The sequence below is a fragment of the Mesorhizobium sp. WSM3224 genome, assembly GCF_000427725.1.
Classification (GTDB): domain Bacteria; phylum Pseudomonadota; class Alphaproteobacteria; order Rhizobiales; family Rhizobiaceae; genus Mesorhizobium.
Genome location: NZ_ATYO01000008.1, coordinates 169,773 through 278,460 on the forward strand (window position 1 = coordinate 169,773; position 108,688 = coordinate 278,460).

The following is a 108,688-nucleotide window of genomic DNA, read 5'->3' on the forward strand; positions in this document are numbered from 1 at the left end:
CATGATAGGTATGAAGCGGGCGTGGCCAAGTCAACTGGTGGATCAATGGACGAGCGGCAGGGCAAGGGTGCTCTTGGCGACATCGGGTTCGGCTATCGGCCGCGCGCCGCCTTTGCCAGCGACCCGGCGCGCTCACGCGGACGCCTGTTCCCGGAGGACGAGAGTCCGACCCGCACGCCCTTCCAGCGCGACCGCGACCGCATCATCCATTCCACTGCCTTTCGCCGGCTGAAACACAAGACCCAGGTCTTCGTCGCACATGAGGGCGACCACTACCGCACACGGCTGACGCATTCGATCGAGGTCGCCCAGATCGCGCGCGCCCTGGCACGGGCGCTGCGCGGCGACGAGGATCTGGCAGAGGCCGTCGCTCTGGTGCATGACTTCGGCCACACCCCGTTTGGCCATACCGGCGAAGATGCGCTCAACGAAAAGATGGCCGCATGGGGCGGCTTCGACCACAACGCGCAGTCGCTGCGCGTGGTTACGCGGCTCGAGCGGCGCTATGCCGAGTTCGACGGGCTGAACCTTACCTGGGAAACGCTGGAAGGGCTGGTCAAGCACAACGGTCCGTTGGCCGATGCGAGCGGCAAGGGGCTCAAGGGGCCGGTGCCGCAGGCGATTCGCGATTATTCGGAACTGCACGACCTTGAGCTCGACCGCTTCGCCGGCATCGAGGCGCAGTGCGCCGCGATCGCCGACGACATCGCCTACAACACGCATGACATCGACGACGGCCTGCGCGCCGGCTTGCTGACGTTGGACATGCTGCAAGGCGTCGGCCTGCCCGGCTCGATCCTGAGGGGCGTTCGTGAGCGGTATCCCGGGCTTGATGACGTGCGTACCGGTCACGAGCTGATGCGACGGCAGATCACGATGATGGTCGAAGATGTCATCGCATCGACCACCGCCAATATCGAACGCCTCAAACCGGACAGCGCCGATGCGGTGCGGATGGCCGGCGAGACCTTGGTGACGTTTTCGGCCGCCATGGCCGCGGCGGAGAAGGAGTTGAAGGCTTTCCTCTACAAGCATCTTTACCGGCACCCGGAAGTCATGCGTGTGCGGGCCGACGCCGAGCGGATCGTGCGCCAGCTGTTCGACGTCTATTTCGCCGATCCGCGCGCCATGCCCGATGGCTGGCGCGAAGGGCTCGACCGGGCCGAGGATCGTATCAAGGCGCGCAGCGTTACCGACTTCCTTGCCGGCATGACCGACACCTATGCGCTCAAGGAACATCGGCGTCTGTTTGACCATACGCCCGATTTGAGCTAGGGCGAGCCTCGATTTTGCCGGCCATCGATCCGGTCGCCTCTTAAAGCCCAGAGCAGTTCCGATGAATATCTTCGCCGATTTCAACGCGCGGATCATAAAGGCCGTCGAAGCCCTTGACCTGAGGGACAAGGATGGCGTGTCACCGGATCTGTCGCGCGTCACCGTCGAGCCGCCGCGCGATGCAAGCCATGGCGATCTCGCCACCAACGCGGCGATGGTGCTGGCCAAGCCTACCGGCCAGAACCCGCGCGCGCTTGCCGAGAAACTGGCCGAAGCGATCCGCGCCGACGTCGATGTCGCATCGACCGATGTCGCCGGGCCGGGCTTTGTCAATCTGAGGCTCAAGGACGCGTTCTGGCACAGGCATCTGGCAGCACTCCTCGGCGAGGGGCGCAATTATGGCCGCTCGAGTATCGGCGGCGGCCGCAAGGCCAATGTCGAATATGTCTCGGCCAACCCAACCGGCCCCATGCATGTCGGCCATTGCCGCGGCGCCGTGGTCGGCGACGCCTTAGCCAATCTGATGTCCTTCGCCGGCTACGACGTGACCAAGGAATATGTGATCAACGATGCCGGCTCGCAGATCGACGTGCTCGGCCGCTCGGCATTGCTGCGCTATCGCGAGGCGCTTGGCGAGGACATCGGCGAGATCCCGTCCGGACTCTATCCGGGCGACTATCTGGTCCCCGTCGGCCAGGAACTGGTCAAGGAGTTCGGCCGCGGCCTGCTCGAGATGCAGGAAGAGGAAGCGCTGACGATCGTCAAGGACCGCACCGTCGATGCGATGATGGCGATGATCCGTGACGATCTGGCGCTGCTCAACGTGCATCACGACGTGTTCTTCTCCGAGCGCACGCTGCATGCCGACAATGCCAAGAAGATCCGGGCTGCAATCGCCGACCTGACACTCAAAGGACATATCTACAAAGGCAAGCTGCCGCCGCCGAAGGGCGAGAAGCCCGACGACTGGGAAGACCGCGAGCAGACCCTTTTCCGCTCGACCGCGGTCGGCGACGACATGGACCGGGCGCTGGTCAAATCGGACGGCTCGTTCACCTATTTCGCCGCCGACGTCGCCTATCTCAAGGACAAGGTCGAGCGCGGCTTCGTCGACCTGATCTATGTGCTCGGCGCCGACCATGGCGGTTACGTGAAGCGGCTTGAGGCGCTAGCGCGGGCAGTTGCCGGCGATACGGTCAAGCTGACGGTCCTGCTTTGCCAGTTGGTCAAGCTGTTCCGCGACGGCGAACCGGTGCGCATGTCGAAACGGTCCGGCGATTTCATTACCTTGCGCGAAGTGGTGGAAGAGGTCGGCCGCGACCCGATCCGTTTCATGATGCTCTACCGCAAGAATGACGCGCCGCTCGATTTCGACTTCGCCAAGGTCACGGAGCAGTCGAAAGACAATCCGGTGTTCTACGTCCAGTACGCCTCGGCGCGCTGCCATTCGGTGTTCCGGCAGGCGAGCGAGCAGCTTGGCGAGGCGATCTTCGATCGCAACCGGCTCACGGCCTCCGTGGCGGCGCTGACCGACGAAGGCGAAATCGCGCTGATCCGGAAGCTGGCTGAATATCCCCGGCTGATCGAATCCGCCGCGCTTTCGCTGGAGCCGCACCGGCTCGCATTCTACCTCTACGATCTGGCTTCCGGCTTCCACGCACAGTGGAATCGCGGCAACGACAACCCGGACTTACGTTTTGTTAAGGTTAACGACCGAGAATCAACCTATGCCAGACTAGGGCTGGTGCAGGCTGTTTCGGATGTCTTGACTTCCGGCCTGACGCTGATCGGGGCAGACGCGCCCACCGAAATGCGTTAGGTTTAACTAAAAAACCTGTCACCTTTTGCCCACATTGCGCTGGTAAGGGCCAACCCTGCGCGACGTCCATGGCGTCCGACTGTGTGCGAGTTCGGGAACAATAATGGCAGACAGAACCCCGCTGAAAGTAACCGACCACAACGATATCGCCGACGACGATCCGTTCGCGGAGCTGACCCGGATCATGGGTTTCGATCCGCGCCAGCCCGTCAGGCAGCCGGCCCCCGAGGCCGAGAAAGCCGTGCCGGCTAATCATGGCGCCGAGGAAGGCGATTTCGACATCGACCTCGAGAAGGAGTTGATGGGCGAATTCGATTCCGTCGAGGAAAGCGCGCCGGTGGCTCAGCAGGCTGTCCTGCATCAGATCAGCAATGAGCCGGCCTTCGAGGCTGCCAGCGTCGCCGCGAATGACGACGAGTTGACCGCGTCCTTCGAACAGGATTTCGTCTTCGACGACGCGGCCGATCATGCCGACTTCGCCGTGGCTCGCGCACCGGAACCGGATTTCGCTCTGGCGCCGCAAGTCTTGCCGACGCCCCAAGTCGCGCCGGAACCGGCAGTCGAGCCGGAAGTCGCGTTTGACGATGATTTCGACAGGGCGGTCGCAAGTTCGCTCGATGTCTCGCCGCTCGAAGACGATCTGCCGATCGATCAGGAAATGGCGGCTTCGCTGGACCAGGATTTCCAGCTCGACCATCACGAGCCGGCCAACCTCGACTATCACGAGCCGGCTGACGCCCACCAGGGTGCCGCCGAAGCGGTGCAGGCCGCGAGCGAAGGGGCGTTCGACGCCGATTTCGACAACGCGGTCCAGATGTCGCTCGAAGACGAGCTGTCGTTTGAGAGCCAAGAGTTTGATAGCGAAGAGTTTGAGAGCCAAGAGCCGGAGCAGGATGCGCAGTCCGTCGAGCCGGTTGAAGCTCAGGCGGCCGCCCCGCTGATTTCCGAAGAAGATTTTGCCGGTCAGTTCGACCAGGCGATGACCGATGTCGACATCAATCTCGGCCAGGATCTTGGCCAGGATCAGGATGTTCAAGAGCCGGAGCTGTCGATCGACGACGAGCCGGCACCGATGGCGCCGATCGAGACGGAGCATTTGGCCGTTGAGCCCGAGCTTGCAGAGCCTGATCTTGCCGCCGCGCTGTCTCTTGATGACGATTTCGAACTGAGCTTCCGCGATGCGCTGGGCGAGGAGCCGCAAGCTCCGGCCGTCGAGTCCTCGGCGGTGCGTGCGGCCGCGGTCGAGCCGGCTCCCGTCGTCGCTGCTCCGGTTCCGCCGGTCGCTGCCGTCGAGCCGGCAAAGCCTGCCGCCAGCGAGCGCAGCCTGGAAGATGAGCTCAATGCGCTGCTTGGCGCCATGACCGCGCGGCCGATGCCGACAGTCAAGGAGCCTGCTCCGGCGCCACGGCTGGTTGCGCAACCTGCCAGCTATGAAAGCGAGAAGGCCGAGGCCGACAATCTCGATTGGGATCTCGACGAACACGAGCCGGTGCAGAGCGGCCAGGGCGTCCAGCCAGCCGAGGGCAGCCTGGACGACCTGCTCGCCAGCGAGCTCGATCAGCAGGATTTTGCAACGTCGGCCAAGGCTGAACCTTCCGGTGCCGAGCTGGGTGTCGATTTCGACGACGACGCTTTCGGTGCGGCTTTCGACCGGAGTATCGAGGCCGAGCAAGAGGCCGCCGCCAGGGCGAAGTCTCTGGAAAATTCGTCCGATTGGCTGCATTCAACGTCCGTCGAGCAGACAAAGTCGTGGGGCCGTTCGACCCCGACTACAGCCCCCGCAGTGCAAGCTTCGTTTGCCGCGCAGCCGGCGCCCTCGACGCCGTTGCAGATGGCAGCGCCTGCCTATCGCAGCGAGCCGGCAATGGATTATTCCGCCTATGCCGAGCCGGCGCAGGCGCCTGCGCCGCAAACCCACCAGCATGACGACATGCCGGATGTAGAGACCGTCGATGTGCCGGAGCGCGTGGTCGCGCTCGCCGACGACCTCGACATTCCGGAGCTCAGCTTCGAAGAGGACCAGCCGGCCGCAGCCGCATACGACGATCTCGATGCGGAATTCGCCAGCCTGCTCACCGACATGAACGCGACTGAGATCGCATCGGCGCCCGCACAGAGCCGGGGCTATGGTGACGAATCCTACAATGCGGGCTTCAACGGCTATGACCGTCGCGACTTGCGTTCCGAGGCCCAGGCGGCTCCGGTGGCCCCGGCTGCGTTTGCCGTGGCGAACGATCACGACGCTGACGACCTGCCCGGCAGCCGGCCGGTTTCGCAGTCGGACGGTTTCGCTGCCGACGAGCTCGACTACGATCCCGATCTCGAAGAAGCGATGGCTATCCCCGGGCTCGGCGAGCGCGAGGCGGCACAGCCGCGCCGGCGCGGTATGATGATCGCGGGGCTCGTCGGTGCCGTGGTGGTTCTCGGCGGCCTTGGTGCGCTTGCCTTCTCCTTCGGTGGCAAAGGCGGCAGCGAGGCTCCGGTGATCGTCAAGGCCGACAATTCGCCGATCAAGGTGAAGCCCGAAAATCCGGGCGGCGCGGTGGTGCCGAACCAGGACAACAAGGTCTATGACGCGGTGGCCAAGGGTAGTGGCGCGGCCAAGCCCGCCGAGCCGGCGCAGCAGAAGCTGGTGAACACCACCGAGCAACCCGTGGATTTGGCATCGAAGGAACCGCCGCCGAGCCGGGTGGTCGATCTTTCACCCAGCGATACCGACGCTTCGGCTGGCGCCAATACCGCCGACAGTCCTGACGCAGCGTTGCCCGGCGTCGCGCAAACGGCCGTACCTGCTCGCGACACCCAGGCGGCCGCGCCGGAAAGCGCGCAGCCCGCAGCGCCGGCGCCGAAGTCGGAAGACCGCATCGCCCAGGTGCTGCAGCAGGATGCCGACAACACCGCCAACAACGACGTCGTAGCCGTCGCACCGCGCAAGGTGAAGACCATGATGGTGAAGCCTGACGGCTCGCTGGTGGCGCGTGAGGACCCGGCTCCAGCCGCGCCGCCGAAAGTCGCAGCGGCCGAGCCGAGCGATCCGGCGCCGCAGCATGTCGCGGCGGCCTCCGATGGCCAGCAGACGGGCACCGTGGCTTCCGACGCGGACCAGGCCGAGCCACCGGCAGTCAAGCCGGTGAAGCCCGCGAAGAAGACCGAAGCCAAGGCGCAGTCGGCCAACACACCGGCAACGGTGCCTGTGGCGCCGGCACGCCCGTCCGACCAGCCGGTCGATATCGTCGGCGAGGTCAAGCCGGACCAGGTCGCTTCCATCGATCCGGCGGTAGCGGCCGGCGGCGGCTCGTGGTCGATGCAGATCGCCTCGCAGCCGACGGTCCAAAGCGCGCAGTCGACGTATCAGGACCTGCAGCGCCGCTATGGCGGCGTGCTCTCCGGCCGGACCGCCAACATTGTCAAGGCCGAGGTCGCGGGCAAGGGCACCTTCTATCGCGTCCGTGTTCCGGCCCAGTCGCGCAACGATGCGATCGCGCTTTGCACCAGCTACAAGGCGGCCGGCGGCAACTGCTTCGTATCGCGCTGATCGATTTCAGCTTCTAAAGAGCCGGCGTCGCCTAAGGCCGCGCCGGCTTTTCGTTGTGGACGGTTGTGGGCTTTGGCTGGTGCGAGGCCAGGGGTGATTCCCTTTGCCCGGCCAAAGCCTTAAGCTTGCGAGCATGAGCGAATCAAAATCCATGATCCTCGGCTGCGCCGGGAAATCCCTCACCGAGGACGAAATCCGCTTCTATCGCGACGAACGTCCGTGGGGCTTCATCCTGTTTGCACGCAACATCGGCGAGGCCGGACAAATCCGCGACCTGGTGGCCGCTATGCATGACTGTGTCGGTCGCCCGGACGCTCCGGTCTTCATCGACCAGGAGGGCGGCAGGGTGCAGCGCCTGCGTCCGCCGCTGGCGCCGAACTATCCGGCCGGCGGCGCGCTTGGCGCATTGTGGCGCGACGATCGTGAGGCCGGCCGCCGCGCCGCCTGGCTGATGGCGCGGCTGCATGCCTTCGATCTTTCCCGCCTGGGCATCACCGCCGACTGCCTGCCGGTGCTCGACGTGCCGATCGAAGGCGCCAGCGACGTCATCGGCGCGCGCGCCTATGGCAAGGAGCCCAATTCGGTGATCGAGCTTGGCCGGGCTTCGGCCGAGGGGTTGATGTCGGGCGGCGTGCTGCCGGTGATGAAGCATATTCCCGGCCATGGCCGCGCCTTTGCCGACACGCATTTCGCGCTGCCGACCGTCGATACACCAATCGAGGAGCTGCGCCGGCATGATTTCGCCCCGTTCAAGGCGCTCAACCAACTGCCGATGGCGATGACAGCGCATGTCGTCTATAGCGCCGTCGACCCCGACAATCCGGCGACGACTTCCGCCAAGGTCGTCAATCAAGTGATCCGCGGCGAAATCGGCTTTGACGGGCTCCTGATGAGCGACGACACCTCGATGAAGGCACTTTCTGGGGATTTCCCGACAAAGGCGGCCTCGATCCTTGCGGCGGGCTGCGATCTCGTCCTTCACTGCAACGGCGTTTTCGAGGAGATGTCCGGGATCGCGTCGCGCACCACGGCGCTGTCCGGCAAGTCCTTGCAGCGCGCCGAGCGGGCGCTGACCTATATAAAGAACCGCGATGTCGCCGACGAAATGGCGATACGCGCTGAATTTGCCACCTATTTCGAAGCGGTGGCCTGAACCGAAGGGACGAAAGGCAAGTGGCGGAGACATTGGAAAGCAAGGCCGCGAAGGCCGCACCGATGGACCGTCTGTGGGCCGAGAACGACGATTCACGCCTGACCGGCGACCCGTCGCTGGTCGTCGACGTGGCGGGCTTCGAAGGTCCGCTCGATCTTCTGCTGCATCTTGCCCGCAACCAGAAAGTCGATCTGGCGCGCATTTCGATCCTGGCTTTAGCCGAGCAGTATCTGGCCTTCGTCGAGAAGGTGCGGGTGCTCAGACTGGAGCTTGCCGCCGACTATCTGGTGATGGCGGCGTGGCTGGCCTTCCTGAAGTCGAAATTGCTGATCCCGAAGCAGCCGGGCGAGGAGGGCGAAAGCGGCGAGGAACTGGCGGCGGTGCTGCAATTCCGGCTGAAGCGTCTTGAAGCCATGCGCGACGCCTCGGCACGCCTGGTGAACCGCAACCGTCTCGGCCGCGATGTCTTCGCGCGCGGCATGCCGGAAATGGTCATCATCGAGAAGCGCAACAGCTTTTCGGCCTCGCTCTACGATCTGCTCACCGCCTATGCGCAGCAGCGCCAGAAGCAGGCGATCAACAACGTGACGATAGCCCGGCGCGCCGTGTGGTCGCTGAAGGATGCGCGCGAGGTGCTGGCAAGGCTGATCGGCACCGTCAGCGACTGGACCACGCTCGACAGCTTTCTGATCGAGTATCTGGCGGCGCCGGAAGAGAAGCGCACGGCGATGGCCAGTTCCTTCGCGGCGACGCTCGAAATGGTGCGTGAGGGCAGTTTGGAAGTGCGGCAGGATCAGGTGTTCGCGCCGATCTATCTGCGCGGCCGCGCGCAAGGGGTCAGGGCAGTCGAGGTGGTATCATGAGCGAACGCGCCAACGCTTCGGTGATCCCGTTCAAGGTCGATGACGAACCGGAAGAAGAGATGGCCGAGCAGGGCTCCCCCCAGAACCCCGCCGAGCGGCTGCAGCTGTCGGAGGCCGTGCGCATGGCCGAGGCGATCATTTTCGCCAGTGCCGAGCCGGTGAGCGAAAAGCAGCTTGCCGCGCGCCTGCCGGACGGCGTCAACATCGCCGCGGCAATGGCCGACCTGCAGGAAATCTATGCCAAGCGCGGCGTCAACCTGGTGCGGGTCGGCGATGCCTGGGCCTTCCGCACCGCCGGCGACCTGGCTTTCCTGATGAGCCGGGACTCCGTCCAGCAAAGAAAGCTCTCTCGCGCGGCGCTCGAAGTGCTGGCGATCATTGCCTATCACCAACCGGTCACACGCGCCGAGATCGAGGACATCAGAGGCGTCGAAACGTCGAAGGGCACGCTCGACACGCTCCTGGAAACGGAGTGGGTCAGGATGCGCGGTCGCCGCCGTACGCCCGGACGGCCGGTGACCTATGGCACCACGGATGCTTTCCTCGACCATTTCGCGCTGGAGGAAATCCGCGATCTGCCCGGCATGGAAGAGCTGAAGGGCGCAGGACTGCTGTCGACGCGCATGCCGGCCAATTTCTCGATGCCGGTGCCGCCGGCCGATCCCGACGCGCTCGCCGAGGACGAGGACGCGCTGACTGATATCGACCTCGAGGAACTCGGGCTGCTGACGCCACGCGTCACCGACGACTGACTATCAAATCGCCGCGAATGGTCTATTAGCAGAGACTGCGCGGATTGGTAGCAAGACGCTCACGCTGAAAGTGCGTGACATCCGCTAGCCATTTTATCAACTTCATGGCGGTTGTGTTTGAATCCCCGAGCGAAAACGCATAGATCAACGCCAGGGAAAACATTCGAGAGAGATTGGCTATGGGTTCATTTTCGATTTGGCACTGGATGATCGTGCTGGTCATCGTGCTTCTGGTGTTCGGCCGTGGCAAGATCCCGGAACTGATGGGCGACATGGCCAAGGGCATCAAGAGCTTCAAGAAGGGCATGGCTGACGACGACGCCGACGACAAGCGTACCGTCGAGCATCGCGCTGACGAGACTGTTTCGCCGGCCAAGGAAAAGGTCAGCAAGAGCTGATCTCGGTTGTTGCTTTGAGTAGGCCGTTGTCCCAAAACCGCTTCGCATTTTTGGGCGGCATGCACTCGTCGGAATAGATTGCCATGTTCGAAGTCGGTTGGAGCGAGCTGCTGGTGATCGCGGTCGTCATGATCGTGGTCGTCGGGCCTAAGGATTTGCCCAACATGCTGCGCACCTTCGGCCGCACCGCGGCGAAATTGCGCGCCATGGCCGGCGACTTCCAGAAGCAGTTCAACGAAGCATTGAAGGAAGCCGAACTCGATGACGTGAAGAGTTCGATCGACAGTCTTCGCGGCCTCAATCCGATGAACGAGGTGCGCAAGCAGCTCAATCCGTTCGAGCAGGCCGCCGCCGATGTGCGGGCAGGCGTCGATACGATGATGAAGCCGAAGCCGGCCACCGATCCGGCGGCGCCGGCGGCAGAGACGCCGCAGGCCGCCGAGTCGCTCAAGAATGGTGCGACGGACATGCCCGGCATCAACGGAACCGAGATCAACCCGGCGGCGCCGACCTTTCCGGCCATGACCGACGCGTCCGTCACTGCACCCGTTTCGGAAACCGCCGCGCCGGCTCCGGCCAAAGCGGCGGCGCCCACGACCAAGACAAAGCCCGTTGCCGCGAAGAAGCCGGCCGCCAGGAAGACAACTGACGCCAAGAAGACGGCGGGAGCCGCCAAGTGAGCGTTTCGGACAAGGAAAAGGAAGAAATCGAGAAATCGTCGGCGCCGCTGATCGAACATCTCATCGAGCTGCGCCGCCGCCTTATCTGGTCGCTGGGCGGCTTTTTCGTCGCCTTCCTCGTTTGCTTCTTCTTCGCCAAGCGGCTTTTCAACCTTTTGGTCGTACCGTTCAAATGGGCGACGCAGTGGGCAGGCCTCGACCCGCACAAGGTCGAGCTGATCTACACCGCGCCGCAGGAATTCTTCTTCACGCAGGTGAAGCTTGCCATGTTCGGCGGCATGGTGATCGCCTTCCCGCTGATCGCCACGCAGATCTACAAGTTCATCGCGCCGGGCCTCTACAAGAACGAGCGCAGCGCCTTCCTGCCGTTCCTGATCGCGTCGCCCATCCTATTCCTGATGGGCGCCTCGCTGGTCTATTTCTTCTTCACCCCGATGGTGATGTGGTTCTTCCTGGCCATGCAGCAGACAGGCACCAATGACCAGGTGCAGATCTCGCTGTTGCCGAAGGTGTCGGAATATCTCAGCCTGATCATGACGCTGATCTTCTCCTTCGGCCTGGTGTTCCAACTGCCGGTGGTGACCAGCCTCTTGACGCGCGTCGGCATATTGTCGTCGCAGGCGCTGGCCGAAAAGCGCAAATGGGCGATCGTGCTTTCCTTCGTCGTCGCCGCGGTGCTGACGCCGCCCGACCCGATGAGCCAGTGCGGCCTCGCTATTCCGACCATCATTCTCTACGAAGTCGCCATCTGGTCGTCGCGCATGATCGAACGTAGCCAGGCACGCGACCGCCTGGCGCGCGAAAAGGCGGAGGCGGGGGGGTCGGTCGCGAGCGATACGCCGGACGCCTCCTCGACCTAGCCAGAGCCGGTCAAGCCGGGAAAATCGCGGCAGCCCGCATAGCCGCCGTCTTGCATCGATGGCGGATGCGGTTTACGCCCTCGATCCTTACTTTTGAGGATCGACCATGCTTGATACCAAATGGATTCGCGATAACCCGAAGGCCCTTGTGGAGGCGCTGGTGAAGCGCTCGTGGTCGGCGGACGAAGCGCAGTCCACGGTCGACGATCTGGTCGCCAGGGACGAGGCACGGCGTTCGCATCTCAGCGAGTTGCAGGTCAAGCAGGAGCGCCGCAATGCGGCCTCCAAGGAGATCGGCAACGCCATGCGTTCGGGCGATGCGGCACTTGCCGAAAAGCTCAAAGCCGAAGTCGGCGACATCAAGGCGTTCATCCAGAATGGCGAGGCGCGCGAGCGCGAGCTCGACAAGGCGCTGGATGACGCGCTCGCGGTGCTGCCCAACGTGCCGCTGGACGACGTGCCGGTCGGCAAGGACGAGCACGACAATGTCGTCAAGCGCATCATCGGCGAGTTGCCGACGCGCCCGAACTGGGTGAAGGAGCATTTCGAGATCGGCGAAGCGCTCGGCATGATGGACTTCGAGCGGGCGGCGAAGCTGTCGGGCTCACGCTTCACGGTGCTGAAGAGCCAGCTTGCGCGCATGGAGCGCGCGCTCGGCCAGTTTATGCTGGACCTGCACACGACCGAGCACGGCTATGAGGAGATCATCCCGCCGCTGATGGTGCGCGACGAGGTGCTATTCGGCACCAACCAGCTGCCGAAATTTGAGGAAGACCTGTTCTTCACGCCGCATGGTGATGGGCGCCTGGGCCTGATCCCCACGGCCGAAGTGCCGCTGACCAACCTAGTACGCGAAGAGATCACCGCGCACGAAAAACTGCCGCTGCGCTACACGGCGCTGACGCCGTGCTTCCGCTCGGAAGCGGGCTCGGCCGGCCGCGATACGCGCGGCATGCTGCGCCAGCACCAGTTCTACAAGGTCGAGCTGGTCTCGATCACCGACCAGGAAAGCTCGATCGCCGAGCATGAGCGCATGACGCAATGCGCCGAGGAAGTGCTGAAGCGGCTCGGCCTGCCGTTCCGCACCATGACGCTCTGCACCGGCGACATGGGGTTCGGCGCGCGCAAGACCTATGACATCGAGGTCTGGCTGCCCGGCCAGAACGCCTATCGCGAAATCTCGTCCTGCTCGGTCTGCGGCGATTTCCAGGCCAGGCGCATGGATGCCCGCTACAAGGACAAGGACGGCAAGGGCAACCGCTTCGTGCACACGCTCAACGGCTCGGGCACAGCCGTCGGCCGCGCTCTCATAGCTGTCATCGAAAACTACCAGAATGAGGATGGCAGCGTAACCATTCCTGAAGTGCTGCGGCCTTACATGGGTGGTCTCGCCAAGATCGGTCCGAAGTGAATCCATGCGCATTCTCCTGACCAATGATGACGGCATCCACGCCGAGGGGCTGGCGTCGCTGGAACGCATCGCCCGCACGCTGTCGGATGATGTCTGGGTGGTCGCGCCGGAGCAGGACCAGTCGGGCTATGCGCATTCGCTGTCCATCTCGGAGCCACTACGGTTGCGCAAGATCGGCGAGAAACATTACGCCGTGCGCGGCACGCCGACCGACTGCGTCATCATGGGCACGAAAAAGATCCTGCCCGGACCGCCGGACCTCATCCTATCCGGCGTCAATTCCGGCGCCAACATCGCCGACGACGTGACCTATTCCGGCACCGTGGCGGGCGCCATGGAAGGCGCGCTGCTCGGCGTGCGCTCGATCGCGGTGAGCCAGGCCTATTCCTATGTCGGCGAGGACCGCGTCGTTCCTTACGAGACGACGGAGGCGCTGGCACCGGCGCTTCTGAAGAAGCTGATCGCGGCGCCGCTGCCGGAAGGTGTGCTGCTCAACGTCAATTTCCCGAACTGCGCGCCCGACGAGGTGGCAGGCACCGTCGTCACCGCACAGGGCAAGCTGGTGCATAGCCTGTGGGTCGATGAACGGCGCGACGGGCGCGGCCTGCCTTATTACTGGCTGCGCTTCGGCCGCGAGCCGGTCGAAGGCAAGAAAGGCACGGACCTCCACGCGCTGCGCAACCGGCTGGTGTCGGTGACGCCGCTGCAACTCGACCTCACCGCCCATGAACTCCGCGACCAACTGACCAAGGCGTTGTCATGAATGAGGTTTTGGCATGAACATGGCCATCGACGACCGTGAAGGGTTCGCCGCTTTCCTGCTGCGGCTGCGGGGCAGGGGTACGGCGCCGAAGGCGCTGGTCGCCGCCTTCGAGGCGACGCCGCGGCGCGGTTTCCTGCCGGCCCAGTTCCACGCGATCGCCTGGTCGGACGGCATGCTGCCGATCGAATGCGGCGAGGCGATCGAGGGCGCCGATCTGCAGGCGGCCGTGATCGCCGCGCTCCAGGTCGAGCCGGGCAACCGCGTGCTCGAGGTCGGCACCGGCTCGGGCTACACGGCCGCGGTCATGTCGAGGCTTGCCGCGCGCGTCATCACCATCGACCGCTACAAGACCCTGACCGAGCAGGCAAAGCAGCGCTTCGAGGCGCTCGCCATAACCAACGTCATCGTCCGCCAGGCCGACGGTTCCAATGGCCTGCCCAACGAAGGGCCGTTCGACCGTATCGTCGCCTGGGCGGCCTTCGAAAGCCTGCCGCGCTTCCTGCTCGACCAGTTGTCGAGCGGCGGCATTGTCATCGCTCCGATGGGCCCGGAGGAGGGTGAGCAGGTGCTGGCCAAGCTCACCAAGGTCGGCAGCCGGTTCGAGCGCGAGGACATCGGCATGGTCAGGCTACAGCCGATACTGCGCAGCGTCGCTGCGGTGATCTAGGGCAAGCCGATATTCAGGTGATGCCGGCCTGACCTGAATCTCAGCTCGCCCCGACGCCGGCCCAAATATTTTAAGAAAATTTTCGCCGGATTCTAATGGGTTAACCGGCCAGTAACATTAACGCGCTTTAATCATGGCCAGTTTGTACCGGGTCTGTGCGGGTTAGTGCGATGCAATTCAATCACTTGAAGGCAAACAGACGCAATCTGGCGCGCGGTTGCGCGGTGCTCATGATTGCGGGCGCGGCGGCCGGGTGCAGTTCCCAGTCGATGCGTTTCAACGGTGTCGATGACGTCTTCACGTCATCCACCAACAATCAGCGCGCCATCATCAACAAGCAGAATGCCGACCAGCCCTATCCGGGCGACACGGCCGCGCCTGCGCCGGTCGACCGCACTCACACCCAGTCGGTGAGCCGCTCCAGCCTCGACCCGGTCACGGCCCAGCAGCTGCCGCCTCCATCGGCGCCGGCTTCCGTCAAGCCGATGCGCACCGCTTCGGCTCCCGCCCTTGCCCCGGCTCCAGCCCTTGCGCCCGCGCCGCATGTCGACAGGGCGACCACCGGCACCGTCGCGCCGGCCAAGCCGTTCAAGACCGCCGAGCCCGATGCCGTGCGCAATGCAAGCGCCACGCCGCACGCGACCGAAATCGTGGTCCGGGATGGCGAAACGCTTTCGGGCCTGGCGGCGCACTACCACGTGCCGGCCGACGCCATCGCCAAGGTCAACGGGATCGATCCGAAGAAGGGCATCCGCAGCGGCCAGAAGATCGTCATCCCCGCCTATGCCTATTCGAGCAAGGCGGAGCCGAAGGTCGCCGAGGGCAAGCCGGTGAATACCCCGAAGCAGCCTGCCGGCGCGCCGGAAAAGGTCGCGGTGCTGCCGCAGCAGCCGAAGATCAAGGACGGCAAGTCGGCTGCCCAGGTCGATACGTCGGCGGCGGCCGCGGGTTCCAAGAACCCCAAACCCGCGCCGCAGGTAGCTGCGGCCAAGCCGGCCGGCGCTGGAGGCACCTATACTGTCCAGCAGGGCGATTCGCTGTCGTCGATCGCCAGGAAGACCGGCGTCAGCGTCGTGGCGCTGAAGCAGGCCAACGGCATGCAAGCCGGGCTGCTCAAGATCGGCCAGACACTCAAGGTCCCGGCCGGCGGCACTGTTGCCGCGGCCAAGCCTGCTGCGGTCGATCCGGTGACGACGGCAACGACGCAGCCGCCGGCGAAGAACACCGAGACGCTTGCCTCCTACACGCCGCCGAAGAAGGATGCCAAGGTCATCCAGCAGGCCGAGGATGACGACGCGGTGGCGCCCGACGCGACCGGCATCGGCAAGATGCGCTGGCCGGTGCGCGGCCGGGTGATCTCCGGCTTCGGCTCCGGCAAGGACGGCGTCGACATCGCGGTGCCGGAAGGAACGCCGATCAAGGCGGCTGAGAACGGCGTCGTCATCTATGCCGGCGACGGCCTCAAGGAGTTCGGCAACACCGTTCTGGTGCGGCACGAGAACGGCCTGGTCACCGTCTACGGCCACGCAAGCTCGATCGAGGTGCAGCGCGGCCAGAAGGTCAAGCGCGGCCAGGAGATCGCGCTGTCCGGCATGAGCGGCACCACCGACTCGCCGAAGCTGCACTTCGAAGTGCGCAAGAACTCGGCCCCGGTCGATCCGTCCGGTTATCTCGAATAGAACAAGAACCCTTGCGGGCCGTCTGACCTCCAGTCCGGCCCGCCGTCTCCAGCCCGCTCCGAAAGGGGCGGGCTTTTTCAGATGCGGAAGATGCCCCTGACGCAGGGCTTAGAGATGATCACGGAGCGTGTCGGCGATCATCGCTTCAAGGCTGCTTGCCTTCACGCCTAAAAGCGCTTCGGCGTCTGAGGAATCAACCAGCAAGGGGCTCTCGAAGAGGTACCTCATCTCGATGAGCTCATGCATGCCCAGCGCTTCCATCTCGGGGACGGAATAGGAGCGTGTCTCTGAAATCTCCCGTCCGAGCATCGCCGCGGTCCTCCGAATGAGCTCGCGGGGTGAGGCGTGTTGGGAGGGGACATGAAGTGCCCGTCCCCATTCACCCGTGTAGCGAGAGGCCGCGGCAAGTGTCCTGGCGACGTCCTTGGTGAAGGTCCAGGCATGAGTCGCGTCGAGGTCTCCGATGAAGGCGACAGGCTTGCTCTCGATGATGGAGGGCAGCGCGACCAGTGAGAAGTAGCTGATCGCGCCATGTCCGAGATAGTCGCTGGACCGTACTTCGATCGCCGGTACGCTGGCACGGACCGCCCGCTGCCACATAATCGTCCTGGCGGTTCCCTTCTTCGAACTCGGGTCGAGAGGCATGTCGGGGCGAAGCGGACTCTCGGTATTTTTCCCATAGCCATAGAGGTTTCCGAGCACGATGAGTTTCGCGCCTACCGCTTCCGCGGCGCGCACGGTGCCGTCGATTATCGGGAAAAAGTCGGTTGGCCACCGATGATATGTGGCCATGGCGCACATGAAAATGGCATCGGCGCCTCGGCAGATACGCGGCAGTTCTGAAGCATCCGTGGCGTCGGCCTGTATGGCCCGCACGTTCCGCAACGCGTTCGAACCGACCTCTCTTCCAAGCTTGAGGAGAGGCGGAAGTACAAGTTCGCGGCGTTGAAAATCGCGCGGGAATTGCCAAATCTTGAGCAGGTTTTGCCATGAATAGAGAGAGCATGCGTCCGCAATTCGCTCCGGCCCGGTCCCCGTCCGACGCTTGCATGCACCATGATGCGATGGTGTGGCGCCCGGGGCAGTCGATAGACGCCCGCTTCAATATGCCGAGAAACCATAGCTACGGTTGCCATGAGTTTTTATGTTGTTGTCGGTGCGGGCCCGGTTGGACGCGAGACGGCCCGCCTGCTTGGCGAAGAAGGCCATGATGTCGTTCTCACGAGCCGAAGCGCCGCGACGCGTTCCTACTGCAATCAGGTCGGGCGATATTTCGTCAGGCGCGCTGGCGATATCGACCTGGTGCCGGCTGGCGAGGAGGGCGGTTTCGAGGCTGAAACCCCTTTCGACACGATGGAGATCGTCTTGCAGCCGGCCTTGATGGAAAGGGTCGCCGCGGAACTTGGCGACAGGGCGCGAGCATCGCGGCTCGAGATGCGCCATCTGCTTCGCGACCAGCGTATCCAACATCTCGCTCGAGCACTGCAGAGCGATCTCAATGCAGACGCGCCGAGTGGCCCTTTGTTTGCCGACAGCATTGGCGCCGCGCTTGCGGTGAGGCTGCTTGGCCTCGATGGTTCAGACCTGGTTCGAATGGACCGGTTGTCGGACATCCAGCTCAAGCGTGTCCTGGAGCACATCGAGACCGCTCTCCACGAGCCGCTTTCGATTGATCGACTGAGCCGAGTCGCCGGCGCGAGCAGTTCGCACCTGCGGACATGGTTCAAGGCGGCGATGGGCGTCACCTTGCATCGCTACGTGTTGCGACGTCGCGTGGAACGGGCGCGCGTTCTGCTGCGGCGAGGCGACCTCAGCACAAGCGAGGTTGCGGCATTGACGGGCTTCGCGCACCAGTCACATCTGGCGCATTGGATGCGCCGCGAGATTGGCCAAACGCCGCGCGACGTGCGCAGGGCACACTCGCCCAAATGACATGACGCTTCAATCCTTCAGCGGCTTTCCGAGCCGGCCGGCGAGATCCTGCGTGAACTGCCAGGCGACGCGGCCGGAACGGCTGCCGCGCGTCGTCGCCCATTCCAGAGCCTCGGCACGCAACTGCTCCGGGTCGGTCTCCAGGCCGTGATAACGGACATAGCCGTCGATCATGTCGAGATATTCGTCCTGCGAGCATTTATGGAAGCCTAGCCACAGCCCGAAACGGTCGGAGAGCGAGACCTTTTCCTCCACCGCTTCCGAAGGGTTGATGGCGGTCGAGCGTTCATTGTCGATCATGTCGCGCGGCAACAGATGCCGACGGTTGGACGTGGCGTAGAAGATGACATTGGCGGGCCGGCCTTCGACGCCGCCTTCGAGCGCTGCCTTGAGCGACTTGTACGAGGTGTCGTCATGGTCGAAGGAAAGGTCGTCGCAAAACAGGATGAAGCGGTAGGGCGCCGCCTTCAACAGGCCCATCAGCTTGGGCAGCGTGTCGATATCCTCGCGGTGGATCTCGATCAGCTTCAGCGGCCGGTCGAGCTTGTCGGAAGCGTTCACGGTGGCATGCACGGCCTTGACCAGCGACGACTTGCCCATGCCGCGCGCGCCCCACAACAGCACATTGTTGGCCGCATAGCCCGAGGCGAAGCGCTCGGTGTTGTCGAGCAGGATGTCGCGCACGCGGTCGACGCCGCGGATCAAGCCGATATCGACGCGGTTCACCTTGCGCACCGGCTCCAGATAGCCGGGTTCAGCCTGCCAGACGAAGCATTCGGCGACGCCGAGATCGGTTTGCGGAACGGGCGGCGAGGCGAGGCGGGAAACCGCCTCGATCAGGCGGTCGAGTTTCTTGTTCAGGACGTCCAGGCTGTCGGTCATATCAGGTCTTTTGTTCAGGCATTGCGGTTTGTCGAAGCAGGTTTCGCGGCGGTACTGCAAGAACCAGCCCCAAGCTTTTGTTGGAGCATGATCTTTCGGCGAACGCGACTGCGACGCTCTAGCACGCGCCAAACGGCTGGAAAAGCAACGGATTCGGCTCGCAGCGCAGTTGCATTGGCAACGTTACCGACTATATTCCGGCCAAATTTTCGCGGGGCCGCCCCGGCGGTATTTCATATCCAGGAGTTTCTCGATGTTTGTTACACCGGCATACGCCCAGGGCATCGGCGCCTCGCCAGACATGTTCATCTCGATTTTGCCGTTTGTCCTGATTTTCGTGATCATGTATTTTCTGATCATCCGGCCGCAGCGCGCGCAGTTGAAGAAGCGTCAGGAAATGCTATCGGCGGTGCGCCGCGGCGATACGGTGGTGACCGGCGGCGGCTTCGTCGGCAAGGTGACCAAGGTGATCGACGACAACGAGCTTGAGGTCGACCTTGGCGGCGGAACCAAAGTGACGGCGCTGCGCTCGACGATCTCGGAGGTGCGCGTCAAGGGCGAGCCGGTGGCGAACCAGAACGCCAAGAAGTAGGTGAAATCCCGGCGGCGACAGCCGCGGGCAGAGTTCTGACGAACGGCGGCATATGGTCTATCTTTCGCGCCTGAGGGTCATGATGATGGGGCTTGCCCTGATCTCGATGGTCTTCGGCGCGTCGAATGTTCTTGCCGCCGTGCCAGGTGCGCATATTCTGTTTCACCTCGATACTGACCAGGTAAAAAGCCGCCGGCTGGAAGCAATGCGCGACCAGATCAGGGCGCTGCTTCGCGACGCCGAACCCAGGATCAGCTATAGCGGCCTTGTTGTATCGGGCCTCACGGTTCAACTGCGCATTGGCGATCCAGGGCAAGCCGAGGCCGCCAAAGCGGCGCTCAAGGCGGCGGTCGATCCCATTGCCGGCAAGGAAGGTCCGGTCCAGGAGTTTGCGCTGGACGACAGCGAGCGCGGCCTGTTGAAGTTTACAATGACCGATGCCGGCGCGAAGTATCGAACTTATGCCGCGCTCACACAGTCGATTGAGATCATCAAAAATCGCCTCAACGAACTTGGCGTGGCCGATCCCGCGGTCCAATTGACGGATGACGGCATACTGGTTCAGGCGCCAAACGTCGCGGATTTGCACAGCTTGGCGCAAACCCTCGCTCGGCAAGGCCGACTGAGCTTCCAATTGGTTGATACTTCGACGCCTGTGGACGATGCGGTCAATGGCCAGGCGCCTGCCGGTTCAACGGTGCTTTACACCCTGGATGATCCGCCAGTTCCCTATCTGGTCGAAGATAGGGTGCTTGTCTCGGGCGACAGTGTGCTGGACGCGGAAGCGACCCGCGACGGGTCTACAGAACAGTTTGTCGTCGCATTCCGGCTCGATTCGAAGGGTACGCAACGTTTCAAATGGGCGACCACGCGGAATATCGGCAAGCCATTTGCCGTGATCCTTGACGATCACGTGATTTCAGCGCCGATCATCCGCGAGCCCATCGAACATGGCACAGTCCAGATATCGGGCAATTTCACGGCTGAAAGCGCTAACGAACTTGCCGTGTTGTTTCGCACCGGTGCGTTGCCGGCGCGATTGACAATCGTCGAGGAAGCACGATAGGGCCGGCCGTGGTTGAAATGACGACGATAGCTAACAACCGAGCCGATGGCGGAATGCTGCCGCTTGTACGCCTGAACGGATAAGAAGAATGCTCTATTTCTCGCGCCTCAAGATGATCCTGATCTGGCTCGCCGTGGCCATCACAGTGATCCTCGCCGCGCCCAACCTTTTCCCGGCGAGCATGCTGGCGCAGTTGCCGAGCTGGGTGCCGAAGCGGCAGATGACGCTCGGCCTCGACCTCCAGGGCGGTTCGCACATCCTGCTGCAGATGGATCAGAACGATCTGGTCAAGGATCAGCTGGAGACGACGCGCGACGAGATCAGGACGCTGCTGCGCGACGCCAAGATCCAATATACCGGACTTGGTGGAACGGGCCGCATCGTGCAGGTGCGCATCAACGATCGGAGCCAGGTCGAAGCCGCGAAGACGGCGCTGAAGCCGATAACCAATCCGGTCACGGCTGGCCTCTTTGCCGGCGGCGCCGTGCAGTCGATGACGCTGGACGACTCCGAGCCTGGATTGTTGAAGTTCACCGTTACGGATGCCGGCATCAAATACCGCACATCGACGGCGTTGTCGCAGGCGATCGAGGTGGTGGAGCGGCGCGTCAATGCGCTCGGCACCACCGAACCGATCGTGCAGCGGCAGGGCGACGACCGCATCCTGGTCCAGGTGCCCGGGCTTCAGAATCCGCAAAGGCTCAAGGACATCATCGGCCAGACCGCCAAGCTGACGTTCCAGATGGTCGATACGTCGGTGCCGGTCCAGGACGCGATGAAGAACCGCCCGCCGCCGGGCGATTCAGTCCTCTATTCACAGGACGATCCTCCTGTTCCTTACCTCGTCGAGAACCGCGTCATCGTGTCGGGTGAAGACCTGTCGAATGCGACGCCGACTTATAACTCGCAGACCAATGAGCCGGTCGTTTCGTTCACCTTCAATTCGCGCGGGGCGACGCGGTTCGGCCAGGCGACCCAGCAGAATGTCGGCAAGCCGTTTGCCATCGTTCTCGACAACCAGGTGATCTCGGCGCCGGTGATCCGCGAGCCGATCCTTGGCGGCAGTGGCCAAATATCTGGCAATTTCACCGCTGAAAGCGCCAACGACCTTGCCGTGCTGCTGCGCGCCGGCGCCTTGCCGGCGAAGCTGACCATCATCGAAGAACGCACGGTCGGTCCTGGCCTCGGCCAGGACTCTATCCATGCCGGCAAGGTGGCGGGCGTGATCGGCTCGATCCTCGTCGTCGCCTTTATGTTCGTTGCCTATGGCTTCCTCGGTTTTCTCGCCAATATCGCCTTGGCCGTGCATGTGGCGATGATCGTCGGCGCGCTTTCGCTGTTGGGCGCCACGCTCACTCTGCCTGGTATCGCCGGTATCGTGCTCACTATCGGCATGGCGGTGGACTCCAACGTTCTGATCTATGAACGCATCCGCGAGGAGCGGCGAAACGGCCGCTCGGTGATCCAGGCAATCGACACGGGCTTCTCCAAGGCGCTGGCGACGATCGTGGATTCCAACGTCACCTCGCTGATCGCCACCGTGGTGCTGTTCTGGCTGGGCACGGGTCCGGTCAAGGGCTTCGCGATCACCTACGCCATCGGCATTCTGACCACTGTCTTCACCGCTTTCACCTTCACCCGCATGCTGGTGTCGATCTGGCTGCGCCGCGCCCGCCCGAAGGAACTGCCGCGCGCTCCGGTCACGTTCATTCCGCCGGGCACCAAGATCCCGTTCATGGGTATCCGCCGCTGGACCTTTGCGCTTTCAAGCACGTTGTCCATCCTCTCAGTTGTCGGATTCCTGACCCTCGGCATCAACTACGGCATCGACTTCAAGGGCGGTTCGATAATCGAGGTGCAGTCCAAACAGGGCGACGCCGATCTCGGTGACATCCGCAACAGGCTTTCCGAGCTCAACATCGGCGAGATCCAGGTGCAGCAATTCGGCGCGCCGAACGATGTGCTGATCCGCGTCGGCACGCAGGACGCCGGAGAGAATGCCGAGCAGACCGTCATCGACAAGGTGAGGGGCGAATTGCAGGACCAGTACGACTTCCGCCGGGTCGAGGTGGTCGGACCGACCGTCTCCGGCGAGCTTGCCAAGCAGGGCACGATCGCCATGCTGGTCGCGCTGGCCGGCATCCTGCTCTACGTCTGGTTCCGCTTCGAGTGGCAGTTCGCGGTCGGCGCTATCGTCGCCACGGTGCACGATGTGGTGATGACGATCGGCTTCTTCGTCTTGACCGGGCTGGAGTTCAACCAGTCCTCGCTGGCTGCGATCCTGACCATCATCGGCTATTCGTTGAACGATACAATCGTCGTCTACGACCGCGTCCGCGAGGATCTGCGAAAATACAAAAAGATGCCGCTGCCGCAGCTGTTGAACAACGCCATCAATGAGACGCTGTCGAGAACCACGCTGACGTCTGTCACGACGTCCCTGGCACTGTTGGCGCTGGTGCTGTTCGGCGGCGAGGTGATCCGCTCCTTCACGCTGGCGATGCTATTTGGCGTGGTGTTCGGCACCTATTCGTCGATCTTCATCGCCGCGCCGCTGCTGATCCTGTTCAAGTTGCGGCCGCAGGCCGCGACGACGGACGAGGAAAAGCCGGTGAACGGCAAGGCCGTGGCGACCTGACGCCGTCGGAGCCGGATGATTTCAAGTCGACCTGAAATCTGATCCGGCTCTCAAGCAAAGAGATAGAGCATGATGTCGTCCGAAAACCGCTCCACACTCTTCGGCATCATGCTCTAGACCCATGGCCAAAGGCATAATCATCCGCGAGGCGCATTACCCGGGCAGGGCGCCTATCGAGGCGTATGGCAATGGCGGCTTCCGCTTCGCCGACATGTCGCATCGCGGATCGCTGCTCGTCCTGCCGTCCGGCATCCATGGCTGGGAGCCGGCCGATCCGCAGGCGCTGAAAGCCTCGGACTTCGACAGGCTGTTCGCTGAGGCCGGCAAGGTGGAGATCCTGCTGGTCGGCATGGGCAAGGACCTGCGGCCATTGCCGGCGGCGCTGCGCGCGGCGCTCAAGGAGGCCGGCATCTCGGCCGACCCGATGTCGACGGGAGCGGCGGTGCGGACCTACAATGTGCTGCTGGCCGAAGATCGCGCCGTGGCCGCGGCGCTGATTGCCGTCGATTGAATGGCCGGCACTTCCAACATCGTCAAGAATGGCGACATCGTCATGGATGCGGTGCGCGCCGCCGACCATGACCGGTATCTGTCGGCGCTCTACGCGCCGGCCGACAAGCGCGACACCTTGCTTGCGCTCTACGCCTTCAACGCCGAAATCGCCGGCGTGCGCGATCGCATCCACGAGCCGCTGCCGGGCGAGGTGAGGCTGCAATGGTGGCGCGACGTCATCGCGGCCGACGGGGATGCCGGGACAGGCCATCCGACCGCCGATGCGCTGCGCGCTGCGATCATCGCCAACCGGCTGCCGAAAGCTGCTTTCGACAACATGCTCGAGGCGCGGATTTTCGATCTCTATGACGATCCGATGCCGTCGCGGACCGATCTGGAGGGCTATTGCGGCGAAACGGCCGCAGCACTGATCCAGCTTGCGGCAATGGTGCTCGATCCGGTCGCGGCGCCTCGCTTTGCCGAGTTGGCGGGCAGGGCCGGTTGCGCGCAGGCCATCACCGGCCTGTTGTTGCTGCTGCCGCTGCATCGCCGGCGCGGACAGTGCTTTGTTCCCGCCGACATCCTGGCGGCGGCCGGCGCAGCGCCGGACGAGTTCATCAAAGGAGAGGGCGGGGCCGCCGCGGAGCGCGCGGTCGCGGCGATGATCGCATTGGCGCGCGAGCATCTCAACGCCTTCGAGAAAGGCGCGCCGGCGCTCCCCGTCGCGCTGCGACCCGCCTTCCTGCCGCTGGCGCTGACCCGCGCTTATCTCCATAGGATGGAGAAAGCCGGCGGATCGCCGCTCAACGCGACGGCGACGCTCTCCACCTTGCGCCGGCACTGGCTGCTCTTGCGTCATGCGATGCGGGGCTGGGCACCCCTTTGACGTAAACGTCAATCGTGCTAGGGATTCCGTCGCGTGGACTCGCGTCAAAGAAATGCGGGCCGCCGGAGGAGCCGCGTTTTCCATGAGCCTGCCAGTCCTGGTCGTCCTAGTCGTTTTCGGCATCGCTTTGTCCGTCGCGGCCGTGCATTTCACCGGCGGCACGACAACCGCGACGCTTGCCGGCGCGAATCAGGCGCTTGCACGCTTTGCCGAGGATTTTCCCGACGAAGAGCCGGGCACCGTGTGGCTGACCGCCGACAATCATGCGGCGTTTCTCGACCTCGGGCCGCGGCGCTGCGGCATCGTCCAGAGCATCGGCGACTGTTTTCTGACGCGTATCGTCACGCCGCACGACATCCTGGCGCTGGCCAGGGAAGGGAACGTGGTCTCGCTGCGGCTGAATGATTTCACCTGGAAAGGCGGCAGTTTCGTCTTTGCCGACCAGGCCGGCGCGCGTGCCGTGGCGGCGGCGCTGCAAGGCCGCGATCAGATCCGAAAGGCCGCGTGATGGACCAGTATAATTTCCCGCAGGTCACCCAGCTCGCGATCCCGTTCTTCGTCGCGGCGATCCTGATCGAGCTCTGGCTGGTGCGCACCGGCCGCGCCAAGGGATCGTTCGAGACACGCGACACGCTGGCCAGCCTGATGATGGGCACAGGCAATGTCGTCGCCGGCCTCCTGCTTGGCGTGGTGTCCTATTGGGCGCTGCTGTGGCTGTGGCAGTTCCGCTTCTTCAATCTCGGCCTGTCGATCTGGGTGTTCGTCGCCGCCTTCCTGCTCGATGACCTGCGCTACTATGTCTATCACCGCATCGCGCATCGGGTGCGCTGGGTGTGGGCAGAGCACGTCAACCACCATTCCAGCCAGCACTACAACCTCTCGACGGCGCTCAGGCAGAGCTGGACCGGCCTGTTCACCTTCACCTTCATCCTGCAGGCGCCGCTGGTGCTGCTCGGCTTCCACCCGGCGGTGATCGCCTTCGTCTTCGGTTTCAACCTTGTCTGGCAGTTCTGGATCCACACCGAGACGATCGGCAAGATGTGGGGCTGGTTCGAATTCATCTTCAACACGCCGTCGCACCACCGCGTCCACCACGCCACCAATCCGCGCTATCTCGACGCCAATTTCGCCGGCACGCTGATCATCTGGGACCGCATGTTCGGCACTTTCGTCGAGGAGCTGGAGGAGGATCGGCCGCGCTACGGCATCGTCAAGAACATCGGCACCTTCAACCCGCTGAAGGTGGCGTTCCACGAATGGATCGGCATGTTCAAGGATGCGCTGACGCCGGGACTGACGCTGCGCCAGCGCCTCAACTATCTCATCCAGCCGCCGGGCTGGAGCCATGACGGCTCGCGCGACACGTCGGAAACGCTGAAGGCGGCTTATGTGCGGAGGAATCCGTCACAGGCGGGGAAGCCGGGATTGCCGGCGGCGGGTGCAGAGCCGGCGGAGTAGTTAGCCCCGTCAGGATGGATTGTCGCCACGCATGAGCGCTTCAAAGTCGCGGTCGCCGTAGAAGACGTTGACGATAAATACGCTATCACCCTCAATGACATAGGCGATTACCGCTGAATGCTCGAACGGAACTGTCCTTAGCCCCTGCATTATACCCTCGCGGAGGCGGCCGCCCCGTGGGGCATTACCGATACTTTGGCAGCGCTCTCTTATCCGATCGATGAAACCGTTGTGGCGACGCTTTCGCTGCCTCCGCTCTCAAGGATATAGGCGGCAATGGCTTCGAGGTCGGCTATGGCTGCTTCGCTAAGAACGACGGCGAGACGCTGGATCATCATTGTCTCGCGCCAGTTGCGAAATCCGGCTCTTTACCCGGTCGACTGCCTCATCGAGCGGGACGGCTGGCCTCTTGTCCTCGATCGATGCCTTCACTCGCGCTCGGATCGATGCCATGCGTTCTGAATGCTCTTGTTCCTCGCGCTGAAAGGCGCGAAGCGCGGCGCGAATGACTTCGCTTGCCGAGCCGAAGGAGCCGTCCTCGACCTTTTCACGGATCATTCGTGCCATGGCAGGCGTGACGGTGATCGACAGTTTCTCGGCGGTTTCCATGGCATTGCCTCCATCCATATAAAGTAGGACGATATCCTACTTTATATGGATCGTCCAACCGGAACCGAAAAGCTTATTCCGCGGCTTGCGCCTGCGCCGGCAGCCCCAGCCATCCGCGGCAATCGGCCAGCGCGCGCGAGGTGATGGCGTGCCTTTTGGCGACGGTCTTGTCCTTGCCGCGCAGGCGCTTGCCCTCGGCCTTCGGCGCTTCGACTGGCGGGAACAGGCCGAAATTGACGTTCATCGGCTGGAAGGAGCGCTTGCCTGGCTCGTCATCCGAGACGATATGGCCGCCGGTGATGTGGTTGAGCAGCGCGCCGAAGGCGGTGGTCGACGGCGGCAGCGAGGGCCGCTGGCCAAGTCGTTCGGCGGCGGCGAAGCGGCCGGCGAGCAAGCCGATCGCGGCACTTTCGACATAGCCTTCGCAGCCGGTGATCTGGCCGGCGAAGCGCAGGCCCGGCCGCGATTTCAGCTGCAGCGAAGGATCGAGCAGCGTCGGCGAGTTGATGTAGGTGTTGCGATGCAGGCCGCCGAGCCGGGCGAAGTCCGCGTTTTCGAGCCCCGGAATGGTGCGGAAGATGCGCACCTGCTCGGCATGCTTCAGCTTGGTCTGGAAACCGACCATGTTGTAGAGCGTGCCCAGCGCATTGTCCTGACGAAGCTGCACCACCGCATAGGCCTTGACCGTCGGATTGTGGGCGTTGGTCAGACCCATCGGCTTCATCGGGCCGTAGCGCAGCGTCTCGACACCGCGCTCGGCCATCACCTCGATCGGCAGGCAGCCGTCGAAATAGGGCGTGCCTTCCCACTGCTTGAACTCGGTCTTTTGGCCATCCAGCAGCGCCTGGATGAAGGCAAAATACTGCTCCTTATCCATCGGGCAGTTGATGTAGTCCTTGCCGGTGCCGCCGGGGCCGACCTTGTCGTAGCGCGACTGGAACCAGCAGGTATTCATGTCGATGGTGTCGAAATGGATGATCGGCGCGATCGCGTCGAAGAAGGCCAGAGCATCGGCGCCGGTGGCTTCCGCGATCGACTGCGCCAGCGACGGCGCCGTCAGCGGGCCGGTAGCTATGATCGCCTGGTCCCATTCCTTGGGCGGCAGTCCGGGCACCTCCTCGCGCTGGATGGTGATCAGCGGATGCGCTTCGATCTTCGCTGTGACCGCGTCCGAAAAGCCGTCGCGGTCGACGGCCAGCGCGCCGCCGGCCGGAACCTGGTGCGCATCGCCGGCGCTCATGATCAGCGAGCCCGCAAGCCGCATTTCGGCGTGCAGCAGGCCGACCGCGTTGTTCTCGGCATCGTCGGAGCGGAAGGAGTTTGAGCAGACAAGCTCGGCCAGACCATCGGTCTTGTGCGCGTCGGTGCCGCGCACCGGGCGCATTTCATGCAGCACGACGGGGACGCCGGCCTCGGCGATTTGCCATGCGGCCTCGGAGCCGGCGAGGCCGCCGCCGATGACGTGTACAGGATTTTTGCTCATGAGCGCCGGAATAATCACTTGGCGGCCCGATTGCAATTGCCGGGCGGCAACGGACGTGGCGGGAAATCAGACGCCAAAAAAACAACACCCGCCGGGGGAGGAGGTCCGGCGGGTGTCGTTTTGGGGGCCGATCTTCGGGAGGAGGTGAAGATCGACCTTATTCGTCATTGCCGGGGAGGAGGTCGGCTTTGACGAAATTCATTTCGCTTTTTAGAGGGAGCGAAACCCCTGGAAGACGAACTTCGTTCGCTTCTGAACAACGCCCGCCGGGGGAGGAGGTCCGGCGGGCGCCGTTTTGGTGGTCAACCCTCGGGAGGAGGTGAAGGCTGACCGTATCCGTCAGGGTCGGGGAGGAGGTCGACCCTGGCGAAATCCCTGGTTAGATCGCCTTGCGGGCGACCATCTTGATCTCGTCGCGAACGATGCCGAGATCATGGAGCTGGCGGTTCGAAAGCCGACCCAACTCGGTAACGGTGTCGCGGTAGACGCGCCAGTTACGATAGCTGCGGATCAGGTTCATTGTCGTTACTCTCTTCAAAACTGGTTCGGACCATTTGCGGTCCGAAGCGGATTAGACCGCCTTGCGGGCGACGAAGTGGATGTCGCTGCGGCTGATGCCGAGGTCGGTCAGTTCACGGTTCGACAGGCGGGTCAGCTCGGAGACGGTGTCCCGGTAGCGGCGCCAGTTGCGGTAGTTGCGGATCAGGTTCATGGTAGTTCTCGTTTCGTCTTTGCTTCGGATCATTCCGTTTGTGTACGAACAGAAAATAGGTGGGATCATATCGGTTTAAAAGTGCCGTTGGCGCATGGCAGCAATGCAAATTGTGCAATGCAGCATTAACGGCCATTCACGCCTGCGTCACAAAGAAGGCCGAATCGGAAAATGCCGCCGCGTCAACGGTTTGGCGGTTCCGGCTTAGAAAACGACCGGGCTTTGGGGATTTGCATGGCGGGCTATGCGACACGGGTGAGGGCGGATATCGCCCGCTGGCGGGAGGCAGGGCTGATCGATCCCGCCACGGCGGAAGCATTGACGCAAGATATCGCCGCCAACGAGCGCGCGTCGCTTAGTTTCGGCTCCATCCTGGCGATGATGGCTGCGCTCTTGTTCGGCGCGGCGATCCTGATTTTCGTCGCCGCCAATTGGGAGGCCATCCCGCGCCTGGCACGAGTTGCGGCGCTGTTCGCCGTCATTATTGCCGGCTATGTCGGCGGCGCGGTGCTGAAGACGCGCGACCACGCCGCGATCGGCGAGGCGCTGTGGATCGTTGCCGCCGCGGCCTTCGGCGGATCGATCGCGCTGATCGGCCAGATGTATCATCTCTCCGGTGATGAAGCCTCGGCGCTGGTGACATGGTGCGCCGGTACGGCGCTGGCCGCCGTGGCGTTGCGCTCGAACCCGCTCACGGTGGCGGCGGTCGGCATCGCGGATGCCTGGCTGTTCCTCAAGGGCTTCGACTTTTTCGGCCGCGCCGAGTTTCTGCATTTCTTCATCGTCATGGCGATCGTGCTGTTCGCCATTTCGTTCTGGACACGCAGCCAGGCCTCGCGTCATCTGATCATCCTGTCAGTGCTTTTCTATCTCGTGCTCCTGGTCGGGGATCACAGCACATTGCGGATCGCCGTTCCGCTGGTTGTCGTCTCAGCGTTGCTGTTTGCCGCGGCGGTTTTTGCGGGCGACCCGATCGACAGGATCCTTCAGCTTGGCGGTCGCCTGCCCTTGCACGCCTTGCTCGGCTTCCTGACCGGCCTGGCCATGATCCAGTTCGAGCTGGCGGATGAAAGCACCTACAACAGTGGTTTCGCTGTCGCCTCGATCGTGGCGCTGGCCGGCATCGTCGCGGCGATCATGCTGGCGGGCCGCGAGAGCAGGGGGTTGCGCTGGCTGGCCTATGCCGGCTTCGCCTTCGAGCTTGCCATCATCTACAGCGTCACCTTGCAGTCGATGCTGGATACGGCCGGCTTCTTCCTGGCGGCGGCGGTGCTGCTCGGCATTCTGGCGCTGGTCATCATCCGCATCGAGAAGCGCATGAGAGCGCCGGCCGAGACGGGAGCAGCGGCATGACCGGCAAGAAACTGATCATCTCGGCGCTGGTGCTGGCGCTTGTCCAGATCGGCTTTCTCGGCTGGATCATCGCCGGCCGCGCCGCGATCCTGCGCAACGGCAAGGAAGTGCTGCTGAAAGTCGAGCCGGTCGATCCGCGCGATCTCCTGCGCGGCGACTATATCTCGCTCAACAACAACATTTCGCGGATCCCGGTGAAGCTGATCGCCAACGTCCCGCAAGGCGCATTTTCCAGCGACGACAGCTCGATCATGGTGCGTTTGAAGAAGGGCGGCGACGGCTACTGGCAGCCGACGGCAGCCTGGCTCGACAAGGCGCCTGCTCCGGCCGGCGCGGACGAGGCGGATATCGCCGGTCATGTCGCGGCGGGCTGGGATCTTCGCAGTCCCGACGCGACGATCGCGCCGGACTATGGAATCGGACGCTTCTACCTGCCGGAAGGCGAGGGTATGGCGATCCAGAATGACATGCGCGTGCGGCCGTTCGGCATCAAGCTCGCGCTCGCGGCCAACGGCACGGCACAGATCAAGGCACTGATGGATGGCGAGAAAGCGCTGTTCGAGGAGCCGCTTTATTAGGGTTAGGTTTTGGCGTTGACTCTGGGGACGCGCCGTCCTCCTTCGCCAAGGCTTCGGAGGACAAGAGCGAAGGATGGTGCGGATGAAGGGACTCGAACCCCCACGCCTTTCGGCACTGGAACCTAAATCCAGGGCGTCTACCAATTCCGCCACATCCGCTTTCCCCGGCAATCCCATGTAGCCATCATTCTGTCAATGTCGGCGCCCAAGTCATGCTTATCCGGCTAAAGCGCGGCGCGTCGAAAAATGGATTCAGGCGACGCGCTTTGGTCTTTGTTTTAATGCATGCCGTTCGCCCAAAACCGCTGCGCGGTTTTGGGCGACATGCATTGGAGCGAAGATAGTTGAAAATTAGCCTAGCCTGTGACAAAAGGCGTGTCGAATGTGACGGAAAGTGAATTTCCGCTTCTGCAAGATGTGAAAAGTTCCAGGAAAAACAAAAACTTATTCGCATTTGGCAAGGCGCAGTTCAGGGAGTTTGAGCCGCATCAGCGGTCAAATCGCCAGGTTCCGTACCAAAAGCCATTTCCGGCAACATCATACCGGCAGGCTGTAAACGGCTAAGACCGTTTGGCAGTCTCATTGTGAAACAAAGGTTCTAGGATGCAGGTCACCGAAACGCTCAACTCCGGTCTCAAGCGCGAGATCAAGATCACCGTGCCGGCCGGTGACATGGAAGCCAAGCTGATGGCGCGGCTGACCGATGCCCGCGCCAAGGTGCGCATCAACGGCTTCCGCCCCGGCAAGGTGCCGGTGCAGCACCTGCGCAAGGTGTATGGCAAGTCGTTCATGGCCGAGGTCGTCAACGAGATCCTCAACGATTCGACCCGCTCCATCATCTCGGAGCGCGGCGAAAAGGCCGCGATGCAGCCCGAAGTGATCATGACCGAGGACGAGAAAGAGGCCGAGAAGATCCTGGCCGGCGGCTCCGACTTCGAATTCAGCCTCAACTACGAAGTCATTCCGGCGATCGAAATCAAGGACTTTTCCGACATCAAGGTGACGCGTCAGGTCTATGACGTGCCGGAATCGGAAGTCGAGGATCAGGTCAAGCGCGTTGCCGAATCGGCGCGCAGCTATGAGCCGAAGACCGGCAAGGCCGCCGAGGGCGACCGCGTCAGCATCGACTATGTCGGCAAGATCGGCGGCGAGGCTTTCGCCGGCGGCGCCGGCAACGACCAGCCGCTTGTGCTCGGCTCCAAGGAGTTCATCCCGGGCTTCGAGGACCAGTTGGTCGGCTCGAAGGCCGGCGACGAGAAGCAGGTCACCGTCACTTTCCCCGAAAACTACCAGGCGGCGCATCTGGCCGGCAAGGAGGCCACCTTCGACGTCACGGTGAAAGAAGTGTCGGCGCCCGGTGCGCTCGAAGTCAATGACGAGACGGCCAAGAATCTCGGCCTGGAATCGCTCGAGCGCCTGCGCGAAATCGTGCGCGGCCAGATCGAGAACCAGTTCGGCTCGATGACACGCCAGAAGGTGAAGCGCCAGCTGCTCGACCAGCTCGATTCCGCCTATTCCTTCGAAGCGCCCTCGAAGCTCGTCGAGGCCGAGTTCAACAACATCTGGGCTCAGGTCAACCGTGACCTCGAAGCCGCGGGCCGTACTTTCACCGACGAGGAGACGACGGAAGAAGAGGCGCGCGCCGAATATATGCGTCTTGCCGAACGCCGCGTGCGCCTCGGCCTGGTTCTGGCCGAGATCGGCGAGAAGGCCGGCGTCACCGTGTCGGACGAGGAACTTCAGCGCGGCCTGCTCGAACAGGTGCGCCGCTTCCCGGCCAACCAGCAGCAGGAAGCGTTCGAGTATTATCGCAGCAACCCGGAAGCCATCAACGCGCTGCGGGCGCCGATGTTCGAGGAGAAGGTCGTCGACTATCTGCTCGGCCAGATTTCGGTCAACGACGTCAAGGTCAGCAAGGACGAGCTGATGGCCGACGACGAAGAGGCCGAAACCACGACCAAGGCAAAGCCGGCCAAGAAGGCATCTTCGAAGAAGACCGAAGCCAAGGCAAGTGAAGCGAAGGCGGGCGAAGCTACCGATGAGGCGGAAGAGCCGAAGAAGAAGGCCACGCCGAAGAAGAAGGCTGCCAAGGAAGCCGAGTGACAGGTTTCAATACCGCGATTTCGAAGGCCGCCTCCGGGCGGCCTTTTTCATTGCGGAGTATCTCATTGTGGCGGCGCGGCAACACAGGCAACTTGTCTTGATGGTCTGACGCTGGCGATACCAACCGTTGAACATTATCTGCGCTTCATCGCATCCGCGGGCATCTGGAGGCATTGGTGAGGCTGGGGTTCATGATGAGAGACGTGGTCGTTGCCGCGGCGTTCTTGTTTGCCGCCGCAGGCGCCGCCAGGGCCGAGCCTAATCTCGGCAACTGGAGCGTCGGCGCCGGCGATGACGGCCAGATCACGGCGTCGCTCCATGCCAGCAACAAGCTGATCACCGGCGGTGGGGCATTGGGCTACAGTCCGGTGCTGACTTTGGCTTGCCGGCCGGATGGCGAGCCACGCTGGAGCGAATGGCTTCAGCTCAACGATGCCGTCTCCGCCAGCCGCAAGATCACCATCTCCGTCATTGTCGACGGTGGCGGCAAAACCGATGAAAGCTGGGAGGTCGGCCCACGCCGCAGAACGCTGGTCAGGGATGGCGACGACGGCATCAAGCGTCTGGTTTCAGCGAACCGGCTGACACTGTCATGGCGCTTCGGCCTGCTGTCGGGACGCGGCGAGGCCGATTTCGAACTTGCGGGTCTCTCGGAGGCGATCGGCCGGATCGCGGCAAGCTGCAAAACCGATCCGCCTTGAGCGTTGCCGTTCAGAACAGGCTTGCACCGCTTTGCCCCCTCTGGGGCAGCTAGTCTCCCCGGAGCACACCTAAGCCTTCGCAAAAATTGGCTTTTTTTACCTGTTTGGTCGATTCTGTGGTATGTAGGTGCCGCAATTCCACTGAAGAGACGCGGACGCCTCCTATGCAGGGTATGCCAGCGGGCCGGCCTGGCGCGGATCGTCCGACGTAAACGACCATCAGAGAGGAAATGCGATGCGTGCAATTGCGCTTTTCATCGTCTTGTCCGCCACGACCCCCTTCGTGAGCTCATCGCAGGCCCAGGATGCTGCGGCGGGCGAGAAGGTCTTCACCAAATGCAAGGTCTGCCATGTCGCGGACAAGGACCAGAACAAAGTCGGTCCTTCATTGAACGGCGTCATCGGCCGCACGGCCGGCACGCATCCGGGATTCAGCTATTCCGCGGCCATGACCGCGGCTGGCAAATCCGGCGTCAAATGGGACGAACCGACCCTGACGACCTACCTTCACGCCCCCCAGGCGATGGTCAAAGGGACGAAAATGACGTTTCCCGGCCTCAAGGATGACAAGGACATTGCCAACGTCATCGCTTACCTGAAACAGTTTTCCAAGTAGGCAGCCGTTGCAGGTTCCCATTTGGTGGTCGCCCGCCGAAGGACAAGGCCGGCAATTGCGCTGTTGAGATGTCGCGTTATGCCGGCAGCGCGAAGAACCCCAACAACAGCAGAATGACGATGCCAAGGCCGAGTATGAGAAGCGTCCGAGTATCCATGACGTTCACCTTCGCACCCCGAGAATACCGAAAAAGAACCTCTGGAGCCAGCACCCGCTGCGGCTGACCATTAGCCGGCGCTGACGGAAGGCGACAAATCGGGCGTAAAGAAGTATGTTGGCGTCAGTGCAGGTCGCGGTTTGCGTGGCCAGTCTCGCAGAGCGCTAGCACCGTGAAATCCGCGACCTTGCCGGAGCCTATCTGGAGGATGGCCATGGCAAGCTTTCACGTGATTGCAGGCGCCAGCGAAACGCTGGAGCATACCAGGGTGAGAAAGATCGGCGTTTCCGATCTTTTCGATGCGCTCAGACACGGTGTCGACGACTTCATGGTCAAGCCCTCGCACATCGTGTTCCTGTGCATGATCTATCCACTTGTCGGCGTGGTGCTTGCCACCTGGACATCGGGAGCAAACGCCTTGCCGCTGCTGTTTCCGCTCGTGTCCGGCTTTGCGCTGATCGGTCCATTCGCAGCGATCGGACTCTACGAAATCAGCCGCAGACGGGAGGCCGGGCTCGATGCGTCCTGGCGCCACGCGTTCGAGGTCAGGAATTCCCCGGCTGTGCCGGCCATAGCCGCAGTCGGGATCATGTTGTTTGCGATCTTCATCATGTGGCTTTTGACCGCAAAGCTTTTCTACGAGTATCTGTTCGGATCCGAGCCGCCAGCGTCACTGTCCAGTTTCATAACCGAGATATTCGCGACCGGGAGCGGCTGGACGCTGATCATACTGGGTCACGCGATCGGGTTTGTGTTCGCCGTGGTCGTGTTGTGCACTACCGTGGTCGCTTTCCCGCTGCTGCTCGATCGCGATGTCGGCGCCTACGAAGCCGTCCACACGTCGGTGCGCGTGGTCTTGGCCAACCCGATTGCGATGGCGGTCTGGGGACTTATCGTCGCCATTGGGCTGATCATCGGCTCGCTGCCTGTGTTCGCGGGGCTGGCGGTAGTGCTGCCAATCCTCGGCCATGCCACCTGGCATGTGTACCGCAAGGTGTTGGAGCCGCCGGCCGCCCCAAGACCCGCGAACTGAGCGAACCTTTGAGAGCACCGGCGGAGCGCTGGCGCTCTCACGGGGCCGGGTGGCTGAACCGTGCCTGACGCGCGCCTGTAGTCAGCTCGCGGAAATCCTTGCCGCTGACATGCACGAGCGTCTTGTGGTCACCGCCCTCGAAATAGATATCGGCGGCGTCGCCGAGGCTTTCGTCCAGGATGACCGGCACATCATAGGCCGCGCCGATCGGCGGCACGGCGCCGATGTCGCAATCATCGAAGAGCGATACCACCTCGTCCTCGGAAGCGAGCCCGAGGCGCCTGTCCATGACGTCCTGCAGCCTGGCGAGTTCGATCCTGTGGGTGCTTGGAACCACGGCCAGCGCATAACCGAGCTCGTGGTGAACGACCACGGACTTGGCCATGATACTGCCGGGCACATGCGCGGCGATGGCGGCCTGCCTGCTGGTGGCGGTCCGATGATGGGCGACTGTGTCGTACGGAATTCCCTTGCCGTCGATAAAATTCCTCAGTCTGTTTGCTATCGTCATTTTCCGCGTCCTTTGCTCGAGTTTCACGACGCATACCAAAACGAACCCGCTGGCCTGTTGTTTCGAGGCATCGGCTATTCCCGGCTGGTTTGTTGCGGCGGTGTCCGAACCGTCAGGGGCCGGGCCCGAAATGTGCGATACGGGTCAGCAGCGTATAGTCGGCCTCGAAGACCATCATCGTCACGAAAACCAGCACCAGTATCGGCGGCAGGATGATCGCATACATCATCGCCAGCCGCTCCCAGGCCATGTGCATGAAGACGGCAACGATCAGTCCCGCCTTGAGCATCATGAAGATCAGGATCAGCGACCATCTGAGGTAGCCGTGGATACCGAAATAGTCGACCAGATAGGAGCAGGTGCTGAGAATGAACAGCCACGCCCAGACCACCAGGTAGAGCTTGATCGGGTGCTCCTGATGGACCTCGGGGCGAGCGACCGCTGTCGCAGCCGCTTGCTCCGCATGGGTGGCGTGCAGTGCGTGTTGTCCGAGACCGTTTGCGGTTGCTTCAGCCATATCTTCCTCTCGACAAAGCCTGCCTCTCACCAAAGATAGAAGAAGGCGAAAATAAACACCCAGACCAGATCGACGAAGTGCCAGTAGAGTCCCATGATCTCGACATTCTCGTAGCGGCCCTTGCGGCTGGTGAAGAAGCCGGGACGACCGGTGTCGAAGTCGCCGCGCCAGACCTTTCGCGCCACGATGACGAGGAAGATCACCCCGATCGTCACGTGGGTGCCGTGGAAACCGGTGATCATGAAAAAGCACGAGCCGAATTGCGCGGCTCCCCACGGGTTGCCCCAGGGCCGGACCCCTTCGGTGATCAGCTTGGTCCATTCGAAGGCCTGCATGCCGACGAAGGTCGCGCCGAGCGCGGCGGTCAAAAGCATCAGGATCGCAGTTTTGCGGCGGTCGTGACGGTAGCCGAAATTGACCGCCATGGCCATGGTTCCGCTGCTCGAGATCAGCACGAAGGTCATGATGGCGATAAGGATAAGCGGGATATCGGAGCCGCCGATGCGAAGGGCAAAGACCTCGCTCGGGTTCGGCCAGGGCACACGTGTCGACATGCGCGCGGTCATATAGGAGAGCAGGAAGCAACCGAAAATGAAGGTGTCGCTGAGCAGGAAGATCCACATCATGGCCTTGCCCCAGGACACGTTCTTGAATGCGCGCTGATCCGAGGCCCAGTCGGCGGTAATTCCCCGCCAGCCCTTGGGGCGATCCGGTTGGCCGGTATGCGTCACGGTCGTCTCCGTCATCGCCTGCCTCCTAGGTCAGCAATTTCCGGCAAATGTCGATGAACGTCGCCGCCCAGCCGGCCAAAACGGCGAAGATGCAGAGCCAGACGAAAAGCAGGAAATGCCAATACATGGCACAGAGCTCGACGCTGAGGCTGAGCCGCTGCGGCCGCGCTCCGTTCCAGGCGCTGGCGCTCGTCCTGCCAAGGCCGATCAGACCGCCCAATATGTGCAGGCCATGCATTGCCGTGATCAGATAGAAGAAGCTGTTGGCCGGGTTGGACGCCAGCAGGTAGCCATCTTCGGTCAGCTGCCGCCAGGCCATCAGCTGGCCGGCAAGGAAGGCGAGGGCGGTCAGTCCGGCCGTTGCAAGACCGAGCCTGACCATGTCCGTCTGGCCTCTGCGCGCGGCGATCACCGCGCATTGCAGCGCGACGCTGCTCAATACGAGCACGCCGGTGTTGAGCCAGAGCAGGCGCGGCAGCGGCAGCGGCTGCCAGTCCGGCAGGCCCATGCGCATGAAATAGGCGCTGGTGAACAGGGAGAACAGGCAGCCGACGACGGCGAGGAAGACGCCGAGACCGATCTTGGCGGTAGGCAGGGCCGATCGGTCGAAGCCGACGAAGTCGCCGGCCATGCCTTGCTCAAGCCATGGCTTGGCCATCAGCCGCTGGTGCGAAAGCCACCATCCGGCAAAGCCGGCGATCACCAGCAGGAAGACCAGGATGACGCTCATGCCGGCTCCCTGGACGGAGCGAAGGCGCCCGGCACGTTCTGCGGGATGAAGTCCTCCTTGGCGCCCGGCACGCTGTAGTCATAGGCCCAGCGATAGACGATCGGCAGCTCCTTGCCGAAATTGCCGTGCGCCGGCGGCGTCTGCGGCGTTTGCCATTCGAGCGTCGTTGCACGCCACGGATTGCCGCCGGCCTCGCGACCATGGCGGATGCTCCAGATCAGGTTGAACACGAACACAATCTGCGCGAAGCCGACGATGAAGGCCATGATGCTGATGAACGAGTTCAGATGATGCGCCGATTCCGTCATTATGGTCATGTCGGTCAGCTCGGCGTAACGCCGCGGAACGCCCATCAGGCCGAGATAGTGCATTGGGAAGAAGATCAGGTACGCGCCGATGAAGGTGACCCAGAAATGGAAGCGGCCGAGCGTCTCGTCCAGCAGTCGTCCAGTGACCTTCGGATACCAGTGATAGATCGCGCCGAAGATCACCAGGATCGGCGCGACGCCCATGACCATGTGGAAATGGGCGACGACGAACATTGTGTCGGAGAGCGGCACGTCGACGACGACGTTGCCGAGAAAAAGACCCGTCAGGCCGCCGTTGACGAAGGTGACGATGAAGGCGAGCGCGAACAGCATGGGGATGGTGAGGTGGATATCGCCGCGCCAGAGCGTCAACACCCAGTTATAGACCTTGATCGCGGTCGGCACGGCGATGATCAAGGTGGTGGTGGCAAAGAAGAAGCCAAAATAGGGATTCATGCCGCTGACATACATGTGGTGCGCCCAGACCACGAAGCTCAGCGCGCCGATGGCGATGATGGCCCAGACCATCATGCGATAGCCGAAGATGTTCTTGCGCGCATGCGTGCTGATCAGGTCGGACACGATGCCGAAGGCCGGTAGCGCCACGATGTAGACTTCCGGGTGGCCGAAGAACCAGAACAGGTGCTGGAACAGGATCGGGCTGCCGCCATTGTGCTGCAACTGCTCGCCCATCTCGACGATCGCCGGCATGAAGAAGGAAGTGCCGAGCGCGCGGTCGAGCAGCATCATCACGCACGCGACAAACAGTGCCGGGAAGGCGAGCAACGCCATGACGGTGGCGGTGAAGATGCCCCAGACGGTGAGCGGCAGGCGCATCAAGGTCATGCCGCGCGTGCGGCCCTGCAGCACCGTCACCACATAGTTCAGACCACCCATGGTGAAGCCGATGATGAACAGGATGAGCGAAGAGAGCATCAGTATGATGCCCCAGTCCTGGCCGCCCGGCGTTCCGGACATGATGGCCTGAGGCGGGTAGAGCGTCCACCCGGCGCCTGTCGGCCCGCCCGGCGCGAAGAAGCTCGACACCAAAACCAGAACGGCCAGCAGATAGATCCAGTAGCTCAGCATGTTGACATAGGGGAAAACCATGTCGCGGGCGCCGACCATCAACGGGATGAGGTAGTTGCCGAAGCCGCCAAGGAAAAGCGCCGTGAGCAGGTAGATCACCATGATCATGCCGTGCATGGTGATGAACTGGTAGTAGGCTTCTGGGGTGATGAAGTCGAACGTGCCGGGGAAGCCGAGCTGCAGCCGCATCAGCCAGGAGAGCACCAGCGCCACCAGGCCGATCGACGTTGCCGTCGCTGAATACTGAATGGCGATGACCTTGGCGTCCTGCGAGAAGACGTATTTGGTCCACCAACTATGCGGGTGGTAGAGTTCCATCTCCCCGACTTCGGCGGGTGGAACGGCATCTGCGGGTGTGACGTCGACCATGGGAGCACCTCCGCGCCCTGTTCAGCGAGCCTCAAGCGTTTCGAGCTTTGCCGCGACGTCCAAACCGGACGCCATCGTCTTTCCTGACGGTTGGTTCGCCGAGCCCGTTTGCTTGGGCGCAGACAATTGCGCAAAGGTCTGCTGCTGGCCGAGCCAAGCCAGATAGTCCTGCTCGGTGTCGACCATGACCACGCCATGCATCAGCGGATGTCCCTGGCCGCAGAGTTCGGCGCACAAAACCTGAAAGGTCCCGGTCCTCGTTGGCGTGAACCAGAAATACGTAACCGACCCGGGGATCATGTCCATTTTGGCGCGGAATTCCGGGATGTAGAAATCGTGCAGCACGTCGATCGAGCGCAACAGCACCTTGACCGGCTTGCCGACCGGAAGATGCAGATCGGTGGCCTCGACCACGACGTCGTCCTGGCCGTTTGGATCTTTGGGGGCGATGCCCAACGGATTGTCAGCGGTGACGTCGCGAGTGTCCGAAGTACCGAGCCTGCCGTCCTTGCCGGGCAAGCGGAAACTCCACTGCCACTGCTGCGCGACAACCTCTATCTCGGTCGCATCGCTTGGGACGGTGACGAAGCGGCTCCAGACGAACAGGCCGGGGACCAGCAAGGCAGTGACGCCTGCCGCGGTGACGACCATGAGCCACCATTCGAGCCGCTTATTCTCCGGTTCATATGCCGCGCGGCTGCCTTCCCGATGCCGGAAGCGGAAGACGCAATAGGCCATAAAAAGCACGACAGCGGCAAAGACGATGCCGGTGATCCAGAAGCTGATGATGATGGTGTTGTCGATATAGTCCCAGTTCGAGGCAATCGGCGTCCACCACCATGGGCTCAGGAGGTGGAATAACACCGAGCCCACGACGACCAAAACGAGTACAAGCACAACGGCCATGTCCCGTCCTCCCGGTATTTCACCGGAGCGCGAAACATCCGACCGAAATACCAAGCCGCATCATGCTCGATTTCCCGTTGAAATTCCAGAGCCGACTATGTGATTGGCAAAACGCTGCTTTTGCGCCGTAGCTTCGGGCGGTGGGCTGGGCCTTGAAGCGCGTCGCGCTGAAACGGATTCAGGCGATGCGCTTCAAACTTTTGTATTTGCGCATGTCGCTTTCCCAAAACCCGCTGCGCACTTTTGGGCGACATGCGTCAGATCAGCAGCAGCCCCTTCATCGAGGCGTTGCCCTTGCGGCCGATGATGATGTGATCGTGCACGCCAATGCCCAGCCGCTTGCCGGTCTCGACGATCTCCTTGGTCATCTCGATGTCCGCGCGGGAAGGTGTGGGATCCCCCGAAGGATGATTGTGCACCAGGATGACGGCGCTGGCGGAGAGTTCGAGCGCTCGCTTCACCACCTCGCGCGGATAGACCGGCGTATGGTCGACGGTGCCGGTCTGCTGCACCTCGTCCGCGATCAGCCCGTTCTTCTTGTCGAGGAACAGGATGCGGAACTGCTCGCGGCTCTCGAAGGCCATGGCCGAGCGGCAATAGTCGAGCAGTTGCGTCCAGTTGGACAGAACTTCGCGGCCGCGCACCTCGCCGCGGGCCATGCGCTGGGCCGTCGCGGCAATGACCTTGAGATCGGCCGCCACGGCCGGCCCGATGCCTTTGACCTCCTCGAGCAGGGATGCCGGCGCGCCGAGCACTTCGGCCAGCGAGCCGAAACGGGCAATGAGCGCCTTGGCGATCGGCTTGGTGTCGACGCGCGGGATCAGACGGAAAAGCAGGAGTTCCAACAGTTCATAATCAGGCAGGGCGTCCGGTCCACCGGCGGCAAAGCGTTCGCGCAGGCGGTCGCGGTGGCCGTGATAGTGGGGCTTGTCTTCCGCGGCCGCCTTTTTCACCGACTTTTGCGGCGGCTCGATCCAGCCTTCGGAAAAGAACGCCCGCTCGTCCTCGACTTTGCCCATTCCTGCCTGTCCCCCCAAAAGGCTTGGCTGAAACTTAAAGCAATTCCAGGAAAAGTGTGAAGCGGTTTTCCGTTCGGAATTGCGCGAAAACAAGCGGATAGGGCGGGCCATCGTTTCCATGAAACGATGATCCGCTCTATCCCGGCAAGCCGGGGCGGTCGAGCTTTTTCGGCGACAGCGTGAAGATCTCGCATCCGGTGTCGGTTACCCCGATCGTGTGCTCGTATTGCGCCGACAGCGAGCGGTCGCGCGTCACGGCGGTCCAGCCGTCGGAGAGCACCTTCACATGCGGGCGGCCGAGATTGATCATCGGCTCGACGGTAAAAATCATGCCGGGCCGCATCTCGACGCCTTCATTGACGGTGCCGTAGTGCAGGATATTCGGCGCGTCGTGGAAAAGCTGGCCGACGCCGTGGCCGCAGAAGTCGCGCACCACCGAGCAGCGCTCGGCCTCGGCATAGGTCTGGATCGCGGCGCCGATGGCACCGGTGCGGGCGCCCGGCTTGATCGCGGCGATGCCGCGCATCAGGCATTCATAGGTCACTTCGAGCAGGCGCTCGGCGGCGCGCTTGATCGTACCCACCGGATACATGCGCGAGGAATCGCCGTGCCAGCCGTCGAGGATGTAGGTGACGTCGATGTTGACGATGTCGCCTTCCTTCAGCGGCTTGTTGTCGGGGATGCCATGGCAGACAACATGGTTGATCGAGGTGCAGGACGACTTGGTGTAGCCGCGATAGTTGAGCGTCGCCGGCAGCGCGCCATGGTCCATGCCGAATTCGAAGACGAAGCGGTCGATGGTTTCCGTCGTCACGCCGGGCTTCACCATCGGCACAAGCTCGTCAAGACAGCGCGCTGTGAGATCGCAGGCTTTGCGCATGCCGGCAAAGCCTTCCTCAGCATAGAGGCGGATCTGGCCGGTATTTCGAAGGGGGGCCGTGGAAGCGTCGAGATAGGTAACCATTTTTGTCCGTTTGCCGGCTTCGGCTTCGAAGGGAGCGAAGAGCGAGAAATCTGTTCCAGATTTGGCACCGGAAGCCGCAAGGTTCAAGGACGAAGTGCGATTGCGGCGTCCATCGTGGCTTTCCTTCGGCCATTCCATGGGTCAGGGCGGGTCCCGCGGAGACTGACCCGGCCAACCAGTAGTAGCCGTGAATGAGCCTTGCGGAAAAGTCCAGCGAAACGCCGTCCAGCGCGGTCGTGTCGCCATAGCTCTTGATGAGGGACTCGACCCGGATTTCGCTTGTGTTCCGCCCACGACAGCTGCGCCGGCCCGGCAATACGTTGGAAATCCGGCATCGGCAATGCGCGTTGAGGCGGCCGGGGCCGGGTACCGATCTACCGGCGAACGAAGTGTTGATCGCACTGAGGTCACATTCCTGAGTCAGAAGACCGCTCAAGCAACTTTTCATGTCGAACGGCGTTGCTGAGGCTGCCGTTCGGGAGACAGGGAATGGACAGACTGCAATTCGAGGTGCCGGTGCGTATCACGCCCGCGCCCGGCCTGCCCGTCGAGGAAATCTACAGCGTCGAGCAGGCGCTCGATTTCCTGCAGGACTGGCCGAAGCGCCGGCAAGGCAAGGTCTACCAAGCCGCATTTAATGCCTGCTTCGGCGCGACGGTCGATGTCGCCGGCACCGAGGAAGCCTGCCGCGCCTTCGCGGCTTACTGCCGTGTCAGCGGCCTGCTTGCGAGGGACGCGATGTTCCCCGGCAAGCTTGGCAGCAGGGCAGGGGCGTATCGCGACGCGCGCTTAGCGCGCGATCACAGCTATCAGCCGCCGAACGACACGCCGCGATAACGCATTCCCACCTGCACGCCGCGCACGATCACGCGTGACAGGATTTCCATATCCAGCGGCATTTGCGGACGCCACACGTCGAGCAGGAGCGCGACGCGCGGCTGGTCCGAGTTGTTCATGACTTCGTGCTCGAAAGTGTCGTCCCAGAGCATGCATTCGCCGTCGGCGATGCGCCTTTCCTGGTGGTTGACCATCATGATCGTTGCCGGTCGGCCGTCCGGCTGTTTCGGAATGACCAGGCCAAGATGGAAACGAATGATGCCGCGGAAAGGTCCGCGGTGTGGCGGTATGTGCTTGCGAGGGGCCAGGAACGAGACAGCCGCCGATTTGACCTCGGGGCATTGCGAAAGCAGCCTGCTGAGGATCGGCATGCGCGCGATGTTTTCCGGGATGGACATGTCGTACGCCTTGAGCACGAACATGCGCCAGTCGAGACCGTCATTGGCCGAGATTCCGGCCTGCTCGGGCATGATGTCGTGGAAGCGCGGAACCTTGTTCAGCTTAACCGCGAGAGCTTCATCGCGGATGCTCTGCCAGGCGGCGGTGAACTTCGCCGCATTGGGAAAATGCGTACCGGTATCAAGAATCGCCGGTGCATCTATGCGCTTTTCATAGATACGGCGGACCAGACCGGTTCCAAGATCGTAGGCGCTCGACATCTCATTACCTCGACGACGCTGTTATATAGTGGGATATTGCTTGCCGGCATCCCTCACGGAGATTTGTTCGAGCCGTTAACGGCCGATAGACATCGTGCCTCGGGTCTCACTGGGCCTTCGATGCGAAGCGCGGACCGGTGCGGACATCGATGATTTCGGGCCTGGCGGTGGACCTCCTGAACAAAGCCTTCGAGCCGTTTTTCCGGGTCGATTCGGCGCGTACGCAATTCATCGCGGGCGCGGGTCTCGGTCTCGCCATCGCCAAGGAGATCATCGAACGCTACGGCGGAACGATCACGCTGGAGAACAGGCGGGGGGAGGACTGCAGCAGACGGTGGTCTTCGACGTCGTTTCCTAACGGGACCGATTGCCTATTTGGCCTTTTCAATCACCGGGCCGCTCGGCTGGTCGGTCGCTGGAGCCGGCGTGCAATCCTGTCCCTTGCACTCCAGGGCGGGGTCGTTCTTCGGCGGCAGGCAATTCTGCCCCTCGCAATGTATGGCCGGCAGCTGCTTTTGCGCCGCGTCCCCGTTCGGCTGGGCAGGCTTGTCCTCGGCGCGGACGGGCTGCAGCCCCGCCAGGCCGGTCATGGCCGCGCAAAACAGCACTGTTCGAAGCAAGTTCATTCCCGCCTCCATGGCTGAAGGGCGAGCAGAAGATTACACCTTCGGGTTGACGCCGGCTCCTCTCGGCCACGAACGACGTTAACAGCGCGTTTCCGCTTACTGAGGCTGGTGGGCCGATCGCCTGTAAATGCTCGATCCGTGGGCCGGAATATGCTGCTGTCTTCCTGTCCTCGAAAATGGTTCCGCTGGGTTCCGACAATGCGGGGCGCCGTGACGGCGCATTTCGTTGGCCCGCCATTTCATGTCAGGTGTGGCGGTTCATAGGCTCGGGCTGTCGGTTTCGCCGGCACTCAGTTGCGAGAGCAGCTTCAGCACCACTTCCCGAAGCCAGCGGTGTGTAGGATCGGTCGTATTGCGTTTGTGCCACACGACGCAGATGAGGGCAGGATTGATCTGCATGGGCGGAATGTAGATCGCCAGCCCCAAGCGGGATGCCACCTTGCGCGCGAGTTGTTCCGGTACGAGCGCGACCAGATCGCTTCCCGCCACTGCGTTACAGACGCCGCCGAACACCGGCATTGTCATGGCCACTCGTCGTTCGCGCCCCATCCGAGCCAGCGCGGCGTCGCCCATGGCCTTGAGCTTGCCCTCGGGCGAAAAGACGACATGGCCGAGGTCGCAGAACAGGTCGAGCGGAATAACGTCTCCCGGCTTCACCTTTGCGCGCTCGATCCTTGGATGCCCCGCGCGGGCAATCGACACGAATGTCGACCGGAAGGCAGGAAGATAGTCGATCCAGGTGGGGAAATCGGTCTTGGGAACGAGGGCAAGGTCGATGCCATGCTTTTCGAGCGTGCCGACATAGTCGTCGGGCACAAGGTCCACCAGTTGGATCAGTATTTTTGGAGCAAGCTGGGAGATTGCATTGGCCAAGGGAGGCATCAGCATCTCGGCAAAAAAATCCGAACCTGCGATCTTGAAACTTTGCTCGGCGTCGGCTGGATTGAAGCTGCCAGGCCCGGCAAGCAGCGCCGACAATTCATCCAGGATACGGCGAAGCGGAAGTTCGAGACCCCGGGCGTATTGCGTCGGCACGATGCGCTGCCCTTCGCGCACAAACAGCGGATCGCCCAGAAAATTTCGGAGCCGTCCGAGACTGGCCGAAACCGCCGGCTGCGACAGTCCGATGCTTTCCGCGGCCTTTACGGTCGATTGCTCGTGCAGCAGTGCGTCGAGTACCCGCAGAAGGTTGAGGTCGAAATTCGATAAATTCATCTGCCAAATATATTTTATAAGACCTATCGATTTCAATTATGAAATCGATTCTGGCAATTTCCCGCATCGAAATGCGTCGGATGGCGGGAGGTTTCGGTGGCTGGTGCTTCGGTACCCTATAGCGTCGAGTGGCTCGGCACGTCTTACAGGATTTGCCTGACCGCGGAACAAACGGCTTCGCGGCTCGGAATGTTCGAAAGCCTCGATCAGCCTGGCTATGGCCCTCCGCGCCACATCCACAACGACGAAGACGAGACCTTCCAAATACAGTCGGGCGAAGTAGAGTTCTGGATGAACGGTCAAACGCGCATAGTCGGCCCGGGCTGTGTCGTGCACGTTCCGCGCGGAACCGAGCATGCATTCCGGGTGCTTGGCGACCGACCCGCCAGGATGCTCACCATCATGACACCCGGCGGCTTCGAAGGCTTCTTCGCCGAGATGGCGAAACACAAATGCCGAATCCCTGAAGACATGGATCAGATCGCAGCCATCGGATCGCGTTTCGGCCTGACCTTTGCAGGCCCACCTCTGGGCGCGGCCTGGTGAAACGGCAAGAAGACAGGCCGCCTTTCGGATCCCTCATCGGGACTAAGCGTTGGCCGGGTTGCAAAGAAAATGGTCGCCGATCCGGGCCGCACTGGCTCGAAATTCTCGCTGCCTGACGGATCGCCAAAGTGGCAAAACCGCCTCAACACTTCAGGTCTGCGACAGAGCCCTTATAACCATCGGTGGTACAGCACACAAACTAACGATGTAGCACTCTACCGCTCACTGTTTCGGTCGTTGGGCGGGCGGCGATGATATCGAAACATTACTTGTTGAGGACGGAATAGACCGGTGCGTCGTGTTCACTGGCAGGCGGTTCTCCTAGTTGGGGTCGGGAATCACTCAGAGTGTTTAAGTTCTCCGGCGAGAGAGCGGTGCTGTGGCAATGAGGGGCTTCACGGCCTGAGGTGAAAAATGACCGTAGTCGGCCAATCGAGCATAGATGTCGCCGTTATAGGGGCGGGCCCGTATGGTCTGTCCGTCGCCGCAAATATTGGCGCGAGCGACCGCAGTATTCGGATCTTCGGACGGCCGCTTCAGACTTGGACCGATGCCATGCCGGCCGGCATGAAGCTTAAATCCGATGGCTTCGCGTCCAACCTGTCGGCGCCTGCTCCAGGGGCGAGCTTGGCCGAGTTTTGCCGGGATAGGGGCATTCCCTACCACGATACCGAACGCCCGGTATCACTCGAGACTTTCGTTGCGTACGGTCTCGAATTTCAGCGACGGTTTGTACCCTATCTCGAGACCGCAGATGTCCAGCATGTCGAGCGAAGCGGCGACGGGTTCAGGCTGACGGTCGGAGAAGGCCAAACTTTGCTCGCCCGATGCGTCGTCTTGGCGGTGGGCGTAACGCACTTCAGAGTAATGCCGAAACAATTGATGGGCCTACCTGCTTCGTTAGTCAGTCACAGCGCCGACTGCGGCCGTGTGGATCGGTTCGCTGGGCGCAACGTCGCCATCTTGGGAGCAGGCGCCTCCGCGATCGATCTGGCCGCGGCCTTAATTGACGTGGGGGCCACCACGACAATTGTCGCGCGGGCGGGCAGCATTCGTTTTAATTCGGAGCCAACCGGAGGTCGGCCGACACTGCTGAGCCGGTTCACGAACCCTGGAACCCCGCTGGGCCCGGGTTGGCGATCCCATTTTGCGTGCAATATGCCGCAGATGTACCGCCAGTTGCCGGATCGCTTGCGGCTGGCCATCCTGCGTCGCCACCTCGGCCCCCGATCAGCATGGTATCTTCGTGACAAAGTGCTCAGCGGAGCCAACGTCCTTGTCGCACAACACCTTGAAGAAGCTGGATTGGCCGGCGATCATATCTGCCTAAAACTGCGAGACGAATCGGGTTCGTTGAAGAGCCTTGAGGTCGAGCATGTGATCGCTGCGACAGGCTATTGGCCTCAAATCGAGCGCCTTCATTTTCTCGACCGGAGATTACGACAAGCCATCCGCCATTCGGCAGGCGTGCCGATCCTATCGCAGTATTTCGAGACTTCGGTTGCCGGCCTTTACGCCACAGGATTGACCGCTGCTGGGAGTTTCGGTCCCTTGATGCGTTTTGTTGCTGGCGCGGATTATGCAGCTCGACGGCTTAGCAGGCATTTAGAGAAGGCCCGGGGGAGCCGGCATGCTCTCGTAGCGGGCGCCAGGGTGCCACAAGCAATCCGATCATGAATGACACCGCCACTCTCGAGTTTGAAGATGGTCCAACGTTGACAGCCGACAGAGCCCGAGCGGTAGTGTTGCCGTTGGAACTCTTGCGCGATGGCGCAGGCGACGAGTTTGTGTTCCTCTTTCCAGGCACGGGAGGCGAGGCTCGCGAACTGGCGCCTTTGGCTGAACGGCTGACCACGTCCGGGCGTATTTTCGGCCTTTCCTACTTGCCCGACGGCGAAAGCGCCGAAGCTGTTGATCGCCAGGCAACTTATGCTGTCGCCGCCTTGCGCCGCATCCAGCCGCATGGCCCGTATCGGCTGGTCGGTTATTCATTCGGGGCCCTCGTTGCCGTGGAAGTGGCACGGCAGTTGAGGCGGGCAGGTGAGGTGTTGGAACCGCCGATCCTAATCGATGCATATTACGATCAGAAGTTCTGGCCTGCCAAGGCGTGGTGGATCGGGCAAGCACGCCGGACCGGAGCCCACCTCGCTCAAATCCGCCGGCAGCCGCCGGCCATTGCCCTGAGGGAGTTTGCTTTCCGAGCCGGACGGCTAGCGCAACGGTTCTGGTCGAGATGGCGGGAATTGCCACCAGTATCTGGCACGTCCACCGCAACGACAATTGCTGCCGCTAACGTCGCCGCGTTGCGCGCCTACGCTCCTTCGCTTTATCCGAGTTCCCTCGCGCTCGTGGAGGCTGCCGAAACGACGATGTTTGGCTGCCGGCCGTCAGACCTCTGGCGGCCAATAAGCAGGAAACTCCTCGTCGAAGATATCGCCGGCGATCACCTTGACCTCGTGCGCAATCCAACATCGCTCAAACTCCTGGGACGGGCGGTCGACAGGCACTTGGCGCAAGGAGGACGCGGGCAACAGCCTCTTGCTCTCATCGTCACTACCTTTCGATGGTCGGCAACCGCAGATCTCGCCGAGTCCCTCACTCGCGCAGGCTTTCGGGTAGCAGCGCTTTGTCCGTGGCGGCATCCCATGCATCGCCAGTCAAATCCAGTATTGTACCGCATGCCATGGCTGCATCCCGAGCGCACGCTAAAGTCCCTGATCGAGTGCAGTGATCCGGATCTGGTCCTTCCCTGTGATGAGCCTGCCTTGGACCTGGTTCGGAGTATTGGGGGCGCCGGATCTCAAAGTTTCTGGCCGGATATCTCTCGCTCGGAGATGATCGACATCGCGCGCGCGGCTGGAGTTGATGCGCCGCCAATGCGACCTGTCGACAACCTTGCCGAACTCGACAAATGGATCGAAGACCACGGATTCCCAGTCGTGCTAAAAACGGACGGAAGTTGGGGTGGCAGAGGAGTGGCTATCGTCAACGACCGAGCAGAAGCTGTCCGGGCATGGCGACGCCTCGCGCGTGGCCCGAGCCCACTCCGCATCATAAAACGCGCCATTGTCCATGCGAATCCCAACTGCCTGCGGGACCTGTGGCATCGCCGCAGGCCTGGCGTAAATGCCCAGGTCTACGTGGCGGGGCGAGATGCCAACGTTGCCCTCGCGGTTAAGGACGGGAGAGTGTTGGCGGCAGTGGCTGTGGAGGTTTTGGAGACTCAGTATAAAAACGGCCCGGCCAGGATCGTGCGCGTGATCGACCATCCTGGAATTGTTACTACCGCCGGCAAGATTATGGATCACCTACATTTGACGGGACTCGTCGGGATAGACTTTATTCTTGATGTTGAGGGTGCTGCGCATCTGATCGAAGTCAACGCCCGCGTGACTCCGACCTGTCGGTTGGCGCTCGGTTCCGGCCGCGACCCGGTCGGAGCGTTGCGCAGTTTGTTCCCGGGCGGGACAACACCTGCTGCGGTTCCGGATTCCGTTGGCAGTATCATCGACCTCGACGCACTCGACTGAGTACGAGCGAAAACGGTCCCCCTCGCTGAACGCGTGCTCTGGCGTTCTCGTCCGCGAGACCGAACACTTACGATCGCTATGTCCGCCAGCTCGGCAATGAGTGCGATGCTCCTTACGTGCCAATGGTCGACGATGTCCCGACCCGGTGCGAGGAGCCGGCCCTATGGTTCCCGATCGATCGGAGGCTCGAACTGCGGGTGCCCGTAAGATAGGTCGTAGCCCGCGCGCAAGTTCATTCTCGCCTCTTTGACTGAGCGAGGAGAACTTCATGCTTTCGAATCGAGACCGTTGGAAGCTGGTACGCCCAAGGGGAATCGAACCCCTGTTACCGCCGTGAAAGGGCTGACTTTTCGACCATTTCCTATTCACCTAAGTTCGCTGAAATCCTTATTTCACAAGGGTTTCGTTCTCTAGCGTTCACCGCTGTACACCGACGTTTATTCGACGTATATTCGACGTGTTCTCGAAACAACACGGCGGAAACGCGATGGCCAAGACCCTCAAAGAAGCCCCGATCACCACGGCAAGCGCGCGCTCAAAGCTGCCTGCCGGGGAGTATGCCCGCCGGCTCGATGCCGATGCGGCAATCTGGTATCGGCGAGGCAGGCGCGGTGGCGTATGGTTCGCGCGGTGGCGAAACCACAGCGCTGGTGCAAATTACCTTCAGGCGCCGATCGGACCCGCCAACGATGTCAACGACAAGCCTACGGACGGATTGCTGACTTTCGCACAGGCGGAAGCACAGGGTCGCCAGATCGTCACCAAGGCGCGGCAGGACGCGAAGGCCGCCGCTGCCGGTCCAGTGCTTACGGTGCGCCTCGCCGTCGAAACCTATGTCGCCGAGCGTGACGCCAGGGATAGCCGGCGGAAGGGCCGTACAGTGCGGTCAGACGCTGGCCAGCGATTGCGGCGGTACGTGCTCGGCCAGGGGAAGCGCGGGAAGCAGGAAGCCGTCCCGGCCGCGCCGCTTGCCAATGTCGGTTTGCATGCCCTGAAGGAGAGCGACCTCTTGGAATGGCGCAAGGCTTTGCCGCGGGAGTTGAAGGGCTCGACGGAGCAACGTCTTATCAATGATCTCAAAGCCGCTCTGAACGGCGCCTATGCCGCGCATCGCGAGCGCTTGGACCCGACGTTGCCGGCCATCATCAAGCATGGCCTGAAAGCCGAAAAGATCGACAGCGAAGATGCCGCGCCGCTTGCCAGAGATAATCAGATCCTCACGGCCGGCCAGGTCGGCAAACTGCTCACCGCCGCCCGGGCAGTCGATACCGAAGGGAATTGGGATGGCGATCTATTCCGGCTCGTCGTCGTGCTCGCCGCCACCGGTGCCCGTTTCTCGCAGATCACCCGCATGAAGGTCGGCGACGTGCAGCGGGCGCAGGCTCGCCTCATGGTCCCAAGCTCTCGCAAAGGACGTGGCGGCAAAATCGCCAGCGTCCCGGTTCCGGTCGGCAAGGATGTGCTGGATGCGCTACTCCCGGCGACGACCGGCCGAGGCAACGACGAGATTTTGCTGGAGCGCTGGCGCAGCAAACAGGTTCCCGGATCGATCGGTTGGGAAAGGGCAGGGCGTGGTCCCTGGCAGTTCGCAAGCGAGTTGCAGCGCCCGTGGCATGAAATCCGGGACAGGGCAGGGATGCCGGCTGTGATCCCCTACGGCCTCCGGCACAGCTCGATCGTACGCGGCATCCGGGCAAACTTGCCGATCAGGCTTGTCGCGGCGCTCCACGACACGTCCGTTCCGATGATAGAACGGCATTATGGCCGGTGGATTGCTGATGGCTTGGAAGACCTTGCAGCGGCAGCCGTCGTACCTCTCTTGCCGAAGGAAGGCGACAACGTAGTTTCGATGCGCCGGGGTCAGGAGTGATGACGCGTAAACAATTCCAAGTCGAGAACGTCGCCGGCTGGCTGGCACCCTTGCCGAAAAGACCGCGCGATGAAATCGCGACGCGGTGGCCCGAACTGCCGATGGCCAAAATCGAAAGCGAATTCGGTTGGTATCTTCTACAGCGGGATGCGTCTGACGCGCAGCCGGACGGCCAGGCAATCGAAAAACGTTATACCGGCATGCAGGAGCGTATTGCCGATCTGATCGAAGATGTTGCCTGGCTCAGAGGCAACAACCTTGGGGTGGCGGTAGAGCAAGTAGGACCGCCCGAATACAGCGACTGTCTCAAAACGCTCTATGATGCCCTTTCTACCGTCGGCGCGCTACTTCCACACGGGAGGAAGTACCTTCCGAAAGGACAACAGGTAAACCCGCGCCACCTTCTGGCACTCCGGCTCGGTCTTATTGTTAGAGACGCGGGACTGGCCGTTGACAAAAAGCCCGGCGGGCCTCTGTGTCAATTGGTCGAAATTCTCCTTGTGGCTTCGGGTGAGGCCCCGAGCAGTGTGGTGATGATCGTGACCCCTATCTTGGGCTATTTGAAAAAGTCACGCTGAAATCGCGCCTGTCATTTTCAGAAAGACTTGATGCGCTCAGGAAAAGCCTGAGTATTTTACCGCTCCATGAACTTCACCACGTCATGGAGCACGCTAATGAACGACGGCAAGCTAGGCCTAACAATTGATGAGGCCGTTGCCCGGTCCGGCCTCGGACGCACCAAGATTTTCGAAAACATCAAGCTCGGCAAACTGACTGCGCGAAAGGCCGGCCGCCGGACAATCATTTTGTCCGACGATCTTTCCGCCTTCCTAAAAGCGCTCCCGGTTCGGGAGGCCGCATAATGGCCCCGCAAGAAGATCGCGAACCCGACGACTTCATCATCCAAGAAGCCGCACGTTTCCTCGTCGAAACTGCGCGCCAGCAGCGCGGTCCGGCTGTACCGGAGCTGCGTCGCCGTTTCGGCCTTGATCCCAAGGCGGCTTGCGTTGCGGTCAGGTTGGCCAACGCGGTCAGGGCAGGAGGCGCCGATGCAGCCGCCTGACATGGAACACCCGGCGCCGCTGGCAGGCGGCAACCGGGTGGATTTCGAAGCAGATCAGAAAGCAGTTGATGGTGTGGAAAATAGCGGGAATGCCGCGTCTTTTCAACTCTCGAACATCTTGGCCGACCTTGCCGAGCGTGTACGTATGGCTGCAGTCGAGGCAGACACGGCCGAGCGCACCAGCGTTTTGAGAGCCATGGATGCCGGCCAGATGCTCATCGATGCGAAAGCCGCCTGCCAGCATGGCGAGTGGCTGCCGTTTCTCGGCCGCGCCGGCATCCATGAGCGCCGCGCGCGCCGCCTGATGCAGCTTGCCCGGTCTGGGCTCGAATCGGACACCGTGTCCGATTTGGGAGGCATAGGCGCCGCTTTGGCATTCATGTCGAAATGGCAACTGCCGACCTTTGAGAAGGCGCTTTTCATCTACGACGCCGAAGAGGGCGAGACGCCAGTAGGTCGCGGCATCGCCTACGTCTGGGAAGATCACCAGCACCGCGGTTACTACCACGCCGGGATGATCGTGACCGGGGATGACAGCGAGGAGGAGTGCATAGTATCGAGGCGGCCGATGCTGCCTTTCGTAGAGGTCGCAGGCGATCGTCCGATCAACATCATCGTGCACTTCCTGACCCGCCGGTTCTCCCTTCCGATCGCCGATTGGCGGTTTGGCGAGGTGGATCGTCAGATCCCGATAATCGTCTTGGCGCCGTTCGTCACCGGAAACACATTCAGGGAGGTCGCAACCGCATGACCGATCTGGCCTGGATGAAAACCTACATCGGCGACGAGGCTGCCATGACCTCGCACCTTAGCGCCGAAGAGTTCGGCGCCTTTGAGCGGTTGCGCCGGCACTACTGGCAGCACGCGATGTTGCCAGATGACGATGTCCGACTGATGCGGATTACCGGCGTCGATGCCGATCGTTGGGAGGCCGTCCGCTCCGCAATCTGCTCGCTGTTCGATGACGGATGGCGGTTGCCGCGGCTCGACGATGAGCGGGAAGCAGCAGCAGTAAAGCGTGAAATCGCCATCGATCGAGCCAGGAAAGGTGCGGATGCTCGATGGAGGCGAAATGCTTCAAGCAATGCTCCAAGGATGCTCGAAGCAATGCCTAAAGCAATGCTTGAGCAATGCACACCAGCACCAGCACCAGCACCAGCACCAGAAGATTCTGCTCCGGAAAGAAAGGAAGATGAAGTAGCGCTTACGCGCGCGAGAGAAGCCAACGTTCTCACGATGTCAATGGCAGAAGCGGAGGAGCATCTGCGGAAGACAGGCGCGCTCGGTGACGACGCCGCCAACACCTACGCGACAGCATCGAGGGGCGGATGATGATCGCCCCCGCCGTCCTGACCGCCTTGGCCTTTGCCACCATTTTGGCCGTGATTTTCGGGATCGCCTGATGGCTCGCGGGCGCCCGCCGATAGGAACGCCGGAAGAGCGGCTTGAGCGGCAGCGCCGGCTCAGTCACGCGCGCGGCGAGCGTCGCAAAGTGCGTGAGGCGACAGGCGCGATCGTTCTTCCGCTCGAAATAGATCACCTGATCGTCAGCCTGATGCTCGAGGCCGGCGCGGTCGACGAGGTCGGCAGTCGTAACCGTAAGCGCCTAGCAAGCGCAATCATTCGAACAGCCATTAACGCGTTATCCGCCGCGGTCGCTTCCGGGCGTAAATTCTCAATCGAACAGGAGGGGCAACATGCTCGCGAAAACACCGAAGGCGGCCGACATGGACTTCGCCAAAATTCTGAAGATCCCGCCGAAGCCAGCGGCGATCGCCGAGGCGGAGCGAGCGTGGCGCGAGTCGGCCGCAGAGCTTGAGGCCGCTCGTTCCAGGCATCGCGAAATGCACCGACAGTATTTTGGCCAGCAGCCGGGCATACCGCCGACGATCACCGCCGCGGAAGTCGACCAGGCCGGCCAGGAGATCGCGCCCTTCCAGGCTAAAGAACGGGAGGCGCAGCAGTCGCTCGAAGCGCAACGCAAGGCCTTCGACGATGAATTGGCCGCGCTTAGGCCAAAGATCGATGGCTATCGCGCTGCGATAGCCGCGAAGATCGACGAGCTCGAAGACCTTATCGGCATCGGAGCCCTGTTCTATGCGGCCAGCATTGAGGCGCGCACAAAGCTTCCCAGCAAAATGCCCAGCCGATGCGAGGCCCTGCTTGGTCCGCACTGCATCGGCATGCTGCGCAAGATCCTCAACGCCGTCGACTGACTGAAGGAGAGATCGAGAGATGACTTATTTGACACGCGATATGAGCAGCGCCGGGAAGATGCAGCGACCCGCAGATGCGAAGGCGGCGGCGCCGCTGCGGCCGATTAGGCTCACCGCACCTTTGAAGCCGGTGAAACTGACAAGCGTCCGGCCACAGCCCAAGCCAGTTCGCGTCGTGCGGCTGTACGACCAAGCCAAGAAGACCGTCGATCTGGAACATATCCGTCGACTTGAACGTGCTGGCCTGACCGAAGGAAACAGCAAGGCCGTCAAATTGCTGAAGGACAACTATCAGCGCCGCTACGGCGAGCGGGTCTGAGCGGGCCTCGATGGATGTGGTGACGTTCATGGCGGACTTAGACACGCATATTGCCGGTGAGCTTTCAGTGCTTCAGGCACGAGGCGCCGATCGGTACGCCATCGAGACCCGCCACAAGGAACTGTGCGGCTGGGCGATCGATCAATGCGTCAAGGCAGATACCGCAAACCAACCTGCCAACATTGAACAGCAGCAGGCCATATCGTCGGACGAACTCGCAACATTGCGTCACCTGTGGGTGCGCTTGCTGCCGGACATAACCAGAGTGGTGCGCGACGGCATGACGGTCGACTGGGTGTCAGTGGTGCGTTGCGAAGACGGCATAAGCATCCACATGAATGTCGAGGTCGCCGAAGACGCAGACATCCACATTTATGCCGGCGCCGATTTCTACCGCCACTTTGAGCCGGCCAAATGGGAAGACGCTCTAGCCAGCATCGCAGCCGACTACGATGCGCCTCGGTATGTCGAGGATCTGTTCCCGCAAGCGGCAATGGATGAGGCAGAGCCGGCAGGACCTTGGAGGCGCATGTTTTGAAGTCAAACGTTGCACCCCCGGGGCCAAAACGCCGACCTCTACTTTTCGGATAGGGGGGCGGGCGTTTCGGTTCAAAACCGGCAAAACGTCAGACCGCTCGCCGATCGAAAGTACGCATTTTGGCAAATTAAAATTTTGGAGGCCTAATTCATGAAGCGCGGTAAGCGACCTCTTCCGAGCAGGTTGAGGCTGATCGAAGGCAGCTATCGCGCCGATCGGCATGGGCTGGTCGCAGCCGACCACGGTATTGCGCAGGGTCGACTGATCAAGCCCGCTTGGCTGCGTGGCGGTGCCAGCACAGCTTGGGACAGGTTCATCGCACCCGCCCCTTGGATCGACATTTTCAGGGAGCCTTGTGCCGTCGCATTCTGTTCGCTTTGGGAGGAGTTCGAGGCATGGCCGGCGCGCTTCCCCGCCTCGAAGCACGGCCAGATGCGCGCATACATGAACGAGCTTGCGCTGCTCGGCCGCAGCGGGAGGATTTGACGCCATGGGCGCGGCCGATCGGGTGAACTTGGTCATCGAGCCAGCGGACTCGCAGCCGGCCGATGCCGAGCGCGTCGAGAAGCAACCCGCCGCAACCCCAATCCCCCCTCAACAAAAACAGATCGCCGATGCCTGGGGAACGGTCGTCGGTCACTTCGGCCTAGGAGCGCGCCTTTCATGACGCTTCGCTACGTCCGCTCCAGCGCAGCCGGATCCGCCAACGGCACGAATTGGGCCAACGCCTACACGACCGTCTTGGCGGCGCTCACGGCGGCAGCCGCCGGCGATACCATCTATGTGTCGGAAGACCATTCCGAGACATCTGCCACGCTGCTCAAGCACACTTCGCCAGGCACCGTTACGGCGCCGGTCAAGGTGATCTGCGTCGACCATGCCGGCTCCGTACCGCCAGTCTCGGCCGATCTTCGCACCACTGCGGTAATCACATCATCATCGGGATCGGGACTGGCCTTCGACTCCTCAGATAGTTTCACCGTCTATGATGGTTTCGCCATCACCTCGGCGGCTATGTTCAACCTCTGCTGGAATCCGCGCGTTTTCCTGAAGTTCCGTAACTGCGCTCTGAGGCTCAGTGGCTCCGGTGGCAACTACGCGCAGCAGCAGAGCGGCACCAAAACCATTCTGGAAAACACGACGCTGCAGTTTGGATCGGTCTCGCAGCCCATGCTGATCGATAACGAGTTCGTCTGGCGAAATACCCCGTCTGCCATCCAGGGGGCGACGCTCCCGTCGACCCTCTTTTCCACCGCGATCGGTAACATCTATCTCGATGGCGTCGATCTCAGCGCGCTTACCGGAATTCTGTTCGGCGCTGCCTCTAACCAGGTGATGCGCGCCGAGATGGTCGACTGCAAAATCAATGCATCGGCGACCATTGGCTCAACCCCGACGCGGTATGGCTACATCCGGTACACCCGCGTCGACTCCGGCGGCACGAACTACAAGCACGGGCTCATCAAGTACGAAGGCACCCAATCGGTCGAAACGACGATCGTCCTCACAGGCGGTGCCAACGACGGAACGACGTCGTTTTCGTGGAAGATCGTCACGACTGCCAACTGCTCTGAGCACTTCCCCTTCGAAAGCCTGCCGATCGCCATCTGGAATGATACCACCGGTTCATCGGTCACGGCGACGGTGCAGGGCATCTGGGGTGGTGGTGCCGTTCCGAACAATGACGACATCTGGTGCGATGTCGAATATCTGGGTGCTAGCGGCTCGCCCCTGGCTTCGTTCGTCAATGACGGCAAGGCCGACATCCTCGCCTCCAATGCAGCGCAGGATGCCGGTTCAGGCACATGGGGCGGCTCCACAACGAAGTTCAAGCTGAACGTCAGTTTTACGCCACAGCAGAAGGGCTGGATCCTGCTTCGCGTGAAGGCCGCGAAGGCCTCGAGCACGTTCTATATCGATCCGAAGATCACGCTAAGCTGAAGCAATTAGACTGGCTGCTTCCAGGGCCCAGCCGGTTCGTAGAAAGCATTGGCGCCGGTCCACCAATCATGGACGATCGTCGTCGCTAGCACCCCGAGGGCGGCGCCGATCAGCAGAATGAACAGGACTTCGCGGCTCTTTTCGATCATGCGAAGAGCATGCCCGAGGATGGTAAATTTTCTCTTTTAGCGCGCGCTAATTTCCAAAGCCTCAAGGCTTAAGCGCGTCCCGTTTTAGGGTGATTGTAGGAGGCTTCCACCAGCCACCACTTCCAGGCAAATCCGCAGACGCTAGTCGGAAGCTTCGCTGCACATAGGCGCTATAAGCGCCATCATTGCCGAACTGATCCCACAGGATGAAGCCGGCAATCAACGCAATCACGACCAGGGGCAAGCGCATCGGAACCTCCCTCAAAAGTTCCATCTGCATTGTGCTCCTGGGCGAGATTTAATACAAGCATTCGCTAATATATGGACCAGACGGACTAGGCCTTCGCCTGCTTAGGCGCCACATGGCTGGTTACGAGCCGCACGGCACTACGCTTGACCGTGATCCCGAGATCCTTGCCGCCGACGGTCACTGTGTCATCGTCGACGCGCGTGACGGGGCCTCTCAACTCGATCTGCTGACCGCTGCTGATGTTCGGTGTGGTGTCCACGATCGAGTGCGGTTGGCTGTAGGAGGGGATCAGTACGCTGACCCTATCCTCTGTCACACGCTTGCGCACGGTTGCCGTGATCGCGACCTCGTCGCCAACTTTGATGCTGCCCTTAGCCATGCGCATTTAACTCCGAACAGGCGAGTTAGTTCTAAAGCGATCGCTAATGGAACAATCGACCGGCCAGCCGGTTCGGGTCGCGCGGCACGGTTCTTCGTATCTCCGGCCGCTAGGAGCTCAATCCCCTTTGGCTCCGAGACGGGCCTGTCCGGTTGCCCACGCCGGGCAGGCCTGTTTCGTTTCTCAATCAGTTTGACGGGCTACGGGGAGTAGAACTGGCCGGTACTTGCCAGATAGGAACCAACTGAACCGCTTCGGCGTTGCGAGCCAATGCGGAATCCCTCCAACGACAACACCCCATACTTTGAATTCGAAGCGATGCGCGAAGCGTTCAACCGTTGGGTTGTCGAGGACAAGGTGCCAGAGGATCAATGGCGGCCACGCGCTACGAACCTGGTTCGCATCGTGACGGGTGACGAATACGTTGATCCCAATCTGGTGGAATGGATTATCCACAAAAAGCCCCAGCGCTGAGGGGGATCGGCGCTAGGGCTTTAGCCATGTACGCTGTACCAGCATGACCTTACGTTAGGTTGCGCTAATGTCGTGAACGAATGGTGAATTGCTGCTCAACGCGATCCAGCCCCAAACCAGCGGATGAACGCCGCGTCCTTCCCGGTGATGTCCTTCACCGCCTTAAGCAGCGCCTGGTGCAAGTCCTGCATCAATCGGTAGTGATCGCATTGCGTCGATATCAGCGGCGTAACGATGGCTTCGTGCATGGCCGCTGCCGCGGCCATGAATTCGGCTATCTCTGTCTCTGAGAGTTCTTTCGGTTTGTTGCGTCGGACCATTGCGACCGCCTCTTTGTTGGTGATCGCCCCATCAAGGATAGAATTCCTATTTTCAGAGCGGCGAGCAAGAGGCTAAATTGAAGCCATGCGCGATTGTGATCTGACCGAGCGGCCCGGCAAGGGCTGGACGCGGTGGGCCGAAGGCACCGGCGAATATGAGATCGAACGCACATGGTGGCAGGCAAGGTGCTGCATTTTCCCAAGCTCAATGTGTCGGTCTGGTTTGACGGTTCCGAGATGGTCGGGATCGAGCATTGGGGCTTCCGCGAGCCGAAATGGTGCATGAGGATTGCGCCGGCCGATTGGCAATCCATGCCTCCCGGTTATCGACATGATGCCGAACAGGCTTGGTTAGCATGGCGCGCCTTTTCCGATCCTACTATTTGATGCTGCTTGCCGGCGGCATCTCGTGTGCCTGTAAGGTGAGTTTGTCGACCGTCGCCACGATAGCGGTCGCCAGCGCTTCGGCCTCATGAATCAACTCCGGCCCATAAAGCCCGTTGACCATTTCTTCGCTGGGCAGCACGCCCGGCGGGCAGTGTTCCTCGATCGTGCGCCGGATCAGCGTCAGTGCCGTCCGGCATTCGTCGGCTTCGATCTTCATGACTCTTCAAACATGCAATTCGTCTAAAATGTTCCGGGAACTATTTTAGCGCAAGCTGATTGAATCGCGCCTTGTGAGTCCGGTGCATGCGTTTGAAGTTCGTCCCCCCTTTGATGCCGACCCTTGTCGAGCAACCGCCGGAAGGCGACAACTGGCTGCACGAGGTGAAATTCGATGGCTACCGCTCGCAGTTGGTCATCGACGAAGACGGCACCCGGATTTACACGCGCAACGGCCATGACTGGACCGCGAAGTATCGCGACCTGGTGAAGGAAGCCGCGAGCCTCGGCGCGGAAAGCGCCATCGTCGACGGCGAGATCATCGTCCTGAACGAGGCCGGCCTGTCCGACTTCGGCGAGTTGCGCAAGGCGATCACCCGCCGGCAGCACGACCTCTATTTCGTGGCCTTCGACCTTCTCCACCTCAACGGCCACGATCTGCGCGACATGGCGCTGGAGGAGCGGCGCGAGATCCTGGCCAGCATGATCGAGCCCGGCGGCCGTATCCAGTTCAGCGAGCCTTTGCCGGGCGATGCGAAGGCTATCTATCACCTACTTGACCAGGCCGGGCTCGAGGGCATGGTGTCGAAGCGCCGCGACAGCAGATACCGCAGCGGCCCGTCGACCAATTGGCTGAAGGCGAAATGCTACTCGATCGATGAATATGAGCTGCTCGGCGTGGAGCGCGAGGCGGGCAAGCCAGCCTTTGCATTGATGGCAGAGCGAGGCACTGGACGCTATGTCGGATCGGCGTTCATCAACTCCAGCCAAGCTATCCGCGAACGCCTGTGGAAGCGTGTCCAGGAGCACGCCGGGCCGGCGCCAAAGGGCATGAAGCGGCCGGCGACCCAATGGGTCAAGCCGGGGCTGATCGGCCGCGTGAAGCATCTCCGCGGCGAAGAGGACTTGCGGCACGCTTCGTTGCAAGATTTCCGGGAGGAGCATTAGACATGCCTATCAGACGAAAAGCCGTGGATGCCGGGATTTTTGATCCGGACGAATTGGCCTTGCTCGGGAGGGTTTTCGCGCAAATGAAAACCCCTGACCAATCAGCTGAGTCTCAGAGCAGACTGGCCTCGCGGATCATCGCCAATTTTATGACCGGCGTGGTTGACGAAGCGGAGCTGATCGCGCTTTCAAGGCAACCTCTGGGCCGCTAATCGATGACAAAAGGCTGGACGCTGCAATCCCTGATCGACGGCAAGATGACGGTGACGGCTCACTGTCACAATTCCGCGTGCAACCACCACCAAGTGCTCGATCTCGCCAAGCTTCGCGATAGGTTCGGCCCGGACGCGCCAGCCATGGAATGGGACATCAGGCCAAAGCTTCGGTGCAACAGATGCAACGGGAACGACGTCGGCTTGATCTATACGCCCGATACCAGGCCGACCGGCTACGCCAAGGCCAAAGGTGGATGATGATCGACGGGCCGCCGCAAGGGCGCGCTCGACGAAATCAGAAGCGCCGACTCGGCCGAAGTGAGAGCACAAACTGTCTGACATGCAAGCGCCGGGCGACCCTGGACGTTGCCGCACAGGTCAGGCGGCTCGGGCCGGATCACGGATGCCTGCACTGGGATCTGATCAAGGTGATCTATTGCCACGAGTGCCGCGCCGCCGGCCGTGACGATCGGAACCTTCAGTTCACAAACCATGCGATCACGCCCGACAAGCGGCGCCGCTAGCCGACTGGCTTATTTATCCGGCCGGTTCGGGGGGATGTGCACCACCGGGGGCAGGGAAGGTTCTGGCGCTCTGGTCTCATGCTGCGCGACCGTCGTCGATATCGGCGCTGGCGCGACGATGAGAAACAGCGTTGTGACGTAGCCAGCAATGGAAGCGACTGTCGCGAAGAGAAGCAACTTGGCGATGAAGATACTACGCCGTCTCGGTGGCTTGGGCTGAATCAGCTCCGAAGCCTGCGCAGGGAGTATGGTAGGTAGCAGATCGCAGAGCGGATCAAGCCGCGACCAAGGGCCGATATTCGAGGCATTTGCATGTTTGCCATCCACGTCGGCGGCAGTGGGCACGTGCGCCAGGTGGGTCGTGTCAGTGACCTTACGATCGAGCGCGGCCTGCTTCAGACGCGTTTCCACATCAAATTGATATTTTCGTGAACCGCGCCAGTTTGCCTGGAACTCTTCTTTTGCCATCGAAGCGACCTTCACCGCAACAAGTAGGCAGAGAGGCGGCCCGACTGCCGAACAACCTGGGGGAGGACAAAACAGCCGGGCCGAGGCTGGAAGAGTACGTTCCCACCCAGCCGGTAGAATGGCCTCCATGGCTGCTTAGCGCAAGCCGGTTGTTAGAACCGGATTATGGCACCCGAGCGCGCGCACAGCGCTCCTTTCGGGGGGAAACCCGACCTGATACGAAAGAAGAATGGTCCGTTTGCAGCCATCGTCTACACGCCCGAGGGCTGCTATTGCCAGCAGGGCACAGGCCGTCGCGCCGATCATGTTGCGTTGCCGGCATCGCCAGACCGCGCTGGAGAGCATCCAGAGAGCTGGGGCGCGGGGGTCACTTTCGGTCAGTAAGTTGGTCTTGCCGAGCAATCTCATCTAGCGCGTCATTGACTCGCGAGCGCAACAAGCGGCGAGCTTCGTGCAAGTCCATTGGGTTTGTTGGCGGCTCGTTGCTCCTGTCATGGTGCCGATGGAAATAGTTCGCAGTCCTATTGAAACGACCAATTTCGCCCTTGGCCGACCTCCGGATCCGGCCTGCCTGTTCTAGGCACTCCATCGCCTTGTAAAGATCGAACCACCCCGGTTCTCCAGCACAATAGTTGAGCGCGTGTGTCAGAAGATCGCTTGTTGTCGAGGCAGCGTAGCGGCGCTGAGCCGAAGTCGGAGCCGGAGGCGGCACAACGATGTTGCCATCGTGACCTCGAATGATCACGTGGAATTCGGCGGACCCCCGGCCGAATCTAAAATGTGCTGTTTCCGCGCGCAACATCATGTGGCGGATCAATTTGCCATCGCGCATTTCTATGGCTCCGTCGGCTTCAACCGATGAATCTCCAAAAACGACTCCTCCGGCGACGCCATTCAAGATCCGGACAATGCCGTCTCCGGCGTTGAGCACGTCTTTAAGTGTTGGGAGACTGTCCAGCTCTTTCGATTTGAGAACGAGCAACTGGTCGCCCGACTGATTCGGTATCAGTTCGACGCAGGGGTCGAAGGGCGGCTTGAACATCTTCAGCCAATCGCTCTGATCTGACGGATTGGCCTTCAGCACGAGCCACATAGGGTCGTTGCCCCCTTCTAGCCTCCGGGTGGTGGCGGCGGCGGTAATGAGGATGCGGCAGTGCCAGAGGATGCTCCGGGCGGCTGCCTGTACTTCTGAACGACGGCAACGCTTCTCGCGCCGTCGCCTTCGATCTTCGTGTTGTTCGAGGCCGGGTTATAGGGATCGACAGTCTGCAAAAGCTGGTTCTGCTTGTTGGCGTCTCCAGCGGCCAGCGTCATCGTGTCATAGTTGTTGAGGTAATCCGCTGCGCAGCCGCCTAAAGGCAGCAGTAGGACGGCAATCGCGAGCAGTTTCCTCATCAGCACGTCCCCTCGAAAACTTGGCCCTTCCGGGCGCGCAAATAGCAGAGGCGCTTTCCTGTCGCGCTTCCGAATGCCGAATGCTGTTCGATGGCCAGCAGTAGTACTGGCGCAGGGCTCATCAGACTTGACCGCTGCGCTGTATCCCACATGACGTCGCTGAAGTTGGAAATAACGGAATCAACGCCGATGAGAACTTTGGTGCCGACGCCTTCAGCGCGGACTTCCACGCTCTCGATGCCGTAGCCGACTTTCAAGTAAGCCAGCTCACTCTCGATTTGAAACTGCAATACCTCATCGTTTGCTGATGCCAGAGACGGCATCAAACACGCGGCAAAAGCCAATGCTGCCCTGAATAACATTTCCCCGTCCCCACGGTTTCTTCAATTGAAGCACCGCAGCTCGTCATTAGCAAGTTGGGGTCCAATTGCTGGCCTAAGAAGCTCCTCGGGGGGAATACTTCTCACGTTAGATTCATCAAGAAGAGGGCAGCCTGACAGGTGAAGCCCAGGCAGGCCGCTAAGCCGCCAGCTGCATTCCATCGGCCCGCGCGCTGCAATTCCCCGATGAACGTGTCGATATTGTCGGGGACGCGGATCGACGCCGCAATGAGCCAAAACACTGCAGCGAGGCCGGTCGCGACAAGCCCCATCAGGTTGATCCAAAAGATCATGACTTCCTCAGCCTCACCCCGGCGCCGCCACCATTCTCCGGAATGAACTCGACGCCGGCAGATTCGAGAGCGCGCTGGATTGCAGCAAGGTTGTTCTGGATCGGCATCGATCGCCGGGCCTCGAAATTGCGGACCGTCGACAGTCCGACCGCAGCCGCTTTGGCAAGATCTTCCTGAGACATGTCGACCAGCGCCCGACCGGCTCGGCATTGTGCGGGGTTCATTATGCCTCCTGACGATTTGCGCTAATCCTAACTAAAATCGTTTGACGCGGATAGGCGCAATGAATACCGTTCTGGATAACGATTTGCGTTACATGTGAATAGCGGGCACGACTGATGAAGTGATTTGCCCGCGCTCTCAGATGAGCAAAGGATTCCTCTTGGCGGGGGGCCTGGGCGCCAGGGAAAGCCGGAAACCGGCAAATTAACAATCAGGCTTGAGGAAGTGGAAATGCTGAAATCCTTGATTCCGGCGGCCGGCGGAGCTTTGCCTTGCCCAGCAGCCGAGGAAATGGCCAAGGCGGCGCGGCAGATCGACCGTGACGCCGCCTCGATCGCCGCTTCCCTGGCGATCATCAATGGCGGGCAGTTTCGCGTCGACATCAATCATGTGGCCGGGTACGTCCTGGTTGTGAGGCAGTCATGAGCGCCTCATCCATCGACCGCCGCGGCTTGCTCATTGGCGCAATGGCCTCTGTGCCGGTCGTGGGAGCCGCTGCGGCGGCTTTCCCGTCCGGCTCCGCCACACCGGAGCGACCCTGCATGCGCGTCCGCAGACTCGCCAGAGAGATGTCTGTGCCGCTGAGGGAATGGAATATCGAACTGGGCGACGGATCGTTGATGATCGCCCATGTCTATCCCGAGGGCGAGATTCCTGATGAAGCCGGTTTTATTACTCACACCGGCAGCAAGGAATCTCCTAGAGGAAAAAACATCCGAATTCACTTCGAGGACACAGCCAGGAGTGCGCAGTCATGAGCGCATCCTCCAACGTTGTCCTGCTGGCCAAGTATCGAGCAAAGCTATCTCGCTCGATGCCAGCCCATCCGGCTGACGATCTGTCATTCATGCGCCCTCGCCGGCCGAAGGGGGGAACTGAGGTCGTCTGGTGGTTTGTTGAGGGAACCGGCAGCTATAGCGCCGACTGCGCCAAAGGCCACCAGCTTGCCGAAGAATATCTCGCCTACTGCGCAGAGCATCGGACAAACGGCAATATCCCTCTGCTGGGCTGGATCGTCAACGATATGCTGGTCCGCTGCAAGGAGGCCGGAAAGCTATCGGGCATCGAAATCGGCTTCCTCACGAGCGTGAACCACAGCGCTATGATTGGCGAGGCTGTGAACGCGCACCTCGAAAAGCAGGGACGGGAGCGGCTATGACCGTCCCCAATCAACACGCCGCGCTCGACCCGCTATTGGAGCCGAGCAACGATATGATCGTCGTGCCGTTCCACCACGCTTACCGCAACATCTTCGGCATGATGCCTATGCGGGGCGACGAACATTTCTGGCTAGTCTCGCAGTCGAGCTACGACTCTAGGCGCTACCCGCCGGGATCTTGCATTCAATAGGGTCCAACGCCGACCCAATTGGCCCGCTGCCTCACGGTGGCGGGCTTTTTTCACGCGAAGGATAAGATTGCCCGGGAGCCGGCGGTAGCCCAGGTAGCCCAGGTAGCCCAGGTAGCCCAGGAAAGCCAAAGCCAAGACTTCCGCTATATGGTCCCCCATATGGTCCGCCATAAGGAAGCAGGTTGGGCACGGTTCCTCTTTGTGCCCAATCTTCGAATTCATCGGCCGGAATTGTGACGCCCGAGTAGCGCTCCAGAGCTCTTAGCGCGAACCTTCGTCCTGGTAGGGAGCTGTCCTTATTTTCTCCAGCAAGGATCGAGAGCGAGACGCGGACCATTTCGATATCGAGTTCCCTGTTCTTGTTCAGATAACCAAACGCTCCAGTCGTCACCGTCCCGCCGATGCCGATGACGATTCCTACTGCTCCAGACGCAACCGCTTTCCAAATAGTGGACGGCATTGCGCTACCCCCCAAACAAGCTGGTGTCGTAGGGTCGATAGTCGCAGGAACCGTTGCGAAATCAATCAGAGCCGTTCAGGCAAATTCGCGGGCGTATATTCGGCTGATATTCGATGATTTGTGCTGGAAAGCAGCTAAGTGCTTGAAATATCTGGTACGCCCAAGGGGAATCGAACCCCTGTTACCGCCGTGAAAGGGCGGTGTCCTAACCGCTAGACGATGGGCGCGCTCAGACGAAGCGGCTTATAATTGCGTTGTTGCCAACCGGCAACCCATCCGCAGCCACATGCGACAACTTTTTTCACCGCGCCGTGAAACGTGTGACTTTTAAACGAAAAATTGCGTTGCGCGCGTGCGGAGGCGGCCGAAGGGCAGGCGGGCTCAGCCGTCCTCGCCACCGCCGCTGCGGCGACGGCAGCGCCAGTTCCAGTCGCGCTCGGGGCCGACGTCAACATGGATGGATTCGGTGTGGCAGTAGGTGCCGACGCCGCCGCGGCCGGGCATCGAGCGGACATAGCTCGCCAACTCCCACTTCGACACACCGGGCAACTGGATGTCGGCGGCGGCGCAGTACATGTGCAGCGAGTTCTTGGCACCGTTGGCGCGGCGGTTGCGCGAGGGATCGCGATAGCCGGAGGTGACGATCATCTTGCGGCCGAAATGGCCCTCGATCGTCTTCAGCACCCGCACCAGCGACGGCTTGAGGCAAGCGACGTCGACGCTTTCGTTCTGCTTCAAAAGGCCGTTCGGGGCGAGCCTTGCCATGCCGGCGGCCGACGCCACCTGGTAGGACCCGCCGCTGCCCTCATCCTCGTTGAGGTCGACGTCGCTCTCGTCGTCGATGCCGGATTTGCGCTTGATCTCGAACAGCGCGGTCTGGCGCACGCCCGGCAGGGCGTCGGCGCCGGTGATGTGATAGCTTGGGTCGTCGAGCGAGGCCAATTGCACCGGCTTTTCGCCTGGCGTCGCCGAGGCCAGCGTCACGATCGGCTTGGCCGGTGGCGGGGTGGTCTTGGCCTGCGCGGCGGGCTGGTCGCCGGAACGCGCGTTGTTGATCAGCGGCGCGGGCGCGGCGGAGGCCGGCGTGGTGCTGAACAGCGAGGCGAACAGGCTCTTCTTCGGCGCGGCGATTTGCGGCTGCGCCGGTTCGCTCGCGGTCACATAGACGCCATTGCTCATGGCCTGCGTGGTCGCCTGCGCCTTCGATGCAACGGCGGCGGCATCGCCCTGCTGGGCGACGGCTTGTGTCTGTTCCGCGGTTTGCGCCTGCTGAACCAGCGGTTGCGGCGTGCTGCCGGCAATGGCCTGGGCGCCGGCAGGGATGGCGACGGGGAAGGTGCCGCCCGGCCGCGTCTCCGGCACATAGGCGACCTTCTCGGGCAGCGGCTTGTCGCCCTCGCTCATCACGGTCGAGGCCGCTTCGGCGGGCGCGGATGCCTGACGCGACGAATCGGCCGCGGCCGCGGTCTTGGCGCTGGATGTCGCGTTCATTTCGCTGGCGGTTGAATTGTAGGCGGGCGAAACGACCGACATCGTCGGGTCGCCGGTCGAGGTGCAGGAGGCCAGCAGCACGGAGAAAAGCGCCGCCGCAATGCTGCGACTTTCCCTTCGTGCAAGACGCCAACCTGCTGATTTCAAAATAAATTCCCCCTCGATATCCGGTCGGTTCGTCATCGCCACGCCGCTCCAGCACCGCGTCGCGATAACCCCCCAGTTCCCAACCGGAACGGGACGTGTGTCGAATCTGCAAGCCTCGGAATTATTCAGCGTCGGAACGTGATTTGAGGCCGTGAAACGATTGACGCCTCCATTTCGCCCTGTTTTGGCGGCCCGTCAACTCACCAGACATTACAGTCCGTTACACACGCACCTTGACATAGGTGCCCGGCGCATCTCCCAAGGTTTTCATACGCTTGCCGGGTTTTCGGGCAGGGACGTGGATGTTGTCCTGGTTCTCGATCCAGTGTTGCCAGTGCGTCCACCAGGAGCCCTGGTGTTCGTGAGCGGCAGCAAGCCAGGTGCTGAAGTCGCCCACCGGCTTGCCGCCGGTCCAGTACTGATATTTCTTGGCGGCAGGCGGGTTGACCACGCCGGCGATATGGCCGGAACCCGTCATTACATATTCAACGTCGCCGCCGAAAAACTGCGATCCCTGGAACACCGAAAGCGCCGGCGCGATGTGGTCCTCTTTCGTGGCCAGGTTGTAGACAGGGATCGTGATGTCGGCCAGCGAGACGGTGCGCCCGGCAAGTTCCATCGTGCCGCGCGAGAGATTGTTCTCAAGATAGCAGTTGCGCAGATAGAAGGAGTGGTTGGCCGCCGCCATGCGCGTGGAATCCGAATTCCAGTAGAGCAGGTCGAAGGGCAGGGGCTCCTTGCCGCGCATGTAGTTGTTGATGACATAGGGCCAGATCAGGTCGCCGGAGCGCAGCATGTTGAAGGCTGTCGCCATCTTGGTGCCGTCGAGATAGCCTTTTTCGCTCATCGAGCGCTCGACGGCGGCGATCTGGTCCTCGTCGACGAAGACCTTGAGATCGCCGGCATAGGTGAAGTCGACCTGCGTGGCGAAGAAGGTGGCCGATTTGATGCGGCGGTCGCCTTCCTGCGCCAACAGCGCGAGGGCCGCGCCAAGCAGCGTGCCGCCGACGCAGTAGCCGATGGCGTTGACCTCCTTTTCGCCGGTCGCCTTCTCCACCATGTCCAGACCGTATTGCAGGCCTTCCCGGATGTAGGCTTCCCAGCCCTTGGCGCCGTGGCGCTCGTCCGGGTTGATCCAGGAGATGACGAAGACGGTGTGGCCCTGCTCGATCGCCCAGCGGATGAAGGATTTCTGCGGGTTGAGGTCGAGGATGTAGAATTTGTTGATCCATGGCGGGCAGATCAGCAGCGGGCGCTTCAGCACGGTTTCAGTCACCGGATCGTATTGGATGATCTCGGCGACATCGCTGCGGCCGATGACCTTGCCGGGTGTGGTGGCGATGTTCTTGCCGATCTCGAAGGGCGCGTAGTCCGCCTGGCGCAGCTTCAGGTCGCCGCGGCCGGCGGCGATATCCTCGGCCAGCATCTTCATGCCGCGCACCAGGTTCTCGCCGTTCGAGGCCACGGTCTCGCGGAACAGTTCCGGATTGGTCAGGATGAAGTTTGACGGCGCAATCGCATTCGACACCTGCTTGACGTAGAAGCTCGCCTTGTGACGGGTGTGCTCGTCCAGGCCCTCGGCGTGCTCGACAAGCTCGTTCGCCCAGCGCGAGGTGACGAGATAGGCCTGCTTCAGGAAATCAAAGAAGGCATTGCGGCCCCATTCAGGGTCCTGGAAGCGCTTGTCGCCGCGCTCCGGCTTGACCGCATCGTCGGGAGCCTCGGCGTTGGGCGTGGCCTTCTGGATGGCGTTCGCCCAGACGGTCATATAGCCGGCGAACAGCCGCGTCTGCGCCTCGAGCGCGCGTTGCGGGTCGCCCAGCCAGTACTCCGAGAGCTTGGAGAAGGTCTTGACCATGTCGACGACGGGTTCGGCGACATGGTCGCGTACTTCGCCTTTCTCGCGCGGTTCGGCCCAGGCGGAAGCCGCCTTGCCAGCCTGCTCGATCATGCGCGCCATGTTCAGGGCGAAGCGCTCGGGGTCCTTCACCAGATATTGCTCGACGGTCGAAGGTCCGCCATTCTCCGCTTTGTCCGAATCGTCAGGTTTGGACATGGTTCGCGGGGTTCCTCCCGGAGCGTTTTCTTGACATATTACCATGGGACATCTGACCGGGTCCAATTCGCTCTAACCCGGCTGCCAGGAAAACAATATGACGATTAATGTCGGCGGGACTTTTTTTCTCGGCGTGGGTTCGATTTGCCGCATGGCCGCAGTGGCAGGGCTGTTTGGCGTGCTGCTGCCCGCGGGCGGCTGCACGAGCACCGGCACGAACAGCGCGGCGCCGACGGCGTTGAGCGATGGTCCGAAGGACACCGGCTCCTATCCGAACCTCAACGTCCCGCCCCAGGTGGCCGCCAAGCAGCTCACCAAGGAAGAGACCGCGGCGAACCTCGCCCAGCTCAAGGCCGAAGAGCAGGCGCAGATTGCCAAGGGCGGCAGCGTCAAGCCCGGCGCCAACTCGGCGGCGCTCAACACGCTCGCCAAGACGCATGGCGCCGACACGCTGAAGCAGATCGAGGGCAAATGCGACCCTGCCCTCGACCCTAGCTGCAATTAGGTTTATATCGCGCGCCGAAACTTGATGGTCTGGAACTGAAATGGAAGAATTTCACAAGGTCCGCCGGCTTCCGCCTTACGTGTTCGAGCAGGTCAATCGGCTGAAGGCCAGTGCCCGCTCGCGCGGCGCCGACATCATCGACCTTGGCATGGGCAATCCGGACCTGCCGACGCCGAAAGCCATCGTCGACAAATTGTGTGAGGTGGTGCGCGATCCGCGCACCCATCGCTATTCGTCCTCGCGCGGCATTCCGGGCCTGCGCCGTGCCCAGGCGAACTATTACCAGCGCCGCTTCGGCGTGAAGCTCAACCCCGACACGCAGGTCGTGGCGACGCTTGGCTCGAAGGAAGGCTTCGCCAACATGGCGCAGGCGATCACCGCGCCCGGCGACGTCATCCTGTGCCCCAATCCGACCTATCCGATCCACGCCTTCGGCTTCATCATGTCGGGCGGCGTCATCCGCTCGCTGCAGGTCGAGCCCGATGACGGCTTCATCCCGGCGCTCGAACGCGGTGTTCGCCACTCGATCCCGAAGCCGCTGGCGCTGATCCTCAACTATCCGTCGAACCCGACGGCGCTCGTCGCCTCGCTCGACTTCTACAAGGACGTGGTCGCCTTCGCGAGGAAGAACGACATCATCATCCTGTCCGATCTTGCCTATTCCGAGATTTATTTCGACGGCAATCCGCCGCCTTCGGTGCTGCAGGTGCCGGGCGCGATGGATGTCTGCGTCGAGTTCACCTCGATGTCGAAGACCTTTTCCATGCCTGGCTGGCGCATGGGTTTCGCGGTCGGCAACGAGCGGCTGATTTCGGCGCTGACGCGCGTGAAGTCCTATCTAGACTATGGCGCCTTCACGCCGATCCAGGTGGCGGCGGCGCATGCGCTGAACGGCGACGGCGCCGATATCGCCGAGGTGCGCGAAGTCTACCACAAGCGGCGCGACGTGATGGTCGATTCGTTCAGCCGGGCCGGCTGGACCATTCCCGCGCCGGCGGCCTCGATGTTCGCCTGGGCGCCGATCCCCGAACAGTTCCGCCACCTCGGTTCGCTCGAATTCTCCAAGCTGCTGATCGAGCATGCGGATGTCGCGGTGGCGCCGGGCGTCGGCTTCGGCGAGCATGGCGACGACTATGTGCGCCTGGCGCTGGTCGAGAACGAGCACCGGATCCGCCAAGCCGCGCGTAACATAAAGCGCTTCCTGACCTCGACCGCCAAGCAGCCCAACAATGTGGTGCCGCTCCCCGTTCGGCGTTGAGTTTGCCTGACATTTTTCGCTAGGGCAGCTCAGCGTTTGTCGAAATCGCCGGCCTGCTCTAACTATTTGTTTTTATGCAATTCCGAACGGAAAACCGCTTCGCGCTTTTCCCGGAATTGCTCTCGTTGAGGGGCGTCGCCGGACATGGCTGAAGCGTTGCGTATTGGAATTGCCGGCCTCGGCACGGTTGGCGCCTCGGTGGCGCGCGTGCTGCGCGACAAGGCGACCGAGCTCACCCGCCAGTGCGGCCGCGACATCGTGGTGACTGCCGTTTCGGCCCGCGATCCGAAGCGCGATCGCGGCATCGATCTGAGCGCCGCGAAATGGTTCGACGATCCCGTCAGGATGGCTGAAAAGGCCGATATCGATGTCTTCGTCGAGCTGATCGGCGGTGACGAAGGGCCGGCGCGGCTGTCGGTGAAGGCGGCGCTCGAGGCCGGGCGCCATGTGGTCACCGCCAACAAGGCGCTGCTTGCCAAGCACGGCGTGCAACTGGCCGAGATCGCCGAGAAGAAGGGCGTGCTGCTCAACTACGAGGCGGCGGTGGCCGGCGGCATCCCGGTCATCAAGACGATGCGCGAGGCGATGGCCGGCAACGCGGTGACGCGTGTCTTCGGCATCCTCAACGGCACCTGCAACTATATCCTGACGCGCATGGAAGCCGAAGGCATCTCCTTCGACGCCTGCCTGAAGGACGCGCAGCGGCTCGGCTATGCCGAGGCCGATCCGACCTTCGATATCGAAGGCCATGACACCGCGCACAAATTGTCGATCCTGACCAGCCTTGCCTTCGGCACGAAGATCGCCGCCAACGACATCTATATGGAAGGCATCTCCAACATCACCCAGGCCGACATCCGCGCCGCCGGCGATCTCGGCTACCGCATCAAGCTGCTCGGCGTCGCGCAGCGCACCGACAGCGGCATCGAGCAGCGTGTCCATCCCACGATGGTGCCGACAGCCTCGGTCATCGCGCAGGTGCATGGCGTCACCAACGCCGTGGCGATCGAGACGGACATTCTGGGCGAGCTTCTGCTTTCCGGTCCAGGCGCTGGCGGCAACGCCACCGCGTCGGCGGTGATCGGCGACATTGCCGATATCGCCAAGAGCCGGCCCGGGTTCCAGCACGCTCCGGTGTTCGGCTGGCCGGCGAAGGAACTGAAGCCTTACAAGAAGGCGCGGATGCGCAGCCATGCCGGCGGCTACTTTATCCGCCTTACCGTGCATGACCGTACCGGTGTCTTCGCGGCCATCGCCAAGCGCATGGCCGACAACGACATCTCGCTGGAATCGATCGTCCAGCAGGCGGCCGGCACCGAAACACAGGCGCAAAAGACGGTGATCCTCGTCACTCATGAGACGACGGAAGCGGCGGTGCGCAAGGCTGTCGAAGGCATCACCAAGGACGGTCATCTGACCGACAAACCGCAGGTGATCCGCATCGAGCGGGCGGAATAAAGCGAGTCACATTCCGCCTTCAATCGATTGATTTTGCTGTCATTTCGAAAAATCACCCGGCAAGTCTTGCCGTTGTCATGGAGCTTTGCCAGAAGAAGCCGGCCTCTGGTGGGAGGCGGATCAATTCCGATGCTCAACCGTTCTGGAATTGCTCGAAGCAAACAGAGGAATGCCCATCCATGAACATCGCCCAAGACATCGCCGCCGGTCTCGACCGGATCCTCACCATGGAAGTCGTGCGCGTCACCGAGCGGGCCGCGGTCGCGGCAGCCAGGCTGCGCGGGCGCGGCGACGAGAAGGCAGCCGACCAGGTGGCTGTCGACGCGATGCGCCAGGAGCTCAACCGGCTGGCCATCAAGGGCACGGTGGTGATCGGCGAGGGCGAGCGCGACGAGGCGCCGATGCTCTATATCGGCGAAGAGGTCGGCAGCGGCAAAGGCCCGGCCGTCGACATCGCGCTCGATCCGCTCGAAGGCACGACGATCTGCGCCAAGAACCTGCCCAACGCGCTTGCCGTCATCGCGATCGCGGAAAAAGGCAGCCTGCTGTTCGCGCCGGACGTCTACATGGACAAGATCGCCATCGGCCCAGGCTATCCTGAAGGCCTGATCGACATCGACGCCTCACCGGCCGAGAACCTCGCCAACCTGGCCAAGGCCAAGGGCGTGGCCGTTTCCGACATCACCGCCTGCATCCTCGACCGGCCGCGTCACGCCAGGCTGATCGACGCCGTGCGCGCTACGGGCGCCGCGATCCGGCTGATCGGCGACGGCGACGTCGCCGGCGTCATCCACACCACCGATCCGGACGAGACCGGCATCGACATCTATCTCGGCACCGGCGGCGCGCCGGAGGGTGTACTGGCTGCCGCTGCTTTGCGCTGCACCGGCGGGCAGATGCAGGGCCGGCTGATCCTCGACACACCGGAGAAGGTAGCGCGGGCCGAAAAGATGGGCATTTCCGATCCGAAGCGCGTCTATCGCGCCCAGGACATGGCGCGCGGCGACGTGCTGTTCGCGGCGACCGGCGTCACCGACGGCAATCTGCTCGACGGGGTGAAGTTCGGCCGCACCTTCATCACCACGCACACCATCGTGCTGCGCTCGTCCTCGCGCACGGTGCGCGAAATCAAGGCCAGACATCAGGATCTGGATAAGTTCTAGAGGGTTCGCCGTTTCACGCCCCTTGCGAGGCCGGATCGCAGTTGTTAGCCATTTCGGCGACAACGACACTGGCCGCAAGGATCTGACGATGAAGGCGTTCGACTGGCACGCGGATCCGATTTCGCGTGCCACTGCCATCACCAAATCCTATCGCAACACCCAGAATGTGCGCCGCTTTCTCACGCGCGAATGCGGCAGTGCATTCCGGTTCGACCGCTCTTTCATGGCCTGGCTTAAGGATGGTACGGAAAGGACCATGGGTGATGCGGCGGACGAATGGCTTCGCCGCCAGGCTGAAAAGCGGAAAGTGTAGTTTTTCTTGGCGGGCGAGAAACGGTTCTTCCTCGATGTCAGGCAGTCGGCGACCGGTGTTTCCTGGGAACACCGGCTGAGCGAGCGGCAGGACATGGCCGCTTTGGCCATCGCGCAGGGCCACGGCGTGCCCGATATCGTGGCGCGGGTGCTGGCCGGGCGCGGCGTCAGCGCGGAGCAGACCGAGAGCTTCCTGGATCCGACTATTCGCGAGCTTCTGCCGAATCCGGCATCGCTGACTGACATGGAAAAGGCGGCGGCGCGGCTCGCCGATGCGATCGTCGCCGGCGAAAAAGTGGCGATCTTCGGCGACTACGACGTCGACGGCGCTGCCTCGTCGTCGCTCATCAAGCGCTTTCTCACGCATTTTTCGGTGCCGTCCGAAATCTATATCCCGGACCGTATCTTCGAAGGCTACGGACCCAATCCGGAAGCGATGCGGGAGCTGATCTCACGCGGCGCGAAGCTGATCGTCACCGTCGACTGCGGCACCAACAGCGCGACCTCGATCGAGGCGGCCAGAGAAGCCGGCGCCGATGTCGTGGTGCTCGACCACCACCAGGTTGGCGGCCCGCTGCCCGCGGCGCATGCCGTGGTCAATCCCAATCGCGAGGACGACCTGTCCGGGCAGGGGCATCTGTGCGCCGCCGGCGTCGTCTTCCTGTGCCTTGTCCAGACGGCAAAGGTGCTGCGCGAAAGGCTGCCGAACGCCGCGCCGGTCGATCTGCTTTCGCTGCTCGACCTCGTCGCGCTGGCGACGGTCTGCGACGTGGTCCCGCTCACCGGGGTCAACCGCGCCTTCGTCGTCAAAGGCTTGCAGGTGGCGCGCCAGCAGAAGAATGAGGGGCTGGCGGCGCTGGCGCGGGTCTCGCGCATCGGCGAGCCGATCAACACCTTCCATCTTTCCTTCCTGATTGGACCGCGCATCAATGCCGGCGGCCGCATCGGCGATGCAGCGCTCGGCAGCCGGCTTTTAGCCACCGATGATCCCGTCGAGGCGGCGAGCATTGCCGAGACGCTCGACCGGCTGAACCAGGAACGCCAGCATATGGAGCAGGAGATGCTGGCCCAGGCGCGTGCCGAAGCCGATGCGGAGCTTGCCGGCGGCAATGGTCCCGCCGTCATCGTCACCGCCAGCAACACCTGGCATCCAGGCATCGTCGGGCTGATCGCTTCGCGGCTCAAGGACCATGCGCGCCGGCCCGCCTTTGCCATCGCCTTCAATTCGACCGGCATCGGTACGGGGTCAGGACGTTCGGTGACCGGCTTCGATCTCGGGCGGCTGGTGCGCGAGGCGGCCGATGCCGGGCTGATCGTCAAGGGTGGCGGCCATGCGATGGCCGCCGGCATCACCGTCGAGCGCGCCAAGCTCGGCGAGCTGCGCGCCTTCTTCGAGGAGCGCGCCGCGGCCGACGTTTTCCGGTTGCAGAACGAGGAAAGCCTGGCGATCGACGGCGCTTTGGCGGCCGAGGGCGCCACGATCGCGCTGCTCGACGCGCTGGAGAAGGCCGGCCCGTTCGGCGCCGGACACATCGCGCCCGTGTTCGTGCTGCCGCGTCACCGGCTCGCCGACGCACGTGCGGTCGGCACCAACCACATTCGAGTGGATCTGCAGTCGCAAAGCGGCGGCAACATCCAGGCGATCGCCTTCCGTGCCGTCGACACGGCGCTCGGCGAATTCCTGTTCAAGAACAGGGGCAGGACCGTGCACATCGCCGGCTCGCTGTCGGGCAATTACTGGAACGGCAACCGCAAGGTGCAGTTTCGCATCAGCGATGCGGCGCTGGCTTAAGGTATGTCGATATTCAGGTGATGCCGGTCTGCAAATGCCGGTTTCCTGCGCTTCCGGTGCTCACGTACTTCAGTACGCTCCGCTCCGGTTCTCGGAAATCGTCATTTTCGACTCGGCCTGACCTGAATCTCAACATACCTTAGAAAGGCGGTGCTGGATTGCGATTAGACCAGAACGGACTGCAGCCGGGTCAGCTCGTTGATCTGCGCTTTGGTCGCCTGGTAGCCGAGGCTGATCGCCTCGTCGGCGCGGTGGAATTCGGTCAGGCCGATATGGCTGAGCTTTGGCTGCAGCGACATATCGGGCGGATCGCCGGCGAGCCTTGCCCGCGAAATCCGGTCCTGGATGATGTTGAAGGCCTCGACCATGACGCCTGTGATGCCGAGGCGCGTCTGGTGCGATTGGGGATTGATCTGGCCGGGGCGTGGCGCATCGCTTTCGACGAGAAGCTCGCCGGCACTATGCTTGATGACGGCGGCGCGTCCGAACAGGTCGTAATGCAAGTTGACGGCAACGACCAGCGGCTGCTCGTAAGCGCGGCAGACCGAGACGGGCACCGGATTGACCAGCGCGCCATCGACCAGCATGCGGCCATTGCAGGCTACCGGCTCGAAGACGCCCGGCAGCGCATAGGAGGCGCGCATGGCGGTGACCAGCGAGCCGCTCGACAGCCAGATCTCATGGCCGGTGCGGATTTCGGCGGCGACGGCGACGAAGGGTTTCGGCAAATCCTCGAAGCGGGCGCCATTGAGGTGCTCGCGCAGGCGCTGATCGAGCCTCAGACCGCCGAACAGGCCGCTGCCGCGCAGATTGAGATCGAGAAGGCCGAAAATGCGCCGCTTGGTCAGGCTTCTGGCAAACTCTTCCAGCTCGTCGAGCTTGCCGGCGAGGTAGCAGCCGCCGACCAGGGCGCCGATCGAGGTGCCGGCAATCATCGACACTTCGATGCCGGCCTCGTCCAGCGCGCGCAGCACGCCGATATGAGCCCAGCCCCTGGCGCAACCGCCGCCGAGCGCCAGCGAAATGCCGGTTTTCTTCTGAGATTTCTGCTCAGACGCGCCGCCGGACGATGCGGGGCCGTTGGCCTCCCGAACGTCAGGTCTGCTGCGCAATGACGCCCATTCGAGCATCATGATCTCCCTTGTCCCATATCCCTTCTACCGCAAGGATATTTGAGAATAGTGAATGTGAGTGGTTTGTGAATATTGAATGGTTCACACCGGCTTCCGATACGTCTGGTCCGCATCGAACAGCGGCTTGCTGCCGTCGTCGGCAAGCACCGCCTTGCCGTCGCTGAGCCCCACCGTCCGATAAAAGCAGGAACGTCTGCCGGTGTGACAAGTTGCGTCGTGGCCCAACACTTTGACGCTCAACCATATCGCGTCCTGGTCACAATCCGTGCGCATCTCGACGACGTGCTGGAAATTGCCGGAGGTCTCGCCCTTCTTCCACAGCGCGTTGCGCGAGCGCGACCAGTAGTGGGCAATGCCGGTCTCGAGTGTAAGCGCCAGCGCTTCGGCGTTCATATGCGCGACCATCAACAGCATGCCGTCGCCGGCATCGGTGACGACGACGGTGACGAGACCCGCGGCATCGAAGCGCGGGGAAAGGACGGCGCCTTCCTCCAGCGCTTTCTTGTCTGACGGGGCTTCGGGGAATTGCAGTGCCGACATCGCCGGTCCATCTTTCCGTTTGACCATGATCTTATCCGAAAACCGGTCTCCACTTTTCGCTGACGCGGCCCTTCGGTTCGGGATCATGGTCTGATGGGCCGGCGACGGCCGGCAGATCAGCCGGCGCGCACCATGGTGACGAAGCGAACCTGCTCCTCCGGCGTGTCCTTGAAGACGCCGGTGAAGGTCGAGGTCAGCGTGGTCGAGCCCTGCTTGCGGATACCGCGCATGGCCATGCACATATGCTCGGCTTCGAGCATGACGGCAACGCCGCGCGGATTGAGCACGTCCTGGATGACGCCGGCGATCTGCGCCGTCATCGCTTCCTGCGTCTGCAGGCGATGCGCGAAGATGTCGACGACACGCGCGATCTTCGACAGGCCGACGACCTTGCCGTCCGGCAGGTAGCCGACGTGGGCCTTGCCGATGATCGGCACCATGTGGTGCTCGCAATGCGAATGAAAGTTTATGTCCTTGACGATGACGAGATCGTCATAGCCTGCAACTTCCTCGAAGGTGCGGCCCAGCTCGTCGGCCGGGCACATGTCATAGCCGTTGAACATTTCGCGGAAGGCCTTGGTCACACGCTTGGGCGTGTCGACCAGGCCTTCGCGGTCCGGGTTGTCGCCGGTCCAGCGCAAAAGCGTGCGCACGGCGGCTTCGACCTCGGCCTCGCTCGGCCGGTCGGTGACGGGCTTTTCCATATAGTCGGAGGGGGGCATGATTTTCTTGATGACGGCATCCATAAAGGCGTCTCCCGTAGTCCCACTCAAAGGTGGGACGAGTTGAACGGACCACGACCTTTTGGGTGAAAATCGCCCATTTCCATCCCGCAAGCGGCGTGAACGTATGGGCAGGGACAACGGCTTGTAGTCGCCTTGTCGATGCCCGACTGCGACCATTATATATGGTTGTAGCTGAGCGAAAGGAAGACGCCAGAGCGGCAAAGCCTGTTCGCTGGGCGGCGACGGATTGGAAAAATATGATCGACGACGTCTACAATGCGAAAATTCTCGGTTTCGCCGGAAACATAGGGCGGATCGGCCGGCTCGACGATGCCGACGCGACGGCCAGGGCGCATTCCAAATTGTGCGGCTCGACCGTCACCGTCGACCTCAAGATGAACGGCGATGTGGTGACCGATTTCGCCCACGACGTGAAGGCCTGCGCGCTCGGCCAGGCCTCGTCGTCGATCATGGCCCAGCATGTGGTCGGCGCCAGCGCCGACGAATTGCGCGCCGTGCGCGAAACCATGCTGAAGATGCTCAAGGAGAACGGCGCGCCGCCGGAAGGCCGTTTCGCCGACCTCAAATATCTGGAACCGGTGCGCGACTACAAGGCGCGCCACGCCTCGACCATGCTGACCTTCGACGCCGTGGTCGATGCGATCGGCCAGATCGAGAAGAAGCGCGCCGGACAGGCGGCCTAAGGATAGGCGTCAGGCCGCCCCCTGGTCACAGCGAACTCGCTTCGGATCCAGTCGGCGAACGCTCTGGCGGGCTCCGAGAGGTCCCGCAAGCTCCTGGCCACCAGCCAATAGGCGCCGGAAGCCACATCGATATCGAACGGCTTGATCAACGTGCCTGACGCGAGCTCCTCACCGATCTGCAGGAGATCGCCGAGCGCTACGCCATGGCCGAGCAGCGCAGCCTGTTTCGAAAGCGAGACGTCGGCCAGCATCGGGCCACGCGCGGGTACCGCGTCCGCGGACACCCCGGCTGCCTGGAACCAACGCGCCCAACCCTGCCGGTTTTCCTCGTGCAGCAACGTGTAATGGCGAAGGTCGATCGGCTTTTCCAGGGGAGGGCCCGACGCCAGCAACCCCGGCGACAGAACCGGTGAATCGACGGTCGAGGCCAGGTGCTCGGCCTCGCTGCGCGGCCATGACGTGGCGTGCGCGCTGAAACGCAAGGCGAGTTCGGGCTGATCGCTGCGGAACTCGATCGGTCGTGGATCGACTTCCAGGGATACATCGATATCGGGCCGAAGCTGGCGAAATCGATTGAGCCGCGGCACCAGCCATACGGCGGCAAGCGACGGTTCGACACTGACGCGGACCACGGACTGCGCCGGTGAGGCCGTGAGTTCCGAAAGCACCCGGTCGATATCGTCGAAGCTTCTGACCAATTGGCCGAGCAGCCGATGCCCCGCATCCGTCAGTTCGACGCGGCGATGGAGGCGCAGAAACAGCGGCTGGCGCAAGAAAGTCTCGAGCTCGCGGATCTGCCGGCTGACAGCTGCCTGCGACACATAAAGCTCCTCGGCCGCCCGGCTGAAGCTCAAATGCCGGCCGGCCGTCTCGAAGCTCCTGAGCGCCGTCAGCGGCAACCGCCCTCGCTTCATTTCGCATAACCTCAGGTTATCCGACAGGGAAATTATACTCGTTTGAGGATGAAGGCCAGCGGCAGTCTAATCCTTCTCAAAGGAGCGCTGGCATGAACCAATTCCTGGCCATTTTGAACGACGTCATGCGGATCGCCACCTTTCAGTGGCACGGCGGAGCCTTGCGCGGTGGCGACTGTCGCGGACATCGAGATGCCTCCTGCCACCACGTCCCGCCCGCCAACAGATATCCCATCCGGCGCTTCAGGCCTTGAGGGCAAAAGCATTGCGTTTCAGCGCCAAAGCCCACATCTATCGCGCAGTGAAACAGGCGGCGGAGACAGATGGGCGACCATCCTGGACATATGCATGGCGCCCGGCCGACCCAGCCCGGGCGCAACTGGCAGGGGCCATGGCGCAAGACGCCCGGGCGCATCCTGGGCACGTCGCTCGTGCGCCTCTATCAACTGACGCTCTCGGGCTTTGTCGGCAACAGCTGCCGGCACCTGCCGACCTGTTCCGAATATACGCATGAGGCCATTGCCCGCCACGGCCTTTGGGCCGGCGGCTGGATGGGACTGTTCCGGGTCCTGCGCTGCGGGCCGTTCGGAACGCATGGCATCGACCGGGTGCCGGAGACGCTCGCGGCGCGCTATGTCTGGTTCATGCCCTGGCGCTACTGGCGGATCGGCAAGAAGCGCGGCGAACTCGGAACCTGATTGCTTCGCGGTCACCGATCATAGAATTTTTACGATCCGGTAGGGTTAACGCGAAGCTGCACAAACACTGCCAATTTGAGACAAAATCGAGACAAGACGCGCCGCTAAGCCGCTGCCTGCAATCCCGTTCAGGAGTGACTTCGCTATGCGCCAGATGGACCGCTATCCCTTCATTTTTGCCATCGTCCTTTTCCTTCTGGCCTGGACACTGGGCCTGCCGGTGCGGGCGCAATCGGCGCCGCTCGACGACATCCACTGCACGCTGATCCAGGATCAGCAAAGCGGCGAGACGCTCTATCAGGATGGTGTCTGCGACAAGCGCGTCAGCCCCGCTTCCACCTTCAAGGTGCCGCTGGCGCTGATCGGCTACGATGCCGGGATCCTAAGCGATCAGCACACGCCGAGCTGGGACTACAAGCCGGAGTTCAAGGCGGCAAAGCGCGACCAGAAGACGGTCGATCCGACGATCTGGGAGCGCGATTCCATCGTCTGGTACTCGCGCGAGATCACGCGACGGCTCGGTGCTGAAAAGTTTGCCTTCTATGTGTCGAAATTCGGCTACGGCAATAAGGATGTCTCGGGCGATGCCGGCAAGGACAATGGGCTTACGCAATCCTGGATAAATTCCTCGCTCGAAATATCGCCGGCCGAACAGATCGCCTTCCTGCGCCAGCTGCTCGCCGGCAAGATGCCGGTTTCGGCGAAGGCGCATGAGCTGACAAAGGCGACCCTTCCGGCCTTCGCAGCAGGCGACTGGACAGTGCAAGGCAAGACGGGCAGCACGAGGCTCGGCGCGGACGGCAAGCGCTCGCTCGGCTGGTTCGTCGGCTGGGCCGAGAAGAACAGCCGCCGCATCGTCTTTGCAAGACTGGTCGTGGATGCCAAGCATACCGACAAACCGAAGGGCCTGGCAACGCGGGCGGCTTTCCTGAAGGATCTGCCGCGACTGGTGAAGTAGCTTCTCTCAGACGCTGCGGCGGGCGCGCAGGATGTGCCCGCCGGAATTGCCTCGCGTGCCGGGGGACCTGGCAAAACGGGTGGCGATCTCGCCGCTTTCGAGATCCTCGATTTCGTCAAAGCCGAGGTCGGTGAGCGACTTCGCCAATTCATCGGGAACGAAAAAGCTGATCCAGGGTTCGCCGATGGCCGCGACGCGCGCCGCATGGAAGGCCAGGGCGGCCTGTCCCAAGCTGTCGCGGTTCTCGGCTGGCTCGCTGTAGTCGAACACCACCTCGGAGCCCGGAATGCCGGCAATATAGGACAACGTGGTGAAGATCGCTTCCCGCGTCAGATAAGGCACGACCCCCAGCCAGATGAAGAAGCCCGGTTCGGTCGCTTTCAGGCCCACCGCGGCCAGTTCTTCGGCCAAGCGCTGCCGTTCGAAATTGACCGGCACGAAGATGGCGCCGGGTGGTTCGGCCAGACCGGCTTCGGCGATGCGCCGGCGTTTCCATGCCTGCGTCGCCGGGTGATCGACTTCGAAGACCGCGAGACCCGGATAGGGATTGCGCAGCGAAAACGTGTCGAGCCCGGCGCCGAGCACGACGAGCTGGCGAACGCCGCGCCCCACCGCTGCCGCCAGCCAATCCTCGGCGAGGCGGGCGCGTGCGGCCACGAACAGGCGCATGCGGCGGCCATGTTCGTCCTCCTGTTGGAGTTCCTGTGGCGCGGGTGCGGCATCGCCCAGGATTGCGCTCGCATAAGGGTCGCGAAACAGCGCCACCTGCGGTGAGAATTGATGAAGGGCTCTCAGGCGCGCGACGCGCAGGGCGGTTCGGCTGGGTGATGCGTCTTTCATGCCTCTATACAAGCTGCGCCGTGTTGCGTTCACAAGCCTCCGCGAGGCGTCTGCTACATCGCTGGCGACATTTCCTGACGGCCGCTCTTTACCTGACGCGACACTGCCTCTAAAACCGCGCCGCTGGTCGTCATGTATGCGATTGGCGCCTCCGGCTAACCCTCTGCATGCCGCACCGCATCCTGCGACATGCATTTTACCACCCGCGCTCGTTTGCGGGACTGGATAGGAGAACACTGATGCCGAATTCCGTTTCCCTGACATTTCCCGATGGCTCCGTCCGCGATTACGACGCGGCGCTGACCGGTGCCAGCCTTGCCGAATCGATCTCCAGGTCGCTGGCAAAGAAGGCTGTCGCCTACAGCCTCGACGGCACCGTTCGCGATCTTTCCGATCCGCTCGCCAAATCCGGCAAGGTCGAGATCATCACCCGCGAGGATCCGCGCGCGCTGGAACTCATCCGCCACGATGCCGCGCATGTGCTGGCCGAGGCAGTGCAGGAGCTTTGGCCGGGAACGCAGGTGACCATCGGGCCAGTCATCGAGAACGGGTTCTACTACGACTTCGCGCGCAACGCGCCGTTCACGCCGGATGATTTCCCGGTGATCGAGAAGAAGATGCGCGAGATCATCGCGCGCAACAAGCCGTTCACCAAGGAAGTCTGGTCGCGCGAGAGGGCGAAGAAGGTCTTCGCCGACAAGGGCGAACGCTACAAGCTCGAGTTGATCGACGCTATTCCCGAGGACCAGGATCTCAAGATCTACGCCCAGGGCGACTGGTTCGACCTCTGCCGCGGTCCGCACATGGCTTCGACCGGACAGATCGGCAGCGCCTTCAAGCTGATGAAGGTGGCGGGCGCCTATTGGCGCGGCGACAGCAACAATCCGATGCTGACGCGCATCTATGGCACGGCCTTTGCCGACCAGGCGCAGCTCGAGGCCTACCAGACGCTGCTGGAGGAAGCCGAAAAGCGCGACCACCGCAAACTCGGCCGCGAGATGGACCTGTTCCATTTCCAGGAAGAGGGACCGGGCGTCGTCTTCTGGCACGCCAAGGGCTGGAAGATGGTGCAGAACCTGATCAACTACATGCGCCGCCGCCTCGACGAGCACGGCTATCAGGAAGTCAACGCGCCCCAGGTCCTGGACAAAAGCCTGTGGGAGACGTCGGGACACTGGGGCTGGTATCGCGACGCGATGTTCAAGGTGACGGTCGCCGGTGACGACACCGACGACGACCGCGTCTTCGCGCTCAAGCCGATGAACTGTCCCGGCCATGTGCAGATCTTCAAGCATGGGCTGAAATCTTATCGCGAACTGCCCGTCAAGCTTGCGGAATTCGGCAATGTACACCGCTATGAGCCTTCCGGCGCGCTGCACGGGCTGATGCGCGTGCGCGGCTTCACGCAGGACGACGCGCATATCTTCTGCACCGAGGAGCAGCTCGCGGCAGAATGCCTGCGCATCAACGACCTGATCCTTTCGACCTATGCCGATTTCGGCTTCGACGAGGTCGCCGTGAAGCTGTCGACGCGCCCGGACAAGCGCGTCGGCACCGACGAGGCGTGGGATCATGCCGAGGCGATCATGGGCAACGTGCTGGAGACGATCCGCACGCGCTCCGGCAACCGCATCAAGACCTCGATCAATCCGGGCGAGGGCGCCTTCTACGGCCCGAAGTTCGAATATGTGCTGAAGGACGCCATCGGCCGTGAATGGCAATGCGGCACCACCCAGGTCGACTTCAACCTGCCGGAGCGCTTCGGCGCCTTCTATATCGGCTCGGATTCGGAGAAGAAGCAGCCGGTCATGGTGCACCGCGCCGTGTGCGGCTCGATGGAGCGGTTCCTCGGCATCCTGATCGAGAACTATTCCGGCCATTTCCCGCTGTGGTTCGCGCCGCTGCAGGTGGTGGTGGCGACCATCACCTCCGATGCCGATGACTACGCAAGGAAGGTGGTCGAGCGGCTGAAGGCGGCGGGACTGCTCGCCGAAGCCGACCTGCGCAACGAGAAGATCAACTACAAGGTGCGCGAGCATTCGCTTGCCAAGGTGCCGGTCATCCTCGTTTGCGGCAAGCGCGAGGCGGAAGAAGAGACCGTCAATGTCCGCCGGCTGGGTTCCCGCGACCAGGAATCGCAGAAGCTCGACGATGCGGTGAAATCTCTTGCCGACGAGGCGGTCTCGCCTGACCGCAAGCGTCGCGCCGCCTGACTTTCCAGCCTGCCCTTAGATGGCGGTGGCGTGTCCACCGCCATTTTCATAAGCCTGTCACGCCAGCCTTGTAACGAGCCGCCATGCTCAAACTGAAACTGCGGGAAAGACGTTTTCCCGAGCTCTCCTACGCCAACCCGCATCAGCCGGTGCTGACACGCTGGTTCATCCATTCCGTCGAGGGCCTGTCAGGCCGCGACCGCTTCGCCGTGCTTTACGATTTCTGGCGCCGCCAGGTGGTGCCGACCGGCGATCGCGTCTTCAGCCGCATGCTGGAATTGATCGACGTCAAGGTCCGCAACGCCGTGCAATGGCCGCCGGCAGCGCTGCCGGACACGCCGCTAGTCATCGTCGCAAACCATCCCTTCGGTATCGGCGACGGCATCGCGGTGCTGTCGCTTGCCGAGCAATTGGGCCGGCCGTTCCGGGTGATGATCCACAAGGACCTGCTCAGGATCCGCGAGATGGAGCCCTATTCGCTGCCCATCGATTTTTCCGAGACCAAGGAAGCCCTGAAGAACAACATGGCCGTGCGCCATGAAGCGGTGCGGCTGTTGAAGGAAGGCGTCACCATCGTCGTCTTTCCGGCCGGCGGGGTGGCGACGGCGCCCAAGGGGTTCGGCCGCGCCATCGACCTGCCGTGGAAGATGTTCCCGGCCAAGCTTATCCAGGACGCCAAAGCCTCGGTCATCCCGATGCATTTCTCCGGCCAGAACGGCCGTCTGTTCCATCTCGTCAGCGGCCCGATGAACATGGCCGAGCGCGACAACCGCGTGGCGAAATTCATCGGCAAGGCATCGCTGACGCTGCGCACTTCGCTGCTGATCCGCGAATTCGCCCGTTTGTCCGGCAAGGCGATCGAGGTGCGCATCGGCGATGTGTTGAAATGGAGCGACCTCGAGCCGCTGCGCGACCGCAAGCTGCTGCTCGATCGGCTTTATCGCTCGGTCTTCGACCTGGCGATGCCGGCTGCGTCGCGTAGCGTGCCGTTCCTGCCGAAACGGATGCGCAAGGCCGCGTGAGTAAAAGCGATTAATCCGCGCCTTCCTCAGGGTCGATGGCCGAGGATTCATTGGCCACAACCTCGATTTCCTGGTTCTGGCCGGCAACGACCGTGAAATCCTTCTGGTAGATGCGGTCGCGGTTCTTGGCGATGATGGTGTACTGGCCCTCGGCCAGCACCATCGAGGCGAAGGCGCCGACCGCTTCCTTGATCGGATCGCCGCTCTCGTTCAGCAGCGACCAGGACGTGTCTGCGATGGCTTCGCCGCCGGGCTCGCGCACCAGCTTCATCGTCATCTCGGCGGCGCGGTGCTCGACGGTTGCCTCGGTCAGCTTGCCGGCCTCGACGCGGATGTCGGAGCGGATCACGGCGTTGACCGCGCCGTAGGTGGAGACGACATGGTAGGTGCCGGCGTTGAGCCGCACCACGGTGTTCGGCGCGACGTCGGGGGCGATCAGCGGGCGGTCGCCATTGGCCGCAGCCTGGCCTTCATAGATGGAGAAGCGCAGTTTCTTTGACTGGATGGGCGCGCCGCCTGATGTTACCGCGTCGAGCTTCAGGCCGCCGGCATCGAGCACAAGGCTTTCGCGCCGGGCTTCCTTGCCGACGGTGATGCGCTTGGTGGCGCCGGCGCGTCCATAGGAGGCATGGACGAGATAGCTGCCGGGGTCGAGTTGGAAGACCGCCGTGCCGCCATGCGCGGATGCCACCATCGGCAGCTTGCCGTCGCTCGTGGGCTGCGGCTTGAAGACCCGCCAGACGATGCCGCGGGTGATGTCGGCGCCCTTGTCGGTCAACTGCGCCGACAGCGTGATGGCGCCGCCATTGCCGAGCGCCAGCGGTCCCTCTGTCTTCGGCGTCGCGTAGCTTGAAATGCCTGGAAGCTTGATGTCGCCGATATCGTTGGCGTTCTGGGCCAGCGCGAAGGAAACCGGCACCGCGAACGACGCAGCGACCAGTGCGATCACGAAAAGGCGCAGGATCCCCTCAAACATGCCTTGCGTTGAAGCCCAAGGCGGTGGCAATTTCAAGGCCTAGGAGTGCGTTGCTTCCCGCAGCGGCTCCTTATCCGGCGCAAAACGCCACCGCCCGAGCCGCCCGACCTCCCGATGGCGTGCTTCAGCTCAAAATCGAATGCTTTCCAGGAGACTTGCGCCCATGGCGTCGCCGATCATCGACTTCCTGCTCACCCGCAATTCCGCGCCGATCCCCGACCTCAAGGAGCCGGCGCCGAGCGATGCCGAGATCGCGACGATGATTGCGGCGGCCTCGCGCGTTCCCGACCACGGCCGGCTCGAACCCTGGCGCTTCATCCTTTACCGTGGCGAGGCGCGGGTCGAGATCGGCAAGAAACTGGCGGCGCTTGCCGAGCAGCGGGAGGGGCCGCTGCCCGAGGGCCGGCGCAACCAGGAACTGGCGCGCTTCTCGCGCGCCCCGCTGGTGATCGGCGTCGTGTCGGTGCCGAAGGAGAACCCGAAGATCCCGCAATGGGAAATGTTCCTGTCGGGAGGCATGGCGGCCATGAACCTGATGACTGCGGCCAACGCGCTGGGCTACGGCACCAACATGATCAGCAACTGGTATTCCGACGTTGCCGAGGGCCGGGCGATCCTCGGCCTGTCGCCGCAGGAGCGCGTCATCGGTTTCGTCCATATCGGCTCCTATCAGGGGCCGGCTCCGGAACGGCCGCGGCCCGATCCGGCGAAGCTCTATGCCGATTACACCGGTCCTTGGGCCGGTTAGTCACGTGCTGCGCGCTTGGAAGCCGCGGCCGGCCCTGCAGGATTACCGCGGCGCGCAGTCATGACGGCGCGCACGAAGCCGGGCTCGCCGATCCGGATGCTGCCGTCGGGAAGGCCGAGGATGCGGTCGAGCGCGATCTCATAAAGCCGCACCCGCTTCTCCAGGGCTTCGATGGCGATATCCATATCGGCATCGCTGCCTGCGAGCGCCTTGGCGGTGACATTGTATGTCGCCAGACCGAATTGCATGACAATTTCGGCGACGCCTTCCGGGTCGAAAGTGCGGAAGGCGCCATCCTCGACGCCTTGCTTGATGATCTCCACCAGCACGGGTGAGAAGGACTTGCTGGCCGCGAGATTGATGCGATGAAAAAGCACAAGATTCTCAGGCCGGAACAGCGTCTCGAAGAGCGCCCATGCTTCCGGCGCGGTATCGATCTTGGCCTGGCGAGACGCAGCCAGCAGGGCATTCAAGCGTCCAAGCGGATCGAGGTTCGGATCATCGACGATCTTCTGGACGCCGGCGAGCGCCTGTCTGGCGAAACGCTCCGCCAGTGCCTCCAGCAGGGCCTCCTTGGAGGCGAAGTAGTGATAGAAGGCGCCTTTTGAGATGCCGGCGGCCGCGATGATGTCGTTGAGGCTCGCCCGGTCGTAGCCATGCATCAGGAACAGGGCCTGGGCCTGGTCCAGCAGTTCTTCGCGCCTGAGTTCCGGGTGCCTGATGATGCGGGGCATGGCGAAACCTTGTGCACGCGGCGACCGTTCCCGTCCAGAGTGCCGAAGCGCCTTGAGATATAGACCGGTGGTCGGTATAATAGACCAACGGTCGGATTCGGCCAAAATTGCGGGGCGAAACATCGTGGAAGGTGGTCATGATCTCGAGATTGATTGTCCAGACATTCCTCTGGTTCGGCTTCATGGGCGCACTGCTCTTCGCGTCGGCCGGCACGCTGCGCTGGCCGGGAGCCTGGGTCTATCTGGTGTTGATGGTCGGGCTCAGCCTGACGCTTGGCGTGGCGCTCGCGCGGCGCGATCCCGGGCTGATGAATGAGCGGCTCAGCCCTCCCATCCAGAAGCGCCAGACCGCGGCCGACAAGATCCTGCTTTCCATCCTGCTCGCCGGCATTTTTGCCTGGCTGGTGCTGATGGGGCTCGACTTCCGCTTCGGCTGGTCAGCCGTTCCGCTATGGCTGCAATTGGCCGGTGCGATCGTCCTGCTGCTCGGAATCTGGATCTCCTACCTGACGATGATGGAAAACAGCTTCGCGGCGCCTGTCGTGAAGATCCAGGACGAACGCGGACAGAAGGTCATCACCACAGGGCCGTACGCTTACGTCCGTCATCCGATGTATGCCGGCGCCATTTTCTTCTTTGCCGGCACGGCGCTGCTGCTTGGTTCCTGGTGGGGCCTGGCATCCGTGCTCGTCTTCATCGTCCTGCTCGGCATCCGCACCTTCATCGAGGAGCAGACCTTGCGGACCGGCCTGCAGGGCTATGACGACTACGCCGCGCGTGTTCGCTACAAGCTGATCCCGATGGTCTGGTAGCAGGCTTCAGGCAGATATGCGGGCCGCCTTGGCGCGGGCAAGCAAGCGCTCGGCCAGCCGCAGATGCGGCCGGTCGTACATCTTGCCGTCGATGCCGACGACGCCCGGGTTTCCGGCCGCGGCGAAGGCGTCGACGATCGCCTGCGATCGCTCGACCGCTTCGGCCGATGGCGTGAAGGCGGCGTTGATGACCGGCACCTGCGCGGGATGGATCGCCATCTTGCCGGTGAAGCCATCGCGCTCGGCCTCGCGGCATTCCTGCCCGAAACCGGCCATGTCACGGAAATCGGGAAAGACGGTGTCGATAGCGGCGACTTCAGCCGCGCCGGCGGCCAGAATGGTCATGGTTCGCACCAGGCGAAATACGTCGGTGTAGCGGCCGTTCTCGTCGCGGGCCGAGCATGCGCCGATCGCCGCCGACAAATCCTCCGCACCCCAGGTCAGGCCGGCAAGCCGCGCGCTCGTCCCGGCATAGCTTGCCGCCGCCAGCACGCCTGCCGCGGTCTCGGTGATGATCGGCAGGACCCTTATGCCGCCGTCCGGCAACCCGCTTTCGGCCTCATGGACCCGAAGCTTCGCCGCCAGTCGCTGGACGTCCTGCCCATTGTTCGACTTGGGCAGCATGATGCCGTCGGGCTTCACGGGGACAACAGCCGCGAGGTCGTCGTCGGTGAGGCCGGTGGAAAGGTCGTTGACCCGCACATAGATCGCGCAACGTGTGTGGCGCCTTTGGCTCGAGATGAAATCAGCCGCGGTCGCGCGTGCCGCCGCCTTGTTGGCGGCAGCAACGGAATCCTCGAGATCGACGATAACCACATCGGCCCCCGCCCCGAAGCCTTTTTCCAGCTTCCGTTCGGAATCGCCGGGCACGAAGAGCAACGAGCGCATCAGGCAGCCTTTTTCAGCATCATCGCCTGCCTGGTGCATTTGGCAACAAGAACGTCATTCTGGTTGTAAGCGCGATGTTCGAACTCGACGATGCCGCGGTCGGGCTTCGACCTGGACTCGCGCACCGAGACGACCGTCGTCTCGACCCGGATTGTGTCGCCGTGAAAGACCGGGTGCGGAAACACGGTTTCCTTCATGCCGAGATTGGCGACAGTGGTTCCGACGGTGATGTCGTTCACCGAAATGCCGATCATCAGGCCGAGCGTGAACAGCGAATTGACCAGCGGCTTGCCCCACTCGGTTTTCGCGGCGAAGTCGAAATCGATGTGCAAAGGCTGTGGGTTCAGCGTCATCACCGAAAACAGCATGTTGTCGCTTTCGGTCACGGTCTTGCGCAGCGTATGGCGGAAGACGTGGCCGACGGCAAATTCTTCCAGATAAAGCCCGGCCATGGTCGATCTCCTCCGATTTCCTTGCTTGATAGGCGTTGGTCGCGGCTCCATCAAGCCGGTTAAGAAACATGGTGAACCGTTCGTAAACCATTTGCAGCCTACCGTTCACAACGGGGTCGGGAACATTCCGGCAGGGGCGTAGCTGGTTGGCATGGTTGTTTCGCACTTTCTAAAATGGATCGATACGGCGAGGGTTTCCGAGCGTGCCGCCGCCGCGAGCGCGCTAGCGCGCGCCTATATCGATTCCGATCTGCCGTTCGAGGATCGCTGCGCCGCCGAGGCGGCGCTCACGCTGCTTTTGGATGACGCTTCCTCCAAGGTGCGCCTAGCGCTCGCCGAGGCGCTGTCGATGAGCCATCACGCGCCGCCGCAGGTGATCAGCGCTTTGGCGGCCGACCAGCCGGAAGTGGCGGCGCTGGTGCTGGCGCGTTCGCCGCTGCTCACCGATGCCGATCTGGTCGAGCGCGTCGCTTGCGGCCAGAAGGCGACGCAGAAGCTTATCGCCAACCGTCCGGTCGTCTCGATGTCGCTGGCGGCGGCAATCGCCGAGATCGGCGAGCCGGAAGCCTGTGCCGCGCTGGTCGGCAACAGCGGCGCCGAGATTGCCTCGCTGAGCTTCCGCCGCATGGCCGAGCGGCATGGCCATCTGCCGCTGGTGCGCGAGGCGCTGATTGCCGATCGGCGCCTGCCCGCCGATTGCCGGCACATGCTGCTGGTCAAGCTCGGCGAGTCCCTGAAGGGTTCGCCGCTGGTGCTGGCGATGATGGGCGCCGTGCGCGCCGATCGCGTGATGCGCGACGCTTGCGTGAAAGCCTCGGTGACGCTGATCGAAGGAACGCGCATGGAAGAGCATGCCGCGCTGATCGAGCATCTGAGACTGCGCGGCGATCTCACCGCAAGCTTCATCATCCGCACCATCGCGCATGGCAAGGTGGACTTCTTCGGCTCGATGCTGGTGGCGCTCGCTCAACAGTCCGAGCAGCGCGTGACGGCGCTTCTCGCCGGCGGGCATGACGTCGCGCTGCAAGCGCTGTTCCGCAGCGCCGGACTTGCGCCGGCGACGCACGGCATCATCCTGCGTGCGCTCAAGATCTGGCGCGAGGTCGCCAATGGCCGGCGTGTCGCCGGCGTGCAGGAAGTGAGCTGGCTGATGTTGAAAGAACTCGGCGGCCAATCCGCCGAGGGCGATCTCGCCGGGCTGGTGAAGTCGATCCATCTCGACGCACTGCGCGAAAACGCGCGCGGGCATGCGCTGGCGATAGCTGCAGCTTAGGGCATGTCGGTATTCAGGTGAGGCCGGCCTGCAAATAGCGGCTTCCTGCGCTTCCGGCCGGCCGAAGCACTCGTGGGTGGCGTGGCGCATAAATTAAGGCTACGGCCGGCGTAGGCCGGTGCTCACGTACTCAAGTACGCTCCGCTCCGGTTCTCGGAACCCACCCAGTTTGGTCGCTTCGCGCCCGTCTTCGACTCCGACTCGGCCTGACCTGAATCTCGACATGCCCTTATCGGTCTACGCGCGGCTCCTCGCAAAGAAATCCGGATAATCTTCCATCGCCGCGGCGATGATGCGCAGCGAGGCGGCGATCTGCAGCATCTCGAGCCGATCGCTGCGTTCGGCGATGCTGGCTGCATATTGCCTCGCCACCGCGACTGTCGCAGTCTGCGGCTCGCCCGGCTGTCGGAACAGCAATTCGCGGGCCAGGCCGCGCAGGAAATTGCCGATTGACTCGACCGTCTCGTGCGGGATGGCGGAGTTCAGCTGCGCGTGGCGCAGACGCAGCACCTCCAGCCCGACGGTGACGGCGGCGATGCTCCCGCCCAGGACGGGGTCGCCCTTGCGGCCCGTCTGCTGGACCTGCGGCATCAACTGGTTGATCCGGTCGTAGGCCAAGCTTTCGAAGGCCGAGCGCCGGGGTATTCGCTCATGCAGGCAAAGCCGCGCCAGATCCTCGCGCATGGCTTGCGAGATGCGCTCCACGGTGACCCACGGATCGGCAGGCAGCACGACGATGAAGACGCCGATGGCAATCAGGATGCCGACCAGGATCGAGGCGGAGCCGGCGAAGAACGGCCCTGGATCGTAGACCATCTGCTGATGCGGGCTGAGGAAGGCGAGGAAGTTGATGGCGAAAGCGGTGGCGACGCCGACATGGCGTGGATTGGCCATGCCGAGTGCCGCGGGCACCAGGATCGGCACGACGAAGAGCGTGAACCAGCCGAAGCCGGGCAGCGCCGGCAACGCAACCTGGCCGACGAGAAAGGCAAAAGGCAGCGCGATCAGCGTGCCGGTGAAGAACCCCCAGGCGGACTGCACCGGATCGGGGCGCGCCGCAAACAGGCTGGAGACGACGGCGACGAGGATGACGGTGCCGGCTGCTTCCGACCATTTGGTCGTCAGCCAGAAGATTGCCACAAGCAATGTCGCGAGCGCGGCGCGCAAGGCGTTGCGCCATGCGGCCTGATAGTCGCGGTGGACGACCAGCGCCGGCTGGCTTCGCTCGTTCGATTTCCGGGAGACGGGCGAGCGAAGCGCGTCAAGGCCGCGCATCACCTGCTTCAGCGCCTCGGCGAAATCGCCGGCGATTGTCAGGCGGGTGATGGTGCCTACCTTGTCTTCGCCAGTATCGTTGGGGCCGATGTCGTCGGGGAGGGTCGGAACTTCCCTTGCCTTACCGGCAATCGCATCGAGCCGTGCCACCCAGGGGCCGGTGTCGTCGAGCGCGCCGGGCGTCGCCGCCAATTCGGCGACAAAGGCTTTCAATTCGCTGCGCATGGGAATGAGCGCCGCGTTCTTGGGCCTGCGATGGCTATGCAGCGCGCGCGCCGCCGAAAGCGCCCACAGGAGTTGACCGATGGTGCGCCTAACCGGGTGGGCGCGGGTGGCGAAGCTCGGCGCCTCCAGCCGCGCATAGGTGCGCATCTCGGCGAGCGTCTGCGCGTCGGTGATCAGCTTGCGCTGGAGCGCGGCGAGGCTTGCCGGATCGCCGCCGGCAAAGGCGCCGCCGGCATATTCGGCGAGGTCGAGGATGCTGCGCTTCAGCCTTGAGATGATGGCGTCGGCCGCCAGCTTCGGCAGGATCAGCCGGCTGGTCACGCCGGCGCAGACGATGCCAAGCACGATCTCGGCGCAACGCGCGACGGCTAGGTCGACGACGACAATCGGCTGCCCGAGGGCCGGTAGGCTGATGATCATCGCCGTGTAGCCGGCAAGTGCCGCGCCATAGGCTTCCGGGTTGCGCAGCAATGACGAGACGAGCGTGCAGACGCCAATCCAGAGCGCCAGCACCGTGACCAGCAGCCAGGGATTGGCGCCGGACAGCGATGTGATGCCGACCGCGGCCAGGCCGCCGGCCAGCGTGCCGAGCAGCCGGTAAAAGCCCTTCGCCAGCACCATGCCGGCCACCGGCTGCGCGACGATGAACACCGTCATCATCGCCCATTGCGGATGATCGAGTTTCAGCGCGTAGGCCGCAAGAAGCGCGATCAGCCCGGCCGAAACCGTGCGCAGGGCGAAAATCCAGTCCGAACGGGTCGGCTGCGTCAGACCGCTTAACGGTGTCTCGACAAGCTCTTTCAGCCGCGTCCAGGTCACAATCGTCTCCGTGCCGGCCTGTTATGGACCAGCAGACGATCAGATATCCAGCACGTCCGTCTCGGCGAATTCGGCGCGCTCCTGGATGAAGCGGAAGCGGGCCTCGGGCTTGGTGCCCATCAGCGCGTCGACGGCATCCTTGGTCGCCTGCTCGGCCTCGCTCACGTCGACCCGGAGAAGCGTGCGCTTCCTCGGATCCATCGTGGTCTCCTTGAGCTGCGCGGCCATCATCTCGCCGAGCCCCTTGAAGCGGCCGATCTCGACCTTGCCGCGCCCGGTGAATTCGGTGCGCAGCAACTCGTCCTTGTGCGCGTCGTCGCGGGCATAGCCGACCTTGCCGCCTTGCCTGATCGAATAGAGCGGCGGCACGGCCATGAAGAGGTGGCCGCCGCGGATCAGGTTCGGCATCTCCTGGTAGAAGAAGGTGATCAACAGCGACGCGATATGCGCGCCATCGACGTCGGCGTCGGTCATGATGATCACGCGGTCGTAACGCAGGTCCTCGTCGCGATATTTCGAGCGCGTGCCGCAGCCGAGCGCCTGGATCAGGTCGGAGATCTGCTGGTTGGCGGCAAGCTTGTCGTTGCCGGCGCTGGCGACGTTGAGGATCTTGCCGCGCAGCGGCAGCACCGCCTGGCTGGCGCGGTCGCGCGCCTGCTTGGCCGAGCCGCCGGCCGAGTCGCCCTCGACGATGAAGATTTCGGCGCCGGCTGCGGCATTCTGCGTGCAATCGGCGAGCTTGCCCGGAAGGCGCAGCTTGCGCACCGCGCTCTTGCGTGAGACTTCCTTCTCCTGGCGGCGCCGCACGCGTTCGTCGGCACGCGCGATGACCCACTCCAGAAGCTTCGAGGCTTCTTGCGGATTGTCCGCCAGCCAGTGATCGAACGGGTCGCGGATGGCGTTTTCGACGATGCGCATCGCCTCGATCGTCGCCAGCCTGTCCTTGGTCTGGCCGACGAATTCAGGCTCGCGGATGAACACCGACAGCATGCCCGCTGCCGAGATCATGACGTCTTCGGTGGTGATGACCGAGGCGCGCTTGTTGCCAATCAGGTCGGCATAGGCGCGAAGTCCGCGCGTCAAAACGTTGCGGAAGCCGGCCTCATGCGTGCCGCCTTCTGCGGTCGGAATGGTGTTGCAGTAGGAGTTGAGGAAGCCATCGCCGCCGAACCATGTCACGGCCCATTCCAGCGAACCGTGACCGCCCTGCTTGTCGCTCTTGCCAGCGAAAATCTCACGCGTGACCTGGAATTCGTCGCCGAGGGTCGCCTTGAGATAATCCTTCAGGCCGCCGGGGAAATGGAATTCGGCCTTGGCCGGTGTCTGGTCCTTTTCCTTGATCAGCGACGGATCGCAGGTCCAGCGGATCTCGACGCCCCCGAAAAGATAGGCTTTCGAGCGCGTCATGCGATAGAGGCGCGCCGGTTCGAAGGCGGCCCCCTTGCCGAAAATCTGCTCGTCGGGATGGAAACGGGTCTTCGTGCCGCGACGGTTGTGGACCTCGCCGAGATGCTCAAGACCGCTGACCGGGATGCCGCGCGAAAAACGCTGGCGGTAGAGCTGACGGCCACGCGCGACTTCGACCTCGAGGTGGTCGGACAGCGCGTTGACGACCGAAATGCCGACGCCGTGCAGGCCGCCGGAAGTCTCATAGACCTTCGAGTCGAACTTGCCGCCCGAATGCAGCGTCGTCATGATGACTTCGAGCGCCGGTTTCTTGAACTTCGGATGCGGATCGACCGGGATGCCGCGGCCATTGTCGGTGACGGTCAGGAAGCCGTCGGCGGAGAGCTCGACGTCGATGAAGGTGGCGTGGCCGGCCACCGCCTCGTCCATCGAATTGTCGATGACCTCGGCGAACAGGTGATGCATCGCCTTGTCGTCGGTGCCGCCGATATACATGCCTGGACGGCGTCGGACCGGCTCGAGCCCTTCCAGCACCTCGATATCGGCCGCACTGTAGCTTTCGCTGGCGTCGCGGGCGGCGGCCGGACGCTTGGCGGCCTGCACGAGCGGATCGGCGGGGCGCGACGGTGCGCGCACCGGCTGCGCCGGCTTTTCCATCTTGCCGAAAAGGTCGTTGCTGTCGTCCATGCTGGGCCTAGCGTCCGGTAATGCGAATCACTCGCCGATACTGCCACGCTTTTGGCGGGCGAACGAGTTCCTGTTCCGTTCAGGGATCAAACTGTCTCTTATTCCAAAACCATTCGATAACCAAGCCGGCCGAAATAGAGCGGTCCGGGCGCCCCGGTATTCCTGATTCTTTAACAATGATGCCTAGCGTCAAGCCCAACTAACAAAAGACCACGGGCGTCAGGGGTTTCGTTGTGAGGGGCAGGGCCATAACCATGATCGGCATCGCCGCCGTCTTCGGCGCGATCTCGATCTTTGCGGCGGACTTCTGGGTCAAGAGCCAGGCGAGGGCCCAACCCGAGGTCAAGGTCGTCGCGGCGCCGCAACAGCCCAAGATCGAGTTCAAGACCATCGTGGTGGCTCAAGCGCCGCTGCGCTACGGCATGGAGCTCGCTCGGCCGCAACTCGCCGAGATTCCGTGGCCGCAGGATTCCGTGCCGCAAGGCGCCTTCCCGACCATCGACAAGCTGCTTGCCGACGGCAACCGGGTGGTGCTGTCGCCGATCGAGGTCAACGAGCCGGTGCTGCTCACCAAGCTGTCGGGACCGAACGGTCGCGCCACGCTTTCCAACATGCTGTCGGCGGGGATGCGGGCCGTCACCGTCCGCACCGACGAAATCGCCGGTGTCGGCGGCTTCATCACGCCGGGAGATCGTGTCGACGTCGTCCTGACGCGTGACGCGGGGGACATCCAGGAAGTGTCCAAGAATGCTCAGGGCGCTGCCGGCTCGACGGTCACGTCCGAGATCGTCGTCTCCGACGCCAAGGTGCTTTCGGTCGGACAGGGCGCCGACGAGCGCAAGACCGAGCCGCAGGTCGCCAATTCCGTCACCCTCGAGGTGACCAACGAAGGGGCGCAGAAAGTGGCGCTTGCCCGTACCGTCGGCACGCTGTCGTTGTCGCTGCGGTCGGCCGCGGACGCAACCGCCAGCAATAGTGGGCTTACGACCATCTCGTCCTTCGGCGGTTCGGTTGCCGCAGACGCGCAGGCGAGCGCCGCGTCGCTGGTCAATGCGGTGACCAAGGAATCGGACGAGCCGAAATTCAAGACAGTGATCGTGACGCGTGGCGAAAAGGTCGAGGAATACAAGGTTCCCTCACGGGAACCGCCGCAGGAACTGCAGCAATAGCCGGTGGGGACCGGCGGGACGGGGCAAGATGTTTGGGTTTGATGCATTTCGGACGACCGGAGGATGGCGCCTTCTCGGCGCGATCACGCTGGCGGCGTTGCTGGCGATGCCTGGCTTCACCGCGCCGGCAAGGGCGGACAACGATGTCGTCTATGTTTCGGCGAACAAGAACGCCTCGATCAAGGTCGCCAAGGGCAAGCCGAAGACCATCATGACGAGTGCCGCCTTCTACCAGATCGTCATCGGCGATCCGGAGATAGCCAACGTCAACCCGCTGACCGACAAGTCCTTCTACGTCCTGGGCAACAATCTGGGCACCACCGGTATCGCCCTGTTCGACCAGAACAAGCAGCTAGTCGGCACCATCGATATCGAGGTGACGCTGGACACCGACCAACTGGCCAGCACCATCCGCGCCAGCGTGCCCGACGCCAAGATCAAGGTCGGTTCGGCAAACGGCCGCGTCGTGCTGTCGGGCGAGGCCGACGATGCGGTCGCCGCTGACAAGGCCAGCAAGATCGCGTCGCGCTTTTCCGGCAACGAGGAAGTCATCAACTCGGTCAACATCTCATCCTCGCAACAGGTGCAGCTCAACGTCCGCTTCGTCGAGATCAACCGCCAGGCCGGCCAGGATCTCGGCGCCAAATACGCCGCCAATTTCGCCTATGGCATCGGCAACCGCAAAGTCGTGCTGAACCCGGGCGGGGGAGACCTGACGGCTGCCGGAACAGGCGAGATTATCGGCAGCCTGCTGTCGAACGGCGTTTCAATCGACATCGCCATCAAGGCGCTCGAGGAACGCGGTCTGGCGCGGCGGCTTGCGGAGCCGAACCTGATTGCACGTTCGGGCCAGACGGCGAGCTTCCTTGCCGGCGGCGAGTTCCCGATCCCGGTTTCCGAAGACAATGGCAAGATCAGCGTCACCTACAAGAAATACGGCGTCGGCCTGGATTTCACGCCTACTGTGCTGAAGGACGGGCTGGTAAGCCTCGACATCGCGCCGGAAGTGTCCTCGATCGACCCGTCTGCTTCCATCCAGGTCAGCAGCGGCATTTCCATTCCGGCCTTCATCGTGCGCCGCGCCAGGACATCGGTCGACCTCAAGAACGGCCAGAGCTTCATGATCGCCGGTCTTCTCCAGTCGCAGAACGACATCACGACATCGCGGGTGCCGGGCATAGGCAGGCTGCCGGTGCTCGGTCCGCTGTTCTCCTCGAAATCCTACCAGCGCCGCGAGACCGATCTGGTGATCATCGTCACGCCTTACCTGGTCAAGCCGGTCGATCCGTCGAAGAAGATGGCCGTACCGACCGATGGCACCCAGCCGGCAAGTCCTGCCGACTACTTCCTCAACAACACCGACGAGGTGGACGCCTCAGCGCCGAAGCGCCCGGTGGCGCTGGCCGACGGCAGCGCCGCCCGCCCGGTGGCCGCCAGCACGTCCGGCCACTTCCTCGACCTGCCGAAGGACTAAGGCCATGCGCACCGCCCTTTGGACTGTTCTATTGCTGACCGGGTTCGCCAGCGGCTGCACCAGCGACGACTATGTGCGCACCGAAGGCGTGACGCCGGGCGTCGGCAACGCGCAGGCGGCCAACACGGCCATGCAGATGGTCGATCCCTGGAAGTACGGTGTGCAGAACACCAGGCTTCTGGTGCCGGCCCAGCGTCCGGGTTCCGAGAGCGCTGCCGTCGGTGCGAAAGCCGGCTCCGGGCCGGCACCGACGACATCATCATCAACGACATCGGACTGATGGGCTGACGACGATGGCATCTGGTACCAAGACCAAGAAGATCCTGCTCGTTTCCACCGACAGGGCGTTTGTGCAGGACACGCGCACAGCCTTCACCGCGTCCGAGGTCATCGAGCTTCTGACGGTCGAGAAAAGCATCAACGAGCTGCGCGGCGAGATCCTCGAGGCGGATTTCGGCACGGTCATCGTCGACATGGATGCGGCGAAGCTCGAAGAGATCGAGTCGCTGCAGCGCGTCATGCGCCGGCTGGAGGGCCGCATTCCGGTGGTCGTCGTCACCCAGGAATTCAACGCGGCGGCGGTGCGCATCCTGGTGCAGCTCAAGGTCGCCGATTTCCTGGTCAAGCCGATTACGACGGCAGACCTCGTGCGCTCTGCCATCCGTGCGCTGCAGGGGCCGGGGCGGGAAGAAAACACCGAATCGCACATCTATACGTTCATGCCGGCCGCCGGCGGCGTCGGCACCACCACGCTCGCCTTGCAGACGGCCTTCCAGCTGCATCATTCGGTGACGCGCGGCGCCTCGACATGCGTGGTCGACCTCAATTTCCAGCAGGGCGCCTGCGCCGAATATCTCGACCTCGAACCGCGCTTCGACATCACCGAAATCGAGAACCAGCCGGAACGCCTCGACCGGCAGCTGCTCGACGTGATGCTGTCAAAGCATGCGAGCGGGCTGTGCGTGCTTGCAGCGCCGACGCGCCCCTCGGACATGCGCTCGTTCAAGACCGATGTGGTGGTGCGCATGCTCGACCTGGTGGCGGCTTATTTCGACAATGTCGTCATCGACATGCCGCGCACCTGGTTCCCCTGGACCGAGACGGTGCTGCTGGGCTCCAACAAGCTCTATATCGTCGCCGAGATGACGGTACCTTGCCTGCGCCACACGCAGCGTCTCATCCAGGCCGTCTATGAGACCGCCGGCAAGGAAGTGAAGCCGAACGTCATCGTCAACCGCTTCGAGCAGAAGATGTTCGACAGCGGCATCAAGGCGGCCGATGTCCAGGACATACTCGGCGAGCATTTCGTCGGAGGCATCTCCAACAACTACCGGCTGGTGCGCGAGGCCGTCGACCGCGGCGTGCCGCTGCACGCCATCGACCCCAACGCCAATGTCGTCAACGACCTGAAGAAGATCATCCTGCCGGAAGAGGCCGTCCAGACCGCGGTCAGGTCGAAGTCGCTGTTCGGCCTGGGCAAGGGCTTGCTGAAGAGGAAGGCAGGATGACCAGTCGTTTTTCCAACCTGCAGAGCCGCGACGTCCGCCCGCTGCGGGCGCCCGAACCAGCGCCCGTCGCACACCATGCCGTGGTCATTCCGACGACCCGCAAGCCAGCGCCGCCGAAGCCTGAAGCCGCGCCGGCAAAAAGTGCAAACAAGGTGCTCGATGCGCGCGTGCGTATCCATCGCATGCTGCTCGAAGAGATCAACCTCGTGGCGCTGGAGCGGCTGCCCAAGGATGAGATGCGCCGGCAGGTGCATGAGTTCGTCTCGGAAAAGACGCGCGAGGAGCGGATGGCGATCAACATCGCCGAGCTCGACTCGCTGGTCGACGACATCGTCGACGAGATGGTCGGGCTCGGCCCGCTGGAGCCGCTGCTCAAGGACCCTGAGATCAACGATATCCTGATCAACGGCCACCAGAACTGCTTCGTCGAAAAGCGCGGCAAGCTGCAGCAGGTCCACATCCCATTCAAGGATGAAGCGCATCTGCTTCGAATCATTAACAAAATCGTCGCGGCTGTCGGCCGCCGCGTCGATGAATCGCAGCCGATGGTCGACGCCCGCATGCTCGACGGTTCGCGCTTCAACGCCGCCATCCGCCCGGTCGGCGTCGACGGCCCGCTGGTGTCGATCCGCAAATTTTCCAAGAACAAGCTCGGCCTGCACAAGCTGGTCGAATTCGGCGCCATCACCCAGAACATGGCCGAGGTGCTGGCGGCGGCGGTGCATGCCCGCAAGACCACTATCATCTCCGGCGGCACCGGCACCGGCAAGACGACGATGCTCAACGCACTGTCTGCTTTCATTCCGGAAGACGAGCGCCTGATCACTATCGAGGACGCGGCCGAGCTGCAATTGCAGCAACCGCATGTGGCGCGCATGGAGACGCGCCCGGCCAACATCGAAGGCCATGGCGAGTTGAAGCAGCGCGACCTGGTCAAGAACGCGCTGCGCATGCGTCCTGACCGCGTCATCCTCGGCGAGTGCCGCGGCGAGGAAGCCTTCGACATGCTGCAGGCGATGAACACCGGCCATGAAGGCTCGATGGCCACCATCCATGCCAACACGCCGCGTGACGCCATCTCGCGTCTGGAACAGATGCTCGGCATGACCGGCATGCCGATGACGGTGCAGTCGATCCGCAGCCAGATTTCCAGCGCCCTCGACATCATCGTCCAGCTGACGCGCCTTTCCGACGGCAAGCGCAAGGTGACCAGCGTCGCCGAGGTGACCGGCATGGAAGGCGACGTCATCCAGATGCAGGAGATATTCCGCTTCGTGCGTACCGGCATGGAGGCGGACGGCAAGATCCTCGGCCACTTCGAGGCGACCGGTATCCGTCCGCGCTTCCTCGAGGACCTGCGCAACATGGGCATCGAATTCCCGGGCAGGTATTTCGAGCCCGGCCGGCCGCAGGACTAGGCCGGTGTTGGAGGGTTTCAGCCCGATCTACGTCGTGTACGCAGCGGCGGCGCTCACCGGCATCATGATCGCCGAGGGCTGCTACCTGCTTTATGCCGGGCGCAGCGACAAGCGCACGGCGATCAACCGCCGCATGAAACTCGCGGAGAACAAGATCAGCCAGGAGCAGGTCCTGATCCAGCTTCGCAAGGAGCGCGGGATCGACGGTGCCACCTCCATCTTTTCGCCGGACCGCTTCCGCGCCCTGCGCACGCAGTCCGGCATGACCACGCCGATGCCGAAGTTCCTGATGATCACATCGGGGATCGCTCTCGCGCTGGCGCTTTTGGCGATCTGGAAGGGCTTGCCGCTCTTGTTCGGCCTGATCCTGCTTCTGGTGTTGCTGCCGGTGCTGCCGGTGATGGCAATGCGCTTCATGCGCAAGCGCCGGCACAAGCGGTTCGGCGTGCAACTGCCCGAGGCGCTTGAATTGATCACGCGCGGCCTGAAGGCCGGCCATCCGGTGCCGGTGGCCGTTGCCATGGTGTCGCGCGAAATGGCCGACCCGATCGGCACCGAGTTCGGCGTCGTCGCCGACGAGGTGACCTATGGCTCCGACCTGGTCTCGGCGCTGAACAACCTGTTCGACCGCGTGGGTCACGAGGACCTGCCGCTGTTCGTCACGGCGGTGTCTATCCAGAGCAGTTCGGGCGGCAATCTGCGCGAGATCCTGGACGGCCTGTCCGCGACGATCCGCGATCGCGGCAAGCTGCGCCGCAAGGTGCGCGCCATTTCGACGGAAGGCCGCATGTCGGCCTATATCCTGACCGCGGTGCCGGCGCTTCTGTTCACCGCCATCATGGTGCTGATGCCGCAGTTCTACCGAGATGTCTGGGACGTGCCGAAGACCTGGTACATGCTGAGCGGCTCCATCATCTGGCTGCTGCTCGGCAACGCCATCATGTTCAAGATGTCGAATTTCAGGTTTTGAGATGGAAGACGTCATCCGCTTCCTCGCTTCGCTCGCACCGGCCTCGTTGATGCCGGTTGCCGTGCTGCTTCTTGTGCTGGGCGGCGGCGCTGTCGCCTGGCCGCTGGTGCTTGCCAAGGGCGATCGCAGCGACGTCAAGCGCCGGCTGAAGGTGGAGGCAGTGCGGCCGGTCGAGCAGGTCGAGCCCACGCCTAAGAAGAACACCAATGCCGTGCGCGAGAAGGCGATGAAACGGGCACAGGAATTCTATGCCAAGAGCGACCCGGAAAATGTCGCGCGGCTGCGCATGAAGCTCATCCAGGCCGGCTATATGGAGCCGCGCGCCGTCGGCATGTTCTTCCTGGTCCGTTTTGGTACCCTGGTCGGCGGGGCGCTCGGCGCCTTCCTCATCAATCATTGGGCGGCGAGCGCCGAGTCGACCATGACCAGCCGCTGGACCTTCATTATCCTGTCCGGCGCCGGCGGCTATTTCCTGCCTGGCCTGGTGCTGACGCAGAAGGTTCGGGAAAAGATGCGCGAATACCGCAACGGCTTTCCCGACTTCATGGATCTGATGATCGTCTGCTCCGATGCCGGCATGAGCATGGAGGCGGGGATCGAGCGAGTCTCTAAAGAGCTTGCCAGGACCTATCCGTCGCTCAGCCAGAACCTGATGCTGGTGTCGCTGGAATTGCGCGCCGGACGCAGCCTCGACGACGCGCTGAAGGCGCTCGCCGACCGCCTCAGCCTCGACGAGGTGCGCTCCTTCGCCACGCTGCTGCAGCAATCCAAGGAACTCGGCACCAGCCTGTCGGGCTCGCTGCGCGTCTTTTCCGACGAAATGCGGCACAAGCGCATGTCGCTGGCCGAGGAGAAGGCACATGCCTTGCCGGCCAAGATGTCGGTCCCGGTGACGGTCTGCATCCTGCCGGTGGTGCTGATGATCGCCATCATACCGATCATCGTGAAACTCACGGCGCACTAGGGATTCAGGTGAGCCCGGCCTGCAAATGGCGGCTTCCTGCGCTTCCGGCCTTCGCCGGCCGAAGCCCTCATAAATGTCTCCGCCCTTTGAAAGCTACGGTCGGCGTAGGCCGGTTCTCGGAAGCCACCGTTTTCGACTCGGCCTGACCTGAATCTGGGCATGGCTCAGGGTGCAGCACTGGTTAACGCATCCTTGGCATGCAACCGAAATTTAGCTTCGTTTCGGCACCGAAGCTTAATCGCTCCGCTGTATGGTCTTTCCTGAAGAACGACCCGGCAAATCGGGCGATGGGGCAGGGGCATGCGTCAGAGACTTCCCAGGGCAGCGGCGGCGTTGGCGGCCGTCTTGATGATCACCGGCTGCACGACGGACGCAAACGTCGACACGACCAAAACCACGGCGATCCAGCCGGTGACCAAGGATGTCAGCGCCAGCGACCTCGTCGAAGGCAAGGCGCAGTTCCGCGAGGCGAATTTCGGCCTTGCCGAACAGCATTTCCGCAAGGCGGTCGAGCTCAAATCCGACAATGCCGAGGCCTGGATGGGGCTTGCCGCGTCCTATGACGAGCTCGGCCGCTTCGACTTCGCCGACCGCGCCTATGCGCAGCTGCTGAAGGTCGCCGGGCGCAAGCCGCAGATCGTCAACAATATGGGCTATTCGCAGCTTCTGCGCGGCAACAAGAAAAAGGCGCGCGCGCTGCTGCTCGAGGCCAAGGCCGGCATGGCCGACCGGACGGTGGTCGATGCCAATCTGGCGCTGCTCGACAAGGGCTGATCGTGCTCCAGATTCTCGTATCCCGTGTACTGTCAAGGGATTTCGCCTCACGTGTCGACGCTTTGTAAACCCTGTATCGAGGTAGCGTTGGGCATCCGCCGAAAACGGTTTGCGCCCACCGCCGCCTGCCTACATTGAGGGGCGACGGGCACTCGCTAGAGGCAGTTCTTCACCGATGTTGGATTTCAGTTCGCTCCTGCTCGCGGCGGCACTGTCGGGCACCTGCCTCAGCATCACCATGTTTGCGATCTGGCTCACCACGCCGCGGGCGCGCTTCGTGCTTACGGTTGCCTGCGGCATCTTCGTGCTCGTCGCCCACGTCGTCGCGTTCTGGCGCTACACCAGGGATGCCAGCCCCTGGCTGTGTCAGGTCGTGCTCGCGCTGCTGACCCTGGGGTTCCTGGTCATCTGCATGTCGGCCATGCAGTATCTCGGCTTCCGCGACTTCCGCCGCGCCGTCGCGCCGACGCTGGCTGCGATGGCCGCCTGCGCCATCGTCACTTATCTCGGTTTCGATGGCATCGGCTTCCAGATCACCTACGCGGCCGTGACGGCGCTGCTCGCGGCGATCGGAACGATGTTCTGGATGAAGGGCGATCATGACCGCCGCATCCTCCTGGTCGTCTCCTTCCTCAGCGGAGCCTGCGGCCTGTCCTTCGCGCTATGTGCCCTGGAACTGCTCGTCCACGGGCATTGGGTGCTTGGCGCCGCGCCCGACAATTGGGCGGAGCGGTTGAACTCCGTCATCGCGGTCGCCTGCATGACCGGCCTCGGCGCGCTGACGCTTTCGCTGCACCATCTGCAGGCGCAGATCGAGCTCAAGGCCGAGACGATGACCGATCCGCTGACCGGCCTGATGAACCGCAGGGCGCTCAACGAGCTTTACGGCGATCGCAGCTTCGGTCCGTTCATGGCGATCGCGATGTTCGACCTCGATCATTTCAAGACGACCAACGACGTCTTCGGCCATCCCGTCGGCGATCAGGTTCTTTGCCGCTTCGCTGCGGTGATCAAGAAGTACGGCAAGTCGGGGGTCGATGCCTTCCGGCTGGGCGGCGAGGAATTCGCGCTCGTCATGTCGCGCGTGACGCCGGAAAAGGCGCATGACACGGCAAGCCGGATCGGCGTCGCTTTCGGCACCGAGATCGTCCCGACCCATCGCGGCCCGCTGCGCAGCAGCGTCAGCGGCGGCATGGGATTCGGCTCGGCCGCGGGCCGCTCCCTGGACGAAGTGCTGGCGCAAGCCGACGCGGCGCTTTATGCGGCCAAGCGCGCAGGGCGCAACCGCGTCATCGCCCAGGACGACAAGGCGGACCAGCCCGACGCCGGGCCGGCGCTACGTTCGGCCTGAGCAAACGTCAGTGTCTACTCTGCGGCGCCGAGATATTCCGACAGCGGCGGGCAGGAGCAGACGAGATTCCGGTCGCCGGCGACGTTGTCGATGCGCGAGACCGGCGGCCAGTATTTCGCCGCCAGATCGGCGTCGCCCGCAGGATAGGCCGCCTCCAGCCGCGAGTAGGGATGCTTCCACTCACCGGCAAGCGCTTCCGCCGCGGTGTGCGGGGCGTTGACCAGCGGGTTGTCGTTGGACGGCCACTCACCCTTGGCCACTTTCGCCGCCTCGCCGGCGATGGCGATCATCGCCTCGCAGAAGCGGTCGAGCTCGCGCTTCGGCTCGGACTCGGTCGGCTCGACCATCAGTGTGCCGGCAACCGGGAACGACATTGTCGGCGCGTGGAAGCCGTAGTCGATCAGGCGCTTGGCGATGTCGTCGACGCTGATGCCGGCGCTCTCCTTGAGCACGCGGGTGTCGAGAATGCACTCGTGCGCAATGCGGTCGCTCCGGCCCTTGTAGAGGAGCGGGTAGTGCGGCGCGAGCCGCGTCGCCACATAGTTGGCCGAAACGATCGCCGTCTCGGTCGCCTGCTTAAGGCCGGAGCCGCCCATCATGCGGATATACATCCAGGTGATCGGCAGGATCGAAGCGCTGCCGAAGGGTGCCGCCGCCACGGCATGCGCCGAGCCTTCCGTGACATGGCCCGGCAGATAGGGTTTCAGATGCGCCCTGACGCCGATCGGACCGACGCCCGGGCCGCCGCCGCCATGCGGGATGCAGAAGGTCTTGTGCAGGTTCATGTGGCAGACGTCGGCGCCGATATCGCCGGGGCGGGCGAGGCCGACCAGGGCGTTGAGGTTGGCGCCGTCGAAATAGACCTGGCCGCCATGCTCGTGGATCAGCGCGCAGAGGTGACGCGCGCCTTCCTCGTAGACGCCGTGCGTCGACGGGTAGGTGAACATCAGCGCTGCCAGGTTCTTGGAATGCTCGTTGGCCTTGGCCCTCATATCGTCCATGTCGATGTTGCCATCGTCCAGGCAGCGCACGACGACGACGCTCATGCCGGCCATCGCCGCGCTCGCCGGATTGGTGCCATGCGCGGAAGACGGGATCAGGCAGACGGTGCGATGGCCTTCTCCACGCGCGCGGTGATAGGCGCGGATGGCGAGCAGGCCGGCATATTCGCCCTGGCTGCCGGCATTGGGCTGCAGGCTGACCGCGTCGAAACCGGTGATCTCCGACAGCCAAACCTCAAGGTCGCCGGCCATGGCGCGGTAGCCAGCCGAATGGCTGGCCGGCGCGAAGGGATGCAGGTTGGCGACATTCGGCCAGCTCACCGGCATCATCTCGGCGGCGGCATTGAGCTTCATGGTGCAGGATCCGAGCGGGATCATGGTGCGGTCGAGCGCCAGGTCCTTGTCGGCCAGCCGGCGCAGGAAGCGCATCATCTCGGTTTCGGAGTGGTTCTCATGGAAGACCGGCTGGGTCAGGAACTCCTTGCCGCGCGGCTTGCCGGGCATAGAGCCGCGTTCCGCGCCCGGCTTGGCGCCGAAGAGGCCGGCGATCGCCTCGAGATCGGCTTGCGTCGAGGTTTCGTCGAAGGCGATGCTGACATGGTCGGCATCGATGACGCGCAGCAGCCGGCCGGTCTTCTCGGCGGCTTGGGCAAGCGAAGCGGCCTTGCCTTTCACCTGCGCCGTCACCGTATCGAAGCGGCTCGCGCCGAGCACGGCAACGCCCGCGGCCTCGAGGCCGGAAGCAAGGCGGTCGGCCAGCCCGTGGACATGACCGGCAATCGCCTGCAGGCCGGCGGGGCCATGCCAGATCGCATAGGCCGTCGCCATGTTGGCCAGCAGCGCCTGCGCCGTGCAGATGTTGGAGGTGGCCTTGTCGCGGCGGATATGCTGCTCGCGCGTCTGCAGCGCCAGCCGGTAGCCGGGGCGGCCCTTGGTGTCCGTCGACTGGCCGACGAGGCGGCCGGGCATCAGGCGGGTCAATTTGTCGGAAACGGCGCAATAGGCGGCGTGCGGACCGCCGAAGCCCATCGGCACGCCGAAGCGCTGCATCGGGCCGACGGCGATATCGGCGCCAAGCGCTGCCGGAGCGTCGGTCAGGGTGAGCGCCAGCGGGTCGGCTATGAAGACGACCAAAGCGCCGGAGGCACGGGCCTTTTCGATTGCCGCCTTGTGATCGCCGTAGACGCCGAACGTGTCCGGCCACGAGACGAGCAGCGCGGCGGTGTTGTCGTCGATCGTCTCGCCGTCGACCTCGATGCCGAGCGGCTCGGCGCGGGTGCGCACGACATCCAGTGTCTGCGGATGCGGCGTGCCGGCAAGTGCTACCTTGGTGCGCTTGTCGCGGTGGTGGCGCAGCGCGATGCCGACAGCTTCCGCGACGGCGGTGGCTTCATCGAGCAGCGAGGCCGACGCCACCGGCAGGCCGGTGAGTTCAGCGACCAAGGTCTGGAAGTTGAACAGCATTTCCAGCCGGCCCTGGCTGATCTCGGCCTGGTAGGGTGTGTAGGCCGTGTACCATGCGGGGTTCTCGAACAGGTTGCGCTGAATGACCGGCGGCACGAAGACGCCGTGATAGCCGGCGCCGATGAAGCTCTTCAGCACCGTGTTCTTCGCCATGATCGCCGACAATTCGGCCAGCGCTTCCGCTTCGCTCGCCGGCGCGGGCAGGTCGAGCGGCAGGTCGAGGCGGATCGATCTCGGCACCGCCTGGCTGATCAGCGTTTCGACGGATGGAACGCCGATGGTGGCGAGCA

At 62.7% G+C, this 108,688-nt stretch carries 118 protein-coding genes, 2 tRNA genes and 2 pseudogenes (1 of these 122 running past the window's edge); 76 read left to right on the forward strand and 46 right to left on the reverse strand.

All coding sequences use genetic code 11. From position 1 onward, the window contains the following. Window positions 1-45 precede the first annotated feature (45 nt). The 13 genes from YU3_RS0116275 to YU3_RS0116340 all read left to right on the forward strand — a co-directional run bounded on the left by YU3_RS0116275 (window position 46) and on the right by YU3_RS0116340 (window position 15,855). Entirely contained in the window at window positions 46-1,275 is a 1,230-nt protein-coding gene (locus YU3_RS0116275; protein WP_027167254.1) for a deoxyguanosinetriphosphate triphosphohydrolase, read from the forward strand. A gap of 61 nt (window positions 1,276-1,336) precedes the next feature. After that, window positions 1,337-3,094 (forward strand): arginine--tRNA ligase, encoded by a 1,758-nt coding sequence (argS, locus tag YU3_RS0116280; RefSeq protein ID WP_027167255.1) that lies wholly within the window; start codon window positions 1,337-1,339, stop codon window positions 3,092-3,094. A gap of 103 nt (window positions 3,095-3,197) precedes the next feature. Next, a complete protein-coding gene (locus tag YU3_RS0116285) occupies window positions 3,198-6,629 on the forward strand; it encodes an SPOR domain-containing protein (protein ID WP_027167256.1) in 3,432 nt (1,143 codons plus the stop codon). Between the two features lie 133 nt (window positions 6,630-6,762). Next, entirely contained in the window at window positions 6,763-7,782 is a 1,020-nt protein-coding gene (nagZ, locus tag YU3_RS0116290; RefSeq protein WP_027167257.1) for a beta-N-acetylhexosaminidase, read from the forward strand. A 62-nt stretch (window positions 7,783-7,844) separates the two neighbouring features. Next, window positions 7,845-8,645 (forward strand): ScpA family protein, encoded by an 801-nt coding sequence (locus YU3_RS0116295; RefSeq protein WP_051333970.1) that lies wholly within the window; start codon window positions 7,845-7,847, stop codon window positions 8,643-8,645. Then, window positions 8,642-9,397 (forward strand): SMC-Scp complex subunit ScpB, encoded by a 756-nt coding sequence (gene scpB, locus YU3_RS0116300; protein ID WP_027167259.1) that lies wholly within the window; start codon window positions 8,642-8,644, stop codon window positions 9,395-9,397. Before YU3_RS0116295 ends, scpB begins: the two co-directional genes overlap by 4 nt. Window positions 9,398-9,576: 179 nt before the next feature. Then, window positions 9,577-9,795 carry a twin-arginine translocase TatA/TatE family subunit gene (locus YU3_RS0116310; protein ID WP_027167260.1) on the forward strand — a complete coding sequence of 73 codons (219 nt, stop codon included), beginning with the start codon at window positions 9,577-9,579 and terminating at the stop codon, window positions 9,793-9,795. An 83-nt stretch (window positions 9,796-9,878) separates the two neighbouring features. After that, complete coding sequence (gene tatB / locus YU3_RS36640) at window positions 9,879-10,475, forward strand: Sec-independent protein translocase protein TatB (RefSeq protein WP_036258665.1); 597 nt, start codon at window positions 9,879-9,881, stop codon at window positions 10,473-10,475. Next, window positions 10,472-11,335: a twin-arginine translocase subunit TatC gene (tatC, locus tag YU3_RS0116320; RefSeq protein WP_027167261.1), complete on the forward strand. Its 864-nt coding sequence runs from the start codon at window positions 10,472-10,474 to the stop codon at window positions 11,333-11,335. The genes tatB and tatC overlap by 4 nt, the downstream gene beginning before the upstream one ends. Window positions 11,336-11,441: 106 nt before the next feature. Then, on the forward strand, window positions 11,442-12,746 hold the full coding sequence (gene serS / locus YU3_RS0116325; RefSeq protein WP_027167262.1) for a serine--tRNA ligase: 1,305 nt from the start codon (window positions 11,442-11,444) through the stop codon (window positions 12,744-12,746). A 4-nt stretch (window positions 12,747-12,750) separates the two neighbouring features. Continuing rightward, window positions 12,751-13,509, forward strand: coding sequence for a 5'/3'-nucleotidase SurE (gene surE, locus YU3_RS0116330; RefSeq protein WP_027167263.1), 759 nt, complete (start codon window positions 12,751-12,753; stop codon window positions 13,507-13,509). 13 nt (window positions 13,510-13,522) lie between these two features. Beyond that, the gene (locus tag YU3_RS0116335) at window positions 13,523-14,176 is read left to right on the forward strand and encodes a protein-L-isoaspartate(D-aspartate) O-methyltransferase (protein WP_027167264.1); all 654 of its coding nucleotides are present in this window, start codon (window positions 13,523-13,525) and stop codon (window positions 14,174-14,176) included. 170 nt (window positions 14,177-14,346) lie between these two features. Next, window positions 14,347-15,855, forward strand: coding sequence for a LysM peptidoglycan-binding domain-containing M23 family metallopeptidase (locus YU3_RS0116340; RefSeq protein WP_027167265.1), 1,509 nt, complete (start codon window positions 14,347-14,349; stop codon window positions 15,853-15,855). A 108-nt stretch (window positions 15,856-15,963) separates the two neighbouring features. On the opposite strand, the gene YU3_RS36645 is transcribed toward YU3_RS0116340, so the two are convergent. Next, a complete protein-coding gene (locus tag YU3_RS36645; protein ID WP_348631175.1) occupies window positions 15,964-16,740 on the reverse strand; it encodes an NAD-dependent epimerase/dehydratase family protein in 777 nt (258 codons plus the stop codon). A 345-nt stretch (window positions 16,741-17,085) separates the two neighbouring features. Between YU3_RS36645 and YU3_RS36650 the strand changes: the two are divergent. Continuing rightward, window positions 17,086-17,787: pseudogene (locus tag YU3_RS36650) on the forward strand (AraC family transcriptional regulator); the annotation flags it as partial. Between the two features lie 9 nt (window positions 17,788-17,796). On the opposite strand, the gene YU3_RS0116355 reads toward YU3_RS36650, so the two are convergent. Then, on the reverse strand, window positions 17,797-18,669 hold the full coding sequence (locus tag YU3_RS0116355) for an ATP-binding protein (RefSeq protein ID WP_027167266.1): 873 nt from the start codon (window positions 18,667-18,669) through the stop codon (window positions 17,797-17,799). A 253-nt stretch (window positions 18,670-18,922) separates the two neighbouring features. Here YU3_RS0116355 and yajC point away from each other — a divergent pair, with 253 nt between their 5' ends. The 7 genes from yajC (at window position 18,923) to YU3_RS0116390 (ending at window position 25,801) form a co-directional block, all read left to right on the forward strand. After that, window positions 18,923-19,261 (forward strand): preprotein translocase subunit YajC, encoded by a 339-nt coding sequence (gene yajC / locus YU3_RS0116360; protein ID WP_027167267.1) that lies wholly within the window; start codon window positions 18,923-18,925, stop codon window positions 19,259-19,261. Window positions 19,262-19,313: 52 nt separating this feature from the next. Beyond that, entirely contained in the window at window positions 19,314-20,327 is a 1,014-nt protein-coding gene (locus tag YU3_RS0116365; protein ID WP_027167268.1) for a hypothetical protein, read from the forward strand. Window positions 20,328-20,415: 88 nt separating this feature from the next. Continuing rightward, window positions 20,416-22,965, forward strand: coding sequence for a protein translocase subunit SecDF (gene secDF, locus YU3_RS0116370; RefSeq protein WP_027167269.1), 2,550 nt, complete (start codon window positions 20,416-20,418; stop codon window positions 22,963-22,965). Window positions 22,966-23,086: 121 nt separating this feature from the next. Then, a complete protein-coding gene (locus tag YU3_RS0116375; protein WP_027167270.1) occupies window positions 23,087-23,476 on the forward strand; it encodes an Mth938-like domain-containing protein in 390 nt (129 codons plus the stop codon). Then, window positions 23,477-24,343: a phytoene/squalene synthase family protein gene (locus YU3_RS0116380; RefSeq protein WP_245273524.1), complete on the forward strand. Its 867-nt coding sequence runs from the start codon at window positions 23,477-23,479 to the stop codon at window positions 24,341-24,343. It begins immediately after the preceding gene. Between the two features lie 82 nt (window positions 24,344-24,425). Beyond that, window positions 24,426-24,851, forward strand: coding sequence for a hypothetical protein (locus YU3_RS0116385; RefSeq protein WP_027167272.1), 426 nt, complete (start codon window positions 24,426-24,428; stop codon window positions 24,849-24,851). Then, entirely contained in the window at window positions 24,851-25,801 is a 951-nt protein-coding gene (locus YU3_RS0116390) for a sterol desaturase family protein (RefSeq protein WP_027167273.1), read from the forward strand. The genes YU3_RS0116385 and YU3_RS0116390 overlap by 1 nt, the downstream gene beginning before the upstream one ends. Before the next feature lie 9 nt (window positions 25,802-25,810). On the opposite strand, the gene YU3_RS42250 is transcribed toward YU3_RS0116390, so the two are convergent. The 5 genes from YU3_RS42250 to YU3_RS39355 all read right to left on the reverse strand — a co-directional run bounded on the left by YU3_RS42250 (window position 25,811) and on the right by YU3_RS39355 (window position 28,605). After that, on the reverse strand, window positions 25,811-26,023 hold the full coding sequence (locus tag YU3_RS42250) for a type II toxin-antitoxin system RelE/ParE family toxin (RefSeq protein ID WP_348631176.1): 213 nt from the start codon (window positions 26,021-26,023) through the stop codon (window positions 25,811-25,813). 84 nt (window positions 26,024-26,107) lie between these two features. After that, window positions 26,108-26,410, reverse strand: a complete 303-nt coding sequence (locus YU3_RS0116400; RefSeq protein WP_027167274.1) for a type II toxin-antitoxin system ParD family antitoxin — start codon at window positions 26,408-26,410, stop codon at window positions 26,108-26,110. Window positions 26,411-26,483: 73 nt separating this feature from the next. Next, complete coding sequence (gene trmFO, locus YU3_RS0116405) at window positions 26,484-27,893, reverse strand: methylenetetrahydrofolate--tRNA-(uracil(54)-C(5))-methyltransferase (FADH(2)-oxidizing) TrmFO (RefSeq protein ID WP_027167275.1); 1,410 nt, start codon at window positions 27,891-27,893, stop codon at window positions 26,484-26,486. Window positions 27,894-28,272: 379 nt separating this feature from the next. Then, complete coding sequence (locus tag YU3_RS39350) at window positions 28,273-28,413, reverse strand: DUF1127 domain-containing protein (RefSeq protein WP_084508100.1); 141 nt, start codon at window positions 28,411-28,413, stop codon at window positions 28,273-28,275. A gap of 51 nt (window positions 28,414-28,464) precedes the next feature. Further along, a complete protein-coding gene (locus tag YU3_RS39355) occupies window positions 28,465-28,605 on the reverse strand; it encodes a DUF1127 domain-containing protein (protein WP_084508102.1) in 141 nt (46 codons plus the stop codon). A gap of 234 nt (window positions 28,606-28,839) precedes the next feature. On the opposite strand from YU3_RS39355, the gene YU3_RS0116420 reads away from it, so the two are divergent. Together YU3_RS0116420 and YU3_RS0116425 are read left to right on the forward strand one after the other, a co-directional pair. After that, window positions 28,840-29,958, forward strand: a complete 1,119-nt coding sequence (locus YU3_RS0116420) for a DUF2157 domain-containing protein (RefSeq protein WP_027167276.1) — start codon at window positions 28,840-28,842, stop codon at window positions 29,956-29,958. Then, on the forward strand, window positions 29,955-30,536 hold the full coding sequence (locus YU3_RS0116425; RefSeq protein WP_027167277.1) for a GDYXXLXY domain-containing protein: 582 nt from the start codon (window positions 29,955-29,957) through the stop codon (window positions 30,534-30,536). Before YU3_RS0116420 ends, YU3_RS0116425 begins: the two co-directional genes overlap by 4 nt. A 74-nt stretch (window positions 30,537-30,610) precedes the next feature. On the opposite strand, the gene YU3_RS0116430 is transcribed toward YU3_RS0116425, so the two are convergent. Continuing rightward, window positions 30,611-30,695, reverse strand: a tRNA-Leu gene (locus tag YU3_RS0116430). 444 nt (window positions 30,696-31,139) lie between these two features. Here YU3_RS0116430 and tig point away from each other — a divergent pair. The 4 genes from tig (at window position 31,140) to YU3_RS0116460 (ending at window position 35,146) form a co-directional block, all read left to right on the forward strand. Further along, window positions 31,140-32,639: a trigger factor gene (gene tig / locus YU3_RS0116435; protein WP_027167278.1), complete on the forward strand. Its 1,500-nt coding sequence runs from the start codon at window positions 31,140-31,142 to the stop codon at window positions 32,637-32,639. Between the two features lie 176 nt (window positions 32,640-32,815). Beyond that, the gene (locus YU3_RS0116440; RefSeq protein WP_027167279.1) at window positions 32,816-33,340 is read left to right on the forward strand and encodes a hypothetical protein; all 525 of its coding nucleotides are present in this window, start codon (window positions 32,816-32,818) and stop codon (window positions 33,338-33,340) included. 235 nt (window positions 33,341-33,575) lie between these two features. Next, on the forward strand, window positions 33,576-33,956 hold the full coding sequence (locus YU3_RS0116445; protein WP_027167280.1) for a cytochrome c family protein: 381 nt from the start codon (window positions 33,576-33,578) through the stop codon (window positions 33,954-33,956). Window positions 33,957-34,327: 371 nt separating this feature from the next. Then, the gene (locus tag YU3_RS0116460; RefSeq protein ID WP_027167281.1) at window positions 34,328-35,146 is read left to right on the forward strand and encodes a DUF2189 domain-containing protein; all 819 of its coding nucleotides are present in this window, start codon (window positions 34,328-34,330) and stop codon (window positions 35,144-35,146) included. A 37-nt stretch (window positions 35,147-35,183) separates the two neighbouring features. On the opposite strand, the gene YU3_RS0116465 is transcribed toward YU3_RS0116460, so the two are convergent. From YU3_RS0116465 to map, 8 genes are all read right to left on the reverse strand, one after another. Then, window positions 35,184-35,657, reverse strand: a complete 474-nt coding sequence (locus YU3_RS0116465) for an aminoacyl-tRNA deacylase (protein WP_027167282.1) — start codon at window positions 35,655-35,657, stop codon at window positions 35,184-35,186. A 112-nt stretch (window positions 35,658-35,769) separates the two neighbouring features. Further along, entirely contained in the window at window positions 35,770-36,174 is a 405-nt protein-coding gene (locus YU3_RS0116470) for a cytochrome C oxidase subunit IV family protein (protein ID WP_027167283.1), read from the reverse strand. 26 nt (window positions 36,175-36,200) lie between these two features. Continuing rightward, complete coding sequence (locus YU3_RS0116475) at window positions 36,201-36,920, reverse strand: heme-copper oxidase subunit III family protein (RefSeq protein ID WP_027167284.1); 720 nt, start codon at window positions 36,918-36,920, stop codon at window positions 36,201-36,203. Window positions 36,921-36,930: 10 nt separating this feature from the next. Then, window positions 36,931-37,635: a cytochrome c oxidase subunit 3 gene (locus tag YU3_RS0116480; RefSeq protein ID WP_027167285.1), complete on the reverse strand. Its 705-nt coding sequence runs from the start codon at window positions 37,633-37,635 to the stop codon at window positions 36,931-36,933. After that, a complete protein-coding gene (gene ctaD, locus YU3_RS0116485; protein ID WP_027167286.1) occupies window positions 37,632-39,401 on the reverse strand; it encodes a cytochrome c oxidase subunit I in 1,770 nt (589 codons plus the stop codon). The genes YU3_RS0116480 and ctaD overlap by 4 nt, the downstream gene beginning before the upstream one ends. A gap of 21 nt (window positions 39,402-39,422) precedes the next feature. Next, window positions 39,423-40,307 (reverse strand): cytochrome c oxidase subunit II, encoded by an 885-nt coding sequence (locus tag YU3_RS0116490; RefSeq protein ID WP_036258676.1) that lies wholly within the window; start codon window positions 40,305-40,307, stop codon window positions 39,423-39,425. A 257-nt stretch (window positions 40,308-40,564) separates the two neighbouring features. Continuing rightward, window positions 40,565-41,326 (reverse strand): DNA repair protein RadC, encoded by a 762-nt coding sequence (radC, locus tag YU3_RS0116495; protein ID WP_027167288.1) that lies wholly within the window; start codon window positions 41,324-41,326, stop codon window positions 40,565-40,567. A gap of 136 nt (window positions 41,327-41,462) precedes the next feature. Beyond that, window positions 41,463-42,290 (reverse strand): type I methionyl aminopeptidase, encoded by an 828-nt coding sequence (gene map / locus YU3_RS0116500; protein ID WP_027167289.1) that lies wholly within the window; start codon window positions 42,288-42,290, stop codon window positions 41,463-41,465. A 489-nt stretch (window positions 42,291-42,779) separates the two neighbouring features. On the opposite strand from map, the gene YU3_RS36660 reads away from it, so the two are divergent. Beyond that, the gene (locus YU3_RS36660) at window positions 42,780-43,127 is read left to right on the forward strand and encodes a DUF982 domain-containing protein (protein ID WP_051333964.1); all 348 of its coding nucleotides are present in this window, start codon (window positions 42,780-42,782) and stop codon (window positions 43,125-43,127) included. Here the strand turns inward: YU3_RS36660 and YU3_RS0116510 are convergent. Continuing rightward, window positions 43,100-43,786, reverse strand: a complete 687-nt coding sequence (locus tag YU3_RS0116510; protein WP_027167290.1) for an aspartyl/asparaginyl beta-hydroxylase domain-containing protein — start codon at window positions 43,784-43,786, stop codon at window positions 43,100-43,102. The two genes, YU3_RS36660 and YU3_RS0116510, sit on opposite strands and share 28 nt — an antisense overlap. A gap of 158 nt (window positions 43,787-43,944) precedes the next feature. On the opposite strand from YU3_RS0116510, the pseudogene YU3_RS39360 reads away from it, so the two are divergent. Continuing rightward, window positions 43,945-44,144 (forward strand): annotated as a pseudogene (locus YU3_RS39360) (ATP-binding protein); the annotation flags it as partial. A 13-nt stretch (window positions 44,145-44,157) separates the two neighbouring features. Here YU3_RS39360 and YU3_RS39365 read toward each other — a convergent pair. Both YU3_RS39365 and YU3_RS0116520 read right to left on the reverse strand, forming a co-directional pair. Further along, the gene (locus tag YU3_RS39365; RefSeq protein WP_156913490.1) at window positions 44,158-44,412 is read right to left on the reverse strand and encodes a hypothetical protein; all 255 of its coding nucleotides are present in this window, start codon (window positions 44,410-44,412) and stop codon (window positions 44,158-44,160) included. 258 nt (window positions 44,413-44,670) lie between these two features. Continuing rightward, window positions 44,671-45,663: a LysR family transcriptional regulator gene (locus YU3_RS0116520; protein WP_245273525.1), complete on the reverse strand. Its 993-nt coding sequence runs from the start codon at window positions 45,661-45,663 to the stop codon at window positions 44,671-44,673. Window positions 45,664-45,816: 153 nt separating this feature from the next. On the opposite strand from YU3_RS0116520, the gene YU3_RS0116525 reads away from it, so the two are divergent. From YU3_RS0116525 to YU3_RS0116595, 15 genes are all read left to right on the forward strand, one after another. Further along, window positions 45,817-46,173: a cupin domain-containing protein gene (locus YU3_RS0116525; protein ID WP_084508105.1), complete on the forward strand. Its 357-nt coding sequence runs from the start codon at window positions 45,817-45,819 to the stop codon at window positions 46,171-46,173. Window positions 46,174-46,587: 414 nt separating this feature from the next. Further along, a complete protein-coding gene (locus tag YU3_RS36665) occupies window positions 46,588-47,850 on the forward strand; it encodes an FAD-dependent oxidoreductase (RefSeq protein ID WP_036258680.1) in 1,263 nt (420 codons plus the stop codon). Next, entirely contained in the window at window positions 47,847-49,703 is a 1,857-nt protein-coding gene (locus tag YU3_RS0116535) for a thioesterase domain-containing protein (protein WP_027167294.1), read from the forward strand. Before YU3_RS36665 ends, YU3_RS0116535 begins: the two co-directional genes overlap by 4 nt. A gap of 487 nt (window positions 49,704-50,190) precedes the next feature. Further along, a complete protein-coding gene (locus YU3_RS0116540; RefSeq protein WP_027167295.1) occupies window positions 50,191-51,573 on the forward strand; it encodes a tyrosine-type recombinase/integrase in 1,383 nt (460 codons plus the stop codon). After that, window positions 51,573-52,151, forward strand: a complete 579-nt coding sequence (locus tag YU3_RS0116545) for a hypothetical protein (protein ID WP_027167296.1) — start codon at window positions 51,573-51,575, stop codon at window positions 52,149-52,151. Before YU3_RS0116540 ends, YU3_RS0116545 begins: the two co-directional genes overlap by 1 nt. A gap of 96 nt (window positions 52,152-52,247) precedes the next feature. Next, the gene (locus tag YU3_RS0116550) at window positions 52,248-52,436 is read left to right on the forward strand and encodes a hypothetical protein (RefSeq protein WP_027167297.1); all 189 of its coding nucleotides are present in this window, start codon (window positions 52,248-52,250) and stop codon (window positions 52,434-52,436) included. Then, complete coding sequence (locus YU3_RS0116555) at window positions 52,436-52,636, forward strand: hypothetical protein (protein WP_027167298.1); 201 nt, start codon at window positions 52,436-52,438, stop codon at window positions 52,634-52,636. The genes YU3_RS0116550 and YU3_RS0116555 overlap by 1 nt, the downstream gene beginning before the upstream one ends. Further along, window positions 52,623-53,387: a DUF3102 domain-containing protein gene (locus YU3_RS0116560; RefSeq protein ID WP_027167299.1), complete on the forward strand. Its 765-nt coding sequence runs from the start codon at window positions 52,623-52,625 to the stop codon at window positions 53,385-53,387. Before YU3_RS0116555 ends, YU3_RS0116560 begins: the two co-directional genes overlap by 14 nt. Then, window positions 53,384-53,968 (forward strand): DUF1376 domain-containing protein, encoded by a 585-nt coding sequence (locus YU3_RS0116565; protein WP_027167300.1) that lies wholly within the window; start codon window positions 53,384-53,386, stop codon window positions 53,966-53,968. The genes YU3_RS0116560 and YU3_RS0116565 overlap by 4 nt, the downstream gene beginning before the upstream one ends. A gap of 365 nt (window positions 53,969-54,333) precedes the next feature. Beyond that, a complete protein-coding gene (locus tag YU3_RS0116570) occupies window positions 54,334-54,852 on the forward strand; it encodes a hypothetical protein (RefSeq protein WP_027167301.1) in 519 nt (172 codons plus the stop codon). A gap of 19 nt (window positions 54,853-54,871) precedes the next feature. Beyond that, window positions 54,872-55,171: a hypothetical protein gene (locus YU3_RS0116575; RefSeq protein ID WP_027167302.1), complete on the forward strand. Its 300-nt coding sequence runs from the start codon at window positions 54,872-54,874 to the stop codon at window positions 55,169-55,171. 10 nt (window positions 55,172-55,181) lie between these two features. Next, complete coding sequence (locus YU3_RS0116580) at window positions 55,182-55,709, forward strand: hypothetical protein (RefSeq protein ID WP_027167303.1); 528 nt, start codon at window positions 55,182-55,184, stop codon at window positions 55,707-55,709. A 183-nt stretch (window positions 55,710-55,892) separates the two neighbouring features. Continuing rightward, window positions 55,893-56,195 (forward strand): hypothetical protein, encoded by a 303-nt coding sequence (locus YU3_RS0116585; protein WP_027167304.1) that lies wholly within the window; start codon window positions 55,893-55,895, stop codon window positions 56,193-56,195. 4 nt (window positions 56,196-56,199) lie between these two features. Further along, window positions 56,200-56,376 (forward strand): hypothetical protein, encoded by a 177-nt coding sequence (locus tag YU3_RS40625; protein ID WP_156913492.1) that lies wholly within the window; start codon window positions 56,200-56,202, stop codon window positions 56,374-56,376. After that, window positions 56,373-57,650 (forward strand): hypothetical protein, encoded by a 1,278-nt coding sequence (locus YU3_RS0116595; RefSeq protein ID WP_027167305.1) that lies wholly within the window; start codon window positions 56,373-56,375, stop codon window positions 57,648-57,650. The genes YU3_RS40625 and YU3_RS0116595 overlap by 4 nt, the downstream gene beginning before the upstream one ends. Window positions 57,651-57,655: 5 nt before the next feature. Here the strand turns inward: YU3_RS0116595 and YU3_RS40630 are convergent, their stop codons facing one another. The 3 genes from YU3_RS40630 to YU3_RS0116610 form a co-directional block, all read right to left on the reverse strand. After that, entirely contained in the window at window positions 57,656-57,799 is a 144-nt protein-coding gene (locus tag YU3_RS40630) for a hypothetical protein (RefSeq protein ID WP_156913493.1), read from the reverse strand. Between the two features lie 61 nt (window positions 57,800-57,860). Next, complete coding sequence (locus YU3_RS0116605; protein ID WP_027167306.1) at window positions 57,861-58,079, reverse strand: hypothetical protein; 219 nt, start codon at window positions 58,077-58,079, stop codon at window positions 57,861-57,863. 55 nt (window positions 58,080-58,134) lie between these two features. Then, complete coding sequence (locus YU3_RS0116610; protein WP_027167307.1) at window positions 58,135-58,428, reverse strand: hypothetical protein; 294 nt, start codon at window positions 58,426-58,428, stop codon at window positions 58,135-58,137. A 270-nt stretch (window positions 58,429-58,698) separates the two neighbouring features. Here YU3_RS0116610 and YU3_RS36670 point away from each other — a divergent pair, with 270 nt between their 5' ends. Beyond that, window positions 58,699-58,902 carry a hypothetical protein gene (locus tag YU3_RS36670; protein ID WP_036258686.1) on the forward strand — a complete coding sequence of 68 codons (204 nt, stop codon included), beginning with the start codon at window positions 58,699-58,701 and terminating at the stop codon, window positions 58,900-58,902. A 95-nt stretch (window positions 58,903-58,997) separates the two neighbouring features. Here YU3_RS36670 and YU3_RS0116620 read toward each other — a convergent pair whose 3' ends face one another. Continuing rightward, entirely contained in the window at window positions 58,998-59,222 is a 225-nt protein-coding gene (locus YU3_RS0116620) for a hypothetical protein (RefSeq protein ID WP_027167308.1), read from the reverse strand. A 171-nt stretch (window positions 59,223-59,393) separates the two neighbouring features. On the opposite strand from YU3_RS0116620, the gene YU3_RS0116625 reads away from it, so the two are divergent. Continuing rightward, window positions 59,394-59,609 carry a hypothetical protein gene (locus YU3_RS0116625; RefSeq protein ID WP_027167309.1) on the forward strand — a complete coding sequence of 72 codons (216 nt, stop codon included), beginning with the start codon at window positions 59,394-59,396 and terminating at the stop codon, window positions 59,607-59,609. Here YU3_RS0116625 and YU3_RS0116630 read toward each other — a convergent pair. Then, window positions 59,602-59,826 carry a hypothetical protein gene (locus YU3_RS0116630; RefSeq protein WP_027167310.1) on the reverse strand — a complete coding sequence of 75 codons (225 nt, stop codon included), beginning with the start codon at window positions 59,824-59,826 and terminating at the stop codon, window positions 59,602-59,604. The genes YU3_RS0116625 and YU3_RS0116630 overlap by 8 nt on opposite strands. Window positions 59,827-59,912: 86 nt before the next feature. On the opposite strand from YU3_RS0116630, the gene YU3_RS0116635 reads away from it, so the two are divergent. From YU3_RS0116635 to YU3_RS0116645, 3 genes are read left to right on the forward strand one after another with little or no spacing between them, the layout of a single operon-like run. Further along, on the forward strand, window positions 59,913-60,773 hold the full coding sequence (locus tag YU3_RS0116635) for an ATP-dependent DNA ligase (protein ID WP_027167311.1): 861 nt from the start codon (window positions 59,913-59,915) through the stop codon (window positions 60,771-60,773). Window positions 60,774-60,775: 2 nt separating this feature from the next. Continuing rightward, the gene (locus tag YU3_RS0116640) at window positions 60,776-60,985 is read left to right on the forward strand and encodes a hypothetical protein (RefSeq protein ID WP_027167312.1); all 210 of its coding nucleotides are present in this window, start codon (window positions 60,776-60,778) and stop codon (window positions 60,983-60,985) included. A 3-nt stretch (window positions 60,986-60,988) separates the two neighbouring features. Continuing rightward, window positions 60,989-61,246, forward strand: coding sequence for a hypothetical protein (locus tag YU3_RS0116645; protein ID WP_027167313.1), 258 nt, complete (start codon window positions 60,989-60,991; stop codon window positions 61,244-61,246). 275 nt (window positions 61,247-61,521) lie between these two features. On the opposite strand, the gene YU3_RS0116655 is transcribed toward YU3_RS0116645, so the two are convergent. From YU3_RS0116655 to YU3_RS0116680, 6 genes are all read right to left on the reverse strand, one after another. Continuing rightward, the gene (locus YU3_RS0116655; RefSeq protein WP_027167315.1) at window positions 61,522-61,980 is read right to left on the reverse strand and encodes a hypothetical protein; all 459 of its coding nucleotides are present in this window, start codon (window positions 61,978-61,980) and stop codon (window positions 61,522-61,524) included. 367 nt (window positions 61,981-62,347) lie between these two features. Continuing rightward, window positions 62,348-63,073 carry a hypothetical protein gene (locus YU3_RS0116660; RefSeq protein ID WP_027167316.1) on the reverse strand — a complete coding sequence of 242 codons (726 nt, stop codon included), beginning with the start codon at window positions 63,071-63,073 and terminating at the stop codon, window positions 62,348-62,350. A gap of 17 nt (window positions 63,074-63,090) precedes the next feature. Then, window positions 63,091-63,375, reverse strand: coding sequence for a hypothetical protein (locus YU3_RS36675; protein WP_051333965.1), 285 nt, complete (start codon window positions 63,373-63,375; stop codon window positions 63,091-63,093). Beyond that, the gene (locus YU3_RS0116670) at window positions 63,375-63,737 is read right to left on the reverse strand and encodes a hypothetical protein (RefSeq protein WP_027167317.1); all 363 of its coding nucleotides are present in this window, start codon (window positions 63,735-63,737) and stop codon (window positions 63,375-63,377) included. Before YU3_RS0116670 ends, YU3_RS36675 begins: the two co-directional genes overlap by 1 nt. Window positions 63,738-63,838: 101 nt before the next feature. Next, window positions 63,839-64,048, reverse strand: a complete 210-nt coding sequence (locus YU3_RS0116675; protein ID WP_027167318.1) for a hypothetical protein — start codon at window positions 64,046-64,048, stop codon at window positions 63,839-63,841. Continuing rightward, on the reverse strand, window positions 64,045-64,272 hold the full coding sequence (locus YU3_RS0116680; protein ID WP_027167319.1) for a helix-turn-helix transcriptional regulator: 228 nt from the start codon (window positions 64,270-64,272) through the stop codon (window positions 64,045-64,047). Before YU3_RS0116680 ends, YU3_RS0116675 begins: the two co-directional genes overlap by 4 nt. Window positions 64,273-64,495: 223 nt before the next feature. On the opposite strand from YU3_RS0116680, the gene YU3_RS0116685 reads away from it, so the two are divergent. From YU3_RS0116685 to YU3_RS0116700, 4 genes are read left to right on the forward strand one after another with little or no spacing between them, the layout of a single operon-like run. Further along, window positions 64,496-64,696, forward strand: coding sequence for a hypothetical protein (locus YU3_RS0116685; RefSeq protein ID WP_156913494.1), 201 nt, complete (start codon window positions 64,496-64,498; stop codon window positions 64,694-64,696). Further along, a complete protein-coding gene (locus tag YU3_RS0116690) occupies window positions 64,693-65,028 on the forward strand; it encodes a hypothetical protein (protein WP_027167321.1) in 336 nt (111 codons plus the stop codon). The genes YU3_RS0116685 and YU3_RS0116690 overlap by 4 nt, the downstream gene beginning before the upstream one ends. Further along, on the forward strand, window positions 65,025-65,429 hold the full coding sequence (locus tag YU3_RS0116695) for a hypothetical protein (RefSeq protein WP_027167322.1): 405 nt from the start codon (window positions 65,025-65,027) through the stop codon (window positions 65,427-65,429). Before YU3_RS0116690 ends, YU3_RS0116695 begins: the two co-directional genes overlap by 4 nt. Beyond that, on the forward strand, window positions 65,426-65,620 hold the full coding sequence (locus tag YU3_RS0116700) for a hypothetical protein (protein ID WP_027167323.1): 195 nt from the start codon (window positions 65,426-65,428) through the stop codon (window positions 65,618-65,620). Before YU3_RS0116695 ends, YU3_RS0116700 begins: the two co-directional genes overlap by 4 nt. Window positions 65,621-66,232: 612 nt before the next feature. Here the strand turns inward: YU3_RS0116700 and YU3_RS0116705 are convergent. The 3 genes from YU3_RS0116705 to phaC all read right to left on the reverse strand — a co-directional run bounded on the left by YU3_RS0116705 (window position 66,233) and on the right by phaC (window position 69,774). Continuing rightward, window positions 66,233-66,307 (reverse strand) — tRNA-Glu (locus YU3_RS0116705). A gap of 154 nt (window positions 66,308-66,461) precedes the next feature. Next, a complete protein-coding gene (locus YU3_RS0116710; protein WP_051333971.1) occupies window positions 66,462-67,613 on the reverse strand; it encodes a YcbK family protein in 1,152 nt (383 codons plus the stop codon). Between the two features lie 325 nt (window positions 67,614-67,938). Next, window positions 67,939-69,774 carry a class I poly(R)-hydroxyalkanoic acid synthase gene (gene phaC, locus YU3_RS0116715; RefSeq protein ID WP_027167325.1) on the reverse strand — a complete coding sequence of 612 codons (1,836 nt, stop codon included), beginning with the start codon at window positions 69,772-69,774 and terminating at the stop codon, window positions 67,939-67,941. A 97-nt stretch (window positions 69,775-69,871) separates the two neighbouring features. Between phaC and YU3_RS0116720 the strand changes: the two genes are divergently transcribed. The 6 genes from YU3_RS0116720 to recJ all read left to right on the forward strand — a co-directional run bounded on the left by YU3_RS0116720 (window position 69,872) and on the right by recJ (window position 76,262). Beyond that, window positions 69,872-70,279, forward strand: a complete 408-nt coding sequence (locus YU3_RS0116720) for a hypothetical protein (RefSeq protein WP_027167326.1) — start codon at window positions 69,872-69,874, stop codon at window positions 70,277-70,279. A gap of 40 nt (window positions 70,280-70,319) precedes the next feature. Then, entirely contained in the window at window positions 70,320-71,537 is a 1,218-nt protein-coding gene (locus YU3_RS0116725; protein ID WP_027167327.1) for an LL-diaminopimelate aminotransferase, read from the forward strand. A gap of 144 nt (window positions 71,538-71,681) precedes the next feature. Continuing rightward, window positions 71,682-72,995: a homoserine dehydrogenase gene (locus YU3_RS0116730; protein ID WP_027167328.1), complete on the forward strand. Its 1,314-nt coding sequence runs from the start codon at window positions 71,682-71,684 to the stop codon at window positions 72,993-72,995. Window positions 72,996-73,174: 179 nt separating this feature from the next. Further along, window positions 73,175-74,158, forward strand: coding sequence for a class II fructose-bisphosphatase (gene glpX, locus YU3_RS0116735; RefSeq protein ID WP_027167329.1), 984 nt, complete (start codon window positions 73,175-73,177; stop codon window positions 74,156-74,158). An 88-nt stretch (window positions 74,159-74,246) separates the two neighbouring features. Continuing rightward, window positions 74,247-74,471 (forward strand): DUF6434 domain-containing protein, encoded by a 225-nt coding sequence (locus YU3_RS0116740; RefSeq protein WP_027167330.1) that lies wholly within the window; start codon window positions 74,247-74,249, stop codon window positions 74,469-74,471. 6 nt (window positions 74,472-74,477) lie between these two features. Beyond that, window positions 74,478-76,262, forward strand: a complete 1,785-nt coding sequence (gene recJ / locus YU3_RS0116745) for a single-stranded-DNA-specific exonuclease RecJ (protein WP_027167331.1) — start codon at window positions 74,478-74,480, stop codon at window positions 76,260-76,262. 164 nt (window positions 76,263-76,426) lie between these two features. Here recJ and YU3_RS0116750 read toward each other — a convergent pair whose 3' ends face one another. From YU3_RS0116750 to folE, 3 genes are all read right to left on the reverse strand, one after another. Further along, window positions 76,427-77,392 carry a patatin family protein gene (locus YU3_RS0116750; RefSeq protein WP_027167332.1) on the reverse strand — a complete coding sequence of 322 codons (966 nt, stop codon included), beginning with the start codon at window positions 77,390-77,392 and terminating at the stop codon, window positions 76,427-76,429. A gap of 84 nt (window positions 77,393-77,476) precedes the next feature. Further along, on the reverse strand, window positions 77,477-77,935 hold the full coding sequence (gene hisI, locus YU3_RS0116755) for a phosphoribosyl-AMP cyclohydrolase (RefSeq protein WP_027167333.1): 459 nt from the start codon (window positions 77,933-77,935) through the stop codon (window positions 77,477-77,479). A gap of 116 nt (window positions 77,936-78,051) precedes the next feature. Next, window positions 78,052-78,681 (reverse strand): GTP cyclohydrolase I FolE, encoded by a 630-nt coding sequence (gene folE / locus YU3_RS0116760; protein WP_027167334.1) that lies wholly within the window; start codon window positions 78,679-78,681, stop codon window positions 78,052-78,054. A 236-nt stretch (window positions 78,682-78,917) separates the two neighbouring features. On the opposite strand from folE, the gene YU3_RS0116765 reads away from it, so the two are divergent. Continuing rightward, complete coding sequence (locus tag YU3_RS0116765) at window positions 78,918-79,364, forward strand: iron-sulfur cluster assembly scaffold protein (protein ID WP_027167335.1); 447 nt, start codon at window positions 78,918-78,920, stop codon at window positions 79,362-79,364. Here YU3_RS0116765 and YU3_RS0116770 read toward each other — a convergent pair. After that, a complete protein-coding gene (locus tag YU3_RS0116770) occupies window positions 79,361-80,278 on the reverse strand; it encodes a LysR substrate-binding domain-containing protein (RefSeq protein WP_027167336.1) in 918 nt (305 codons plus the stop codon). The genes YU3_RS0116765 and YU3_RS0116770 overlap by 4 nt on opposite strands. A 32-nt stretch (window positions 80,279-80,310) precedes the next feature. Next, a complete protein-coding gene (locus YU3_RS40635; RefSeq protein WP_156913495.1) occupies window positions 80,311-80,466 on the reverse strand; it encodes a hypothetical protein in 156 nt (51 codons plus the stop codon). Window positions 80,467-80,601: 135 nt separating this feature from the next. Between YU3_RS40635 and yidD the strand changes: the two genes are divergently transcribed. After that, window positions 80,602-80,976, forward strand: coding sequence for a membrane protein insertion efficiency factor YidD (gene yidD / locus YU3_RS0116775; protein WP_027167337.1), 375 nt, complete (start codon window positions 80,602-80,604; stop codon window positions 80,974-80,976). Window positions 80,977-81,121: 145 nt separating this feature from the next. After that, window positions 81,122-81,934 (forward strand): class D beta-lactamase, encoded by an 813-nt coding sequence (gene blaOXA / locus YU3_RS0116780; RefSeq protein ID WP_027167338.1) that lies wholly within the window; start codon window positions 81,122-81,124, stop codon window positions 81,932-81,934. Window positions 81,935-81,940: 6 nt separating this feature from the next. Here the strand turns inward: blaOXA and YU3_RS0116785 are convergent, their stop codons facing one another. Beyond that, window positions 81,941-82,774 carry an SAM-dependent methyltransferase gene (locus tag YU3_RS0116785; RefSeq protein ID WP_027167339.1) on the reverse strand — a complete coding sequence of 278 codons (834 nt, stop codon included), beginning with the start codon at window positions 82,772-82,774 and terminating at the stop codon, window positions 81,941-81,943. Between the two features lie 239 nt (window positions 82,775-83,013). On the opposite strand from YU3_RS0116785, the gene thrS reads away from it, so the two are divergent. Both thrS and YU3_RS0116795 read left to right on the forward strand, forming a co-directional pair. Continuing rightward, window positions 83,014-84,987: a threonine--tRNA ligase gene (gene thrS / locus YU3_RS0116790; protein WP_027167340.1), complete on the forward strand. Its 1,974-nt coding sequence runs from the start codon at window positions 83,014-83,016 to the stop codon at window positions 84,985-84,987. A gap of 83 nt (window positions 84,988-85,070) precedes the next feature. Next, window positions 85,071-86,009, forward strand: coding sequence for a GNAT family N-acetyltransferase (locus YU3_RS0116795; protein WP_027167341.1), 939 nt, complete (start codon window positions 85,071-85,073; stop codon window positions 86,007-86,009). A 10-nt stretch (window positions 86,010-86,019) separates the two neighbouring features. Here the strand turns inward: YU3_RS0116795 and YU3_RS0116800 are convergent, their stop codons facing one another. Next, window positions 86,020-86,985 carry a hypothetical protein gene (locus tag YU3_RS0116800; protein WP_027167342.1) on the reverse strand — a complete coding sequence of 322 codons (966 nt, stop codon included), beginning with the start codon at window positions 86,983-86,985 and terminating at the stop codon, window positions 86,020-86,022. Window positions 86,986-87,148: 163 nt separating this feature from the next. On the opposite strand from YU3_RS0116800, the gene YU3_RS0116805 reads away from it, so the two are divergent. After that, a complete protein-coding gene (locus YU3_RS0116805; RefSeq protein ID WP_027167343.1) occupies window positions 87,149-87,733 on the forward strand; it encodes a nitroreductase in 585 nt (194 codons plus the stop codon). Here the strand turns inward: YU3_RS0116805 and YU3_RS0116810 are convergent. Further along, a complete protein-coding gene (locus YU3_RS0116810; RefSeq protein WP_027167344.1) occupies window positions 87,730-88,467 on the reverse strand; it encodes a TetR/AcrR family transcriptional regulator in 738 nt (245 codons plus the stop codon). The two genes, YU3_RS0116805 and YU3_RS0116810, sit on opposite strands and share 4 nt — an antisense overlap. A gap of 137 nt (window positions 88,468-88,604) precedes the next feature. Here YU3_RS0116810 and YU3_RS0116815 point away from each other — a divergent pair, with 137 nt between their 5' ends. Further along, window positions 88,605-89,279 carry an isoprenylcysteine carboxylmethyltransferase family protein gene (locus tag YU3_RS0116815; protein WP_027167345.1) on the forward strand — a complete coding sequence of 225 codons (675 nt, stop codon included), beginning with the start codon at window positions 88,605-88,607 and terminating at the stop codon, window positions 89,277-89,279. Window positions 89,280-89,285: 6 nt separating this feature from the next. Here YU3_RS0116815 and YU3_RS0116820 read toward each other — a convergent pair whose 3' ends face one another. Then, entirely contained in the window at window positions 89,286-90,167 is an 882-nt protein-coding gene (locus tag YU3_RS0116820) for a CoA ester lyase (protein ID WP_027167346.1), read from the reverse strand. Then, window positions 90,167-90,619, reverse strand: coding sequence for a MaoC family dehydratase (locus YU3_RS0116825; protein WP_027167347.1), 453 nt, complete (start codon window positions 90,617-90,619; stop codon window positions 90,167-90,169). The genes YU3_RS0116820 and YU3_RS0116825 overlap by 1 nt, the downstream gene beginning before the upstream one ends. A gap of 151 nt (window positions 90,620-90,770) precedes the next feature. On the opposite strand from YU3_RS0116825, the gene YU3_RS0116830 reads away from it, so the two are divergent. After that, window positions 90,771-91,892, forward strand: coding sequence for a DUF2336 domain-containing protein (locus YU3_RS0116830; protein WP_027167348.1), 1,122 nt, complete (start codon window positions 90,771-90,773; stop codon window positions 91,890-91,892). A gap of 237 nt (window positions 91,893-92,129) precedes the next feature. On the opposite strand, the gene YU3_RS0116835 is transcribed toward YU3_RS0116830, so the two are convergent. Next, the gene (locus tag YU3_RS0116835) at window positions 92,130-94,211 is read right to left on the reverse strand and encodes an FUSC family protein (protein ID WP_027167349.1); all 2,082 of its coding nucleotides are present in this window, start codon (window positions 94,209-94,211) and stop codon (window positions 92,130-92,132) included. 39 nt (window positions 94,212-94,250) lie between these two features. Continuing rightward, a complete protein-coding gene (gene parE / locus YU3_RS0116840) occupies window positions 94,251-96,305 on the reverse strand; it encodes a DNA topoisomerase IV subunit B (protein WP_027167350.1) in 2,055 nt (684 codons plus the stop codon). A gap of 254 nt (window positions 96,306-96,559) precedes the next feature. Between parE and cpaB the strand changes: the two genes are divergently transcribed. The 9 genes from cpaB (at window position 96,560) to YU3_RS36685 (ending at window position 105,933) form a co-directional block, all read left to right on the forward strand. After that, entirely contained in the window at window positions 96,560-97,474 is a 915-nt protein-coding gene (cpaB, locus tag YU3_RS0116845) for a Flp pilus assembly protein CpaB (protein ID WP_027167351.1), read from the forward strand. Between the two features lie 106 nt (window positions 97,475-97,580). Further along, the gene (locus YU3_RS0116850; RefSeq protein WP_245273526.1) at window positions 97,581-98,948 is read left to right on the forward strand and encodes a type II and III secretion system protein family protein; all 1,368 of its coding nucleotides are present in this window, start codon (window positions 97,581-97,583) and stop codon (window positions 98,946-98,948) included. 4 nt (window positions 98,949-98,952) lie between these two features. After that, window positions 98,953-99,228 (forward strand): hypothetical protein, encoded by a 276-nt coding sequence (locus tag YU3_RS0116855; protein ID WP_027167353.1) that lies wholly within the window; start codon window positions 98,953-98,955, stop codon window positions 99,226-99,228. A 13-nt stretch (window positions 99,229-99,241) separates the two neighbouring features. Continuing rightward, entirely contained in the window at window positions 99,242-100,456 is a 1,215-nt protein-coding gene (locus YU3_RS0116860; protein WP_027167354.1) for a response regulator/pilus assembly protein, read from the forward strand. Next, on the forward strand, window positions 100,453-101,874 hold the full coding sequence (locus YU3_RS0116865; RefSeq protein ID WP_027167355.1) for a CpaF family protein: 1,422 nt from the start codon (window positions 100,453-100,455) through the stop codon (window positions 101,872-101,874). The genes YU3_RS0116860 and YU3_RS0116865 overlap by 4 nt, the downstream gene beginning before the upstream one ends. Before the next feature lie 4 nt (window positions 101,875-101,878). Next, complete coding sequence (locus YU3_RS0116870) at window positions 101,879-102,844, forward strand: type II secretion system F family protein (protein WP_027167356.1); 966 nt, start codon at window positions 101,879-101,881, stop codon at window positions 102,842-102,844. Window position 102,845: 1 nt separating this feature from the next. Continuing rightward, a complete protein-coding gene (locus YU3_RS0116875; RefSeq protein WP_027167357.1) occupies window positions 102,846-103,808 on the forward strand; it encodes a type II secretion system F family protein in 963 nt (320 codons plus the stop codon). A 300-nt stretch (window positions 103,809-104,108) separates the two neighbouring features. Beyond that, a complete protein-coding gene (locus YU3_RS0116880; protein WP_027167358.1) occupies window positions 104,109-104,582 on the forward strand; it encodes a tetratricopeptide repeat protein in 474 nt (157 codons plus the stop codon). A gap of 175 nt (window positions 104,583-104,757) precedes the next feature. After that, window positions 104,758-105,933, forward strand: coding sequence for a GGDEF domain-containing protein (locus tag YU3_RS36685; RefSeq protein ID WP_036258693.1), 1,176 nt, complete (start codon window positions 104,758-104,760; stop codon window positions 105,931-105,933). Between the two features lie 14 nt (window positions 105,934-105,947). On the opposite strand, the gene gcvP is transcribed toward YU3_RS36685, so the two are convergent. Continuing rightward, window positions 105,948-108,688, reverse strand: partial view of an aminomethyl-transferring glycine dehydrogenase gene (gene gcvP, locus YU3_RS0116890; protein WP_027167359.1) — the 3' portion only. The gene runs 67 nt beyond the window's last position; 2,741 of the gene's 2,808 nt are visible here — the last part of the coding sequence; the start codon falls outside the window, past its right edge; it ends in the stop codon at window positions 105,948-105,950.

Coding starts and splice junctions, on each gene's coding strand:
- YU3_RS0116275 (WP_027167254.1), top strand. CDS start 46: ATGGACGAGCGGCAGGGCAAGGGTGCTCTTGGCGACATCGGGTTCGGC.
- argS (WP_027167255.1), top strand. CDS start 1,337: ATGAATATCTTCGCCGATTTCAACGCGCGGATCATAAAGGCCGTCGAA.
- YU3_RS0116285 (WP_027167256.1), top strand. CDS start 3,198: ATGGCAGACAGAACCCCGCTGAAAGTAACCGACCACAACGATATCGCC.
- nagZ (WP_027167257.1), top strand. CDS start 6,763: ATGAGCGAATCAAAATCCATGATCCTCGGCTGCGCCGGGAAATCCCTC.
- YU3_RS0116295 (WP_051333970.1), top strand. CDS start 7,845: ATGGACCGTCTGTGGGCCGAGAACGACGATTCACGCCTGACCGGCGAC.
- scpB (WP_027167259.1), top strand. CDS start 8,642: ATGAGCGAACGCGCCAACGCTTCGGTGATCCCGTTCAAGGTCGATGAC.
- YU3_RS0116310 (WP_027167260.1), top strand. CDS start 9,577: ATGGGTTCATTTTCGATTTGGCACTGGATGATCGTGCTGGTCATCGTG.
- tatB (WP_036258665.1), top strand. CDS start 9,879: ATGTTCGAAGTCGGTTGGAGCGAGCTGCTGGTGATCGCGGTCGTCATG.
- serS (WP_027167262.1), top strand. CDS start 11,442: ATGCTTGATACCAAATGGATTCGCGATAACCCGAAGGCCCTTGTGGAG.
- surE (WP_027167263.1), top strand. CDS start 12,751: ATGCGCATTCTCCTGACCAATGATGACGGCATCCACGCCGAGGGGCTG.
- YU3_RS0116335 (WP_027167264.1), top strand. CDS start 13,523: ATGAACATGGCCATCGACGACCGTGAAGGGTTCGCCGCTTTCCTGCTG.
- YU3_RS0116340 (WP_027167265.1), top strand. CDS start 14,347: ATGCAATTCAATCACTTGAAGGCAAACAGACGCAATCTGGCGCGCGGT.
- YU3_RS0116355 (WP_027167266.1), bottom strand. CDS start 18,669: ATGACCGACAGCCTGGACGTCCTGAACAAGAAACTCGACCGCCTGATC.
- yajC (WP_027167267.1), top strand. CDS start 18,923: ATGTTTGTTACACCGGCATACGCCCAGGGCATCGGCGCCTCGCCAGAC.
- YU3_RS0116365 (WP_027167268.1), top strand. CDS start 19,314: ATGGTCTATCTTTCGCGCCTGAGGGTCATGATGATGGGGCTTGCCCTG.
- secDF (WP_027167269.1), top strand. CDS start 20,416: ATGCTCTATTTCTCGCGCCTCAAGATGATCCTGATCTGGCTCGCCGTG.
- YU3_RS0116375 (WP_027167270.1), top strand. CDS start 23,087: ATGGCCAAAGGCATAATCATCCGCGAGGCGCATTACCCGGGCAGGGCG.
- YU3_RS0116380 (WP_245273524.1), top strand. CDS start 23,477: ATGGCCGGCACTTCCAACATCGTCAAGAATGGCGACATCGTCATGGAT.
- YU3_RS0116385 (WP_027167272.1), top strand. CDS start 24,426: ATGAGCCTGCCAGTCCTGGTCGTCCTAGTCGTTTTCGGCATCGCTTTG.
- YU3_RS0116390 (WP_027167273.1), top strand. CDS start 24,851: ATGGACCAGTATAATTTCCCGCAGGTCACCCAGCTCGCGATCCCGTTC.
- YU3_RS0116400 (WP_027167274.1), bottom strand. CDS start 26,410: ATGGAAACCGCCGAGAAACTGTCGATCACCGTCACGCCTGCCATGGCA.
- trmFO (WP_027167275.1), bottom strand. CDS start 27,893: ATGAGCAAAAATCCTGTACACGTCATCGGCGGCGGCCTCGCCGGCTCC.
- YU3_RS39350 (WP_084508100.1), bottom strand. CDS start 28,413: ATGAACCTGATCCGCAGCTATCGTAACTGGCGCGTCTACCGCGACACC.
- YU3_RS39355 (WP_084508102.1), bottom strand. CDS start 28,605: ATGAACCTGATCCGCAACTACCGCAACTGGCGCCGCTACCGGGACACC.
- YU3_RS0116420 (WP_027167276.1), top strand. CDS start 28,840: ATGGCGGGCTATGCGACACGGGTGAGGGCGGATATCGCCCGCTGGCGG.
- YU3_RS0116425 (WP_027167277.1), top strand. CDS start 29,955: ATGACCGGCAAGAAACTGATCATCTCGGCGCTGGTGCTGGCGCTTGTC.
- tig (WP_027167278.1), top strand. CDS start 31,140: ATGCAGGTCACCGAAACGCTCAACTCCGGTCTCAAGCGCGAGATCAAG.
- YU3_RS0116445 (WP_027167280.1), top strand. CDS start 33,576: ATGCGTGCAATTGCGCTTTTCATCGTCTTGTCCGCCACGACCCCCTTC.
- YU3_RS0116460 (WP_027167281.1), top strand. CDS start 34,328: ATGGCAAGCTTTCACGTGATTGCAGGCGCCAGCGAAACGCTGGAGCAT.
- YU3_RS0116465 (WP_027167282.1), bottom strand. CDS start 35,657: ATGACGATAGCAAACAGACTGAGGAATTTTATCGACGGCAAGGGAATT.
- YU3_RS0116470 (WP_027167283.1), bottom strand. CDS start 36,174: ATGGCTGAAGCAACCGCAAACGGTCTCGGACAACACGCACTGCACGCC.
- YU3_RS0116475 (WP_027167284.1), bottom strand. CDS start 36,920: ATGACGGAGACGACCGTGACGCATACCGGCCAACCGGATCGCCCCAAG.
- YU3_RS0116480 (WP_027167285.1), bottom strand. CDS start 37,635: ATGAGCGTCATCCTGGTCTTCCTGCTGGTGATCGCCGGCTTTGCCGGA.
- ctaD (WP_027167286.1), bottom strand. CDS start 39,401: ATGGTCGACGTCACACCCGCAGATGCCGTTCCACCCGCCGAAGTCGGG.
- YU3_RS0116490 (WP_036258676.1), bottom strand. CDS start 40,307: ATGGCCGTTGTGCTTGTACTCGTTTTGGTCGTCGTGGGCTCGGTGTTA.
- radC (WP_027167288.1), bottom strand. CDS start 41,326: ATGGGCAAAGTCGAGGACGAGCGGGCGTTCTTTTCCGAAGGCTGGATC.
- map (WP_027167289.1), bottom strand. CDS start 42,290: ATGGTTACCTATCTCGACGCTTCCACGGCCCCCCTTCGAAATACCGGC.
- YU3_RS36660 (WP_051333964.1), top strand. CDS start 42,780: ATGGACAGACTGCAATTCGAGGTGCCGGTGCGTATCACGCCCGCGCCC.
- YU3_RS0116510 (WP_027167290.1), bottom strand. CDS start 43,786: ATGTCGAGCGCCTACGATCTTGGAACCGGTCTGGTCCGCCGTATCTAT.
- YU3_RS39365 (WP_156913490.1), bottom strand. CDS start 44,412: ATGAACTTGCTTCGAACAGTGCTGTTTTGCGCGGCCATGACCGGCCTG.
- YU3_RS0116525 (WP_084508105.1), top strand. CDS start 45,817: ATGTTCGAAAGCCTCGATCAGCCTGGCTATGGCCCTCCGCGCCACATC.
- YU3_RS36665 (WP_036258680.1), top strand. CDS start 46,588: ATGACCGTAGTCGGCCAATCGAGCATAGATGTCGCCGTTATAGGGGCG.
- YU3_RS0116535 (WP_027167294.1), top strand. CDS start 47,847: ATGAATGACACCGCCACTCTCGAGTTTGAAGATGGTCCAACGTTGACA.
- YU3_RS0116540 (WP_027167295.1), top strand. CDS start 50,191: ATGGCCAAGACCCTCAAAGAAGCCCCGATCACCACGGCAAGCGCGCGC.
- YU3_RS0116545 (WP_027167296.1), top strand. CDS start 51,573: ATGACGCGTAAACAATTCCAAGTCGAGAACGTCGCCGGCTGGCTGGCA.
- YU3_RS0116550 (WP_027167297.1), top strand. CDS start 52,248: ATGAACGACGGCAAGCTAGGCCTAACAATTGATGAGGCCGTTGCCCGG.
- YU3_RS0116555 (WP_027167298.1), top strand. CDS start 52,436: ATGGCCCCGCAAGAAGATCGCGAACCCGACGACTTCATCATCCAAGAA.
- YU3_RS0116560 (WP_027167299.1), top strand. CDS start 52,623: ATGCAGCCGCCTGACATGGAACACCCGGCGCCGCTGGCAGGCGGCAAC.
- YU3_RS0116565 (WP_027167300.1), top strand. CDS start 53,384: ATGACCGATCTGGCCTGGATGAAAACCTACATCGGCGACGAGGCTGCC.
- YU3_RS0116570 (WP_027167301.1), top strand. CDS start 54,334: ATGCTCGCGAAAACACCGAAGGCGGCCGACATGGACTTCGCCAAAATT.
- YU3_RS0116575 (WP_027167302.1), top strand. CDS start 54,872: ATGACTTATTTGACACGCGATATGAGCAGCGCCGGGAAGATGCAGCGA.
- YU3_RS0116580 (WP_027167303.1), top strand. CDS start 55,182: ATGGATGTGGTGACGTTCATGGCGGACTTAGACACGCATATTGCCGGT.
- YU3_RS40625 (WP_156913492.1), top strand. CDS start 56,200: ATGGGCGCGGCCGATCGGGTGAACTTGGTCATCGAGCCAGCGGACTCG.
- YU3_RS0116595 (WP_027167305.1), top strand. CDS start 56,373: ATGACGCTTCGCTACGTCCGCTCCAGCGCAGCCGGATCCGCCAACGGC.
- YU3_RS40630 (WP_156913493.1), bottom strand. CDS start 57,799: ATGATCGAAAAGAGCCGCGAAGTCCTGTTCATTCTGCTGATCGGCGCC.
- YU3_RS0116605 (WP_027167306.1), bottom strand. CDS start 58,079: ATGCAGATGGAACTTTTGAGGGAGGTTCCGATGCGCTTGCCCCTGGTC.
- YU3_RS0116610 (WP_027167307.1), bottom strand. CDS start 58,428: ATGGCTAAGGGCAGCATCAAAGTTGGCGACGAGGTCGCGATCACGGCA.
- YU3_RS36670 (WP_036258686.1), top strand. CDS start 58,699: ATGCGGAATCCCTCCAACGACAACACCCCATACTTTGAATTCGAAGCG.
- YU3_RS0116620 (WP_027167308.1), bottom strand. CDS start 59,222: ATGGTCCGACGCAACAAACCGAAAGAACTCTCAGAGACAGAGATAGCC.
- YU3_RS0116625 (WP_027167309.1), top strand. CDS start 59,394: ATGGTGGCAGGCAAGGTGCTGCATTTTCCCAAGCTCAATGTGTCGGTC.
- YU3_RS0116630 (WP_027167310.1), bottom strand. CDS start 59,826: ATGAAGATCGAAGCCGACGAATGCCGGACGGCACTGACGCTGATCCGG.
- YU3_RS0116635 (WP_027167311.1), top strand. CDS start 59,913: ATGCGTTTGAAGTTCGTCCCCCCTTTGATGCCGACCCTTGTCGAGCAA.
- YU3_RS0116640 (WP_027167312.1), top strand. CDS start 60,776: ATGCCTATCAGACGAAAAGCCGTGGATGCCGGGATTTTTGATCCGGAC.
- YU3_RS0116645 (WP_027167313.1), top strand. CDS start 60,989: ATGACAAAAGGCTGGACGCTGCAATCCCTGATCGACGGCAAGATGACG.
- YU3_RS0116655 (WP_027167315.1), bottom strand. CDS start 61,980: ATGGCAAAAGAAGAGTTCCAGGCAAACTGGCGCGGTTCACGAAAATAT.
- YU3_RS0116660 (WP_027167316.1), bottom strand. CDS start 63,073: ATGTGGCTCGTGCTGAAGGCCAATCCGTCAGATCAGAGCGATTGGCTG.
- YU3_RS36675 (WP_051333965.1), bottom strand. CDS start 63,375: ATGAGGAAACTGCTCGCGATTGCCGTCCTACTGCTGCCTTTAGGCGGC.
- YU3_RS0116670 (WP_027167317.1), bottom strand. CDS start 63,737: ATGTTATTCAGGGCAGCATTGGCTTTTGCCGCGTGTTTGATGCCGTCT.
- YU3_RS0116675 (WP_027167318.1), bottom strand. CDS start 64,048: ATGATCTTTTGGATCAACCTGATGGGGCTTGTCGCGACCGGCCTCGCT.
- YU3_RS0116680 (WP_027167319.1), bottom strand. CDS start 64,272: ATGAACCCCGCACAATGCCGAGCCGGTCGGGCGCTGGTCGACATGTCT.
- YU3_RS0116690 (WP_027167321.1), top strand. CDS start 64,693: ATGAGCGCCTCATCCATCGACCGCCGCGGCTTGCTCATTGGCGCAATG.
- YU3_RS0116695 (WP_027167322.1), top strand. CDS start 65,025: ATGAGCGCATCCTCCAACGTTGTCCTGCTGGCCAAGTATCGAGCAAAG.
- YU3_RS0116700 (WP_027167323.1), top strand. CDS start 65,426: ATGACCGTCCCCAATCAACACGCCGCGCTCGACCCGCTATTGGAGCCG.
- YU3_RS0116710 (WP_051333971.1), bottom strand. CDS start 67,613: ATGTCGGTCGTTTCGCCCGCCTACAATTCAACCGCCAGCGAAATGAAC.
- phaC (WP_027167325.1), bottom strand. CDS start 69,774: ATGTCCAAACCTGACGATTCGGACAAAGCGGAGAATGGCGGACCTTCG.
- YU3_RS0116720 (WP_027167326.1), top strand. CDS start 69,872: ATGACGATTAATGTCGGCGGGACTTTTTTTCTCGGCGTGGGTTCGATT.
- YU3_RS0116725 (WP_027167327.1), top strand. CDS start 70,320: ATGGAAGAATTTCACAAGGTCCGCCGGCTTCCGCCTTACGTGTTCGAG.
- YU3_RS0116730 (WP_027167328.1), top strand. CDS start 71,682: ATGGCTGAAGCGTTGCGTATTGGAATTGCCGGCCTCGGCACGGTTGGC.
- glpX (WP_027167329.1), top strand. CDS start 73,175: ATGAACATCGCCCAAGACATCGCCGCCGGTCTCGACCGGATCCTCACC.
- YU3_RS0116740 (WP_027167330.1), top strand. CDS start 74,247: ATGAAGGCGTTCGACTGGCACGCGGATCCGATTTCGCGTGCCACTGCC.
- YU3_RS0116750 (WP_027167332.1), bottom strand. CDS start 77,392: ATGCTCGAATGGGCGTCATTGCGCAGCAGACCTGACGTTCGGGAGGCC.
- hisI (WP_027167333.1), bottom strand. CDS start 77,935: ATGTCGGCACTGCAATTCCCCGAAGCCCCGTCAGACAAGAAAGCGCTG.
- folE (WP_027167334.1), bottom strand. CDS start 78,681: ATGGATGCCGTCATCAAGAAAATCATGCCCCCCTCCGACTATATGGAA.
- YU3_RS0116765 (WP_027167335.1), top strand. CDS start 78,918: ATGATCGACGACGTCTACAATGCGAAAATTCTCGGTTTCGCCGGAAAC.
- YU3_RS0116770 (WP_027167336.1), bottom strand. CDS start 80,278: ATGAAGCGAGGGCGGTTGCCGCTGACGGCGCTCAGGAGCTTCGAGACG.
- YU3_RS40635 (WP_156913495.1), bottom strand. CDS start 80,466: ATGTCCGCGACAGTCGCCACCGCGCAAGGCTCCGCCGTGCCACTGAAA.
- yidD (WP_027167337.1), top strand. CDS start 80,602: ATGGGCGACCATCCTGGACATATGCATGGCGCCCGGCCGACCCAGCCC.
- blaOXA (WP_027167338.1), top strand. CDS start 81,122: ATGCGCCAGATGGACCGCTATCCCTTCATTTTTGCCATCGTCCTTTTC.
- YU3_RS0116785 (WP_027167339.1), bottom strand. CDS start 82,774: ATGAAAGACGCATCACCCAGCCGAACCGCCCTGCGCGTCGCGCGCCTG.
- thrS (WP_027167340.1), top strand. CDS start 83,014: ATGCCGAATTCCGTTTCCCTGACATTTCCCGATGGCTCCGTCCGCGAT.
- YU3_RS0116795 (WP_027167341.1), top strand. CDS start 85,071: ATGCTCAAACTGAAACTGCGGGAAAGACGTTTTCCCGAGCTCTCCTAC.
- YU3_RS0116800 (WP_027167342.1), bottom strand. CDS start 86,985: ATGTTTGAGGGGATCCTGCGCCTTTTCGTGATCGCACTGGTCGCTGCG.
- YU3_RS0116805 (WP_027167343.1), top strand. CDS start 87,149: ATGGCGTCGCCGATCATCGACTTCCTGCTCACCCGCAATTCCGCGCCG.
- YU3_RS0116810 (WP_027167344.1), bottom strand. CDS start 88,467: ATGCCCCGCATCATCAGGCACCCGGAACTCAGGCGCGAAGAACTGCTG.
- YU3_RS0116815 (WP_027167345.1), top strand. CDS start 88,605: ATGATCTCGAGATTGATTGTCCAGACATTCCTCTGGTTCGGCTTCATG.
- YU3_RS0116820 (WP_027167346.1), bottom strand. CDS start 90,167: ATGCGCTCGTTGCTCTTCGTGCCCGGCGATTCCGAACGGAAGCTGGAA.
- YU3_RS0116825 (WP_027167347.1), bottom strand. CDS start 90,619: ATGGCCGGGCTTTATCTGGAAGAATTTGCCGTCGGCCACGTCTTCCGC.
- YU3_RS0116830 (WP_027167348.1), top strand. CDS start 90,771: ATGGTTGTTTCGCACTTTCTAAAATGGATCGATACGGCGAGGGTTTCC.
- parE (WP_027167350.1), bottom strand. CDS start 96,305: ATGGACGACAGCAACGACCTTTTCGGCAAGATGGAAAAGCCGGCGCAG.
- cpaB (WP_027167351.1), top strand. CDS start 96,560: ATGATCGGCATCGCCGCCGTCTTCGGCGCGATCTCGATCTTTGCGGCG.
- YU3_RS0116850 (WP_245273526.1), top strand. CDS start 97,581: ATGCCTGGCTTCACCGCGCCGGCAAGGGCGGACAACGATGTCGTCTAT.
- YU3_RS0116855 (WP_027167353.1), top strand. CDS start 98,953: ATGCGCACCGCCCTTTGGACTGTTCTATTGCTGACCGGGTTCGCCAGC.
- YU3_RS0116860 (WP_027167354.1), top strand. CDS start 99,242: ATGGCATCTGGTACCAAGACCAAGAAGATCCTGCTCGTTTCCACCGAC.
- YU3_RS0116865 (WP_027167355.1), top strand. CDS start 100,453: ATGACCAGTCGTTTTTCCAACCTGCAGAGCCGCGACGTCCGCCCGCTG.
- YU3_RS0116875 (WP_027167357.1), top strand. CDS start 102,846: ATGGAAGACGTCATCCGCTTCCTCGCTTCGCTCGCACCGGCCTCGTTG.
- YU3_RS0116880 (WP_027167358.1), top strand. CDS start 104,109: ATGCGTCAGAGACTTCCCAGGGCAGCGGCGGCGTTGGCGGCCGTCTTG.
- YU3_RS36685 (WP_036258693.1), top strand. CDS start 104,758: ATGTTGGATTTCAGTTCGCTCCTGCTCGCGGCGGCACTGTCGGGCACC.